This window comes from Bradyrhizobium sp. YCK136 (assembly GCF_044570075.1).
Classification (GTDB): Bacteria; Pseudomonadota; Alphaproteobacteria; order Rhizobiales; family Xanthobacteraceae; genus Bradyrhizobium; species Bradyrhizobium diazoefficiens.
Genome location: NZ_CP172424.1, coordinates 7,981,296 through 8,093,928, shown reverse-complemented (window position 1 = coordinate 8,093,928; position 112,633 = coordinate 7,981,296). Strand labels below are relative to the sequence as shown.

98 protein-coding genes and 15 pseudogenes (2 of these 113 only partly in view) are annotated in these 112,633 nt (G+C 64.1%); 62 read left to right on the top strand and 51 right to left on the bottom strand.

The window, feature by feature from the left end:
• Positions 1–45 carry the 3' end of a hypothetical protein gene (locus ACFLEY_RS39065; protein WP_060909048.1) on the top strand. The gene continues 309 nt to the left of window position 1, outside the view, so the window shows 45 of its 354 coding nt (coding positions 310–354); the start codon falls outside the window, past its left edge; it ends in the stop codon at positions 43–45.
• Between the two features lie 15 nt (positions 46–60).
• Here the strand turns inward: ACFLEY_RS39065 and ACFLEY_RS39060 are convergent, their stop codons facing one another.
• Entirely contained in the window at positions 61–300 is a 240-nt protein-coding gene (locus tag ACFLEY_RS39060; protein ID WP_396604384.1) for a PQ-loop domain-containing transporter, read from the bottom strand.
• A gap of 51 nt (positions 301–351) precedes the next feature.
• On the opposite strand from ACFLEY_RS39060, the gene ACFLEY_RS39055 reads away from it, so the two are divergent.
• The 4 genes and pseudogenes from ACFLEY_RS39055 to ACFLEY_RS39040 form a co-directional block, all read left to right on the top strand.
• Positions 352–927, top strand: coding sequence for a phosphatase PAP2 family protein (locus tag ACFLEY_RS39055; RefSeq protein ID WP_211434416.1), 576 nt, complete (start codon positions 352–354; stop codon positions 925–927).
• Positions 914–1,519 carry a cupin domain-containing protein gene (locus ACFLEY_RS39050; protein ID WP_038967327.1) on the top strand — a complete coding sequence of 202 codons (606 nt, stop codon included), beginning with the start codon at positions 914–916 and terminating at the stop codon, positions 1,517–1,519. Before ACFLEY_RS39055 ends, ACFLEY_RS39050 begins: the two co-directional genes overlap by 14 nt.
• Positions 1,516–1,857: pseudogene (locus ACFLEY_RS39045) on the top strand (DUF3147 family protein); the annotation flags it as partial. The gene ACFLEY_RS39050 and the pseudogene ACFLEY_RS39045, both read left to right, overlap by 4 nt.
• Before the next feature lie 271 nt (positions 1,858–2,128).
• Positions 2,129–2,512 (top strand): annotated as a pseudogene (locus ACFLEY_RS39040) (hypothetical protein); the annotation flags it as partial.
• 18 nt (positions 2,513–2,530) lie between these two features.
• Here the strand turns inward: ACFLEY_RS39040 and ACFLEY_RS39035 are convergent.
• A pseudogene (locus ACFLEY_RS39035) lies at positions 2,531–2,721 on the bottom strand (DUF892 family protein); the annotation flags it as partial.
• Between the two features lie 1,038 nt (positions 2,722–3,759).
• On the opposite strand from ACFLEY_RS39035, the gene ACFLEY_RS39030 reads away from it, so the two are divergent.
• From ACFLEY_RS39030 to ACFLEY_RS39020, 3 genes and pseudogenes are all read left to right on the top strand, one after another.
• Positions 3,760–5,481, top strand: a complete 1,722-nt coding sequence (locus ACFLEY_RS39030; RefSeq protein ID WP_038967340.1) for a PQQ-binding-like beta-propeller repeat protein — start codon at positions 3,760–3,762, stop codon at positions 5,479–5,481.
• Between the two features lie 90 nt (positions 5,482–5,571).
• A complete protein-coding gene (locus ACFLEY_RS39025; RefSeq protein ID WP_249163484.1) occupies positions 5,572–5,898 on the top strand; it encodes a cytochrome c in 327 nt (108 codons plus the stop codon).
• An 18-nt stretch (positions 5,899–5,916) separates the two neighbouring features.
• Positions 5,917–6,384: pseudogene (locus ACFLEY_RS39020) on the top strand (ABC transporter substrate-binding protein); the annotation flags it as partial.
• Positions 6,385–6,540: 156 nt separating this feature from the next.
• On the opposite strand, the gene ACFLEY_RS39015 reads toward ACFLEY_RS39020, so the two are convergent.
• Positions 6,541–7,884, bottom strand: a complete 1,344-nt coding sequence (locus tag ACFLEY_RS39015; RefSeq protein ID WP_039183842.1) for an IS1380-like element ISBdi2 family transposase — start codon at positions 7,882–7,884, stop codon at positions 6,541–6,543.
• A gap of 120 nt (positions 7,885–8,004) precedes the next feature.
• Here ACFLEY_RS39015 and ACFLEY_RS39010 point away from each other — a divergent pair.
• The 5 genes and pseudogenes from ACFLEY_RS39010 to ACFLEY_RS38990 all read left to right on the top strand — a co-directional run.
• Positions 8,005–8,328: pseudogene (locus tag ACFLEY_RS39010) on the top strand (substrate-binding periplasmic protein); the annotation flags it as partial.
• A 6-nt stretch (positions 8,329–8,334) separates the two neighbouring features.
• Positions 8,335–8,844, top strand: coding sequence for a sugar phosphate isomerase/epimerase family protein (locus ACFLEY_RS39005; protein WP_396604383.1), 510 nt, complete (start codon positions 8,335–8,337; stop codon positions 8,842–8,844).
• A gap of 66 nt (positions 8,845–8,910) precedes the next feature.
• Complete coding sequence (istA, locus tag ACFLEY_RS39000) at positions 8,911–10,668, top strand: IS21-like element IS1631 family transposase (RefSeq protein WP_129557431.1); 1,758 nt, start codon at positions 8,911–8,913, stop codon at positions 10,666–10,668.
• A 4-nt stretch (positions 10,669–10,672) separates the two neighbouring features.
• Positions 10,673–11,440, top strand: coding sequence for an IS21-like element IS1631 family helper ATPase IstB (istB, locus tag ACFLEY_RS38995; protein WP_038952109.1), 768 nt, complete (start codon positions 10,673–10,675; stop codon positions 11,438–11,440).
• 102 nt (positions 11,441–11,542) lie between these two features.
• A complete protein-coding gene (locus tag ACFLEY_RS38990; RefSeq protein ID WP_396604382.1) occupies positions 11,543–11,914 on the top strand; it encodes a sugar phosphate isomerase/epimerase family protein in 372 nt (123 codons plus the stop codon).
• 137 nt (positions 11,915–12,051) lie between these two features.
• Here ACFLEY_RS38990 and ACFLEY_RS38985 read toward each other — a convergent pair whose 3' ends face one another.
• Together ACFLEY_RS38985 and ACFLEY_RS38980 are read right to left on the bottom strand one after the other, a co-directional pair.
• Positions 12,052–12,246: a hypothetical protein gene (locus ACFLEY_RS38985; RefSeq protein WP_171901138.1), complete on the bottom strand. Its 195-nt coding sequence runs from the start codon at positions 12,244–12,246 to the stop codon at positions 12,052–12,054.
• A gap of 576 nt (positions 12,247–12,822) precedes the next feature.
• A protein-coding gene (locus ACFLEY_RS38980; RefSeq protein WP_244433177.1) for an IS3 family transposase occupies positions 12,823–14,036 on the bottom strand; the annotation gives its coding sequence in 2 pieces (ribosomal slippage) (positions 12,823–13,760 and positions 13,760–14,036; 1,215 coding nt in all).
• A 116-nt stretch (positions 14,037–14,152) separates the two neighbouring features.
• Between ACFLEY_RS38980 and ACFLEY_RS38975 the strand changes: the two are divergent.
• A pseudogene (locus ACFLEY_RS38975) lies at positions 14,153–14,668 on the top strand (IS21 family transposase); the annotation flags it as partial.
• Between the two features lie 34 nt (positions 14,669–14,702).
• On the opposite strand, the gene ACFLEY_RS38970 reads toward ACFLEY_RS38975, so the two are convergent.
• Positions 14,703–15,014 carry a hypothetical protein gene (locus ACFLEY_RS38970; RefSeq protein ID WP_249163638.1) on the bottom strand — a complete coding sequence of 104 codons (312 nt, stop codon included), beginning with the start codon at positions 15,012–15,014 and terminating at the stop codon, positions 14,703–14,705.
• A gap of 217 nt (positions 15,015–15,231) precedes the next feature.
• Between ACFLEY_RS38970 and ACFLEY_RS38965 the strand changes: the two genes are divergently transcribed.
• The gene (locus ACFLEY_RS38965; RefSeq protein WP_011090359.1) at positions 15,232–15,702 is read left to right on the top strand and encodes an L-2-amino-thiazoline-4-carboxylic acid hydrolase; all 471 of its coding nucleotides are present in this window, start codon (positions 15,232–15,234) and stop codon (positions 15,700–15,702) included.
• Between the two features lie 15 nt (positions 15,703–15,717).
• Here the strand turns inward: ACFLEY_RS38965 and ACFLEY_RS38960 are convergent, their stop codons facing one another.
• From ACFLEY_RS38960 to ACFLEY_RS38950, 3 genes and pseudogenes are all read right to left on the bottom strand, one after another.
• Entirely contained in the window at positions 15,718–16,185 is a 468-nt protein-coding gene (locus tag ACFLEY_RS38960; RefSeq protein WP_038967328.1) for an NUDIX hydrolase, read from the bottom strand.
• Between the two features lie 112 nt (positions 16,186–16,297).
• A complete protein-coding gene (locus ACFLEY_RS38955; RefSeq protein ID WP_060909041.1) occupies positions 16,298–16,882 on the bottom strand; it encodes a UbiX family flavin prenyltransferase in 585 nt (194 codons plus the stop codon).
• Positions 16,879–18,467: pseudogene (locus ACFLEY_RS38950) on the bottom strand (UbiD family decarboxylase). The gene ACFLEY_RS38955 and the pseudogene ACFLEY_RS38950 overlap by 4 nt, the downstream one beginning before the upstream one ends.
• On the opposite strand from ACFLEY_RS38950, the gene ACFLEY_RS38945 reads away from it, so the two are divergent.
• The 3 genes from ACFLEY_RS38945 (at position 18,467) to ACFLEY_RS38935 (ending at position 20,978) form a co-directional block, all read left to right on the top strand.
• Positions 18,467–19,048: an SCP2 domain-containing protein gene (locus ACFLEY_RS38945; protein WP_236842140.1), complete on the top strand. Its 582-nt coding sequence runs from the start codon at positions 18,467–18,469 to the stop codon at positions 19,046–19,048. The pseudogene ACFLEY_RS38950 and the gene ACFLEY_RS38945 overlap by 1 nt on opposite strands.
• On the top strand, positions 19,048–20,025 hold the full coding sequence (locus tag ACFLEY_RS38940) for a peptidase U32 family protein (protein WP_396604995.1): 978 nt from the start codon (positions 19,048–19,050) through the stop codon (positions 20,023–20,025). Before ACFLEY_RS38945 ends, ACFLEY_RS38940 begins: the two co-directional genes overlap by 1 nt.
• A gap of 62 nt (positions 20,026–20,087) precedes the next feature.
• Complete coding sequence (locus ACFLEY_RS38935; protein WP_060909040.1) at positions 20,088–20,978, top strand: U32 family peptidase; 891 nt, start codon at positions 20,088–20,090, stop codon at positions 20,976–20,978.
• 5 nt (positions 20,979–20,983) lie between these two features.
• Here the strand turns inward: ACFLEY_RS38935 and ACFLEY_RS38930 are convergent.
• Positions 20,984–22,061 (bottom strand): annotated as a pseudogene (locus tag ACFLEY_RS38930) (enolase C-terminal domain-like protein).
• A 192-nt stretch (positions 22,062–22,253) separates the two neighbouring features.
• Between ACFLEY_RS38930 and ACFLEY_RS38925 the strand changes: the two are divergent.
• Positions 22,254–23,816: an adenylate/guanylate cyclase domain-containing protein gene (locus ACFLEY_RS38925; RefSeq protein WP_060909039.1), complete on the top strand. Its 1,563-nt coding sequence runs from the start codon at positions 22,254–22,256 to the stop codon at positions 23,814–23,816.
• 250 nt (positions 23,817–24,066) lie between these two features.
• On the opposite strand, the gene ACFLEY_RS38920 is transcribed toward ACFLEY_RS38925, so the two are convergent.
• The 4 genes and pseudogenes from ACFLEY_RS38920 to ACFLEY_RS38905 form a co-directional block, all read right to left on the bottom strand.
• Entirely contained in the window at positions 24,067–25,290 is a 1,224-nt protein-coding gene (locus ACFLEY_RS38920; protein ID WP_028173882.1) for an ABC transporter substrate-binding protein, read from the bottom strand.
• A gap of 395 nt (positions 25,291–25,685) precedes the next feature.
• Entirely contained in the window at positions 25,686–26,606 is a 921-nt protein-coding gene (locus ACFLEY_RS38915; protein ID WP_396604381.1) for an alpha/beta hydrolase, read from the bottom strand.
• Positions 26,607–26,715: 109 nt separating this feature from the next.
• On the bottom strand, positions 26,716–27,210 hold the full coding sequence (locus tag ACFLEY_RS38910; protein WP_060909038.1) for a hypothetical protein: 495 nt from the start codon (positions 27,208–27,210) through the stop codon (positions 26,716–26,718).
• Positions 27,211–27,234: 24 nt separating this feature from the next.
• Positions 27,235–27,631, bottom strand: a pseudogene (locus tag ACFLEY_RS38905) (DUF3606 domain-containing protein).
• A gap of 270 nt (positions 27,632–27,901) precedes the next feature.
• On the opposite strand from ACFLEY_RS38905, the gene ACFLEY_RS38900 reads away from it, so the two are divergent.
• Positions 27,902–28,042 (top strand): hypothetical protein, encoded by a 141-nt coding sequence (locus ACFLEY_RS38900; RefSeq protein WP_007597071.1) that lies wholly within the window; start codon positions 27,902–27,904, stop codon positions 28,040–28,042.
• Here the strand turns inward: ACFLEY_RS38900 and ACFLEY_RS38895 are convergent.
• From ACFLEY_RS38895 to ACFLEY_RS38885, 3 genes are read right to left on the bottom strand one after another with little or no spacing between them, the layout of a single operon-like run.
• The gene (locus ACFLEY_RS38895; protein WP_211434280.1) at positions 28,039–29,625 is read right to left on the bottom strand and encodes an ATP-binding protein; all 1,587 of its coding nucleotides are present in this window, start codon (positions 29,623–29,625) and stop codon (positions 28,039–28,041) included. The genes ACFLEY_RS38900 and ACFLEY_RS38895 overlap by 4 nt on opposite strands.
• Complete coding sequence (locus ACFLEY_RS38890) at positions 29,622–30,326, bottom strand: response regulator transcription factor (RefSeq protein WP_028173887.1); 705 nt, start codon at positions 30,324–30,326, stop codon at positions 29,622–29,624. Before ACFLEY_RS38890 ends, ACFLEY_RS38895 begins: the two co-directional genes overlap by 4 nt.
• Positions 30,260–31,840: a DUF4153 domain-containing protein gene (locus tag ACFLEY_RS38885; RefSeq protein ID WP_306421937.1), complete on the bottom strand. Its 1,581-nt coding sequence runs from the start codon at positions 31,838–31,840 to the stop codon at positions 30,260–30,262. Before ACFLEY_RS38885 ends, ACFLEY_RS38890 begins: the two co-directional genes overlap by 67 nt.
• A 218-nt stretch (positions 31,841–32,058) precedes the next feature.
• On the opposite strand from ACFLEY_RS38885, the gene ACFLEY_RS38880 reads away from it, so the two are divergent.
• A complete protein-coding gene (locus tag ACFLEY_RS38880) occupies positions 32,059–33,123 on the top strand; it encodes an IS630-like element ISRj1 family transposase (protein ID WP_026192128.1) in 1,065 nt (354 codons plus the stop codon).
• A gap of 26 nt (positions 33,124–33,149) precedes the next feature.
• Complete coding sequence (locus tag ACFLEY_RS38875; protein WP_211433804.1) at positions 33,150–34,493, top strand: glycoside hydrolase family 3 N-terminal domain-containing protein; 1,344 nt, start codon at positions 33,150–33,152, stop codon at positions 34,491–34,493.
• Here ACFLEY_RS38875 and ACFLEY_RS38870 read toward each other — a convergent pair.
• The 3 genes from ACFLEY_RS38870 to ACFLEY_RS38860 all read right to left on the bottom strand — a co-directional run bounded on the left by ACFLEY_RS38870 (position 34,490) and on the right by ACFLEY_RS38860 (position 38,366).
• Positions 34,490–36,112: an ABC transporter substrate-binding protein gene (locus ACFLEY_RS38870; RefSeq protein ID WP_060912723.1), complete on the bottom strand. Its 1,623-nt coding sequence runs from the start codon at positions 36,110–36,112 to the stop codon at positions 34,490–34,492. The genes ACFLEY_RS38875 and ACFLEY_RS38870 overlap by 4 nt on opposite strands.
• A 94-nt stretch (positions 36,113–36,206) precedes the next feature.
• Positions 36,207–37,661 (bottom strand): dihydropyrimidinase, encoded by a 1,455-nt coding sequence (gene hydA / locus ACFLEY_RS38865; protein WP_011090342.1) that lies wholly within the window; start codon positions 37,659–37,661, stop codon positions 36,207–36,209.
• A gap of 96 nt (positions 37,662–37,757) precedes the next feature.
• Positions 37,758–38,366, bottom strand: a complete 609-nt coding sequence (locus tag ACFLEY_RS38860) for a TetR/AcrR family transcriptional regulator (RefSeq protein WP_082755516.1) — start codon at positions 38,364–38,366, stop codon at positions 37,758–37,760.
• Between the two features lie 103 nt (positions 38,367–38,469).
• Here ACFLEY_RS38860 and ACFLEY_RS38855 point away from each other — a divergent pair, with 103 nt between their 5' ends.
• The 6 genes from ACFLEY_RS38855 to ACFLEY_RS38830 all read left to right on the top strand — a co-directional run bounded on the left by ACFLEY_RS38855 (position 38,470) and on the right by ACFLEY_RS38830 (position 42,717).
• Positions 38,470–39,165: a PspA/IM30 family protein gene (locus ACFLEY_RS38855; RefSeq protein ID WP_060909035.1), complete on the top strand. Its 696-nt coding sequence runs from the start codon at positions 38,470–38,472 to the stop codon at positions 39,163–39,165.
• 34 nt (positions 39,166–39,199) lie between these two features.
• Positions 39,200–39,475: a YiaA/YiaB family inner membrane protein gene (locus ACFLEY_RS38850; protein ID WP_008543988.1), complete on the top strand. Its 276-nt coding sequence runs from the start codon at positions 39,200–39,202 to the stop codon at positions 39,473–39,475.
• Positions 39,476–39,694: 219 nt separating this feature from the next.
• Positions 39,695–40,759: an amidohydrolase family protein gene (locus tag ACFLEY_RS38845; RefSeq protein ID WP_060909034.1), complete on the top strand. Its 1,065-nt coding sequence runs from the start codon at positions 39,695–39,697 to the stop codon at positions 40,757–40,759.
• 14 nt (positions 40,760–40,773) lie between these two features.
• Complete coding sequence (locus ACFLEY_RS38840; RefSeq protein WP_211433802.1) at positions 40,774–41,886, top strand: amidohydrolase family protein; 1,113 nt, start codon at positions 40,774–40,776, stop codon at positions 41,884–41,886.
• 7 nt (positions 41,887–41,893) lie between these two features.
• The gene (locus ACFLEY_RS38835; protein ID WP_038967347.1) at positions 41,894–42,307 is read left to right on the top strand and encodes a Rieske (2Fe-2S) protein; all 414 of its coding nucleotides are present in this window, start codon (positions 41,894–41,896) and stop codon (positions 42,305–42,307) included.
• A 203-nt stretch (positions 42,308–42,510) separates the two neighbouring features.
• Entirely contained in the window at positions 42,511–42,717 is a 207-nt protein-coding gene (locus ACFLEY_RS38830; protein ID WP_027547442.1) for a hypothetical protein, read from the top strand.
• A 241-nt stretch (positions 42,718–42,958) separates the two neighbouring features.
• On the opposite strand, the gene ACFLEY_RS38825 is transcribed toward ACFLEY_RS38830, so the two are convergent.
• Complete coding sequence (locus ACFLEY_RS38825; RefSeq protein WP_028173897.1) at positions 42,959–43,804, bottom strand: SDR family oxidoreductase; 846 nt, start codon at positions 43,802–43,804, stop codon at positions 42,959–42,961.
• Between the two features lie 192 nt (positions 43,805–43,996).
• Between ACFLEY_RS38825 and ACFLEY_RS38820 the strand changes: the two genes are divergently transcribed.
• The 3 genes from ACFLEY_RS38820 (at position 43,997) to ACFLEY_RS38810 (ending at position 47,560) form a co-directional block, all read left to right on the top strand.
• Positions 43,997–45,493, top strand: coding sequence for an aldehyde dehydrogenase family protein (locus ACFLEY_RS38820; RefSeq protein WP_060909033.1), 1,497 nt, complete (start codon positions 43,997–43,999; stop codon positions 45,491–45,493).
• Between the two features lie 251 nt (positions 45,494–45,744).
• On the top strand, positions 45,745–46,872 hold the full coding sequence (locus ACFLEY_RS38815) for an alkene reductase (protein WP_060909032.1): 1,128 nt from the start codon (positions 45,745–45,747) through the stop codon (positions 46,870–46,872).
• A gap of 181 nt (positions 46,873–47,053) precedes the next feature.
• On the top strand, positions 47,054–47,560 hold the full coding sequence (locus ACFLEY_RS38810; protein WP_060909031.1) for a GFA family protein: 507 nt from the start codon (positions 47,054–47,056) through the stop codon (positions 47,558–47,560).
• Here the strand turns inward: ACFLEY_RS38810 and ACFLEY_RS38805 are convergent.
• The gene (locus ACFLEY_RS38805) at positions 47,514–48,056 is read right to left on the bottom strand and encodes a TfoX/Sxy family protein (RefSeq protein ID WP_396604380.1); all 543 of its coding nucleotides are present in this window, start codon (positions 48,054–48,056) and stop codon (positions 47,514–47,516) included. The genes ACFLEY_RS38810 and ACFLEY_RS38805 overlap by 47 nt on opposite strands.
• A gap of 39 nt (positions 48,057–48,095) precedes the next feature.
• Between ACFLEY_RS38805 and ACFLEY_RS38800 the strand changes: the two genes are divergently transcribed.
• Positions 48,096–49,757 (top strand): thiamine pyrophosphate-binding protein, encoded by a 1,662-nt coding sequence (locus ACFLEY_RS38800; protein ID WP_060909030.1) that lies wholly within the window; start codon positions 48,096–48,098, stop codon positions 49,755–49,757.
• A gap of 184 nt (positions 49,758–49,941) precedes the next feature.
• Here the strand turns inward: ACFLEY_RS38800 and ACFLEY_RS38795 are convergent, their stop codons facing one another.
• Positions 49,942–51,321 (bottom strand): LLM class flavin-dependent oxidoreductase, encoded by a 1,380-nt coding sequence (locus tag ACFLEY_RS38795; protein WP_396604379.1) that lies wholly within the window; start codon positions 51,319–51,321, stop codon positions 49,942–49,944.
• 269 nt (positions 51,322–51,590) lie between these two features.
• Between ACFLEY_RS38795 and ACFLEY_RS38790 the strand changes: the two genes are divergently transcribed.
• The 6 genes from ACFLEY_RS38790 to ACFLEY_RS38765 all read left to right on the top strand — a co-directional run bounded on the left by ACFLEY_RS38790 (position 51,591) and on the right by ACFLEY_RS38765 (position 57,336).
• Positions 51,591–52,976: a M20 family metallopeptidase gene (locus ACFLEY_RS38790; RefSeq protein WP_011090328.1), complete on the top strand. Its 1,386-nt coding sequence runs from the start codon at positions 51,591–51,593 to the stop codon at positions 52,974–52,976.
• Positions 52,977–53,075: 99 nt separating this feature from the next.
• Positions 53,076–53,987, top strand: a complete 912-nt coding sequence (locus ACFLEY_RS38785; protein WP_011090327.1) for an amino acid ABC transporter substrate-binding protein — start codon at positions 53,076–53,078, stop codon at positions 53,985–53,987.
• Positions 53,988–54,114: 127 nt separating this feature from the next.
• Entirely contained in the window at positions 54,115–54,846 is a 732-nt protein-coding gene (locus ACFLEY_RS38780) for an amino acid ABC transporter permease (RefSeq protein ID WP_060912720.1), read from the top strand.
• Between the two features lie 4 nt (positions 54,847–54,850).
• Positions 54,851–55,543: an amino acid ABC transporter permease gene (locus ACFLEY_RS38775; RefSeq protein ID WP_011090325.1), complete on the top strand. Its 693-nt coding sequence runs from the start codon at positions 54,851–54,853 to the stop codon at positions 55,541–55,543.
• A 12-nt stretch (positions 55,544–55,555) separates the two neighbouring features.
• Complete coding sequence (locus ACFLEY_RS38770) at positions 55,556–56,287, top strand: amino acid ABC transporter ATP-binding protein (protein WP_211433800.1); 732 nt, start codon at positions 55,556–55,558, stop codon at positions 56,285–56,287.
• A 188-nt stretch (positions 56,288–56,475) separates the two neighbouring features.
• On the top strand, positions 56,476–57,336 hold the full coding sequence (locus ACFLEY_RS38765) for a D-amino-acid transaminase (RefSeq protein ID WP_060909028.1): 861 nt from the start codon (positions 56,476–56,478) through the stop codon (positions 57,334–57,336).
• Positions 57,337–57,477: 141 nt separating this feature from the next.
• Here the strand turns inward: ACFLEY_RS38765 and ACFLEY_RS38760 are convergent, their stop codons facing one another.
• The 3 genes from ACFLEY_RS38760 to ACFLEY_RS38750 all read right to left on the bottom strand — a co-directional run bounded on the left by ACFLEY_RS38760 (position 57,478) and on the right by ACFLEY_RS38750 (position 60,883).
• On the bottom strand, positions 57,478–57,939 hold the full coding sequence (locus tag ACFLEY_RS38760; protein WP_011090322.1) for a carboxymuconolactone decarboxylase family protein: 462 nt from the start codon (positions 57,937–57,939) through the stop codon (positions 57,478–57,480).
• Positions 57,940–57,966: 27 nt separating this feature from the next.
• On the bottom strand, positions 57,967–59,586 hold the full coding sequence (locus ACFLEY_RS38755; protein WP_060909027.1) for an MDR family MFS transporter: 1,620 nt from the start codon (positions 59,584–59,586) through the stop codon (positions 57,967–57,969).
• 115 nt (positions 59,587–59,701) lie between these two features.
• Positions 59,702–60,883: an HlyD family secretion protein gene (locus ACFLEY_RS38750; RefSeq protein WP_211433799.1), complete on the bottom strand. Its 1,182-nt coding sequence runs from the start codon at positions 60,881–60,883 to the stop codon at positions 59,702–59,704.
• A gap of 197 nt (positions 60,884–61,080) precedes the next feature.
• Between ACFLEY_RS38750 and ACFLEY_RS38745 the strand changes: the two genes are divergently transcribed.
• On the top strand, positions 61,081–61,992 hold the full coding sequence (locus ACFLEY_RS38745) for a LysR family transcriptional regulator (RefSeq protein ID WP_060909025.1): 912 nt from the start codon (positions 61,081–61,083) through the stop codon (positions 61,990–61,992).
• Here ACFLEY_RS38745 and ACFLEY_RS38740 read toward each other — a convergent pair.
• Both ACFLEY_RS38740 and ACFLEY_RS38735 read right to left on the bottom strand, forming a co-directional pair.
• Positions 61,987–62,172 (bottom strand): annotated as a pseudogene (locus ACFLEY_RS38740) (amidase); the annotation flags it as partial. The gene ACFLEY_RS38745 and the pseudogene ACFLEY_RS38740 overlap by 6 nt on opposite strands.
• 5 nt (positions 62,173–62,177) lie before the next feature.
• A complete protein-coding gene (locus ACFLEY_RS38735) occupies positions 62,178–65,627 on the bottom strand; it encodes an indolepyruvate ferredoxin oxidoreductase family protein (protein WP_060909024.1) in 3,450 nt (1,149 codons plus the stop codon).
• A 154-nt stretch (positions 65,628–65,781) separates the two neighbouring features.
• On the opposite strand from ACFLEY_RS38735, the gene ACFLEY_RS38730 reads away from it, so the two are divergent.
• Positions 65,782–66,237: an Lrp/AsnC family transcriptional regulator gene (locus ACFLEY_RS38730; protein ID WP_011090317.1), complete on the top strand. Its 456-nt coding sequence runs from the start codon at positions 65,782–65,784 to the stop codon at positions 66,235–66,237.
• Positions 66,238–66,251: 14 nt separating this feature from the next.
• On the opposite strand, the gene ACFLEY_RS38725 is transcribed toward ACFLEY_RS38730, so the two are convergent.
• The gene (locus ACFLEY_RS38725) at positions 66,252–67,091 is read right to left on the bottom strand and encodes a hypothetical protein (protein WP_060909023.1); all 840 of its coding nucleotides are present in this window, start codon (positions 67,089–67,091) and stop codon (positions 66,252–66,254) included.
• A 230-nt stretch (positions 67,092–67,321) separates the two neighbouring features.
• Here ACFLEY_RS38725 and ACFLEY_RS38720 point away from each other — a divergent pair, with 230 nt between their 5' ends.
• On the top strand, positions 67,322–67,546 hold the full coding sequence (locus ACFLEY_RS38720) for a hypothetical protein (RefSeq protein ID WP_060909022.1): 225 nt from the start codon (positions 67,322–67,324) through the stop codon (positions 67,544–67,546).
• A gap of 181 nt (positions 67,547–67,727) precedes the next feature.
• Here ACFLEY_RS38720 and ACFLEY_RS38715 read toward each other — a convergent pair whose 3' ends face one another.
• A complete protein-coding gene (locus ACFLEY_RS38715) occupies positions 67,728–68,186 on the bottom strand; it encodes a hypothetical protein (RefSeq protein WP_082755512.1) in 459 nt (152 codons plus the stop codon).
• 61 nt (positions 68,187–68,247) lie between these two features.
• On the opposite strand from ACFLEY_RS38715, the gene ACFLEY_RS38710 reads away from it, so the two are divergent.
• Positions 68,248–69,168, top strand: coding sequence for a LysR family transcriptional regulator (locus ACFLEY_RS38710; protein WP_028173915.1), 921 nt, complete (start codon positions 68,248–68,250; stop codon positions 69,166–69,168).
• 1 nt (position 69,169) lies between these two features.
• Here the strand turns inward: ACFLEY_RS38710 and ACFLEY_RS38705 are convergent, their stop codons facing one another.
• Genes ACFLEY_RS38705 through ACFLEY_RS38695 form a run of 3 tightly spaced genes read right to left on the bottom strand, consistent with a single transcriptional unit; the run spans position 69,170 to position 72,411 of the window.
• Entirely contained in the window at positions 69,170–69,955 is a 786-nt protein-coding gene (locus ACFLEY_RS38705) for a fumarylacetoacetate hydrolase family protein (RefSeq protein ID WP_060909021.1), read from the bottom strand.
• A 14-nt stretch (positions 69,956–69,969) separates the two neighbouring features.
• Positions 69,970–71,337: an LLM class flavin-dependent oxidoreductase gene (locus ACFLEY_RS38700; RefSeq protein ID WP_060909020.1), complete on the bottom strand. Its 1,368-nt coding sequence runs from the start codon at positions 71,335–71,337 to the stop codon at positions 69,970–69,972.
• A 21-nt stretch (positions 71,338–71,358) separates the two neighbouring features.
• The gene (locus tag ACFLEY_RS38695) at positions 71,359–72,411 is read right to left on the bottom strand and encodes an Ldh family oxidoreductase (protein WP_060909019.1); all 1,053 of its coding nucleotides are present in this window, start codon (positions 72,409–72,411) and stop codon (positions 71,359–71,361) included.
• 305 nt (positions 72,412–72,716) lie between these two features.
• Here ACFLEY_RS38695 and ACFLEY_RS38690 point away from each other — a divergent pair.
• Positions 72,717–76,831 (top strand): annotated as a pseudogene (locus tag ACFLEY_RS38690) (GAF domain-containing protein).
• Here ACFLEY_RS38690 and ACFLEY_RS38685 read toward each other — a convergent pair.
• From ACFLEY_RS38685 to ACFLEY_RS38665, 5 genes are all read right to left on the bottom strand, one after another.
• Positions 76,805–77,146, bottom strand: coding sequence for a hypothetical protein (locus ACFLEY_RS38685; protein ID WP_211433798.1), 342 nt, complete (start codon positions 77,144–77,146; stop codon positions 76,805–76,807). The pseudogene ACFLEY_RS38690 and the gene ACFLEY_RS38685 sit on opposite strands and share 27 nt — an antisense overlap.
• 230 nt (positions 77,147–77,376) lie before the next feature.
• Positions 77,377–78,369, bottom strand: coding sequence for a UDP-glucose 4-epimerase GalE (gene galE, locus ACFLEY_RS38680; RefSeq protein WP_011090307.1), 993 nt, complete (start codon positions 78,367–78,369; stop codon positions 77,377–77,379).
• 19 nt (positions 78,370–78,388) lie between these two features.
• On the bottom strand, positions 78,389–79,195 hold the full coding sequence (locus tag ACFLEY_RS38675; RefSeq protein WP_060909016.1) for a WecB/TagA/CpsF family glycosyltransferase: 807 nt from the start codon (positions 79,193–79,195) through the stop codon (positions 78,389–78,391).
• Positions 79,188–81,548, bottom strand: a complete 2,361-nt coding sequence (locus tag ACFLEY_RS38670) for an exopolysaccharide transport family protein (RefSeq protein WP_060909015.1) — start codon at positions 81,546–81,548, stop codon at positions 79,188–79,190. The genes ACFLEY_RS38675 and ACFLEY_RS38670 overlap by 8 nt, the downstream gene beginning before the upstream one ends.
• A gap of 291 nt (positions 81,549–81,839) precedes the next feature.
• Positions 81,840–82,640 carry a bifunctional 2-polyprenyl-6-hydroxyphenol methylase/3-demethylubiquinol 3-O-methyltransferase UbiG gene (locus ACFLEY_RS38665; protein WP_028173923.1) on the bottom strand — a complete coding sequence of 267 codons (801 nt, stop codon included), beginning with the start codon at positions 82,638–82,640 and terminating at the stop codon, positions 81,840–81,842.
• Positions 82,641–83,046: 406 nt separating this feature from the next.
• Here ACFLEY_RS38665 and ACFLEY_RS38660 point away from each other — a divergent pair, with 406 nt between their 5' ends.
• The gene (locus ACFLEY_RS38660) at positions 83,047–84,075 is read left to right on the top strand and encodes a glycosyltransferase family 2 protein (protein ID WP_060909014.1); all 1,029 of its coding nucleotides are present in this window, start codon (positions 83,047–83,049) and stop codon (positions 84,073–84,075) included.
• A 15-nt stretch (positions 84,076–84,090) separates the two neighbouring features.
• Here the strand turns inward: ACFLEY_RS38660 and ACFLEY_RS38655 are convergent, their stop codons facing one another.
• On the bottom strand, positions 84,091–85,077 hold the full coding sequence (locus ACFLEY_RS38655) for a glycosyltransferase (protein ID WP_396604378.1): 987 nt from the start codon (positions 85,075–85,077) through the stop codon (positions 84,091–84,093).
• Between the two features lie 239 nt (positions 85,078–85,316).
• Here ACFLEY_RS38655 and ACFLEY_RS38650 point away from each other — a divergent pair, with 239 nt between their 5' ends.
• The 4 genes from ACFLEY_RS38650 (at position 85,317) to ACFLEY_RS38635 (ending at position 90,013) form a co-directional block, all read left to right on the top strand.
• Positions 85,317–86,384 carry a glycosyltransferase gene (locus tag ACFLEY_RS38650; RefSeq protein WP_060909012.1) on the top strand — a complete coding sequence of 356 codons (1,068 nt, stop codon included), beginning with the start codon at positions 85,317–85,319 and terminating at the stop codon, positions 86,382–86,384.
• A 45-nt stretch (positions 86,385–86,429) separates the two neighbouring features.
• Positions 86,430–87,809, top strand: a complete 1,380-nt coding sequence (locus ACFLEY_RS38645; RefSeq protein ID WP_060909011.1) for an O-antigen ligase — start codon at positions 86,430–86,432, stop codon at positions 87,807–87,809.
• Positions 87,810–87,902: 93 nt separating this feature from the next.
• Positions 87,903–89,048 (top strand): GNAT family N-acetyltransferase, encoded by a 1,146-nt coding sequence (locus tag ACFLEY_RS38640; protein WP_060909010.1) that lies wholly within the window; start codon positions 87,903–87,905, stop codon positions 89,046–89,048.
• 80 nt (positions 89,049–89,128) lie between these two features.
• Positions 89,129–90,013 (top strand): protein-L-isoaspartate O-methyltransferase, encoded by an 885-nt coding sequence (locus ACFLEY_RS38635; RefSeq protein WP_060909009.1) that lies wholly within the window; start codon positions 89,129–89,131, stop codon positions 90,011–90,013.
• 13 nt (positions 90,014–90,026) lie between these two features.
• Here the strand turns inward: ACFLEY_RS38635 and ACFLEY_RS38630 are convergent, their stop codons facing one another.
• The 4 genes and pseudogenes from ACFLEY_RS38630 to ACFLEY_RS38615 all read right to left on the bottom strand — a co-directional run bounded on the left by ACFLEY_RS38630 (position 90,027) and on the right by ACFLEY_RS38615 (position 92,538).
• Positions 90,027–90,161, bottom strand: coding sequence for a hypothetical protein (locus ACFLEY_RS38630; protein ID WP_257784484.1), 135 nt, complete (start codon positions 90,159–90,161; stop codon positions 90,027–90,029).
• Between the two features lie 142 nt (positions 90,162–90,303).
• Positions 90,304–90,903 (bottom strand): NAD(P)H:quinone oxidoreductase, encoded by a 600-nt coding sequence (gene wrbA / locus ACFLEY_RS38625; RefSeq protein ID WP_060909008.1) that lies wholly within the window; start codon positions 90,901–90,903, stop codon positions 90,304–90,306.
• A gap of 147 nt (positions 90,904–91,050) precedes the next feature.
• Positions 91,051–91,749: pseudogene (locus ACFLEY_RS38620) on the bottom strand (pirin family protein).
• 36 nt (positions 91,750–91,785) lie between these two features.
• A complete protein-coding gene (locus tag ACFLEY_RS38615) occupies positions 91,786–92,538 on the bottom strand; it encodes an SDR family NAD(P)-dependent oxidoreductase (protein ID WP_060909007.1) in 753 nt (250 codons plus the stop codon).
• A 116-nt stretch (positions 92,539–92,654) separates the two neighbouring features.
• On the opposite strand from ACFLEY_RS38615, the gene ACFLEY_RS38610 reads away from it, so the two are divergent.
• Complete coding sequence (locus tag ACFLEY_RS38610; protein ID WP_060909006.1) at positions 92,655–93,590, top strand: LysR family transcriptional regulator; 936 nt, start codon at positions 92,655–92,657, stop codon at positions 93,588–93,590.
• 129 nt (positions 93,591–93,719) lie between these two features.
• Positions 93,720–94,241, top strand: coding sequence for an REP-associated tyrosine transposase (locus ACFLEY_RS38605; protein WP_171901137.1), 522 nt, complete (start codon positions 93,720–93,722; stop codon positions 94,239–94,241).
• Positions 94,242–94,329: 88 nt separating this feature from the next.
• On the opposite strand, the gene ACFLEY_RS38600 is transcribed toward ACFLEY_RS38605, so the two are convergent.
• On the bottom strand, positions 94,330–94,587 hold the full coding sequence (locus ACFLEY_RS38600; protein ID WP_028173932.1) for a hypothetical protein: 258 nt from the start codon (positions 94,585–94,587) through the stop codon (positions 94,330–94,332).
• Positions 94,588–94,734: 147 nt separating this feature from the next.
• Between ACFLEY_RS38600 and ACFLEY_RS38595 the strand changes: the two genes are divergently transcribed.
• Both ACFLEY_RS38595 and ACFLEY_RS38590 read left to right on the top strand, forming a co-directional pair.
• Positions 94,735–95,721, top strand: coding sequence for a tripartite tricarboxylate transporter substrate binding protein (locus ACFLEY_RS38595; RefSeq protein ID WP_011090292.1), 987 nt, complete (start codon positions 94,735–94,737; stop codon positions 95,719–95,721).
• A gap of 96 nt (positions 95,722–95,817) precedes the next feature.
• Entirely contained in the window at positions 95,818–96,162 is a 345-nt protein-coding gene (locus ACFLEY_RS38590) for a hypothetical protein (RefSeq protein WP_011090291.1), read from the top strand.
• 6 nt (positions 96,163–96,168) lie between these two features.
• Here ACFLEY_RS38590 and ACFLEY_RS38585 read toward each other — a convergent pair whose 3' ends face one another.
• Positions 96,169–96,636 carry a YbaK/EbsC family protein gene (locus ACFLEY_RS38585; protein WP_011090290.1) on the bottom strand — a complete coding sequence of 156 codons (468 nt, stop codon included), beginning with the start codon at positions 96,634–96,636 and terminating at the stop codon, positions 96,169–96,171.
• Between the two features lie 31 nt (positions 96,637–96,667).
• Positions 96,668–97,399 carry a haloacid dehalogenase type II gene (locus tag ACFLEY_RS38580; protein WP_060909004.1) on the bottom strand — a complete coding sequence of 244 codons (732 nt, stop codon included), beginning with the start codon at positions 97,397–97,399 and terminating at the stop codon, positions 96,668–96,670.
• A 535-nt stretch (positions 97,400–97,934) separates the two neighbouring features.
• Between ACFLEY_RS38580 and ACFLEY_RS38575 the strand changes: the two genes are divergently transcribed.
• The 3 genes from ACFLEY_RS38575 to ACFLEY_RS38565 are packed head-to-tail and all read left to right on the top strand — an operon-like array spanning position 97,935 to position 100,287.
• Complete coding sequence (locus tag ACFLEY_RS38575) at positions 97,935–98,531, top strand: superoxide dismutase (protein ID WP_060909003.1); 597 nt, start codon at positions 97,935–97,937, stop codon at positions 98,529–98,531.
• A gap of 14 nt (positions 98,532–98,545) precedes the next feature.
• On the top strand, positions 98,546–99,196 hold the full coding sequence (locus ACFLEY_RS38570; protein WP_060909002.1) for a hypothetical protein: 651 nt from the start codon (positions 98,546–98,548) through the stop codon (positions 99,194–99,196).
• Positions 99,197–99,222: 26 nt separating this feature from the next.
• Positions 99,223–100,287 (top strand): IS630-like element ISRj1 family transposase, encoded by a 1,065-nt coding sequence (locus ACFLEY_RS38565; protein WP_082755507.1) that lies wholly within the window; start codon positions 99,223–99,225, stop codon positions 100,285–100,287.
• Between the two features lie 15 nt (positions 100,288–100,302).
• On the opposite strand, the gene ACFLEY_RS38560 is transcribed toward ACFLEY_RS38565, so the two are convergent.
• Positions 100,303–100,440, bottom strand: coding sequence for a hypothetical protein (locus tag ACFLEY_RS38560; protein WP_171901125.1), 138 nt, complete (start codon positions 100,438–100,440; stop codon positions 100,303–100,305).
• A 234-nt stretch (positions 100,441–100,674) separates the two neighbouring features.
• Here ACFLEY_RS38560 and ltrA point away from each other — a divergent pair, with 234 nt between their 5' ends.
• Positions 100,675–102,213: a group II intron reverse transcriptase/maturase gene (ltrA, locus tag ACFLEY_RS38555; RefSeq protein WP_396604377.1), complete on the top strand. Its 1,539-nt coding sequence runs from the start codon at positions 100,675–100,677 to the stop codon at positions 102,211–102,213.
• Positions 102,105–102,389: pseudogene (locus ACFLEY_RS38550) on the top strand (reverse transcriptase domain-containing protein); the annotation flags it as partial. The gene ltrA and the pseudogene ACFLEY_RS38550, both read left to right, overlap by 109 nt.
• Positions 102,390–102,598: 209 nt before the next feature.
• Here ACFLEY_RS38550 and tnpC read toward each other — a convergent pair.
• From tnpC to tnpA, 3 genes and pseudogenes are all read right to left on the bottom strand, one after another.
• Positions 102,599–103,852, bottom strand: a pseudogene (gene tnpC / locus ACFLEY_RS38545) (IS66 family transposase); the annotation flags it as partial.
• Between the two features lie 100 nt (positions 103,853–103,952).
• The gene (gene tnpB / locus ACFLEY_RS38540) at positions 103,953–104,306 is read right to left on the bottom strand and encodes an IS66 family insertion sequence element accessory protein TnpB (protein ID WP_018270214.1); all 354 of its coding nucleotides are present in this window, start codon (positions 104,304–104,306) and stop codon (positions 103,953–103,955) included.
• Positions 104,287–104,727 carry an IS66-like element accessory protein TnpA gene (gene tnpA, locus ACFLEY_RS38535; protein WP_035693717.1) on the bottom strand — a complete coding sequence of 147 codons (441 nt, stop codon included), beginning with the start codon at positions 104,725–104,727 and terminating at the stop codon, positions 104,287–104,289. The genes tnpB and tnpA overlap by 20 nt, the downstream gene beginning before the upstream one ends.
• A gap of 385 nt (positions 104,728–105,112) precedes the next feature.
• Here tnpA and ACFLEY_RS38530 point away from each other — a divergent pair, with 385 nt between their 5' ends.
• Complete coding sequence (locus ACFLEY_RS38530) at positions 105,113–105,250, top strand: hypothetical protein (RefSeq protein WP_171901125.1); 138 nt, start codon at positions 105,113–105,115, stop codon at positions 105,248–105,250.
• A 16-nt stretch (positions 105,251–105,266) separates the two neighbouring features.
• Here the strand turns inward: ACFLEY_RS38530 and ACFLEY_RS38525 are convergent, their stop codons facing one another.
• On the bottom strand, positions 105,267–106,376 hold the full coding sequence (locus ACFLEY_RS38525; RefSeq protein ID WP_060908300.1) for an IS630 family transposase: 1,110 nt from the start codon (positions 106,374–106,376) through the stop codon (positions 105,267–105,269).
• Positions 106,377–106,738: 362 nt separating this feature from the next.
• Here ACFLEY_RS38525 and ACFLEY_RS38520 point away from each other — a divergent pair.
• From ACFLEY_RS38520 to ACFLEY_RS38505, 4 genes and pseudogenes are all read left to right on the top strand, one after another.
• Positions 106,739–107,038: pseudogene (locus tag ACFLEY_RS38520) on the top strand (IS5 family transposase); the annotation flags it as partial.
• Positions 107,039–107,262: 224 nt separating this feature from the next.
• Positions 107,263–108,606, top strand: a complete 1,344-nt coding sequence (locus ACFLEY_RS38515) for an IS1380-like element ISBdi2 family transposase (RefSeq protein ID WP_060908998.1) — start codon at positions 107,263–107,265, stop codon at positions 108,604–108,606.
• A 380-nt stretch (positions 108,607–108,986) separates the two neighbouring features.
• Positions 108,987–111,536 (top strand): Ulp1 family isopeptidase, encoded by a 2,550-nt coding sequence (locus ACFLEY_RS38510; RefSeq protein ID WP_309142178.1) that lies wholly within the window; start codon positions 108,987–108,989, stop codon positions 111,534–111,536.
• 450 nt (positions 111,537–111,986) lie between these two features.
• Positions 111,987–112,633: the beginning of an IS1380 family transposase gene (locus tag ACFLEY_RS38505; protein ID WP_396604376.1), read on the top strand. It continues 697 nt past the right edge of the window; 647 of the gene's 1,344 nt are visible here — the first part of the coding sequence; the start codon lies at positions 111,987–111,989; its stop codon lies off the right edge, out of view.

The window sequence follows — 112,633 nt, the reverse complement described above, 5'->3', positions numbered from 1 at the left end:
GCTCCCAAGATCAGCGAGCGGGAAGAACGTTGGACAGCACGATGACCCAATCTTCCCGCATCAGGCCGTACAGGCCCAGAGGCCGAGCCCCAGCGTCAGTGCCGTCAGCATGCCGAGCGAAAGATCGTCCGTGGAATTGCGCGGCCAGGCTTTCCGAACCTGCGGAATGTAGGAGAGCGATGCAAGGAAAGCGGCGATGTTGCCGAGGTAGGTGGAGAGAGAGAGAGAGAGAGAGAGAGCCGGACATGGTCCGTCAACGGGGGCGACTAGCGGCCGTTCCTCGGCGCGAACGCTTGGCACCCAGAGAGCTGCCCCGCGTTATAGGATTCCCTGTTGAATTTCAGAGGATCGATGTCCCTTCTCACCGTGAAACCGACCAAGATCGACGAGAGGATCGCGCGGACGGTGGCGCGCAAGACTAACCGTTGTGCGGAAACGGTCGCCCGCGGGTTGACCTGGGGCGCCGACGAGAAAATCCTTCTGGCCTTGGCGGCAGCGGGTTGGATCCTGTCACGTACGCAAGGAGAGCCTTTGCGCCGCGCCGGCAATCATGCGCTGCTTGTGGCCGCTGCGGCCTCCGTGCTTCCGCACTTGTTGAAGTCGGTCTTCGACCAAACGCGTCCGGACCGGAAGACGGTGTTGGGGCATGTTCACGGGATCTCGTTTTCCGGCAAACGCGAAGACGCCTTTCCGTCGGGACACGCCCTGCACATGGGCGCGCTGGCATCGGCGGCGGGGCCACTTCCGGCAGGGCCCCGCCGGGCGATCCGCGCGCTGGCGGTGGGCCTCTGTCTGACGCGCATCGTCGTGCTGGCGCACTGGGCGAGCGACGTCGTCGCCGGCTTCGCCCTTGGTGCGGCGCTCGAACGAATGCTTCGCCTATGGACGGGCTATCCCGTCAAGGAGACAGATAATGCCGCTACTTGAGGACCTTAAGGAATACGCCGAACGCGCCACCGGTCTTCGTCGCCCGGGCAAGCGTCGGGCTTCCGAACTGCCTCGTCCGCGGAAGCCACACGTGGTCCGCTTTAGGGATGACGGCCTTGTGCCCAATCACCCGCGCTGGCCCCTGATGCTGTACCGAAGCGCCGTCAGACTCGACGAGCAGCACGATCCTGCGGCGGTGCTCGAAGACCTGTTCGAAGGCAACGGATGGGGGGATAGCTGGCGCGACGGCATCTACGACTATGTTCACTACCATTCGAGAATCCACGAGGTCCTCGGGATAGCGCGCGGCAAGGGGCGCGTCCGCTTCGGCGGCAACAAGGGGCGGACCTTCACGCTGAAGGCCGGCGACGTCGTAGTCCTGCCCGCTGGGACCGGCCATCAATGCCTGGCGGCGGACAAGGACTCTCTCGTCGTCGGCGCCTATCCGTCGGCAGGCACCTACGACGAGTGCACGACTGTCGAGGACCGTCCGCGCGCGCTGAAGACCATTCCGAAGGTACCGGTGCCGCGCAAGGACCCGGCCTATGGCGGCGCGGGGCCGCTCAAGAAGCTTTGGAAGAGGCCGAAATGACCGAGTACCTCATCCGTTTCCTGATCGGAGGCGCAGTCGTTTCGGCGTTCTCGATGTTGGGCGACGTGCTGAAGCCGAAGAGCTTCGCCGGCCTCTTCGGGGCGGCACCTTCGGTTGCGCTCGCGACACTGGGCATCGCGATTTATGAACATGGCGCCGTCTACGCCGGGGCCCAAAGCCTTTCCATGATGGCCGGCGCGGTCGCGCTGGTGGTCTACAGCATCCTGGTCTGCCAGCTCCTCATGCGCGCCCGGATGCGGGCGTTGCCGGCGACGATCGTCTCTATCGTCGTCTGGTTAGGCGCAGCCTTCGGTCTATGGGCGCTCGCGGGGGGGGGTACGCGCGAGGCTTCCGATGAAGGTCTCGCCCTCGTCGCTGCGGGAAGGGTGGTGGTACGAATACTTGGTGCGTTTCGGCCTAGGCGGCGCCGCCACCGCGGGAGCAACCGCCTGCCAAGCGAGGAGGTCCTCATCAACGATGAGCATGACACAGCTGAGTTGAGGCCAGCGAAGAGGCAGAGGACCCTAAACAATCCGCAAGGCGTTGCCGGCGAGCGGCAGCTGAGCGAGATCGCCAATTCAGGCGGCCAGCCGACACCGGCGCCTACCCATCATCACGGGATTGATCAGCAGTCGTTACGGAGCGTCGATCGAAGGTCTCTTTCTCGCGCTCCCGGCGATCTTCTGCGCCAGCGCGACCTTAATAGAGAAGCACGAACTCCGTCGCAAACGGGAGGCTGGTCTCGAAGGGAGGCGGCGAGGGCGGGAGGCCGCCGCGCTAGATGCCGCCGGTGCCGCACTGGGCGCTCTCGGTATGCTCGCCTTCGCCGCAGTGTTCTGGTTCCTCGTCGAGCGGAGCGTCGCAGGCGCATTCATCGGCGCTTCGCTGGCTTGGCTGACCGTGGCCGTCGCCGCCTGGTTCGTGCGCCGGCAGGTCCGCCTTGCCCGATTGGCACAACGAGACAGCGGCACCGCGTTGTCGCGGTGCCGCTGAAACCGCCTTGAAACTCGATCAGGCCGCGCTCGAAGCCTTGGCGTTGACGCCCTTGCGCGGCGCCACTGTGTTGAGCATGGTGCCGGCCGCCTTCTCTTCGTTCAGATTTGGTGAGGAAGCACACGATATCATCGTGACCAAGCTCCTCGGCCCGGGCGCTCAGCGAGCTGTTCGGAGTGCTCGACGGCCTGCACATTCGCGACGATGGCCTCGCTCTTCAACAGCGACTGGACAACAATCGCAATGATTCTGACAGGCGTCGCGCTTACATACGGCACGCGCGTGCTGGCACTATGGATGTTTGAGAAGGTCTGATCAGGCGCGGGATGGCGGCCATAAGCCAGACCGATAGAGCCACTTCGCCGGCTAATTTGGGGAGCGCTTTGGTAAGGAACTGTGTCGCTCTCCTGCGCGCCTTAATCGTGCCAACGGATGCTCGACTGTCTTTCAACGCTGGCGCTTGGCTCGTGTGCTTGCATCCAGGCGCTGCTTCGCAGCTTCAAGCAGAGTCTCATGCTCCATCGCGGAATGCGCCCTGGTCCTGTCGAATGCACTGCGAGTTAAGCGAACAATCTTGATAGGCTGTAGTTCTGTAAGGCCGTGGGGGCTTGCCTTCTCCTCGCTCGTGATTGGTCGATAGGCGAAGTCTGCCTTACCCCAAGGAAGAACGGACTTCCATGCGACGCGCCGGCCGTTTCGGTGTGGGATGCCCGTGAAGTCTTTAGGTCAGCTCAGGTGACGAAATCCCGGTTTAGTGCGCGACCTGCTTGCCGTCTTCACAAAATCGCCTTGGATGATACAACTCGGCGCCGTGTCGCCACATTCCGCGGCAACGATGCCGTCAAGCAAGCCGAAACTCGCTGCATGGGCCATTCGAGGCTGAGAGGCAGTTAGACGCGATGGCTGCAAACGCTCTGCATGTGCAAAGTGGAAGCCGGCCGCCGATTGTGCGATGCGTCAATCGAGTCGTCCGCAATGCCGCGATAAGCGCGGGCATTGCCTGCAGGCGATATCGTGTGCCCAGCAAACAACTGTTGGACGAAATGACTGACGAGATGCGGGTGCATCTCCGTGCGGAAAGCAGCCCTTTCAGTGGAACTCGACGAAAGCCTCGATGCCGGGGTTCCTATGATACGAGGTGAGATTGTTGGCACGCCGTATCTATTCGGGTCGACAAATGAACAGGGCGCAGCGCGCCCAGCAAGGCAATGACCAAGTGCCATAAAAATGAAATGGAGGACGAGCATATGAAGAAACGGTGGGGTTATTTGTCTTTGCCTGTGGTTGTTGCGATTGGTGCGACGTTTGCCGCGTCGTCAACCGTTGCCCAAACTGTGGATACCGCGCGCATCGAGACCGGCGGCCAGAACGACTGGCTGACTTATCACGGTTCCTATAAGTCTTATCACTACAGTCCCCTTTCGCAGATCAATACGAGCAATGTCGGTAACTTAAGCGTTGCCTGGATCCATATTCCGGGACGGTCCACCCGTGGCTTGCAGTCAATGCCGCTTGCGGCCGACGGCGTGCTCTACTACACGGGCTCTTACAGTCGAGTGTTTGCGCTGAACGGCGCGACAGGGGAGGTGATCTGGTCCTATTTCCCCGAACTTGACGAAGCCCTGATCGCGCGGCAGACGCACTCTCCCTATAATCGCGGCGCTGCGCTCGGAGAAGGCAAGGTCTACGTCGGCACGATGGATGGCCGGCTCATCGCGCTTGATATGAAGACTGGAAAGGTCGCCTGGGACACCAAGCTTATCGATTCCCAAAAGCTGACGGTCGGTTTCACCGGCGCGCCCCTCTATGCGAAGGGCACGGTGATCATTGGCGCGCAGGGCGGCGAATGGCCGGGCCGCGGCCCGATCTTTGCTGTCGATGCCGCCACAGGAAAGAAGAAATGGGAGTTCCTGACGGTTGCGGGCACCGACGAAGCCATGAAGACTTGGGGCAGTGACTCCTGGCGCACCGGCGGCGGCGGCGGCTGGATGCCAGGCACCTACGATTCCGAGACTAACACCATCTTGTGGGGCACCGCGAACCCGGCGCCGCTCTACGATTGGTCGGGCTCCGATTACAAGACGCAAGGCGCCCGCCCAGGTGACAATCTCTATACGACCTCAGTGATCGGTCTCGATCTCGATAGCGGCAAACTAAAGTTCTATCATCAGGAGCTGCCGCACGACGCATGGGACTTCGACAGCGCGGTCGGTGAGTTTGTAATGCTCGATCGCGACGGGCAGAAGCTCGTGGTGCACCCCAATAAGAGCGGCTACATCTTCGTCTATGACCGTAATTTGGGTATCAAGAATGTCTGGCGGATCACTCAGAACAGCAACTTCGTCAAGGATATCGATCCCAAGACAGGTGAGTTGATCGGCCGTCGCGACTTCTCCGCAGGCAAGGTCAATGAACCCCTCTGCCCGCATATTTCCGGCGGTGTCAGCTTCAACTCGGGTTCATACAATCCGAAGACGGGTCTATACTACAAGCTCGGCCAAGAATGGTGCATGACGCTCGAGGTCATGAAGACCACACCGGTGACCGCGCCCCAAGCCCAGCTCAACATCGGCGCCGACTTTAAGATCGCGCCTCCTCCGGGCGGCGAGATCTACGGTCATCTCGACGCGCGCGACCCGGTGACCGGAGTCAAGAAGTGGGAGGTTCGCTACCCCGAGCCGCCGCTTGGAAGCGTGCTATCGACCGGTGGCAATCTCGTCTTCGTGCCTGACTCGCGCGGCACCCTTCATGCTTACGACGCCGAGTCGGGTGCCGAGCTGTGGAGCCATTCCGACGGCACTGGCCACCAGGGCGGCATCGTCAGCTACGCCGTTAACGGCAAGCAATATGTCGCCGTGACCGCGGGCTTCGGCGGCATGGCGTCGGACGACTACGCGCCGACCTTCGGCGGCGTTTACAAGAGCATGCCGCGCGATGATGGCGCGCTCATCGTGTACAGCTTGAAATAGGGGTTTTCGGACAATCTGGCGGGGAGCGACAGAAGCTCGCTCCCCGTGCCTTGGAACGGTCAGGGCTAACGGAAAGTGGAGTTCTGCGTCATGAAATTGAGCTTGATGGCGCTGGCCACTTGGTTCGCATGTGCCACGCCTGTCTCCGCGCAGACGGATTCCGCTGCGCCGGACAACGGGAACTTCGATGTTAAGCAGCTGTTCGCAACGACCTGCGGCTGGTGTCATTCCGATGGCGGCCGCGCGGCGGGTAAGGGACCGCAGCTCATGAACACGACGCGCGATGACGATTTTATTCGCGACCGTATCAAGAACGGCAAACAAGGCGCGATGCCTGCATTCGATTCTACCTTCAGCGATGCTCAGATCGACCAAATCATCAAGTACATCCGGGAATTAAAGTCGCGAGAGGGATGAGCCGGCGAGTCAAACTCCATGCGCAAGGTACGCGGAACAGAACTGATCCTCCCGCTCATCATCGTGGCGGTGGCAGGTTTGCTGGGGCCGGCACGGGCTCGATCCCTCGAGACAATCCGCTCGGCCGGCGTACTTGGGTTATGTGCTCACCCGAACTCGCTTCCATTCGCGAGCAAAGCCGGGGATCCTCCCGGATTTCAGGTTGAATTGGGACAAGCACAGGCGCGGGAGCTCGGCGTCTCCCTGAGGCTTGATTGGATCATTACCCAGTACCAAATGCGTAGCGCTGGCTGTGACATTCTTCTCGATGTGATCGCCGACCGCGAGGCGCAAGGCGAAACTCACTTGAGGATCTCGAAACCGTACTATCGCACGGGCGTCGCGTTGGCCGTGCCATCCGCCAGCACGCTTACGTCGTTCAAGAGCCTCAACGAGCATACCAAGGTCGGGGTGCAGGTCGGGTCCGTCGCAGCCATGATAATTAGCCCGATCTATTCACGAGAGCACGGTCGTTCTTGACGTCTGACGGGGGCTGGCGGCTGGCGTGGGTGACCGTCCGGCCTTTTCTCACCGGGTTCTACATCAAGCTGTTTTGTAGGCGATGGAGGAGTGGGGCGGGTGAGCGGGCGCAGGCCCGGTCGGTTACGGACCGAGCGGGAGCAGCGCGCCGGGCAAGCCGCGGATCAGGTCGGCTTCGGGACATGCCGCGGCAAACGCAAGGCGAATGCGGCTCGTGGTCTCGACCACACGGGCAGCGAGTTTCAAGAGACGAAGACGCAGCGTCGCGAACTCGGCAGTGGCCAATTCCCGGGCTTTGGGAATGGCGTCGCGCACGGTCAGCATCAGCCAATAAGCGGCCGTATGGAGCACGAGACGGACCTGGTTGGCGAGCGCCGAACGGCAGCTGGTGCGGTCGGAGGCGAGCTGTGTCTTATGCAGCTTGATCAGATTCTCTGCTTGGCCGCGCGCGCAATACAGGCTGTCGTAGATCCACTCGGCCGAGCCGACATCGAGGCTGGTGACGACGAAACGGATGTCGAGGCCGAGCATCGTCGCCTCAATACGGGCGACGGTGCGCCGTTCGCGATCCCAGGACTTTGCCTTGTGGCGGGTCTCGGTATAGCCACGCAGAACCGGCAGGTTCTCGATGGCGCGTCGGGTGCGGATGTCGTCGGCGACCTCGTCGACTTTTCTGGCGAGAGGCTTGGTGCCGGACAGACCGAAGATGTAGTCGATGCCGTTGGTCTCGCACCACGCCATGGCCTCCGGCCGGGCATAGTGCCCGTCGCCACGGAACGTAATTCGCGTGTTGTGCCACCGCGTGCGGATATGCCGTACCAGGCGGCGCAGATGGGCACGCACCTCGACGCCGCCCGGCGTCTTGCCGGGCCGCAGCACGACGGCCACGGGCCGGCTCTTCTCCGTGTCGTAGACGTGGATCGGCAGAAAGCAGCGTTCGTCATAATGAGCGTTGAACAGCGAGAGCTGCTGATGGCCGTGGACGACGTCGCAGGTATCATCGATGTCGAGCGTGACGGATGCCGGCTCGTGGGGGTAGCTATCCATCCATGCGTCGACCAAAATGTAGGTCAGTCGGATCACGTCGCGCAGGCGCGGAGCATTCTCCAGCCGCGACAGCGTCGGCTGGGAACACAGATCCCGGCCCGTGTCCGGTAGGCGACCGCAGGCCAGCTTGAATGCCGGATCGGACCGCAGATGATCGAGGTCGTCGGCGTCCTCGTAGCCGCAGCAGATCGCGAACATGCGCGCGCGGAACATATCGACCAGGCTGTGCACGACCCGCGTCGGATCGCGCCGATCCGGGAACACCCGGGCCAGATTGTCGGCCAAGCCGAGACGCCGCTCGGCCATCGCCAGAAGCATCACGCCCCCGTTCGAGGTTAGGCGCCCACCATCGAAGGCAGCTGTGACTTTCTTGGCGTGAATGGCTGGAAACGAGAAGGGCGGAATCGTATCGTCGGTCATGGCGGGCGTGGCGTTCGCGGTTGGAGGTGATGGGGTTGGCTTCACAACCGAATCCTACGCCGTATCAGCGCTTTACACCACGCTCGCCAGCCTCTCGGGCGCCTCTTACGAATAAGACAGGTTAGTCAGCGGCACGTACCTACATCGACCTTTGGTTTCGAGAGCGACAGTCTCGAGGCCCTTTCGAATAACGAGATCGACGCCGCTGCGGTGACGCCCACCGTGGCGAGCTATTTCAATCTGACGCATCCCGACAAGGCGCTCCGCATCCTTGATCGCGACGAGAGCACGGTGGATCTCAACTGGAATGTCGCCGTCGGCATGGTTCGCCCTGATGATGCCTTACGCGAAGCCATGGATGGAGCTCTCGATCGGTTACGAACCGATGGCACCGTCGATCGGATATACAAGAGCTATGGCGTCGTACTGCAGGCACCAAGGTAGCCGAGCGTGCTGGCGCCACTCAGCAGACGCACTGTTTTGGGAGGGATCGCGGCCGGTGCCACGATGGGAATCGAGCCGGTTTCCGGTCGGGAACTGTGGAATATCGGTCTCCAACTCTACACCGTCCGCGACCCGCTGAAGGCCGACTTCGAAGGAACGCTGAGGAAAGTCGCGAATTTCGGGTACCGCGAGCTGGAGTTTGCCGGCATTCTCGGGAACGACCTGAGGCTCACCCGCAAGCTCCTGCGCAGCCTGGATCTCACCGCACCATCGCTGCATCTCGACTACGCCAGCCTGCGGAACAACGCCAACTCAGCATTCGACATCGCCCATTTGCTCGACAGCCGGTTCGTCGTTTGTCCCTGGCTGGACGTATCGGAAAGGCAAACACTCGATGATTGGCAGCGGATTTGTGACACTCTGAACACGATCGGTGAACTGGCGCAGCGTTCCGGGCTAACGCTTGCCTATCACACCCCGTGGGTCGGTCAAAATCCCCCGGGTATGGTCACTTGAAACTCCCCCACCTGATGATCGCCGTCAGCGCCGCTGAACAGCAGTAGCCGGTCAGGCAGGACGTTTATGTTCGACCCCTTTAGCCAGCAAGGGGCCGGGGAGTTGAACGTCTTGAAGCGACATCTGCAAAGCACCGTACTTACATTACTTGATCGCAACACCAGCCAGCGCGAGATTCACCGGCTGACGGGTGTCGATCGCAAGACGATCCGGCGTTATCAGGCGCTGCGGGCCGGTGCGGAGGCAAATTCCCCCGGGGAAGTGACCACCGGCTCGGTGAGCGCGGACGGCCAAATTCCTCCACCCCGACCACCGGCTTTTGGGACATCGGAAGCGACGGTCACCAGCAGCCTGGCCCGTTCGGCTTGCGAAGCGCATCGGACGTGGATCGAAGAACAGGTCCGGCTGAAGCGGAACGCGCAGGCGATTTACCAGGACCTGGTTGATCAATTTAGCTTTCCGTCCAGCTACCAGAGTGTCAAGCGGTTTGTGCGCCGGTTGCGGCACGCTGATCCTGAGCAGTTTGATCGTCTTGAGTTCCTCCCCGGCGAGGAAGCTCAGGTCGACTATGGCGAGGGCGCGCCGACGGTTGATCCGAAGAGCGGGCGGTACCGTCGTCCCCGCCTGTTCGTGATGACGCTACGCTACTCGCGGCGCAGCTTCCGGCGGGTAGTCTGGAAGTCCAGCCAACAAGTCTGGGCGCAGCTCCACGAAGAGGCGTTCCGGTATTTTGGCGGGGTCCCCAGCTATGTCGTGCTCGACAACCTGAAGGAAGGCGTCCTCAAGCCGGATTTGTACGAGCCCCAGCTCAACCCGATTTACAGCGCGATGCTGGCTCATTACGCCGTGGTCGCCGATCCCGCGCGCGTGGCCGATCCAAATCGGAAAGGATGCGTCGAGAATGCGATTCAACATACCCAGGGCACTGCGCTGGCCGGACGGCGCTTCGAGACGCTGGAGGCGCAAAACGAGTTCTTGAGGCACTGGGAGGAGAACTGGGCTTCCAAACGCATCCACGGCAGCACGCGCCGTCAGGTCGAGGCGATGTTCCAGGAAGAGAAGCCGCACCTGCGGCCGCTGCCTGTCGCTCCCTTCCGCATCTTCACCGAAGTCGTCCGGACTGTCTGCGACGACACCACCGTACGCGTCGACAACAGCTATTACGCCGCGCGGCCCGCGCCGATCGGCAGCCAGGTCGTCGTGCGCATCTACACCACCACGATCGAGATCCGTGATCGCCACACCCGTGCGCTGCTGCGTGTTCATTCCCGGATGGCGCACCCCGGTTCTGTCGTCCTGCCGACCAGCGAACGGCCGTTCAACCCGTCGCGGCAAACCGCCGTGCTGCTGGCGAGCGCCGAGCGCATCGGACCGCAGACCAGGGCCTTGTGCCAGCAGGTGTTCGACACCGAAGGGCGCCCCGGACAGCGCGCGATGTGGGGCATTGTCGGGCTGGGCCGGAAGTATCCGGCGCGGCTGGTCGAGCAGGCCTGCGCGCACGCCATCGACAACCGCATCTACCGCTACAAGCACGTGCGTGCGACCGTCGAGCGGTTGTTCGAACAGGCGATCGAGCAGGTTGGAGTGACGCCACAGCCGGCATCGCCGCTCACCCAGGATCATCCGCTGATCCGTACCCCCGCGGAATACGGCGACCTCTTCAGCCGCGCTGTGCGGCGCGACGCCGACGACAATGGTCGGCAGGCCGAGGCTCACGACGATCACGCCACGGCAATCCGCGCTCGTGTCGCCTGCGCAACCCCGGCCAACTCCGGCGCCACGAGCGCTCCCGCTGCACCTTCTCACCTTAAACTGGAGACCTAGCCACATGATGACCATGCCGGAAATTGAGCGTTGCCTACGACAGCTGCGCCTGTCGGGTGTCCGCGACACGCTGCAGACGCGCGTGCTCCAGGCGCAGGGCGCCAACCAGCCCTTCCTCGAGACCTTCTCCCTTATCCTGCAGGATGAACTGGACCGTCGTCAGTCCCGTCTTATCGAGCGGCGATACCAGCAATCCGGGCTCGACGAAAAGCTGACGCTCGCCGAGTTCGACTGGTCCTTCAATCCCAAACTGCCACGTCAGACCTGCTTCCAGCTCCACACCCTGGCGTTCATTGCCGCTGGCGAGAACGCTCTGCTTGTTGGCAAACCTGGCACCGGGAAGTCGCACATCGCCAAGGCGATTGCCTATCAGGCGATCCTGCAAAGCCACAAGGTCCAGTATCTTGAGACCGACGACTTCTTCCACCGCTACGCCCTGAACTCTCCGGCACAACGCGAGGTCCGGCTGCGAACCATCATCGACTGCGATCTCCTCGTGCTGGACGATCTATTCCTCGCACGCGCCATCCCCGACGACGCCGGCACTTTGCTGCAGACCCTGATCCATCAGCGTTACAAACTGCGCCGCAGCGTCATCGTCACCTCCAATCGCGTCGTGCAGGATTGGGGGGCATACCTTGGGGACAACACTATGAGCACGACGATCCTCGATCGCCTTATGCATCATTGCCATCTGCTTGAGTTCGACGGACGCAGCTATCGGCTCAAAGAAGCCGCTGAAGCTCTTGCCCGGGAAACAAACTCAAACTAACAGTCCCTTGTCCTGCCTCGCGGGTGGAGGAATTTGACTGACCACACCCGGAGGAATTTGAAGTGACCCGCGGGGCACAATCATGATTTTGAATTCGGGAACTTGGCAGGTGGCATCCAGCCATACGACGTTCTGCTCAGCCGCACCGATGAGCGCTTTGTCATGTTCGAGCTCGATGTTTACTGGGCAACCAAGGGACATCTCGATTCAGCGCGCGTCTTGAGAGGGCATCCATCGCGATTTCGCCTCCCGCACCTGAAGGACATGGCAAAGAACGGATCGACCATCGAACTTGGTCACGGTACGATTAACTTCGCCGAGATACTCGAAGCCGCCGCGGAGAGCGGTGTGCAACATGTTTTCGTCGAACAGGACGTTTCGGCTGATCCGATGCGGAGCATACAGACGAGCATCGCCTTCCTTAAGCGTCAGCGACTTCTGACGCGCAGCTCTGTTTTGCCACGTACACCTTGACGATTTCGACACCGGATTGTGATCCCTCGACTTCGGTGGAGGAGCTAAGATTGTGTTGCCGGCTATCCCCTTGCCGGTCCCAATCGAGAGGCTCAGCCCCAGCTTCGAAGGTCCGGAGCTGGGGCTATTCTCAGATCTCAGCTCTGGCATGCGCGATCGTCTTCATCGGCGCGACCACCGACTTCGCCGATACGCGAATGGTTCGGCTGAAGAATCGCGAAGGCAATGCTGACCTCGTGATGGCGTTGCCGTGCTCGAATCCGCGCCTGCACCCTTACGATCAGATCACGGCAGGTCGCTTCATAGAATACGAGGGCAAGCTCAAGAAACATGTTGAAGTCGGAGTGCAAGGCATCAGACGGTAATTTATTGCCGGGTCGAACGATCGCATTTGCGATACTTGACCCGGGTCCGTTCGATGGGGGAGTTTTGCAAAAAATTGCTGAAGATCTTTGCGTCGATGTTGATCGCCTTCCTCCCAGCGCTTGCTGTCGTCCAACCGGTGTGGGCGAAGCGTAAGTGGCATCCCATCTTGTGCGAAGTCAATGCTCTCTTGTTCTTGGTCCGACCGAAGCCCTTATCCGAATAGCCAGCGCCAGAAGCGTTGCCAGAAGTTTGCTGGTGTCTCTCCTGCGAAGAATTGATTTTTGGTCTCGCGCTCCCGGGTGCGCGCCGCAGCGATCTTGTCGTCCGACCATGGGACGTCCCAAGCAACTGCGTTCTGTCGTATCCAGTAAACCTATCAGACCTCCCTGGGCTTCTTCGATCTGGCGACCGCCGCTCCCTCCATGAAAGCGGTTCTGGAAGTCCGTTCACCAGGCTTGACCGGAAGTTGAAATGGACCCGCGGAGCGGGACCGGTTGAACCGGTTTGTTAGTTGGAAACGGATCGCTCCTGATCCCTTTCTATCACGCAGCCAGAGACTCTGTCTGCTGGAATTGCTGTGGGCATGTGGTCAACGCGTCAGCGTTGTCCACCATGTCCACAGCCTGCGCGGCCTGCATCCGTTCGCGCCAGACCGCCATCGGCGTGCGATAGCCGAGGGACTGATGAAGGCGACGATCGTTGTAGAAGGCGATCCAGCTCGCGATCCCTGCCTTGGCCTCGCGGCCGTCGGCATAGCCCTTGAGATAGATGTCCTCATGCTTGAGCGACCGCCACAGCCGCTCGATGAAGACATTGTCCATCCAACGACCGCGGCCATCCATGGAGATCTTGATCCCTGCGCCCACCAACGCGCCGGTGAAGGCCACGCTGGTGAACTGGCTGCCCTGGTCGGTGTTGAAAATCTCCGGCGTGCCGTACGTCGCCAGCGCCTCTTCCAGAGCCGCCACGCAGAACGAGACGTCCATCGTATTCGACAACCGCCACGCCAGAACCGCACGGCTCGCCCAGTCGATGATGGCGACGAGATAGAGAAAGCCGCGGCCGATGGGCAGATACGTGATGTCGGCCGCCCACACCTGGTTCGGCCGGTCGATCGTCATGTTGCGCAGCAGATAGGGATAGATCTTGTGGCCCGGCGCCGGCTTTGTCGTGTTCGGCTTCGGTCCCAGCGCCGCGATGCCCATCTTGCGCATCAACCGCTGCACGCGCTTGCGATTGACCTGAAGCCCCTCAGCCTTCAGCATCGCGGTCATTCGCCGCGAGCCCAGGAATGGCCAGGCGGTGAACAGCTCGTCGATCCGCTGCATCAGGGCAAGGTCGTTGTCGTTGGCCGGCTGTGGCGGCCGGTAGACCCCAGAACGGGCGATGCCAAGCAACATGCATTGCCGGCGGATCGACAGCGCCTGGTCGGCGCGATCGAGCATTCCTCGACGGTCCGGCGTGCTCATCTTCCGGACCTCCGCGCTAAAAAATCGCGCTCGACTGTCAGTTGTCCAATCTTGGCGTGCAGCTTCTCGATCTCGCGTTCGCGCGTTTCCTCGCTCTCGCGCCCGACACCCGCGTCAAAAGCCCGGGCCGCCTGGTCCAGCAGCTGCTTCTTCCAGGCATAGATCTGGTTCGGGTGAACCTCATAGCGCTGGGCCAGATCGGCCACCGTCGCCTGCTCCCGCACCGCTTCCAGCGCGATCTTTGCCTTCAACGCCGCGTCGATCTTCCGTCGTGTCTTCTTCGTCATCATGCCCTCCGTCTATCAAACGGAGCGGCCCTTTTCCAACTTAGCCTCTGGTCCCAAAACCGGGGTCCATTTCAAGTCCTCGGTGGCCTGTCAAACCGACGCGATTGACCTGAACTGCCCACCATCCTTGCGACGCGCACCGATGCACGCCAGCGTCGGGCTGGGAGAAGGGGCAGGTCGAGAACCAGGTCGGGCTGGTCAGGGAACGCTTCTTCACGCCGCGGCTGCGGTTCAAAAACCTCGACGAGTTAAACGCCTGGCTGCTCGACAAATGCATCGCTTACGCCAAGGCTCATCGCCATCCGGAACTGGTCGATCGGACGATCTGGGAAGTGTTCGAAGGCGAACGCCCCAAACTCGTTGCCTATGCCGGCCGCTTCGACGGCTTCCATGCGGTGACGGCGTCGGTCTCGAAGACCTGGTGCGCTTCGACAACAACAAGTACTCGGTCGCAGCATCGTTGCCGAGCACCCGGGATCCTTTGGCCGCGGCGATACCGTCTACGGCCCCTGGCATATGTGCCGGTGCTCGCCCGCAAACCCGGCGCCTTGCGCAACGGTGCTCCCTTCAAAGACTGGGTGCTGCCGGCCGCCATCGAGCGGATCCGGCGCAAGCTTGCCAGCACCTGCGAGCTGCGCAAGACGCTGGAAGCGACCCGTGCCCCCGTCAGCGCGTAGGCTCCAAGAGCGCGTGAACTACTTGGTACGCCTGCGGCGGCTCCTCGCCGCTGGCAAACAGCAGCGTGCCGGGCGAATTCAAGAGCATCGCCTTCACCGCATCGGCATCATGCGCATTCTGTGCCGCGATGAATTTCTCGAAGATGGCTCGTGCCTCGGCGTCATTCGCGGCAGCCTGCGCGCCTCCGACTGACCAGTACGTGGTGGCGAGAAACAGTGCCGCGGCCACCGCCGCAACATGACGGCGTCGTGAAGAACGTCGTGGCCTGACGTTGCTTGGAGACATCTCGGGTCGGATCATGTTCACCTCTGGTCATCTGCCGGCGGCATTTGAATGGTACTCATCATACCATTGATGGCTGCGTCGACGTTTTCAGAATTGCACGATCGGCGATAACCCTGACATCACGGAAACGTAGGCTTTGGGACGTCATAGGACGAAACAGGCAAGCTCTCGCCGCCAACAGCAAGTTGAGTTATCGTGCTGTGGCGTGAAGTAACCCGGATGAAGGTTGCCCATGAGCGTGTCCGTCATCGAACAGGCAAAGATCCAGGCCCAGGTGCTGGTGCCCTTGGTCAAGGCGCTCCAGGCCGAGCTCGGCGAGGCGCGCGCCAACGCGCTGGTGCGCAAGGCGCTCGGCGATCTCTATCGCGGCTTCGGCGAGGAGTTCTGGAAAGCCAAGAACGAGAGCGATCTCGGCAAGGCCGTATCGTCGGCGTTCGGGACCTATGCCCGCGACGATGCGCTCGCCTATGACGTGATCGAGCAGAGCCACGACGCCTTCGCGTTCGACGTCAAGCGATGCGCCTATGCCGAGTTCTACAAGGCGCTGGGCGAGCCGGAGCTCGGCTTTCTCCTGGTCTGCACCGCCGACTTCGCGACCGCGGAAGGGTTCGGCCCCGACGTCAGGCTCACGCGCACGCAGACGATCATGCAAGGCGCGCCGCATTGCGACTTCCGCTATCGGCGCGATACGGGCGGAACGTGATGAGAGCGACGCCTCTCACGCAGTTCCGTCTCTTGCCTCCAGCAGCAGATCCTTCAATCCGGTCGGATAGAGGCTGGGTCCGCCCTCCACGTCGAGATCGGCGAGGTCGAACCAGCGCGCGACGATCTGCTCGCCGTTATCCTCGCGGAAATCGATGCGGTCCTGTCCGCTGAACGCGCCGTCGGGAAACGCGACCTCGGCGATGAACATCACCTCGTGCCCGGTCTCTCCCTCATGCGCAAAAATGTTCTCCATCACCAGTGGTTCGCCCGTGATGGCAATGTCGATGCCGAGCTCTTCGCAAAATTCCCGCACGAGCGCCGCCCGCCAGCTCTCGCCGAACTCGATCTCGCCGCCGAGCGGACGGACGCCCTTGATCCGGCCCGCATCGTCGCGCACCTCGGCCGCCAGCAGCCGCCCGTCCCGCCAGTGCAGGCCGGTCGCGACGACGCGGATATGGGGGTGAGGACGCCATTTGGTCATGCAGCATCGATAATCCCTGTCGCACCTGCGCGCAACGATGAACGCCCTCATCGACCGGCGCCAGAACGGCCTGCCCGAGACGACGGACTTCAATGCAGCTGCGCGCTGACGCTTATCTATCGCCGTGCCATTTCTGCGCGGGCGCCGCAATGTCCGGCAGGTGCAGGAGATTGATCGCGCGGCAGGCGATCTGATCGACGATCTCGGCCAGCGACTGCGGCTTCAGATAGAAGGCCGGCAGCGGCGGCGCGATGATCGCGCCGATCTCGGTGGCCTGGACCATCGCGCGGAGATGGCCGAGATGCAGCGGGCTCTCGCGCACCAGCAGCACCAGGCGCCGTCGTTCCTTGAGCTGCACGTCAGCGGCGCGCACGAGAAGATTGTCGAGCTGTCCGAAGGCAACCGCCGACAGCGTCCGGATCGAGCACGGCGCCACGATCATGCCGCCGACTGGAAACGAGCCGCTGGCGATGCTGGCGCCGATGTCCGAAACCGCATGGTCGCGGAAGGCGAGGGCGCGCAGGCGCGGCAGCGCCGAAGGGCCGACCTCCTCGGCGAGCGTACGCTCGGCTGCGGGCGAGATCACCAGATGCACCGCACAGCGTGGATTCTCCGCCAGCCGCTCGACGATGCGCACGCCGATGGCCGCGCCCGAGGCAACGCTGATGCCGACGATCACGCCCTGACGCTCGCTCATGCGGGCTCGCGTAGCTGCAGCCCGCCGATCCCGCCGAGGCCGAGCGCCGGCCACATCGCATCGACTTTGGCGATCACGGCGGGATCCATCGCCAGCGGCTCGCCCCATTCCCGCTCCGTCTCCGGCGGGATCTTCGTGGTGGCGTCGATCCCTAGCTTGCCGCCGAGGCCGGATTTCGGCGAGGCGAAGTCGAGATAGTCGATCGGCGTGTCGGAGAGCGCCACGAGATCACGCGAGCTGTCGCTCCGCGTCGCCACCGCCCACATCACCTCGCGCCAGTCGCGAATGTCGATGTCGTCGTCGACCACGATCAATAGTTTGGTGTAGCTGAACTGCGGCAGCATCGACCACAGGCCCAGCATCAGCCGCCGTGCCTGGCCGGGATAGCGCTTTTTGATCGATGCGATCGCGACCCGGTAGGAGCAGGTCTCGGGCGGCAGCCAGCAGTCGGTCACCTCGGGGAATTGCTGCCGGATCAGCGGCACGAACAGCCGGTTCAGGGCCTCGCCGATCCGGGACGGCTCGTCCGGCGCGCGGCCCGTGAAGGTCGACAGATAGATCGGCTGTTGCCGCGACGTGATGGCGGTGACGCGCAGCACCGGAAACTGCTCGACCGAATTGTAGTAACCGGTGTGATCGCCATAGGGACCTTCGGCCGCCGTCTCGGTCGCCGAGACAAAGCCCTCGATGACGATCTCGGCCGTGGCAGGGACCTCGAGCGGTACGGTGAGGCAGGGCGTCAGCTCGGGCCGCTCACCGCGCAGGATGCCCGCGAAGCGCAGCTCGGAGATCGTCTCGGGCAGTGGCATTACCGCGGCAAGGATGGTCGCGGGGTCGGCGCCGATGACGATTGCGACCGGCATGTCGCGCCCTACGGCCTTCCATTGCTGATGATGCCGGGCGCCGCCGCGATGGGCGAGCCAGCGGACGATGGCGCGGTCGCGGCCGAGGATCTGCATGCGATAGACGCCGACATTCTCCTCCTGGTCGGCGGCCGGCGATGCCGGCGGCGCGGTGATGACCAGTGTGGCCAGGTGATCAATGGGGCAGGCTCGCCCGGCCAGCAGATCTGCGCCGGCAGTTTCGTCAGATCGATGTCCTCGCCCATGGCGGCGCGATCCTGCACCGGCGCGGCTGCGCGCGAGCGCGGCCGGGTCGCAAGCGCGGCGCGGGCCAGCGGCAGCTTGCGCCAGGCGTCCCGAACGCCGTGCGGGGGGCGCGGTGCGCGCAACTCGGCCATCATCGCGCCGAGCTCTTCGAGCCGGTCAGGCGTGATGCCCATGCCCCACGCGGTCCGCTCCACCGTGCCGAACAGATTGGTCAGGAGCGGCATGCCGGATGGTAGGCCGTCGGCCCTGATCGGCCGTTCGAACAATAGTGCCGGTCCGTGCTCGCCGATGACGCGCCGGTGAATCTCCGTGATCTCATGGACCACGGAGACCGGTTCGCGAATGCGTCGCAATTGTCCCTTGCCTTCGATGAAGCGCAGGAAGTCGGATAATTCGCGGAAGCGCGGAACGTCGCGTTGCAAGCGGACAATCTCCTGAAAGGAGCAGAAGCTAGCCGGAGCGATTTCGCTCCTCATTGTTCCCGCTCAAATACATTCGCGCGCAATCGGCTCAGATATGTCCCATGAGTCATTCGTCCCTCGCGTCCGGCCCGTTGCCGACAATCCCGCCGCTTCTCGCGCTCGCGCTGCGTCCCTTGCCCCTGCTGCCGCTGCAACTCGTTCTCGGTGGGTTCCTGGAGCGGATCCTGAGGCGCAATCCCGGCCTGCTCGACAGGCTCGGCGAACATCGCCGTGCACGGTTCGGAATCAAGCCGACCGACTTGCCGTTCGCGTTCATCGTCGAGGCCGCGCCAGCGCGATTGTCGGTGGTGCGCGAATTGCCATCCGGCTTGGACGCCTGCGTCTCCGCCTCGCTCGCGAACCTGCTGGCCCTGGTCGAGGGCAGGGTCGACGGCGATGCGCTGATGTTCTCGCGCCAGCTCGGAATCGAGGGCGACATGGAGGCGGTGCTGGCCTTGCGTAACGCGATCGACGATGCGCGGCTCGATCTGGCCGCAGAGCTGGCGTCCCTGTTCGGTCCGCTGGGCGAGCCGGCCAGGCGTTCGTTCGAGCACGCGCGGGACAGGTTGACCGGCGCGTCCCGGGAGCGGACGTGATGGAGCTGATCTGTCCCGCCGGCACGCCGGCCGCGCTGCGGAGCGCCATCGATGCGGGCGCGGACGCCGTCTATTGCGGCTTCAACGACGAGACCAATGCGCGCAATTTTCTCGGGCTGAACTTCAGCCGCGACGAGCTGCGCAAGGGGATCGCCTTTGCCCACGGACGCGGCGCGCGCATCCTCGTCGCTATCAACACCTTTCCGCGGGCGTCGTCCGTGGCACTCTGGCAACGGGCGGTGGACGATGCCGTCGATGCCGGTGCGGACGCGCTGATCGTCGCCGACATCGGCTTGATGGATTATGTCGCAAGGCGCCATCCGAACCAGCGCCTGCATGTCTCGGTGCAGGCGGCGGCCGCGAACCCCGACGCCATCGCCTTCTATGTCGAGACGTTCGGAGCGCGCCGCGTCGTGCTGCCGCGCGTGCTCAGCGTTTCGGAGATCGCCGAGATCGCCCGCGAGACGACATGCGAGACCGAGGTGTTCGTGTTCGGCGGCCTTTGCGTGATGGCCGAAGGGCGCTGCTCCCTGTCGTCCTATGCCACCGGAAAATCGCCGAACATGCAGGGCGTCTGCTCGCCGGCAAGTCACGTGGCCTATGAGGAGACCGCGAAAGGAACGACATCCCGGCTCGGCGGCTTCACCATCAACCGCTTCGCTCCCCAGGAAGCCGCGGGCTATCCGACCCTTTGCAAGGGGCGCTTCTCGACGGCGCTTGGTGACGGCTACATTTTCGAGGATCCGGTCAGCCTCGACGCCACGACGCTGCTCGGCGGATTGCGGAGCGCCGGCGTGGCCGCGCTGAAGATCGAGGGACGCCAGCGCGGACGCGCCTATATCGAGAGCGTGGTCCGTCACTTCCGCCGCGCGCTCGATACGCTGGAGGATGGAAGCGAAGCCGATATCGTGAGCCTGAAGCCGTTCACCGAAGGCCAGGCCTCCACGCTCGGCGCCTATCGCAAGACATGGCGATGATCGTTGGGCGATGACTGGTGAAGCGAGGGCTGGCGGTCCAGCCATGAATGAGAGATGCCCCGATGCAGCTTAGTCTCGGCCCGGTCCTGTACAATTGGGCGCCGGAGCGCTGGCGCGATTTCTACTTCCTGATCGCCGACGAGGCGCCGGTCGACGTCGTCTCCGTCGGCGAGATCGTGTGCTCGAAACGGTCTCCGTTCTTCGCCGGGCATCTGCCTGAGGTGATCGAACGCCTCCAGCAGGCCGGCAAGCAGGTCCTGCTGGGCTCGCTGATCCTGGTGTCGCTGCGGCGCGAACGGCGTCAGACCGAAGAGCTCTGCGCCGCCGGGGACGCGCTGGTCGAAGTCAACGACCTCACCTGCCTCAGGTCGATCAAGGGCCGGCCGCACGCCATCGGGCCCTTCGTCAACATCTACAACGAGACCAGCGCGGCCTTTCACGTCCGGCAAGGCGCCGCGCGCATCTGCTTGCCGCCCGAACTGCCGGTCGCATCAGCGGCGGCGATCGCCGCGGCGCTGCCGGAGGCCGTGATCGAGATATTCGCTTTCGGCAGGGTGCCGCTGGCGATCGCGGCCCGCTGCTACCATGCGCGGCTTCACAAGCTCTCCAAGGACAATTGCCGCTTCGTCTGCGAGAAGGACCCCGACGGGCTCGCGCTGAAGACGCTGGACCAGCAGGATTTCCTGACCATCAACGGCGTGCAGACCCTGTCGCATGCCTGCACCAATCTCGTCAGTGACATCGGTGCGCTGCGCGAGGCCGGGATCGGCTCGCTGCGCCTGTCGCCGCAGGATTGCGACATGGTCGAAGTCGCAAAGACCTTTCGCGACGTGCTCGACGGGCGCAGGTCAGCCGAAGAGGCAAATGGCCGCCTGTCCGAGCTTTACCCGGGCGTCGCCTTTGCCAACGGGTTCCTTCGCGGCCAGTCCGGCTTTTCCTTCGCGCGAACGTAGCCGGATCAGCTGACCAGATATTTCTTCACCGCCGCCTCGTCCCACGCGATGCCGTTGCCCGGCTCCTCGTTCGGCAGAGCAAAGCCGTCCTTGATCTTCAATCGCGTCGAAAGCACCGCGTCGGCCCAGTCGACATATTCCAGCCAGTGCGCGGTCGGCGTCACGCACAAGAGATGCGCGCTGACTTCCGAGAACAGATGGGTGGACATCTCGATGCCGGCGGCATGCGCGAGCGCGGCGGCGCGGAGCCAGCCGGTGACGCCGCCGATGCGCTGCACATCAGGCATCACGTAGTCGCAGGCTTCCGCCGACAGCGCCGCTTGCATCGAGAAGGCGCTGTCAAAATTCTCGCGTGCGCAGCGCGTCCGCGATGCGGGCGCAACCCTCGTAGTCGTCGTGGCGGATCGGCTCCTCGATCCAGCTCAAGCCCTCGTCGTCGAGCATCTCGCCGCGGCGGATGGCTTCGGTGACCGTCAGGGCCTGGTTGTAGTCGCACATCAGCGTGACCTGATCGCCGACGGCTTTTCTCACCGCGCGCACCACCGCGAGATCCTCCCGCGCATCGGGCCGGCCGACGCGGATCTTGGCGGCGTGAAAACCCTCCGCCAGCAACCTGTGCGCCTCCTCCACCGCGGCGCCTGCCGGCATGATGCCGAGCCCCTTCGAATTGTAAGCCTTGACCGGCTTCGGCGCGCCGCCGAGGAGCCTTGCCAGCGGCAGGCCTTTGCTGCGGGCCAGCGCGTCCCAGGCCGCCATGTCGATGCCGGATTGCGCCAGCCGCTGCAGGCCGGCGAGGCCCAGCAGCGTGAAGCGCTGGGTCAGCTTGCGCTCGATCTCGAACGGCAGCAGCTCGTCGCCGGCAAGCAGCTCCGACATTTCCGTGACCATCGCCGTCAGCGGCTTCAGGGCCGACCGCGTGATCGAGAACAGATAGGCGTGCCCGCGGGCGCCCTGGTCGGTCTCGCAGTCGATCAGCACCAGCGGCGCCCTGGCAACCGCCCCGGTCGAGGTCTGGAGCGGCAGGTTCATCGGCACGATCACGGGCCGCGCATTGAAGCGCTTGATGCGGACGGTCTCGGTCATGGGTGCTGGCTCCGGATGATCAATGCAGGTTGACCCCGATCTTAAACCTTCGTGATGAAACGGAAAGACGCTTGGTGCGACCACCATAAAATGGGGTTGCGCGCGCCCGCTTTTGTTGGCTCTGTGCCGCCGCAGGCTTTGCCGCAAATCCCGGGAGGTTTGCGACAAAAGCGCACACAACGGAGCCACAGTGTGAAACAGGAGATCGCCGAAGAACAGCGCAAGAGCGGCGTCCTGACCGGTGCCGCGATCGCGTTCCTGCTGCTCGCTCTGCCGCTCGCGGTGTGGCTGGACCTGACCGAGCTCTCCAAGACGGCGCTGCGCCGGCAGGCCGCCGATCTCAATTCGGTAATCACGAGTGTGCGCAGCTATTACGCGACCAACGTGGTCGGGCGCATCATCGCCAATCCTGATGGTACGACCAGGGTGGTTCACAATTACGAATCCGTTCCTGGTGCGATCCCGATCCCGGCGACGCTGTCGCTGGAGCTCGGACGGGTGATCGGCGCGCAGCAGGAGAACATCACCTACCGCTTCGTCTCGGACTTCCCGTTCCAGAACCGTGCGCCGCACCAGCTCGACAAGTTCGAGAAGGACGCGCTCGACGCGCTGCGCAGGGATCCCGAACAGAAGATCTTGGAGACCGAGACCTCGCTGTTCAACGACAAGGTCCGCCTCGTCGCCCCCGTCACGATGGGCCCGGCCTGCGTGAGCTGTCACAACAGCCACCCCGAAAGCCCGAAGAAGGACTGGAAGGTCGGCGATATCAGGGGCATCCAGGAGGTGATCATCGCCCAGCCGATCGCCGCCAACATCTTCTCGTTCAAGTTCCTGCTGGCCTATTTCCTGATCGCCGCTGGCAGCGGCCTGTCCTTCCTCTCGCTCCAGCGCCGCCAGGCGAGCCGCATCAAGGGCATGAACAAGGAGCTCGAATCCGCCAACGACTTCCTCGCCTCGCTCTCGATGAAGATCTCGCGCTACATCCCGCCGCAGGTCTACAAGAGCATCTTCTCCGGCCAGAAGGACGTCATCATCCACACCGAGCGCAAGAAGCTCACCATCTTCTTCTCCGACATCCAGAATTTTACGGCGACCGCGGAGCGGCTCCAGCCCGAGCAACTGACGCAACTCCTCAATGAATATTTCACCGAGATGTCGGCGATCGCCCACGAACATGGCGGCACGATCGACAAGTTCATCGGCGATGCCATGCTGATCTTCTTCGGCGACCCCGAGACCAGGGGCGACCGCGCCGATGCGCAGGCCTGCCTCCAGATGGCCTGGCGCATGCAGCAGCGGCTTGCCGAGCTCAATGCGAAGTGGCGCGCCTCCGGCATCGAGCAACCGTTCCGCTCGCGCATGGGCATCAATTCCGGCTATTGCAATGTCGGAAATTTCGGCAGCAGCGACCGCATGGACTACACCATCATCGGTGCCGAGGCGAACCTCGCCGCGCGCCTGCAATCGATCGCCGAGCCCGGCGGCATCGTGCTGAGCTACGAGACCTTCGCTCTGGTCAGCGACATCGTCCGCGCCGACGCGCTGCCGGCGATCACGATGAAGGGCATCAGCCGCGAGGTGATTCCCTATTCGGTCGACGCGCTGAACGATGCCGCGGCGGAGAACAGCGGCATCATCACCGAACGCGCGCCCGGCCTCGAGCTCTATCTCGACCCCGCGGTGGTGAAGTCAGGCGATGCCGCGCGTGTGCGCTCGCTGCTGGAGAATGCGCTGGCCTCGCTGAAGCCGGCGTGAGGGTGCGCAGCCGCTTTACCGGTCGAGAGAGTCCCCGTGCGGCACCCCCCTCCCTAACCCTCCCCCGCAAGGGGGGAGGGAACACAGTTGTGCGTGTGGCTGCGTCAAGGTGATGACAATCGGCATTGGGTCAGTGAACTCGTCGAGCTTGTGAGCCCAGCTCTCACCGCACGGCACACCGCGCTCCCTCCCCCCTTGCGGGGGAGGGCGGGGGAGAGGGGTAGCCCGGCAAAAGGTGCGCGTGAGCAGGCTACCGCGCCGCGCCTTCCGTGAATGCGGTTTCGATCACGTCGCCGAAGGGCTGCCAGGAACGGCCGTCGAACTGCACCAGCCGCATCTGCCTGATCGGCAGATAGCTGTCCGGCGAGGTGTTCATCCTGATGTTGGGGAGCGCGAGGGAAGGCTGATAGCTCTTCAGCGAAGCCGCCTGACGCATGATGTTCTCGCGCGAAAAATCGTCGCCGCATTGCTTCAGCACCTTGGTCAGCGCCTCGGCCGCGGCGTAGCCATAGACTGCCGCGCTGTTGTTGGTGCTTTCGACCTGGTGGTATTTATCCATGAAGGCGAACCAGTCCTTCATGGCGGGATCGTTCTTCCATGCGGGATCGCTCGGATCCTTCAGGAAGGCGGCCGAGACTACGCCGGCCGAATTCTCCAGGCCCGCGGGCGCCATCGCATTGGCGATCGAGGCGGAGGCGTCGTTCACGATGAAGACCGGACGCCATTTGAGCGACGCCGCCAGCTTGATCACCTTGGACGCCGTCGACGGCACGCCGAGAAAGACGAAGATGTCGGCGCCGGCGCGCTTGAGGATCGAGACGTGCCCTTCGAGATGCTCGTCGTTGATATCGAAGGCGATGTCGACGAGGACGTGACGGTTCAGATCGCCGAGGCCTTCTTGGATACCCTTGTAGAGCATGCGCCCGAACTGGTCGTTCTGCCAGAGCACCACGATCTTCTTCCGCGGATAGTAGGCCTGGATGTAGTTGGCGTAGATGCGTCCCTCCGACCGGAACGACGGCTGCCAGCCCATGGTCCAGGGAAACGCCTTGGCCTGGCTCAGCTCCTCGTCGCCGGTGGCGAGGAAAAGCTGCGGGATCTTCTTCTCGTTCAGATACCAGCGCGTGGCGAGATTCCCGGGCGTGCCGAACGAGCCGAACATCAGATGGACGTCGTCCTTCTCGACCAGATTGCGGGTCAGCTCCAGCGCGGCCGCCGGATCGGAATTGTCGTCGCGGGTGATGAAGCGGATCTTGCGGCCGTTGATGCCGCCGCGCGCGTTGATCATATCGAAATAGGCGGCCTCCGCGGTGCCGATCGCGCCGAACTCCGAGAGCGGCCCCGAATACGGCATCACATTGCCGATGCGGATCTCGTTGTCGCTTGCCGGTTGTTCGGACCGTTGCTGGGACATCGCCCCGAGCGAAGCGAAGGCGATGATCACAATGAATAGCAGCCTGCCGGTGACGCGCATGCTCGACACCTTGTCGTTGGCCCCCAACGAGGTCGGCTCAGTCCGCACCAAGGCGAGTTGATCTACGTCAAGCGTTTGTCAAAGCTGTGGCTTGGTGGCGCACTTCAAAGCAGCGCAGCTGTTAGCGCGAACGAAAGCGGCAGGCGTGCTGACGCGCTGACAAACGAGGGAGTGTGCCGTGTGGCACCCCCCTCCCTAACCCTCCCCCGCAAGGGGGGAGGGAACGCACCTTCGTTGTGGCACGCGTTCGTTCTTATCAATTGCGACAGTGCGGTGAGGCACAGCGTAGCGGCGCACTCCGCTGCGCGCCCTCCCCCCTTGCGGGGGAGGGCGGGGGAGAGTGGTGGCCCAGCAAAAGGTCGGAGTAAATAACGCGCTCCGCCCGCAACACCCCGCTACGGCAGCCCCCGCGCCTCGAGCTGATGCACCAGCAGCAGCGTCGGTTCGGCGAGGCTGTCGCCGGAGCCGTCGAGGCCGAAGGCGGCGGCGATGCCGTCGCGGCTGCGCAGGATGGTGCCGCGCGGACAATGGCCGGCGCCGCAGAGCGTCTTCTTCAGGGTCTCGCCCTGTGCCACCAGCCTGGTGGAATCGTCCGCGGCCCAGGCCAGCACGATCGGCACGTCGACATTGAGGATGCCGGGGAAGACCGAGCGCTTGTCGTACTGGGTCGCGTCGCTGCCGAGATAGGCCTTCTCGTTGTCGCTCGCGTCCTTGCCCACGCGATAGATCCCGGACACCAGCACGACGCCAGCGACGTCGGCGCGGTCGGTCTGGAGCTCGGGATGCGCCAGCAGGGTGGCGACGTGAAAGGCGCCGGCGCCATAGCCGACCGCTCGGGCATCGCCATTGAACAGGTCGATATTGCCGTGGACCCAGGACAGTGCCGCCGCCACGTCGGTCGCCCCGGCGGGCCAGCTCGCCGACGGCGCGAGGCGATAGTTGACGCGCACCCCGATCATGTCGTTGCGCGCGGCAAAGCACATGATCTGGTCCTGGATCTGGCGCGACAGCTCCGGCGCCGCATGGTCGCCGGTGAAAGTGTCGCCCGCCACGAACAGCAGCACCGGCCGCGGCGTATCCGCCTTGGTCGCGCTGGTGGCGACATCGAGCACATTGGCTTCGCTCTCGCCGTAGCGCAGGCCGCGCGCGAAGGTGACCTGCTCGCAGAGCCGCGCGGTGCCGCCGGCGGTGGTGTCGTTGTCGGTCAGCCCGACGCGGACGAGATCGGATGGCGCAGCCAGCCGCGTCGGAACCGGACCATGCGCGGAAGCTGTCGAGACGGTCAGAACAAGCAAAAATGCGAGATAATTCTTCATGATGGTGCCGGGCCTTGCGCGCTCATATTGGCTCGCTCTTGGGGCCTGTCTTTTCAATTCGCCTTATTAGTTGGCTGGTCTTGAGGCGATTTGACGGCGCCCTCGGCGCTCAATTCCCCGGCTCGAATGTGCAATCCGCGCCGCTGCCGTCCTTCCGCCTGATCGCGTTGGGGTCGATCGTGCAGCTCAGCTTGGCGAGGCTCTCGAAATTCGATCCCGCCGCGCCGTCGGGCGGAACGCCGGCCAGCGCTTCGGTCGCGAATATCTCGTTGGCAGTGGAGCCGTTCACGGTTTTCACCTTCTTGCCGAAGGTCACCTCGCAATTGCGAACGGTGATGTCGACATTGCCGGTGCGGCAGACGATCCGGTCGGCGGTCACCACAATGGCCTTTTTGTAGGGAATGTCGGCATTGGCGGCGAACAGCATCGCCACCGCCTTCTTCTCGGCGCCGGTGAGGTTCGGCGACAGCGGCGCGATCACGCCCGCGAGCGCCAGCGCCGCCGAGCCCGAGACCTTTGCGGGCGTGGCTGCGGAGGCGCCGGCGACGTGGGACGTGGCGGCAAGAACAAGGGCGCAGGATAGGATCGATCGGCCGGATTTCATCCCTGCCTCCATGGGCCCGAAATCTCAGGCGGCCTTCTTCCGTTTGACCGTTTTCTTCGCCTTCCTGGCCTTTTTTGCCGCCTTCTGGGCCGCGAGATACGCTTCCATCCTTCTTGGCGGAATGGCCGGCTGCGGCCACGGCGGCCTTCAGCTTGGCCGGGGTGATCTTGAATTTCTTCGACCAGTAGCGGACCTCATAGGCCTCGCTCAGCGCGATCCGGCTCTTGTCGGAGGCGCGGTGCTTCTGGAGCTTGATGTAGGCCTCGACCTTCTTGGCGGAGTGGCCGACCTTCTTGACGGCGTATTTCAGCTTGGCCGGCGTCACTTTGAACTTCTTCGACCAATAGGCGACTTCGTATTTCTCGGTGAGCGCAATCAGGGCGCGATCGGCTCCGCCCCGCTTTGCCTTGTTGTCGGCCATGCTTCCCTCCTGCCGTGGACAGCGTCCAGTCTAGCATGCAACCGGATTTGGAAGGCAAGGCGCGGGGCACGCGGGAATTGCGCGGCGGGGACGTTTTGCACCGATGTGTCAGAAGGTTGTGCGGCGCGACCGGGCCGCGCGCCGGAGCGGGCTTTCTACTGTGCATGGGGTTGTTTTCGCGTCTTTGTGTCCCTCGCACGTCCGTGATGGAACCTTCTGGCGGCTGGCGCGACTTATCCTTAGACACGGGAAGAAACGTGCGAGGCTGTCATGGCAGAGAAGCATACCGCCGATCCGGCAGAGATCATGCGGGCGACCGGTCACCCTGAGCTGGAATATGCCGCCGGCTGGACCATCGCCGGTCTCGTCACCATCGGCACCATCGTCGCCGCCTGGGTGTTCGCGATCTAGGCGACTGGAAACTGCAGCTCGAAGGCCGCACCGTCGTCGGTCGGCTTCAGCCTGATCGAGCCGCCATGGCTCGCCATAACCGCGCGCGCGATTGCCAGCCCCATCCCTGTGCCGCCCTGGTCGCGGCGGGTGGTGAAGAACGCGTCAAAGATCCTGTCGCGGTTCGGCGCCGAGATCGGCTCGCCGTCATTGCTCACGGTAAGAAGCAGGGTCGTCCGCGCGTCCACCGCCTCCAGCCTGATTGTCCCAGCCTTGTGCCGCACCGCGTTGTCGGCGAGATGCGACAGCACGATCAATGCCTTCTCGCCGGACATGCCGATCGCCCGGTCGAGGCTGCCGCTGGCCTCGATGGAGCTTTCCGGAAACCTGCTCCTGAGGTCGGCGATGACGGGCGCAAGCTCGGTGCGCTCGTTCTGCGGCAGGCTCTCGGCGCGGGCGAGCTCGCGCAGCCGCTGCGCCATCGCCTCCAGCCGCTGGGTGTCGGACAGGATGTTGGCGATGAACGTTTTCTGCTCGGCCGGCGTCAGGTCCTCGGATTTGCCTTGAACCGAATCCTGCAACAGCTCGGCTGCGCCCTTGATCGAGGTCAGCGGCGATTTCAGCTCGTGGGTGAGGTGCGCCGAGAAGGTCGCGATGTAGTCGGAGCGCCGCGCCAGCTGCTCGGCCATGCCGAGGAAGCTGTGCGAGAGCTGGGCGAACTCGCGCGTGCCGTAGTGCCGCAGCGGCCTGAACGCCTCGCGGTCGCCGCGGCCAATTCTGGCGGCGCGGTCGATCAGCTCGCGCATCGGCAGCGTGATGGTGCGGGAGAACACGAGGCCGATCGCGATCGTGCCGAGGATCACGGCGAGCCCGGCCAGCACGAACTTAGCCCGCTCCTGGTAGAGATGGTCGAAGATGTTGCTCGGCGTCCGCGTGGTGTAGATCACCCCCGCGACCCGGTTGTTGACGATGACGGGCATCGCCGAGAACACGTGCACGCCGAGGCCGCGGCTGAAGGAATAGATCGGCGGCGGCGGCTTGTCCGGCACGCGGTTGCGCAAGGTGGCGCGATACTGCCCGTGCAGCGCGTCCGCGACTTCCTCGATATGGGCGAGCGACTGCCCGACCTCCTGGCGCCCGGCGATCACCACGCCCTGCGGATCGAGGATCCTGAAACCCGCCAGCGTCACCTTCTGGGTCTCGCGGATGATCGGCGTCAGCCTTGCGCCGATCTCGACATAGGCGGGCTGCGCCGGCCGGACTGCTGCTTGTGCATCGGGCCGCCGACGCAACAAATCGTTGGCGGTGAGGTCAAGCGCGGGACGGATCGGCGTGACCTGGTCGCCGGGGTCGGGCAGCACGCCCGGCGGCACCTCGGCGCCGAGCGTCAGGCCGCTGTCGAGCCTTGCCGTGACCTCCTGCGCATAGATCGTCGCCAGCACGCGGCTTTGCGCGATCAGCTCGGCCTGGGTCTGGCGGATCAGCTGGTTGTCGTAGAGGCGGAAGAAGAACAGGCCGACCAGCGGCAGCACCGCGACCGTTGCCAGCACCGCGAAGATCACGAGCCCCAGCGACGGCCGCCATTTGTCGGGGGCCGCGCTCATGCCTCTTTCTCGCAGCGGCCGAGCTTGAAGCCGACGCCGTGGATGGTCTCGATCACGTTGTCGCAGGAAAGCGCCGCGAGCTTGGCGCGGATGTTGCGGATGTGGCTGTCGATGGTGCGGTCGGAGACCTGGATGTTGAGCTGATAGGCCGCGCGCATCAGCTGCTCGCGGTTGAACACCGAGGTCGGCCGGGTCAGGAACGCGCGCAGGATGCCGAACTCGATCGCGGTCAGCTTCAGCGGCGTGCCGGCGAACGACGCCACATGCTGCTCCGGATCGATCAGCAGGCCACCTTGCGCCAGCGCGCTCGGCCCGGCCTTGACCTCGCCATTGCGCGGGCTGAGCCGGCGCAGGATGACGTTGACCCGCGCCACCAGCTCGCGTGGGCTGAACGGCTTTGTCACGTAGTCGTCGCCGCCGATCTCGAGGCCGAGCACGCGGTCGATCTCCTCGTCGCGCGCCGACAGGAACAGGATCGGCACGTCGGAGCCTTTGCGTATCTCGCGGCAGACGTCGAGGCCGTCGAACTCGGGCATGCCGACGTCGAGCACGATCAAATCCGGCCTGTCGGCGGCAAAGCGGGCGAGTGCCTCCTTGCCGTCGCGGGCCTCGATCACGTCCATGCCGGCCTTCTTCAGGGCGACCCGGATGACCTCGCGGATGTGGCCCTCGTCGTCGACGATGAGAATGCGATGCGCCAAGTAAACTCTCCGCTCACCCTGCCGGCTGGTTCTTCACCTGCGCCTCCAGCCTGCGCTGGAGCCGCCAGTTTCGAAAGCCCCAGCTCCGCCAGGCCAGATCCTGACGTTGCTGTTCTACAAGGCGGTCGCGGCGCGACACAAGGCAGCTCTCGGGGCTGCCGGGCCGCAGCAAGATCGCCTTGTCTATGGCGGGCGGGCAGCGCCTGTGGCCCAAGCGTCAGGAGATAGTTGATGTCGATCTGCACGCCGTTGCCCGATGCTTCCCGACTGTGGGCAACATTATAGTCGGCAATGAACGCGTCGAAGTTCACCAGCGAGGCAGTATAGAGCACGATCGTTAACGCGATCAGATTGGCGCCGACAAGCCACCGGTTGGATTGGTCGAGCGCGATGCGGGCCACGATCAGGATCAGCCCGAGTGCCACCAGACCCATCCAGATGAAGGCCGCGATGCGCCAATAGGTCAGCATGTAGATGCCCACGTAAAGGTCGAGGCGGAGGATGGAGGAGGCGACGAGCAGCACGTTCTGGCCCACCCAGAGATAGACCAGCGGTCGGATCACCTTCGATTTCTCGGCCGGCCCGCCGGGCCGCATCGCGACCAGCACGAAGGCAGCGGCGAGCAGCGCGGTCGCGATCAGCGGATATGCGCCGCGATGGGCGTACCACGCATAGGTCAGATTGTCGGGCAGCGCCACATGGCCCCAGAGATAGATGCCGTCGAGAATGGACTGTGCGGCGAACAGCAGGTTGAACAGGATCAGCGAGCGCAAGATCGCCGAGGGGCCCACGAACTCGGCCGGGACCAGGGGCGGGAGCGGCGGCGGCACCGGGCCATCGGCATCCGTCGTGGTAACAACCTTCCTCCGCCGCCAGCGCACATGGATGAACGGCCAGACCAGCGCCAGCATCGTCGTCCAGAACAGCACACGCGGGACGCTGACATATTCGAGGAGGATTTTTGGATTGAGCAGCGACACCCACTGCTCGATCACCGGATTGGCCGCCGCGAACAGCGCGACGAAGACGGTGCCGAGCGCCACCGGCAGCAGCCAGAGCGCGATGCCGCGGGTGAACGCCGACATGTTGAACACCTGGAGCGCGTCGAGGAAGAACCTGAAGGGACCGAGCAGGAAGAAATTGCGTAGCGCACGGGCACGCTCGGTGAACTCGGTCGTTTCCGGATTGGTCGCGACCAGGAGCGCAATGGCCAGCGCCGTGATGAGGATCAGGAAGGACAGCGTGTTGAGCTCCTCGACGGCCGGCACGAGGCCGGCGACGAGAATGGCCGCAGCGATCATGGCGCGCCGCAGATCCAGGGCCGCATGATTGGACAGCGCCGACACGCAAGCCATCGCGGTCGCAAACAGCGTGAGCGACAGTCCGATGCGCTCGCCATAGAACAGCCAGTCGGCGAGCGCAGCCAGCGCCAGCGCGCAGCCAAGCTTGGCTGGAATCGAGGAATGCCTGATCGGTTGGATGTCCGCTGCGATCGTCGAAGCCAGGCTCGTCATGTCCAAAAGACCTCTCGTGATGGGTGGCATCACGAAGTCTGAACAGCGTCTGTGCAGAAGGCGGGATCATCGTCTGCACGGTTTCAGGAGTCTTTTGCAGTTTTCGTGCAGGTGCGCTTTTGCCTCTCGCGCAGCGCAAATCGCTTTGTTAGGTGCGAAGCATTCGCCACTCCTAGTACCCACTTTTCTTGGAACGTGAGTCGTGATTCAAGGTCGGGATGATACCCGAAGCAAGAGAAGTCCACCTTTCGAGGAAAGATCGCAAGGTGCTTGAGGCGTGCTGTCGCTCACCGGTGACGTTGCAGCGCGATTTGAAGCGGGCGCGGATAGTTCTGTTGGCGGCGGATGGGCGCAGCACCCGGTCGATCGCCAAGGAAGTTGGGGTCCAGCCGCGGATTGTCAGCCTTTGGCGGCATCGCTATGCCGACCATGGCCTTGAAGGGCTGCAAGACAAGCCGCGGCCTGGCAAGCAGCCGATCTATACGAAGACGACCGACAAGCGGATTCTGAAGCTGCTGGATAAGCCGCCACCGCAAGGGTTTGCGCGCTGGACCGGCCCCCTGCTGGCCGAGGCGCTGGGCGATGTCGATGTCCAATATGTCTGGCGGTTCCTGCGCAGCCACAAGATTGACCTGGTGGCTCGCAAGTCCTGGTGCGAGAGCAACGACCCGAACTTTACGGCCAAAGCCGCCGATGTTGTCGGCCTCTATGTCGCGCCGCCGGCGAAGGCCATTGTGCTGTGCGTGGACGAGAAGCCCTCGATCCAGGCTTTGGAGCGAGCGCAGGGTTATCTGAAGTTGCCCAATGGCCGCGCCTTGACCGGCCAAAGCCACGATTACAAGCGGCATGGCACCACAACATTGTTTGCGGCGCTCGAAGTCGCCACCGGAAAGATCATCGCGACCCATTCAAAACGCCGGCGCCGCGTCGAGTTTCTCGATTTCATGAACAGCGTCACCGCGGCTTTTCCGAACCGCAAGCTTCACGTCATCCTCGACAACCTCAACACCCATAAAAAGAACGAGGACTGGCTCAAGGCCCACCCCAACGTGCAATTTCATTTCACGCCGACAAGTGCGTCATGGCTCAATCAGGTCGAAGTATGGTTTTCCATCTTGCAGGGGCAGTCGCTCAGCGGCACCTCCTTCACGAGCCTCAAGCAGCTTCAGGAACACATCGATGCCTACGTCAACGCATACAACGACAGAGCCGAGCCCTTCGTCTGGACCAAGAAAAAGGTCCGTCAACGCCGTTTCAAAGGCCGCCGTATCACTCAGCTCTGATTCCGGGTACTAGCGTGTGACGCATCATGCAATTCCTCCGCCGTATCGGTCTCATCCTGCTCTGGCTGGCCGCGCCTGTCGTCGCGTTCGCGGGCGCGAACAAGAACGATCCCTATCTGGTCCCGCTGCGCGGCGCCGGAAACATCGTGCTTGTCGTTGCAAGCATCGCGATCGTCATGCTTCTGCTTCGCAGAGGGCGGTGGCGCACCATGGCCGGCAAGCTTCTCGTCATGCTCTGGTGCCTGCCGCCGCTGCTGATGTCGGCAGCGCATCTGAAGTTCGAGTTGCGCAAGCACGATGTTCTTGCCGCCAGCGCCAATGAGGCGCGTCAGCTCGGGCCTCACTTCATGGTCGGCTATTCCTCCTTTCCCGAGGTCGCGCGCCTTGCCGAGCAGGGATTGATCGGCGGCGTCTACGTCACCCGGCACAACATCCGGGGCCGGACCATCGAGGCGCTGCGCGCCGAGATCGCGGCGCTCCAGGACAAGCGGCGCGCTGTGGGGCTGCCGCCGCTGGTCGTCGCCGCGGACCAGGAAGGCGGGATCGTCGGGCATCTCGCGCCGCCGTTGACAAAGGTGCCGGCGCTCGCGACCCTCTCCTCGCTTGCCCCCGACGAGCAGCAGACCAAGGCCGAGGAGTTCGGCCGCATCCACGGCCGCGAGCTCGCCGGCCTCGGCGTCAATCTCAATCTGGCGCCGGTGCTCGACCTCAAGCCGCCGCAGAGGCGCAACCGCCTCGATTTCCATACGCTGATCGGCCAGCGCGCGATTGCGACCGATCCCGTCGTGGTCAGCACGATCGCAAACGCCTATGTCCGCGGGCTGGAAGACTCAGGCGTCGGCGCCACGCTCAAGCATTTTCCCGGCATCGGGCGCGTGCGCACCGACACGCATCATTTCAGTGCCAGTCTCAACACGCCGGTGAGGGAGCTGGAGGCAACCGACTGGCTGCCGTTCCGCGAGGTGCTTTCGCATTCGCATAGCGCGCTCATGGTCGGCCATGTCACGCTCACGGCCGTCGATCCCGATCGTGCCGCGTCGCATTCGAAGCGGGTCGTCCAGGGCATCATCCGCGACAAATGGAATTACCAGGGCATGGTGATGACCGACGACCTCGTGATGGGCGCGATCTACCAGAACGACGTCTGCAAGGCCGTGGTCGAGGCGATCAACGCCGGCGTCGATATGCTGCTGGTCGCCTATGACGGCGCGCAGTTCTACCGTGTCTTCGCCTGCGCGCTGAACGGATCGCGGCAGGGCAAGCTCGACGCGGTGATGCTCCACGCGAGCGAAACGCGGCTCGCGCGGAGCCTTCCGACCGGGCAGGCGCGAGCCGTCTCAGGCCTCGTCCGCGTCGTCGATCGGCACTAGCCCTTCGCGAACAGGCGGTAGTCCGGCTCGCGGTGAAACCAGAATTCGTAGCCGGTGATTGCCTTCTGCATGGCGACGTCGTGGATCGGCTGGTTGAGCGGGATGACGGGAACGTCGCGCATGCAGAGCGTGATGAAATCCTTCACGCACCTGTCGTATTCCGCCGCATCCGTGGTGAAGCGTGCCTTGTCGATCAGCGCGTGCATCTCCTTGTTCTGGTAGGAGGAGATGTTGAAGATCGAATTGTTGCCGTGAAAATTCCAGTAGAAGTAATATTCGGGATAATCCAGCCAGCCGCTGAAGCGGTTGAGCGCAAGCGGCAGCTCCTTCTTGTTCAGCGTCGTGCGCCAGTTCGCGCCGGGGATCTTCTCGATCGATGCCTTGATGCCGATCTTTGCGAGGCTCTCCTGGATCAGGATCGCGGTCGGTTCGCCGACGGTCGCCGTACCGGTGTCGAGCGACAGCGTCGTTTCCAGTCCGGACTCGAAGCCTGCCTCTTTCATCAGGGCCTTGGCCTTGTCGAGATCGGTGACATAGGGAAACGGCTGCGGCCAGACCGGCTTTGAGACATCGGCCGCGCCGCCATACATCGGAACGGCGCGTCCGAAGAAGGCGCTGCTCTGGATCTGCTCGTAAGGCATCGCCCAGGCGACGGCCTGGCGCAGCCTGGCATTGTCGAAGGGAGGTTTTGCCGTGTTCAGTGCGACGTACCAGAGCGCGTTCGGGATCGGCACCCCTGATACCTTGACCTTGCCCTCCCTGATGATCTGTTCGAAATCGCGCGGCGCAAAGCCGCTGGAGATATCCGCATCGCCCCGCTCCAGCATCGCGCGCCGGGTACCTGCGGAGGGGACGTCGCGCGCGATCACGCGCTTGACCTTCGGCAGCGGTCCGCTCTTCCAGTCGTCAAAGCGCGCCAGCACGGTCTCGCTGCCGGGCTTCCAGCTCTCGATCCTGTAGGCGCCGCCGCCGGCCTCGTTGGTCTTCAGCCAGGCCAGCGCCCACGGATCCTCGGGCGTTGCGTTCTTCTTGGCGAGCTCGGAATTGATGATGAAGGGCACGACCACCGCGACGTTGAACAGCAGCATCTTGTCCTTGCGCACATAATCGATGCGGAAGGTGTGGTCGTCGACCACGACGAACTGCTCGGGCTTCTCCAGCGATCCCGCCGACATCTGGAAGGTCGGAAAGCCGCCGACCTTCACGGCGCGGTCGAACGACCATTTGACGTCCCTGGCCGTGACCGGCGCGCCGTCGTGGAATTTCGCATCCTTCCGCAAGCGAAAGGTGCAGGACATGCCGTCGGCCGCGACCTCCCAGCTCTCGGCGAGTTCAGGCGCGAGCTTCTCGCGATCATAGGACACGGTCCCATCGGGCAGCGTCTTGGAGGCGTAGGTCAGCAGGCGATCGTAGCAATTCCAGGACAGGCCGTTCACGGTCTGGTTGGAGCCGACGCCCTGCATGTCCAGCGAGTTCGGCCCCAGCTCCTGCACCACCAGCAGCGTCTCGCTGCGTCCCTGCGCCCGGGCGAAGGGAGGCGCGACGGCCGTCATTCCGGCGATACCGAGGCCACCGAGCACGACGCTGCGACGGTTCATGTCGGAAGATGATGCGCTCATCGCGGCCTCCTTGAGAGAAAGTTGCGACATAAAGAGGCAAAGCGCGTGCCATCAACCGCGCTTCATGGCGTCGCATCCCGCGTGGATCGCGTTCTCAAGGCGTCACCGCTCCGCGTGCGACTGCGCGCGGGGCGGTCAGCTCTTTCCAGGTCGAATTCGCCACATGCACGGGCGAGAAGGCGGGGCGTTCGATGTAGCGGCCATCGCCTGCCTCGGCGCGCAGATCGCCATCCGTCCAGACGACGCGGCCGCGCGAGAGCGTCGCCGCCGGTCCGCCGGTGCAGGCAAAGCCTTCGAACACATTGTAGTCGATCCGGCTCATCTGCCGCTTCGCGCTGATGCTCTTTGTCGCCTTGGGGTCCCACACCACGATATCGGCATCCGAGCCGACCGCGACCGCACCCTTGCGCGGGTAGATGTTGAGGATGCGGGCGATGTTTGCCGAGGTCACCGCGACGAACTCCTCCTTTGTCAGCCGCCCCGTGGCGACGCCCGCGGTCCACAACAACGCGAGGCGGTCTTCGAGGCCGCCGGTGCCGTTCGGGATCTTCCTGAAATCGCCGAGCCCGAACCGCTTCTGCTCCGTGGTGAAGGCGCAATGGTCGGTCGCGACCACCTGGAGCGAGCCGGATTGCAGGCCGGCCCATAGGCTGTCCTGATGCTGTTTGTCGCGGAACGGTGGCGACATCACGCGCTGGGCGGAATGATCCCAGTCCTTGTGCTGGTACTCACGGGCATCGAGCAGCAGATGCTGGATCAGCGGCTCGCCATAGACGCGCTTTCCCGCTGCGCGCGCCCGCGCGATCGCCTCATGCGCCTCGCGGCAGCTGGTGTGCACGATGTAGACCGGCGTGCCCGTCATGTCCGCGATCATGATGGCGCGGTTGGTGGCTTCGCCCTCGACCTCCGGCGGCCGCGAATAAGCGTGGCCCTCGGGGCCGGTGACGCCGCGCGCGATCAGCGCCTCCTGCATCAGGGCGACGACGTCGCCGTTCTCCGCATGGACAACAGGCATCGCGCCGAGATGGGCGCAGCGCGCGAACGAGTTGTAGAGCTCGTCATCATTCACCATCAGCGCGCCCTTGTAGGCCATGAAATGCTTGAAGGTGTTGATGCCGTAGGTTTTGACCACGGTCTCCATCTCGTCAAAAATCTGCTTCGACCACGACGTCACCGCCATGTGGAAGCCGTAGTCGCTGGCGGCCTTCTCGGATTTGTGCCGCCACTCCTGATAGGCCGCGAGCATCGACTGGCCAGGATCGGGCAGGCAGAAATCCACCACCATGGTGGTGCCGCCGCTCAGTGCCGCCTTGGTTCCCGATTCGAAATCGTCGGCGGTGACGGTGCCCATGAACGGCATTTCGAGATGGGTATGCGGATCGATCCCGCCCGGAATGACGTAGGCGCCGCCGGCATCGATGACCTCGGTGCCTGTGGGCGCCTCGAGCGACGGGCCCACCGCCACGATGGTCTCGCCGTCGATCAGCACGTCCGCACGGCGCGAATGATCGTGATTGACGACGGTGCCGCCGCGGATGAGGAGGGGCATGAGAGACTCCGGATAGAGGTGAGGGGACGGCCCGAAGGCTAAGCGCACCACTCGCGATGCGACAGGCGAAATTTTAGTCAGCCGCCGCCGATCTTTTTACTCCGCCCGCGCGACCAGCCCGTCGATCATCGCGCGCACGAGGTTTGCGATCTCCTTGCGCAGCGCCGGCAGGGGAACGGCGACCAGTTTCTGCTCCAGTCCCAGCGCCACCATGCCATGCACGGCCGAGAACAGGCTGCGCGCGGTGATGCCGAGCTCTTCCTGACTGCGCTTGGGAAGCAGCAGCGCCAGCGGGTGGTAGATGTGGCGGAACAGCTGCAGCTGATCGTCAACGGACCAGTCGGGGAGGATCTTGTCGGCGGCCATGCGGTGCTCGAACAGCGCGCGCCAGAGTTCGAGGTTTTCGGCGGCGAAGTCGCAATAGGCAATGGCGATGCGGACCAGCGTCTCATGTGGCGAAGGATCACCCGCGCTTTCCGCTGCGCTGAGCGCCTCATCGAGGCGATGCAGCGTGCGCGAGCCGACCCGCAGGACGAGTTCGTCCACGTCGGCGACGAGATTGTAGACCGCACCATTGGCGCAGCCGATCTCGCGGGCCAAATCGCGGGTTTTCAGACCCGCCAACCCCCGCTCAGCGATCATTCGCTCGGCCGCCTGGATCAGGTCGGTCCGAAGTTTCGCTCGACGTTCCAAGGCCTTAGTCATCTGGAGTCAAATTCTTGAGCGTCGCTCAAATATTTATTGAACGATGTTCAATATTCCTGCTACAAAGCAGCTGTGAGCAACGCTCATAAACAGGGAGCTGCAGATGTTCAAGACCGTCGTGACACTTTTCCGCGGCAGCGTGGCCGCCGCAGGCGAGGAGCTGGAGGACCGTACGGCCCTGCTGATCCTCGATCAGCAGATGCGCGATGCCGCTGCCGCGGTGGAGCGCAGCAAACGGACGCTGGCGCTGGCGATCGCGCAGGACCAGCAGGAAGGTCGCAAGCTCGAGGCGACATGCGCGCGCATCGCCGATCTCGAGACCCGCGCGGTGGCAGCGCTCGATGGCGGCCGCGAGGATCTCGCCAAGGAGGCCGCCGAAGCCATCGCGGGTCTCGAAGCCGACCGCGATGCGGCGATGACGGCACGCGCGCTGTTCGCAACCGAGATCGCGCGGCTGAAGCGCCACGTCGCGACTGCGCAGGCCCGCATCACCGAGCTCGATCGCGGCCGTCGCCTCGCCCGTGCCTCGGAAGCGGTGCGCTCGCTTCGCCGCAGCGGCATCGAGGCCGCACGTCCTTACGAATCCACGTTGCCGGAAGCGGAGAGCACCTTGAGGCGCCTGCGCGAGCGCCAGATCGAGGCCCAGGCCGCCGATGACGCGCTGTTTGAGTTCGATGCGGCCACCGGTCCGCTCGCGACCGCCGAGCGACTCGCCGAGCAGGGCTTCGGCCCCCGGCTCAAGACGACCGCCGACGATGTGCTGGCGCGGCTGAAGTCCAGGCGCACGCCAACGGCCTGAATCCCATCATCATTCGAACCAACAGGAGACCATCATGAACCAGAACGGCCAGCCCCATAGCAGCGCCTGGGTGAGCTTCACCTATGCGTCCTTCGCAGCCTCCGCCTTCCTCGTCGCCATCGGCGTCTTCTTCCTGCCGATTGATCTCTGGATGAAGGGCTACCTCACCATGGGCATCGTCATGCTGATCCAGACCTGCATCACGCTGACCAAGACCGTGCGCGACAATCACGAGAGCAGCCGGCTGGTGAACCGCATCGAGGATGCCAAGGCCGAGCGTCTGCTGATGGAGGTCTCCAAGGCGGCTTGAGGAGAGAAGTGCGCAGCGGTTTGCAATCTGACGCGGTGGGTGCCAGAGCATCCACCGCGCAGCTGATCCACATATCGCGCCCGCGAAATGCAACCGAGCCATGACGGATCGCGCGGGCGCGCGCCCTTGCGTGGCGGCGCCGGCCGGCGCACTCTGCCCGGGCGGCGCGAAGAACGCCGCCAATAAAGACTGCGCGAGGAAACTCCGAGGAACTCCCCAATGGCGGCGACGCGGATCGACTGCGACATCCACCCGGCCGTTGGTGGCACGCGCACGACGCTGCTTCCCTATCTCAGCGATCACTGGAAAGAGCAGGTGGTGAGCCGCGCCATCGATGGGCTCGATCTCACCTCTTATCCGCCGGGCATGCCGCTGTCGGGCCGCGCCGACTGGCGGCCGGCCAACGGCGCCAAGCCCGGCTCCGATCTCGCCATGGTGCAGAAGGGCGCGTTCGACCAATTGGGTGCGAGCCACGCCATCCTCAACGTGCTCTACGGCGCGCAGGCCGTCTTCGACGCCTACATGGCGGCCGACTTCTGCAAGGCCATCAACGACTGGATCGCCGCCGAATGGCTTGCGCGCGATTCCCGCCTGCGCGCCTCCATCGTGGTGCCGATGCAGGCGCCGGATCTCGCGATCGAGGAGATCGAGCGCCGCGCCGGCGACAATCGCTTCGTCTCCATCCTGGTGCTGGCGCAGGGCGAGACGCTACTGGGACGGCGACATTTCTGGCCCGTCTATCAGCTCGCAGAAAAGTACAAGCTGCCGCTCGCGATCCACGCCGGCACGCAATATCGCCAGGCGCCGAGCTCGGCCGGCTGGCCGTCGCATCGTTATGAATATTACTTCGTCGAGGCCCAGGCGTTTCAGGCGCAGATCCTCAGCCTGATCTATGAGGGGGTGTTCGGCAAATACCCAAACTTGAAGGTCGTGCTGATGGAGTCGGGCGTAAGCTGGCTGCCGGCCTTCATGTGGCGGGCCAACAAGACCTGGCGCGGCGTGCGCGTCGAGGTTCCCTGGGTCGAGCGCGAGCCGGCATCGATCATCCGCGACAATTTTCGCGTCACCATGCAGCCGTTCGATGCACCTAGCGACGCGAAAAGCGTCGAGGAGATCATCGACCAGATCGGTTCCGAAAAAATGTTCCTGTTCGCGTCCGACTACCCGCATTGGCAGTTCGACGGCGACGATCCAATCCCGCCGAATCTACCGAAGAGCATCATCGCGAAGATGTGCGTCGACAACCCGCTGGAGACGTTTCCGAGATTGTCGCTCGCCAACTGATTTTGGAGGTTCGCATGAGTGAGGTCATCGACCGTCCGTTGCGCGACGACGAGAAGCCCGCCGCATCGCGGCTGCGCATCGTCGATTGCGACATCCATCCGAGTCTTCGCTCGACCGACGATCTGAACGAATTCCTGCCGAAGCGCTGGCAGCAGCACTTGAAGGAATACGGCAGCCATCTGCGCACGCCGTATCTGTTCACCACGCCCTATCCGCGGTCCTCGCCGCTGATCGCGCGGCGCGATGCCTGGCCGCCGACCGGGGGGCCGCCCGGTTCCGATCTTGATTTCATGCGCAAGCAGCATCTCGATCCGCTCGACATCGAATTCGGCATTCTCCAGGTGCTCGATCTCTTCATCTTCTCGCAGCAGAACCTGGAGTTCGGCGCCGCGATCCAGCGCGCCATCAACGACTGGCAGCTGGCGTTCTGGTCGCATCGGGATCCGCGCCTGAAGGCGTCGATCCTGGTCGGGCAGGACGGCAACGAGCTAGCCATTGCCGAGATCGAGCGCTGCGCCAAGGTCGGGGAATACATCCAGATCAACGTCTCGCCGCGCGCCAACGAGCCGCTCGGCCGCCGCCGCTACTGGCCGATCTACGAGCGCGCGCAGGCACTGGACTTGCCGCTCGGCATCCATGTCGGCGGCTATGGCGGCCACGCGCCGACCGGCGGCGGCTGGCCGTCCTATTATGTCGAGGAGCATCAGTCGAACGCGCACACCATTGCCGCGCAGCTTGCGAGCCTCGTCATCGAGGGCGTGCCGGAGCGCTTTCCAAAGCTGAAGATCGTCTTCATCGAGGGCGGCTTTGGCTGGATCCCGTCAGCGGTGTGGCGCATGGACCAGCATTTCGAGCGGTTCCGCAGCGAGGTGCCACACCTCAAGCGCAGGCCCTCGGAATACGTCCGCGAGCACTTCTGGTTCACGACCCAGCCGATCGACGAGCCGGACGAGGCCCGGCACCTGCGCGCGCTGATCGAATGGGTCGGCATCGACCGTCTGCTGTTCTCGTCGGACTATCCGCATTGGGACTTCGACGATCCGCGCTTCGCCTTCAAGACGCCGCTGACCGAGGCTGAGCGGAAGAAGATCTTCAGCACCAATGCCCGCGCGGTCTACAAGTTCTGAAACCAGCATGGCCCGTCACATTGTCGCCCGCACCTCCGAGATCCCGCCTGGCGGCAACAAGGTCGTCGACGTCGCGGGCCGCGACATCGTCGTGTTCCACGTCAACGGCGAGTTCTTTGCGCTTCTGAACCGCTGCCCGCATGAGGGCGCGCCGCTCGACAAGGCCGCCTGCGTGGCGCGGCTGACCTCGCCCGAGCCGGGCATCTATCAGCGCTCTCGCGTCGGCGAGATGCTGCGCTGTCCCTGGCACGGCTGGGAGTTCGACATGCGCAGCGGCCAGTCCTGGTTCGATCCGAAACGCGTCAGGATCAGGTCATATCCGGTCGCGGTGGAGCGGGGCGACGAATTGCAGAAGGGCCCGTATGTTGCCGAAACGTTTCCGGTGCATGTCGAGGACAGCTATGTGATTGTCGAGGTCTGAAGTCATACACCGTCATTCCGGGGCATTTGCACAGCGAATGAACCCGGAATCTCGAGATTCCCCGGTGCGCAAGTGCGCACCTGAGGTCTGGTCCTGCGGACCATCCCGGAATGACATGTTGATAACGCCGCGATCACCATCACGGATTGTGATTCCGACGCAGGTGCGATAAGCCTCGCCCGCATTCATGGCGGAGATGAGCTTTGTCCAAACAATCCCTGCGAGAGGAGGCCGAGCGCCTGATCCGCGAATCGATGGAAAAGAAGACCATCGTCGTCAAGCAGGGCGATACCCGGATCGAGGCGGTCTGCGGCAAGTGCGGCGCCCCGAACCGGGTGCAGGCGCCAAAGGGCCAGAGCCGCGTCAAGTTCGCCTGCAAGAATTGCGGGCATCAGCAAGAGACGCTGTAGGCTTCTTAACCTTTCCCCGCCCTTCCGCGGGGAGAGGTCGGATCGCCCTCGGCGATGCGAAGCATCGTCCGACGCGATCCGGGTGAGGGGCATGGCACTGAGTCGCAGCGACAAAAGTCTCTCCGACTCCACGGCCACCCCTTGCGAAATCCCTTCAATAGTTCAGACCGCAGTTTGCGTAAGCAGCCCCTCGCCCCACCCTCTCCCCGTAAGAACGGGGAGAGGGAGCGAGAGAGCGCGCCTAGCCCCCCTTCACGAACTTCGCGAACGCGTCCGCATAGTCCGGGTGCCAGCGCGACAGCGGGGGCCGGTTCTCGACGATATCGCCGGCGGCCCAGAGCATGCGCTTTTCGTCGAGGGCGCGGGGCACGTCGTTGTCCGGGCACAGGATGTAGAAATCGCCGGCCTCGAGCCGGGCGATCATGAAGTCGACGGTCTGCTCGGGCGTCCAGGCTCCCGCCGGCTTCTCGGTGCGGCCCTTCGCGGTCAGCCCCGTGAAGACGAAGCCGGGAACGAGCAGATGCGCCGTGATGTGGCAGCCTTCCGTGTTGCGCAGCTCATGCTGGAGCGCTTCCGTAAAAGCCTTCACGCCGGCCTTCGAGACATTGTAGGCGGGATCTCCGGGCGGCGTGGTGATGCCCTGCTTCGAGCCGGTGTTGATGATCAGGCCGGCCTTGCCGCGCGCGATCATGTTGGGCGCGAAGATGCGCGAGCCGTTGATGATGCCCCACATGTTGACGGCGATGATGCGCTGCCAGTTATCGGGCTCGCCGAACAGCGTGCTGCCGGGCTGGATGCCCGCATTGTTCATGAGGATATCGGTACCGCCGAAATGCGCGCCGACGGCGTGTTCCAGTTCCTTCACGCTCTCGGCGCGGCTGACATCGACGACGAATGTCATCACATGTGTGGCGGCGGTGACGGATGACAGTCTTGTTGCGGCCTCCTGCAGTCGCGCCTGGTCGACGTCGGCGATGCACACCTTCATTCCCGCGCGCGCGAAGGCGATGGCGGCGGCGAGGCCGATGCCGGATGCGCCCCCGGTGATCACGGCGACATTGCCCTTGGCGATGACAGGATGCGACATGGCTCATTCTCCGGGGAGCGGCGTCAAGTTCGGTCGAGCTATAACATGGCGTTCACGCGACCCTGCACAAGTCGGCATGGGAGGTCTTCGTTCCTCGCCGCCTTTACGCCTTTCCGGCACCGCTGTATCCTTTCTCGCCCAACGATCCCGCCGAGATCGAACCCAATCGATCACCTGACAGGGAGTGCAGCCATGGCTGTGTCGCAGGCTATTCCGATCACGCGCCACCCGTTCGCCAATGGGTCCTACAAGCAGATGCTGATCGACGGGAAATGGGTCGATGCCGCCTCCGACAAGCGCTTCGAGACCCACAATCCCGCGACCGGCGAACTGCTCGCAACCGTCGCCGAGGGTGACAAGGAAGACATCGACCGCGCCGTTGCCGCCGCCCGCCGCGCCTTCGAAGGACCCTGGAGCAAGGTCAAGCCGTTCGAGCGGCAGAACCTGCTGCTGAAGCTTGCCGATCTCGTCGAGAAGAATTTCGACGAATTGTCGCAGCTCGACACGCTCGATATGGGCGCGCCGCTCAGCCGCACCCGTGCCTATCGCCTCCGCGCCGTCGGCATGCTGCGCTATTACGCCGGTCAGACCACCGCGATCCATGGCGAGACCATCGAGAACTCGCTGCCGGGCGAAATCTTCTCCTACACGCTGAAGGAGCCGATCGGCGTCGTCGGCGCCATCATCCCCTGGAACGGCCCGCTCACCGCGACGATCTGGAAGATCGGCCCCGCGATCGCCACCGGCTGCACCGTGGTGCTCAAGCCCGCCGAAGAGGCGCCGCTGACCTCGTTGCGCATCGCCGAGTTGGCGATGGAGGCAGGCATTCCGCCCGGCGTCGTCAACGTCGTGCCCGGCTATGGCGAGACAGCGGGCGCTGCGCTCGCCGCGCACCCTGACGTCGACAAGGTCGCCTTCACCGGCTCGCACGTCACGGGACAGTCGATCATCCGCGCCTCGGCCGGCAACCTCAAGCGCGTCTCGCTCGAGCTTGGCGGCAAGTCGCCGGACATCGTGTTCGCGGACGCCGATCTCGATGCCGCCGTGCCCGGCGCCGCGATGGCGGTGTTTGCCAACTCCGGCCAGATCTGTAGCGCCGGTACGCGCCTGTTCGTCGAGCAGTCGATCTACGAGGAGTTCGTCGGCCGCGTCGCCGAGTTCGGCAAGAAGCTGCAAGTCGGCAATGGTCTCGATCCCAACGTGCAGATCGGCCCGCTGGTCTCCGAGCAGCAGCTCGAGCGCGTCACCGGCTATCTCGACATCGGCCAGAAGGAAGGCGCGCGGGCGCTCGCCGGCGGCGGCCGCGTCACCGAAGGCGCGCTGTCGAAGGGTTTCTTCGTCTCGCCGACCGTGTTCGCGGGCGTCCAGGACAATATGCGCATCGCGCAGGAGGAGATTTTTGGCCCCGTCATCTCCGCCATCGCGTTCAAGGACATGGACGAACTGGTCAAGCGCGCCAACAACACCACGTTCGGCCTCGGCTCGGGCCTGTGGACGCGCGACGTCAGCAAGGCACACGCGGTTGCGAAGAGCCTGCGTGCCGGCTCGGTGTGGGTGAACTGCTACCAGGCGATGGATCCGGCTGTGCCCTTCGGCGGCTACAAGATGAGCGGTTACGGCCGCGAGTCCGGCAAGCAGCACGTCGAGGAGTATCTCAACGTGAAGGCCGTCTGGATCAAGACGGCGTAGCGTGGTTCCCGCGTTCGCGGCGCCACTTTGCCTCTCCCCGCTTGCGGGGAGAGGCCGGAATGCGCGCGTAGCGCGGATTCCGGGTGAGGGGGAGTTTCCGCGAGTCCAGCTCTCACCATTTTCGTGGAGGCGGCCCCTCACCCCAACCCTCTCCCCGTAAGAACGGGGAGAGGGAGACCGGGCACCGTCTTTTCAGGCCGTCTCTTCCTCTTATATGTTCCGCATCCTTCCATAGCCACTTTGGGGCCAGCATGAAATTTCCGGCGTTGTTCAAACCGTTGCAGGTCGGTCCGTACGAGCTGGCGCATCGCGTCGCGATGGCGCCGCTGACGCGCATGCGCGCCGAGCGCGACAGCTTTTCGCCGCGGCCGCTCAATGCCGAATATTACGGCCAGCGCGCGACGCCGGGCGGCTTGCTCATCGCCGAAGCCTCGCCGGTGCTCTCGCACGGCCGCGGCAATCCGGCGACGCCCGGCATCTATTCGGAGGCGCAGATCGCCGGCTGGCGCAAGGTGACGGATGCCGTGCATGCCAAGGGCGGCATCATCTTCCTCCAGCTCTGGCATGTCGGCCGCGTCTCGCATTCGTCCTTCCATGGCGGTGAGCTGCCGGTCTCGGCCTCGGCGATTGCGATCAAGGCCGAAGGCATGAAGGCGATGACGGCCGAAGGCAAGATCGCCGATTACGAGACGCCGCGCGCGCTGGAGACCGAAGAGGTCAAGGGCATCGTCGAGGCGTTCCGGCAGGGCGCGAAGAATGCGCTCGCCGCCGGCTTTGACGGCGTCGAGATCCACGGCGCCAACGGCTATCTGCTCGAGCAGTTCCTGCAATCGCGCAGCAACCAGCGCACCGATCAATATGGCGGCGGAATCGAGAATCGCGCGCGGCTTCTGCTCGACGTCACGCAGGCCGCGATCGACGTCTGGGGTGCAAACCGCGTCGCCGTGCGGCTGTCGCCGCACGGTATCGCCAACGATTCCGGCGAGCCCGATCCGATGCCGCTCTACACCCATGTCGTGAAGGCGCTCGACAAGCTCGGTCTTGCCTATCTTCACTTCATCGAGCCGCGCTCCAGCGGCGCCGGGCGCGCCGACGTCCACTGGGAGAATGTACCGTCGGCGATGGTGCTGTTCCGCCCACTCTACAGCGGCGTGCTGATGACGGCCGGCGGGTTTACCGGCGAGACCGCGAATGCGGCAATCGCCGACGGCCATGCCGACATCATCGCCTTCGGCCGCATCTTCATCTCCAACCCCGATCTGCCGCGGCGCCTTCGGCACGATTATCCGATCACGCCCTACAATCGGGCCACGTTCTACGGCGGCGAGGAGAAGGGGTATACCGACTATCCGGCGTGTGACGAGCTGACACCGGCGTAATCTCCCTCGGTCATTCCGGGGCAACGCTCGGGACCGCGCGAAGCGCGGCCCGGGAGCGTCGAGCCCGGAATCCATGCCGCCTCTGAGTACGCGGCCCGATGGATTCCGGGCTCGCGACTTCGTCGCGCCCCGGAATGACGATCGTGTATTGTCGTCTCTGCAACGACGACGGAGAGAGACGATGGCCAAAGCCGCAGCCGCCGCAGGAACCGCCACCGGTCAATGCCTCTGCGGCAAGGTCACCTTCGAGATCGACGTTCCCGCGCGCTGGGCCTGGCACGATCATTCCGCCAGTAGTCGCCGCGCGCATGGCGCGGCTTACGCGACCTATGTCGGAAGCTGGAAGAAGCGCTTTCGCATCACCTCCGGCAAGACTGCCCTCACGCGCTACGAGGACAAGGCCACCAGGACCGCGCGCAGCTTCTGCTCGCATTGCGGCACGCCGATCGCCTACGAGCGGCCGCGCGGGCCCCACATGGTCAACATCCCCCGCGCGCTGTTCACGGAGCGCACCGGCCGCCAGCCGCTCTATCACATCGCGATCGAAGAGCTCCAGGAATGGGCCTATACCGGCGAGCCGCTGGTGCCGCTGAAGGGCTTTCCCGGTGTGGTCTGGCAGCGCTCGAAAAAGAAGAAGCGCGCTAGCGGCGAAGACCCTTTCGAGCTCGGCCGCGAGGAGGTGCTTTAGCCTTGGCGGCGACCTCAGTCTTCGCCGAAACAGCCTTCCGTGGCGCCGCTTTGCGTCCCGCGGTATTCGCCGCCACGAAGTCGAGCCCGCGCTTGACCCATTTTTTCAGCTCGGCATCGCTCTGATAGCCGTCCGGCGCGACGCGGACAAAGCCGGTCATGATGCGCCCGCGCATTTCCATCGGGCTCGTGTGCGACTCCTGCAGCATGCGTGCATGCGCTTCCGGGCCGACGCGGATCAGCATGCCGCCGCGCCCGCTTACGGTGCAGCACATGGTGTTGTTCACCATGAAGCAGAGGCCGCCCATCATCTTCTTTTCCGCGACGTATCGCTGACCCGCCAGTAATTTGCGCACCCGCGCCGCGGTGTTCTCGTCATAGGCCATCGCGTCTCCCCGTGCAGGTTTACGCCCGAGCATGTTTCCAGCTTGCGCGCGCCGACGCAAGTCTGCCATGACGGCGCTTCCTTGCGTGCCTCGGCCAACTTCGGCCATCATGCCTCCGTCCTTGCGGCAACGCCCGCTTCTGGAGGAAACATGAAGAACAAGATCACCGGTCGCTCCGCCTTTCTCGCGCTGCTCAAGGACGAGGGCATCACCCATCTGTTCGGCAACCCCGGCACCACCGAGCTGCCGATCATGCATGCGCTGAAGGACCATCCTGATCTCACCTATGTGATGGCAATGCAGGAGAGCCTGGTGGTGGCGATCGCCGACGGCTACAGCCGTGCCTCCGGCAAGCTCGTCGCCTGCAACGTCCATGTCGCGCCCGGCCTCGGCAACGCCATGGGCTCGCTCTACAACGCCCAGTTCACGGGCACGCCGATGATTTTGACCGCGGGCCAGCAGGAGCAGGGGCACGGCCTGATGGAGCCGGTGCTCTACGGCCCGCTGGTGCGCATGGCCGAGCCGCTGGTGAAATGGGCGGTCGAGGTGACGCGGCTGGAGGATCTGCCGCGCATCGTGCGCCGCGCCGCCAAGGTCGCGATGACGCCGCCGACCGGGCCGGTGTTCATCTCGCTGCCCGGTGACATCCTCAACAGCGAAGCCGGCATCGATCTTGGCCGCTCTACCCGCATCGACGCGCGCACCAAACCGTCGGACGAGGCGCTGAAGGCCTTTGCCGCGCGGCTGCTCAAGGCCGAACGTCCTGTCATCGTCACCATGGACGAGGTGGTCAAGAGCGACGCGCTGAAGGAGGCGGCCGAGCTCGCCGAGCTGCTCGGTGCTGCCGCCTATCAGTCCTCGACGCCCTATGGCTCGCACTTCCTCTCGGAGAGCCCGAGCTTCGTCGGCACGTTGGCGCGGGTGCAGAAGGTCGCGCGCGACACGCTCGCGCCCTACGACCTCCTGATCGCGCTCGGCGGCGATCCGCTGCGGATGTCGGTCTATAGCGAAGTCGACCCGCTGCCGGATGGATTGCCAATTCTCCAGGTCGGCCTCGTCGACTGGGAGATCGCCAAGAATTTTGGCGCGGAGATTGCGCTGAAGGCGGACGTCAAGGAAACGCTGCGCGCGCTGATCCCCGTGCTGAAGGAGATGGGCGGCGCGGCACTGGCGCAACGCGCCAGGCAGCGTCTCGCCGAGCTTGCGCCGAAGAACTGGAGCGCGCGCCGCGCCGCGCTGGTGGAGCAGATCGGCAAGAGTGCGGGCCGCAACCCCATCGATCCGGACTATCTGGTGCTGCAAATGACAGAGGCCATGCCCGGCAACGCCATACTCGTCGACGAAGGCCTCACCTCCAGCCGCCAGATCACGAACCTGCATCCGCACCGCGATCGCTTCGGCTATCACGGCCTTGCATCCGGCGGCATCGGCTGGGGCCTGCCGGCCTCGGTCGGCGTCAGCATCGCCAATCCGGATCGTCCCGTGGTGTGCTTCTCCGGCGACGGCAGCGCGATGTATTCGATCCAGTCGCTCTGGACGGCGGCACATCACAAGCTGCCGCTCAACGTCGTCATCGCCAACAATGGCGGCTATCGCATCATCAAGCAGCGCCTGCTCGCCTTCCATGGCGACGACAACTATGTCGGCATGGATTTCATCGATCCGCCGGTGGATTTCGCCGGGGTCGCGAAGGCATTGGGGTGCGAGGCGATCAAGATCAGCGACCCAAGCGAGCTGAAGGCGACGCTGTCGTCGGCGTTTGGCCGGCCGGGGACGAAGCTGATCGAGGTGATGGTGGACGGGAAGGTGTAGGGCAGTGACGGTGTGGAGGCAGCGTGCACAATGCCTCCACATCGTCGTCCTGGCGAAAGCCAGGACCCATACCGCGTGATCTATCGTGTGCGGGTGGTACTAATCCCGAACGACCAGTCTTCGCCAAACTCCCTGTTGGGGTAATGGGTCCTGGCTTTCGCCAGGACGACATTGGGGGTGGCGCCTACCCCGTCTTCGCCACCCGATACCCCGCCGCCGGATGCGGCGTGTCGAGCCTTGCGCGCCCCGCACCGAACAGCTTCTCCCGCAACGTGCCTTTCGCATACTCCGGCTTGTACCGTCCGCGCCGCGTCAGCTCCGGCATCAGCATGTCGGCGATGTCCTCGAAATCGCCGGGCGAGATCGCGAACGCCACGTTGAGGCCGTCGACGTCGGTCTTCTCGAACCAATCCTCGATCTTGTCTGCGACGCTCTCCGGCGTGCCCACCACGACCGGACCGGCGCCGCCGATGCCGACATGCTCGATGACGTCGCGCACGGTCCAGATGCGGTCAGGATCACCGCGGGTGACGTTGTCGAGCGCGCTGCGGCCGGCATCGTTCTGGACGTGCCGGACCTGCTGGTCGAGCTCGTAGCCGGAGAAGTCGATGCCGGTCCATCCCGACATCAGGGCCAGGGCGCCTTCCGGGCTGATATGCGAGCGGTAGTCGGCATATTTCGCCGCAGCTTCAGCTTCCGTGTTGCCGAGGATGATCGTCATCATGTTGAACATGAGGATCTCCGCCGGATTGCGGCCGAGCTCGGCAGCCTCCTGGCGGATCGCGGAGACGCGCGGCGCGATGATCTTGGCCGACGGTCCCGACATGAACACACATTCGGCGTGCTTCGCCGCGAACTGCCGCCCGCGCGGCGAGGTGCCGGCCTGGTACAGCACGGGCGTGCGCTGCGGCGACGGCTCGCTGAGATGGATGGTGTTGTTGATGCGGTAGTTCGCGCCCTCGTGATTGACGCGATGAACCTTTGCGGGATCGGTGAAGATGCCGCGCGCCCGGTCGCGCAGCACGGCATCGTCCTCCCAGCTTCCTTCCCAGAGCTTGTAGACGACCTCCATATATTCGTCGGCGATGTCGTAGCGGTCGTCATGTCCGGTCTGCTTGTCCTTGCCGGCGCCGCGGGCGGCGCTGTCGAGATAGCCGGTGACGACGTTCCAGCCGATCCGGCCCTCGGTGAGATGGTCGAGTGTTGACATCCGCCGCGCGAACGGGTAGGGCGGTTCGAAGGACAAATTGCTGGTGACGCCGAAACCGAGATTTTGCGTCACCGCCGCCATCGCCGAGAGCAGGAGCAACGGCTCGTTCGACGGCGTCTGTGCTGCATTGCGCAAGGCTGCGTCAGGGCTGTTGCCATAGACGTCGTAGACGCCAAGCACGTCGGCCAGGAACAATCCGTCGAAACGGCCACGCTCCAGCGTCCTGGCGAGATCGAGCCAGTAGGGCAGGCGATTATATTCGGCGGTGCGGTCGCGCGGATGGGTCCACAGGCCCGGCGACTGGTGGGCGACGCAATTCATCGCAAAGGCGTTGAGCCTGATCTGCTTGGCCATATTGGTCCCCCGGCGCTCTGTACCGAGCGCTCTTCGAATGATAGACGTGCGCCCCAACTTGGCGAAGTTCTTGCATATAACTTGCACTTGGCAAGGCCAAAATCAGCAGCACTGCTGCCCTTGGCAAGCCAATCTCAAGCGAGCAAGAACGAAATCCCAAGAGAACAAGAGAACTACAAGAGAACTACAAGAACAATCCAAGTCCCCGCCACTATCGAAGGCCGTCCTGTCTCGGGTAGGGTCCTTCCTCGAAGTCCGAAAAGCAAATCATGACCAGAGCCGCCGCCATCGCCCGTGCCCGTGAGGATTTCAATTCGGGCGCGTTCCTCGCCGAACTCGACCGCCGCGTCGCCTTCAAGACCGAGAGCCAGAATCCGTCGCGCGGCCCCGAGCTGCGCGCCTATCTGGAACAGGAGATGCAGCCGGCGTTCGCGGAGCTCGATTTTCAAAGCCGCATGGTCGAATCTCCCAGCGGCAAGGCGCCGTTCCTGTTCGCCGAGCATCACGAGAGCGCATCCGCCCCGACCGTGCTGATTTACGGCCATGGCGACGTCGTCGACGGCATGGAAGGCGAGTGGCGCGATGGCCGCGATCCCTGGCGCACGACGGTTGCGGGCACGCGCCTCTACGGCCGCGGCACCGCCGACAACAAGGGCCAGCACAGCATCAACATGGCAGCGCTCCGCGCGGTGCGCGAGGCCCGCGGCGGCAAGCTCGGCTTCAACGCCAAATTCATCGTCGAGATGGGCGAGGAGATCGGCTCGCCCGATCTCGGCAAGGTCTGCGACCTCAATCGCGATGCGCTCAAGGCCGATCTGTTCATGGCCTCCGACGGACCGCGGCTGTCGGCAGATCGCCCGACACTCTTCCTCGGCTGCCGTGGCGGCATCCGCATCCATCTCGACGTCAATTTGCGCGATGGCGGCCATCATTCCGGCAATTGGGGCGGCGTGCTCGCCAACCCCGCGACGATTCTGGTCAACGCGATCTCGACGCTGGTCGACGGCCATGGCCGTCTCCAGCTCGATGCCCTGAAGCCGCCGCGGCTCACCAACCAGATCCGCAGCTATCTTGCGGACGTGGACGTGGTGCCGACCGCCGACGAGCCGGCGCTGGCGGAGAACTGGGGCGAGGAAGGCCTGTCGGCGGCCGAACGCCTCTATGCCTGGAACACGTTGGAAGTGCTGGCGATGTCGTCCGGCAATATCGAGAAGCCGGCCAACGCCATTCCCGGCCATGCCAATGCCGTGCTGCAACTGCGTTTTGTCGTCGGCACCAAGGTCGACGGCCTGATCGAGGCCGTCCGCGCGCATCTGGTGCAAAAGGGTTTCCCGATGGTCGAGGTGCGGGCCGCACAGAGCTTTGCCGCCTCGCGTACCGATTTCGACAGCCCCTGGATCAAATGGGCGGCGGATTCGGTGCGGGAAACTACCGGCAAGGCGCCGGCGGTGCTGCCGAACTTCGGCGGCTCGCTGCCAAACGACGTGTTTTCCGAGATCCTGGGCCTGCCGACGATCTGGGTCCCGCACTCCTATCCCGGCTGCTCCCAGCATGCGCCCAATGAGCACATCCTGCTGCCGTTGACCGAAGAGGCCTTGACGGTGATGGCCGGCCTGTTCTGGGATCTCGGCGAATTGCCCAAACCACTCACCTGAGCCGTTAACCTGAGCGGCGATCCAGTCGAAAGTCACATTCTAATCCGGCCTGATTTGTGCTTGCATCCGGCCGCATCATCCTGAAAGGGGACCAAAAAAGTGAAGCATTTCCGTCACATCGGGCTCGCGCTGGCCGCGACCTTCGTCGTCAGCCAGGCCGGGGCCCAGGAGCTGACCGGCACGCTGAAGAACATCAAGGACACCGGTGCCATCACGCTGGGCTTCCGCGACTCCTCCATCCCGTTCTCCTATCTGGACGACAACCAGAAGCCGATCGGGTTCGCGATGGACATCTGCTACAAGATCGTCGACGCCGTGAAGAAGGAACTCAAGCTCGACAAGCTCGAGGTCAAGCTCAATCCGGTGACCTCGGCGACCCGCATCCCGCTGATGGCCAACGGCACCATCGACCTCGAATGCGGCTCGACCACCAACAATGCCGACCGCCAGAAGCAGGTCGCCTTCACCAACACCCACTTCCTGACCGCCAGCCGCTACGTGTTCAAGAAGTCGAGCGGCCTGAAGTCGATCGATGATCTCAAGGGCAAGACCGTGGTCTCGACTGCCGGCACCACCAACATCAAGCAGCTCACCGAGGCCAATGTTGCGAAAGGCCTCGGCGCCAACATCATCCCGGCCAAGGATCACGCCGAATCCTTCCTGATGGTCGAGACCGATCGCGCGGTCGCCTTCGTGATGGACGATATCCTGCTCGCGAGCCTGGTTGCCGGCTCGAAGTCGCCCGACGACTACGTCATCTCCAAGGACGCCTTCTCCAAGCCCGAGCCCTACGGCATCATGCTGCGCAAGGACGACGCGCCGTTCAAGAAGGTGGTCGATGCGGCGACCGCTGCGCTCTACACCTCGGGCGAAGGCCAGAAGATCTACGAGAAGTGGTTCACGGCCAAGATCCCGCCGAAGGGGCTCAACCTCAACACCCCGATCTCGGCCGAGCTGAAGAACGAGTTCGCCAAGCCGACGGACTCGCCGAACCCGGACGACTACAAGTAAGCTGAGTTGTTCGCCTCTCCCCGCTTGCGGGGAGAGGAAGCAAATTCCGGCCATTCTGGAGGGAGTGGCCGGACATTTGCATAGACGCTTACGACATCTGTGATTGGCGCGTTCGCGCGAGGGACACGTGAACTACCACTGGAACTGGGGAATTTTCTTCGAGCCGAACCCGATGGGGACCGGCACCTATCTCGACATGCTGTTGTCGGGCCTGGTGCTGACCCTGAAGACGGCGGTGCTCGCCTGGATCATCGCGCTGGTGTTCGGCTCGCTCGTCGGCGTCATGCGCACGCTGCCGTCCAAGGCGGCCTACCGGTTCGGCTTCTGCTGGGTCGAGTTCTTCCGCAACATGCCGCTGCTGGTGCAGCTCTTCCTGTGGTTCTTCGTGCTGCCGGAACTGCTGCCGAAATCCGCCGGCCTGTGGCTGAAGCAACTGCCGAATGCGCCGTTCTGGACGGCCGCGATCGGCATCGGCTTCTTCATGTCGGCGCGCGTCGCGGTGCAATTGCAGGCGGGCATCGGTTCGTTGCCGCGCGGGCAGAAGATGGCGGCGACCGCGCTCGGGCTCACCACCGTGCAGGGCTATCGCTACGTGCTGCTGCCGATGGCGTTCCGCATCATCCTGCCGCCGCTGACCTCCGAGTTCCTCAACACCATCAAGAACACGGCGGTGGCCATCACCATCGGCCTGATCGAGCTGACCGGACAGGCGCGCTCGATGCAGGAATTCTCGTTCCAGGTGTTCGAGGCCTTCACCGCCGCGACCATCCTTTATCTCCTCGTCAACGCCGTCGTCGTGACCGCGATGCGCTTGCTCGAGCGCTATGTCGCGATCCCCGGCTACATCACGGGGAAATAGCGCAATGTTCGGTAATCTCGATTTCGACGTCATCCGCCGCGCGCTGCCCTACCTGTTCTACGAGGGCATGACGTTCACGGTGACCCTGACGGCGCTGGCGGGCCTCGGCGGCCTGATCTTCGGCACCGCGATCGCGTTGATGCGACTGTCGGGCTTCAAGGTGCTCGGCCGCATCGCCGGCGTCTATGTCGACTTCATGCGCTCGCTGCCGTTGGTGCTGGTCATCTTCTGGTTCTACTTCCTGGTGCCCTATATCGGGCAGTGGGTGACCGGCGCGTCGCGGCCGATCAGCGTCGGCGCGTTCGCCTCCTCGCTCATCACCTTCATCATGTTCGAGGCGGCGTACTTCTCCGAGATCATGCGCGCCGGCATCCAGTCGATCTCGCGCGGCCAGCCCGCCGCCGCCAACGCGCTCGGCCTGACCTACGCCCAGACCATGCGCTACGTCGTGCTGCCGCAGGCGTTCCGCAACATGCTGCCGGTGCTGCTGACGCAGACCATCGTGCTGTTCCAGGACACCTCGCTGGTCTACGTGCTCTCGATCCCGGACTTTCTGGGCGCGGCGAGCAAGGTCGCGCAGCGCGACGGCCGCCTGGTCGAGATGTACCTGTTCGCCGCCGTCGTCTACTTCACCATTTCCTGTGTCGCGTCCTTCGGCGTGCGTCGCCTCCAGGCGCGCATCGCCATCATTCGATAGAGCGTGTCGGTCATGATCGAAATCAGCCACGTCAACAAATGGTACACCCCGACCTTCCAGGTGCTGACCGACTGCACCACCACCGTCACCAAGGGCGAGGTCGTCGTGGTCTGCGGTCCCTCGGGTTCGGGCAAGTCGACGCTGATCAAATGCGTCAACGCGCTCGAGCCGTTCCAGGAGGGCGACATCAGCGTCGACGGCACCAAGGTCAACGATCCCAGGACCGACCTGCCGAAGCTTCGCTCGCGCGTCGGCATGGTGTTCCAGCACTTCGAGCTGTTCCCGCATCTCAAGATCATCGAGAACCTCTGCCTTGCCCAGCAGAAGGTGCTGGGACGGCCGTACGACAAGGCGGTGGCGAAAGGCATGCAGCTCCTGGAGCGCGTCGGCCTGAAGGAGCAGGCGCAGAAATTCCCGGCGCAGCTCTCCGGCGGCCAGCAGCAGCGCGTTGCGATCGCGCGCGCGCTCGCGATGGATCCGATCGTCATGCTGTTCGACGAGCCGACCTCGGCGCTCGATCCTGAAATGGTCAGCGAGGTGCTCGACGTCATGGTCGATCTCGCCCGCGAAGGCATGACCATGATGGTCGTCACCCACGAGATGGGCTTTGCCCGCAAGGTCGCCAATCGCGTGATCTTCATGGATCGCGGCGAGATCGTCGAGGACGCGGCGAAGGAGGATTTCTTCGGCAAGCCGCGCAGCGACCGCGCGCAGAAGTTCTTGTCGAAGATTCTGTCGCATTAGCTCCATTGTCATTCCGGGATGGCCCGAAGGGCCAGGCCCGGAATCCATCGGGCGTCGGTCTCCGAGGTAAGATGGATTCCGGGCTCATTCGCTTTGCGAATGCCCCGGAATGACGATCGAGGGTTTATCGGGCTCGCTAAATCTCCTATACCGTGGCCAAATCCCCTTTTCCCGCCAGGAGACCTGCCTTGGACTCGATCGCCTACGTCAACGGCTCATTCGTCCCGCTCTCGGACGCCAAAATCTCGGTTCTCGACCGCGGCTTCCTGTTCGCCGACGGCATCTACGAGGTCTCGGCCGTGCTGGACGGCAAGCTGGTCGACAACGCCTCGCACCTGGCGCGGCTGGAGCGTTCTGTCGGCGAGATCAGCTTGAGGCTGCCGGAGACGGTCGAGCGCATCACCGAGCTGCAGAAGGAGCTGATCGCGCGCAACAAGCTCGGGAGCGGCCTCGTCTATCTCCAGGTTACGCGCGGCGCCGACAAGGGCCGCGACTTCCCGTTCCCCAAGGCTGATGTCAGGTCGAGCCTGGTGATGTTCACCTCGGAAAAGGACATCATCAATGCCGCCTCGGCCAAGACCGGCATCAACGTGATCACCGTGCCCGACATCCGCTGGGAGCGACGTGACATCAAGAGCGTGGCGCTGCTGGCGCAGGTGCTGGCGAAGCAGGCCGCGGCGGAAGCCGGTGCAGGCGAAGCCTGGATGCTGCAGGACGGCTACGTCACCGAGGGCGGTTCATCGTCGGCGTTCATCCTGACGAAGGACGATGTCATCGTCACGCGCAAGAACTCCAACGCGATTCTGCCGGGCTGTACGCGCAAGGCCGTCATCGCGCTTGCGGAAGAACGTCAGCTCCGCGTCGAGGAGCGGACCTTCACGGTCGCCGAGGCGCTCGCTGCCAAGGAAGCTTTCATCACCTCGGCCTCGTCGTTCGTGCAGCCGGTGGTCGCGATTGATGGCAAGACAATCGGCGACGGCAAGCCCGGCCCGATGGCGACACGTCTGCGCGAGATCTACGTGGAATTCGCCAAGGCGACGGCGGTTTAGGGCGTACTCTCGGCTATTGTAGGGTGGGCAAAGGCGCGCTAGCGCCGTGCCCACCGACTCTCAGCGATTGGGATAGGGAGTGGTGGGCACGCTCCGCTTTGCCCACCCTACGAGACTTGTGCCCGAGGCGGCGCCGCAGCATCACGCCACCGACGCCTTCACCTTCACCGGATGGACCGCGCGGAACGAGATCGCGATCCTGTTCCACGCGTTGATGGTGCCGATCAGCGTGGTGAGGTTGACCGTCTCCTGCTCCGAGAACTGCGCGCGGACCTGCTCGTAGATGTCGTCGGGGGCGTGCGTCTCGGAGATCAGCGTCACCGCTTCGGTCCAGGCCAAGGCGGCGCGCTCGCGATCGGTGTAGAGCGGAGATTCGCGCCAGGCATTGAGAAGATAGAGCCGCTGTTCGGTCTCGCCGCGCTTGCGGGCGTCCTCGGTGTGCATGTTGATGCAGAAGGCGCAACCGTTGATCTGCGACGCCCGTGTCTTGACCAGTTCGATCAGGGATTGCTCCAGGCCGCTGGCCTTGATCTGATCGTCCACCGCGATCAGGGCTTTGAGCGTGTCGGGCGCGGCCTGATAGTAGTTCATGCGGGGCTTCATGGTCGTTCTCCTTTTGCTGGGGTGACGTCAGTGGGCTCCACCGGCCGAGGTCTGGCCGGGCTTCTTCAGGAAGAGGACGGCGATCAGGGCCACGATCAGCGCCATGCCGAGCAGGTAGAAGGTGTCGCTGAAGGCCAGGATATAGGCCTGCTTCTGCACGATATGGCCGATTGCGACATAGGCACGATGCGACGCATCCGCACGATCGGGGATGCCGTGATTGACGAAATATTGAGTGAGCTGTTCCAGCCGCGTGCGGGTGGCCTGCTCGAACATCGAGACCGACTGCATCAGAACGTTGGAGTGATACTGCTCGCGCTTGGTCAGCACGGTCTGGAGCAGCGCAATGCCGATGGCGCCGCCGAGGTTGCGCATCATGTTGAATAGGCCCGATGCGGAGCCGGCATTCTCCGGCTCGATTCCGGCCGTGGCGACGGCCGAGAGCGGCGCGAACACGAACGCCTGTCCGACGGCGCGAACGACGTTGGGCCAGAACAGCTGATCGGTGGCGTAGTCATTCGTCATATAGATGTTCATGAAATTGGAGGCCGCAAACAGCGCAAAGCCGACGCTGATGATGATCCGGGCGTCGAAGCGTTGCATCAGCCGCGGCACCAGAGGGATCAGCAACAGCTGCGGCAAGCCGGTCCAAGCCAGAACCATGCCGATCTGTTCGGCATTGTAGCCCTGGATGCGCGACAGATAGACCGGCATGATGAACGCCGAACCGTACAGCGCGATACCGAGCAGGAAGTTGGCGAGGATGCCGAAGCCGAAATTGCGGCGAACCAGCAGACGCAGGTTCAACAGCGGCTTCTTCGCAGTCAGCTCGATCACGAGGAAAGCGGTCAACGCAATGACGGCGATAATGGACAGTTTGACGATGAAGGGCGAGCCGAACCAGTCGTCCTTGTTGCCTTCTTCCAGCACGGTCTGCAGCGCGGAGAGGCCGATCGCCATGGTGACGATACCCGGCCAGTCGCCCTCGCGCAGCAGCGACAGCTTCATCGGCTTCGCTTCCAGCGAGAACCACAGCATCGCGATCATCAGCGTGCCGGGAACCAGGTTGACGTAGAAGATGTACTCCCAGCCCAAATTCTCGGTGAGATAGCCGCCGATGGTCGGGCCGATCGCGGGTGCGAATGTCGCAGAGATCGCAAACAGCGCAAGTCCGATCGGCTGTTTCGCCTTCGGCAACAGCGTGATGATCAGTGTGAACGCCATCGGGATCAGCACGCCGCCGCTAAAGCCCTGCACGGCGCGAAGGACGATCATTTGCGGCAGGTCCTGCGCCAGCGCGCAGGCCGCCGAGAACACCAGAAACAGGATCGCGTTGGTGAGGAGGTAGATGCGGATCGAGAACACCTGGGCGAGCCAGCCCGACAGCGGGATCACCACGATCTCCGCGATCAGATAGGAGGTCGAGATCCAGCCGCCGTCGTCGATGCCGGCGCCGATCGCGCCCTGGATGTCGGCGAGCGAGGCGTTGACGATCTGGATGTTCAGCACCGCCATGAAGGCGCCGAGCGTCGCGCCGATCACCGCGATCCAGGTCTTGGCCGACACGGCCGGAATCGTGGGAGCCGCGGCCGGCGCGGGGAAGTTGGCGGCGGAGGCGGCGTTGACGGTCGGTTGGAGCGTGCTCATGGAAGCCTCGTCTCGGTTACGGAGACAGGATGCGCTGGGCGGATGGTTTCGATAATCGCGGAAGTCCTGGAAGGATCGTCCGGCGGGACTTGATAATCCCGCCGGTTTTGCAGCCTCACCCGCCGCTCGGATGGACCGTGTTGTCAGCGAGGCGCTTTGCCGTCTCGCGCTCAGCCAGCACAGCGGCCTTGGTGTCGACGGTCGGCACCGCCGACATGCCGGGCCGCAGCAGGCCGGTGAGGCTGTGATCGTCGAGCACGATCTTCACCGGGACGCGCTGCACGATCTTGGTGAAATTGCCGGTGGCGTTATCGGGCGGCAGCAGCGCGAATTCGAGCCCGCTGGCCGGCGATAGGCTGTCGACGTGACCGCGCAGGGTCTGGCTGCGGAAGCTGTCGACGCGCAGCTCGACCGGCTGGCCGGCGCGGACATGGGTGAGCTGCGTCTCCTTGAAGTTCGCGACCACATAGACCGCATCGAGCGGCACCACCGCCATCAACTGCGTGCCGGCCTGCACGTACTGGCCGACGCGCAAGCTACGGGCGCCGACCGTGCCGTCCACCGGTGCGGTGATCTCGGTATAGGACAGGTTCAACGCCGCCTGCTGCGCGACCGCGCGGGCACGTTCGAGCTGGGCCGTGGCCTGGGCGCGCTGGGTGGTGAGCACGTCGACCCTGCGCTGTGCGGCCTGAAGGCCTGATTTGGCGTGCTGCAATTGCGCGTTGCTGGCGCGCAGTGCGGCATCGGTCTGCTGCGCGCGCTGGATGGTGCCGGAGCCCGACTTCATCAGGTCGTCGTAGCGGGCGCGTTCCTCCTGGGCGAATTTCAGATTGGCGTCCGCAGCCGTGACATCGGCCGTGCTCTGCTCGATGATCGGCTGCTGCAGCTCGAGCTGGGCATCGAGGTTGCGGACGGAGGCCTCCGCGGCGGCGACATCGGCGCGGGCCTGATCGAGCGCCGCTCTGAAGTCGCGATCGTCGATCCTGGCCAGCACCTGGCCGGCCTTGACCTTTTCGTTGTCGCCGACCAGGACCTTCGCGATGTAGCCGGAAACCTTCGGCGCGACGATCGTGGAGTCCGCCTTGACATAGGCGTCGTCGGTCGTCTCGAGATAGCGTCCGTTGGTCCAGTAGTCGTGTCCGTAATAGACGACCGCCGCCGTGCCCGCGAGGAGCGCGAGCACCAAGGCCGCGCGCCGGAGCTTGTCACGGATCGGCACACGCAGCGGCACCTTGGAATAATCCTGAGTAATTTCAGTTGCTTGCTGGAAGTTTTCAGCGCGGGGCAGCTCGGACATGACGGTCTCCTATCGGCTGGAAGGGACTATCGGTCTTTCCAGCTCGAGCGATAATCGGCGAAATGCTGAAAGGATTATCCACTCGGGGTGGATAGTCCGGGGTTCGCCCTGGTGTGTGGTCTACCGAACCAGACGTGCGTTAGATAATCGGGGCGAAAACCTTGAGATTATCGATCAAGAGCGGATAATCAGGTGGCATGGACCGATTGACCAGCCTCGAAGTCTTCAGCCGGGTGGTCGAGACCGGCGGCTTCTCCGCAGCAGCCCGCAAGCTCAACATGTCGACCACCATGGTGAGCAATCACGTCCAGGCGCTGGAAGACCGGCTCGGCGTGAGGCTGCTTCAGCGCACCACGCGCAGGGTCAACCTCACCGAGATCGGCAAGGCCTATTACGACCGCTGCGTCCAGATCCTCGCCGATATCGAACAGGCCGACGATATCGCGAGCGAATTGCAGTCGGTGCCCCGCGGCACGTTGCGCGTCCACGTCGCCACGCACATGGTCCCGTTCGTCGCGCCGGTTGTGGCGAAACTCCTGTCGGCCTATCCGGAGCTCAAGATCGATCTGCGCATGGGCGAGGCCGATGTCGATCTCATCGAGGAAGGCTACGACGTTGCCCTGCGCATGACGCCGCCGCCGGATTCGAGCCTGATCGTGCGGAGCCTCGCCACCTGGCGTCACGTGCTGTGCTGTTCCCACGAATATATCGAGAAGCACGGCCGGGTGCAGAAGCTCGACGAGCTCACTGCGCATAATTGCGGCCGTCACCTGAACTATCCGTTTGGCGATGAATGGCGCTTCCTCGATCGCAAGGGCACGCCGGCATCGGTACGGATATCCGGCAGCTTCGTCACCAACAGCGGAGAAGCGCTACGGAAGGTCGCGCTGGGGGGCGCTGCCGTCTGCCTGATGGCGGGGTTTCTCATTCAGGACGACCTCGAAGCCGGTCACCTCGTGCGCCTGTTGCCGGAATATCGGACGGTCGAGCTGTCCATGAACGCGGTCTATCCGCATCGCCATCATCTGTCGGCGAAGGTGAGAACCTTCATCGACATGCTGGTGGCGCACAGCGCCGAGCAGCAGAAGCTGATCAATCCGTATTCATGACCGGTGCGGCGGCGGCAGCCGCCCGAACACGCCGTCAAGCGCGATGCCGATCGCGAGCAAGCGGCGATCGCTGCCTGCCGGGCCGTCGAGCTCAAGGCCAATCGGCAATGTGCTCGTCGGGTCGAGCGCGATCGGAATCTGGACACCGGGAATGCCGGCATTGCTGCCGGGATCGGTGTTTCACGTCAACCGTGGGCGCGCATTTCTGCCGGCGATGCGGCGATCACATCGGCGAGACGCCGTTCGACCTCCGGCTTCACCTTCGCGACCGCGATGTCCTTGACTGGGCCGAAGCCACGGATCTCCATCGGAGCCTTGGCGATCACAATGAAATCGGGCAGGCGCGCCGCGTCGAGTTCGTGCAGCATCCGTTCGATCACGCCCTCATACCAGGAGATCAGCTCCCGCTCGGTGCGCCGCTCGGCGGTGCAACCGAACGGATCGAGCGGCGTCCCGCGCAACCCCTTCAACCGCGCGAGCAGGGCAAGCGGCGTCTGGATCCACTGGCCGAAGGCGCGCTTGCGCGGACGGCCACGGGCGTCGCGTTCGGACGGCAGGAACGGCGGCGCAAGGTGATACTGGACGCTAAAACCGTCCTCGAACTCGCGCTTCAGTTCGTCGAGGAAGCCGGTCTGCATGTGCAGGCGCGCCACCTCGTACTCGTCCTTGTAGGCCATCAGCTTGAACAGCGCGCGTGCGACGGCCTCGGTCATCGCCCCGCTGCTCAGCGCAGCTTCGGCGTTGCGAACCTTATCGACGATCGTCCGGTAGCGTGCCGCATAGGCCGCGTTCTGATAGGCGGTGAGGAAATCGGCGCGGCGGGCGATGAGCTGGTCGAGCGTCTCGGCTTTGGGCGTATCGTCCGCCTTCGGCAAGAAGTCCGGATCGGCGGCGGCGATCCGGCCCCAGGCAAAGGCCTGCTTGTTGCGCTCGACCGCGATGCCGTTGAGCTCGATCGCGCGCAGCAGCGCCTGCAGCGAGACGGGGATCAGTCCGCGCTGCCAGGCAAAGCCCAGCATGATGACGTTGGCATAGACGGCATCGCCCAGCAGCCGTTCGGCCAGCGCGTTGGCGTTGATGGTGTCGAGATTGTCGTTGCCGACGACCTGCCGGATCGCGCGCAGGCGGGCGGGCGAGGCGAGATCGGCATCGCGGAAGCGAACGACGTCGCCGGTCGGCATCTCCGCCGTGTTGACAGCGGCGCGCGTACCGCGACGATAGGTGCCGGACGCCTTCGGCGCGGAGCTGACGACGAGGTCGCAGCCGATCAGCGCATCGGCCGCGCCCTGGTCGATGCGGACCTGGTGCAACGCTTCGGGCGAGGCGGCGAGGCGGATAAAGCTCAGCACCGGGCCAAACTTCTGCGCAAAGCCGGTGAAGTCGAGGACCGAGACGCCGCTCCGTTCGAGATGCGCCGCCATGCCGATCAGCGCGCCGACGGTGATCACGCCGGTGCCGCCGACGCCTGTTACCAGCAGGTCGTAGGGACGGTCGAGCGTGGCGGGAGCGGGCAGGGGAAGCGTCGCCGCGCGGCCGACTGCGCCGATCTCGCTCGCGCTCTTCTTCCGGCGCGTCGCGCCTTCGACAGTCACGAAACTGGGGCAGAAGCCGTTGAGGCAGGAAAAATCCTTGTTGCAGGCCGATAGGTTGATTTGCCGCTTGCGGCCGAACGACGTCTCTTTCGGCTCGACGCTGAGGCAGTTGGATTCGACCGAGCAGTCGCCGCAGCCTTCGCAGACGAGGTCGTTGATATAGGCAAAACGCTTGGGGTCGGCCATCTGCCCGCGCTTGCGGCGGCGCCGCTTCTCGGTGGCGCAGGTCTGCTGGTAGATCAGGACAGAGACGCCGGAGACCTCGCGCAGCTCGCGCTGCACGGGGTCCATTTCCTCGCGCGGATGGATGGTGACGCCGATGGGCAGGTCCGCCGGCGAAAACTGCGCGGGATCGTCCGACACCAGCGCGATGCGCGCCACGCCTTCAGCACGGACGCTATGCGCGATGGCATGGACACTGATGGGGCCGTCGACCGGCTGGCCGCCGGTCATGGCGACGGCGTCGTTGAACAGGATCTTGTAGGTGATATTGGCCTTGGCGGCGATCGCCTGCCGGATCGCCATCGAGCCGGAGTGATAGTAGGTGCCTTCGCCGAGATTCTGGAAGATGTGCCTGTTGCCGGTGAATCTCGACGACGCCGCCCAGTTCACGCCCTCGCCGCCCATCTGGATCAGCGACGACGTCTCGCGGTCCATCCAGCTCGCCATGAAGTGGCAGCCGATGCCGGCCAGCGCCTTCGAGCCCTCAGGCACCTTTGTCGACGTGTTGTGTGGGCAGCCCGAGCAGAAATAAGGCGTACGTGTCGCACCGCTGACGTTGATCGTGCGGGCGGCTTCAGGCATCAAGGCGGCCGCGCGTGCGGCGAGATTGAGGCCCGGAAACATCGGATCGAGCCGGCGGGCGAGCACGCCAGCCAGCGCACGCGGCGACAATTCGCCGATCCAGGAGATCAGCCGCGCCCCTCGCTCGTCATGCTTGCCGACCATGCGCTCGGGCTTGGTGCCGGGATAGTCGTAGAAATACTCCTTGAACTGGCTCTCGATGATGCCGCGCTTTTCCTCGACAACGAGGATCTCGCGCTTGCCCTTCACGAAGTCCATCGCGTCATGTAGCGCCAACGGCCAGACCATGCCGACCTTGTAGACGTCGATGCCGATGCTGCGGCAGGCCGCCTCATCGAGGCCCATCAGCCGCAGCGCTTCCATCAGGTCGAGATGCGCCTTGCCTGTGGTCACGATGCCGTAGGTGGCGTTCGGAATGTCGTAGATGTGGCGGTCGATCGGATTGGCCTTTGCGAAGGCATAGACGGCGTGTTTCTTCGCCTCCAGCCGCTCCTCGATCTGCGGTCCCGGCAGGTCCGGCCAGCGATAGTGCAGGCCGCCCGGCGGCGGCGTGAAGTCGGGCGTGCGGAAGGCGCGCGGCGGGCGCAGCGCGACGGATGCGCCTGACTCCACGATCTCCGAGATCGCCTTGAAGCCGACCCACATGCCGGAGAAGCGGCTCAGCGCGTAGCCATATTCGCCGAACGCCAGATATTCGCCGACATCGGCTGGATGCAACGTCGGCATGAACCAGCTCATGAAGGCGACGTCGGACTGGTGCGGCATCGAGGAGGAGACGCAGCCATGGTCGTCGCCGGCGACCACCAGCACGCCGCCATGAGGCGAGGAGCCATAGGCATTGCCGTGCTTGAGCGCATCGCCGGAGCGGTCGACGCCGGGGCCCTTGCCGTACCAGAGCCCGAACACGCCATCGACCTCGCGCTCCGCTTGCGTCTCGACTTGTTGCGAGCCGAGCACGGCGGTTGCCGCGAGGTCCTCGTTCACGGCCGGAAGGAATTCGATGCGGTCCCGCTTGAGGCGCTCCTGGATGCGCCACAGCTCGAGATCGATGCCGCCGAGCGGCGAGCCGCGATAGCCGGAGATGAAGCCGGCGGTGTTGAGACCGCGCATACGGTCGCGCTTCGCCTGGTCGAGTGCGATGCGGACGATGGCCTGCGTACCCGTGAGGAAGACGCGGCCGTCCTCGCGGTCGTAGCGGTCGGAGAGCTCGTAAGCGTCGAGTGACGGAATGGCGTCCATGGTGGACCTCGCGCGGCATCCTGCCTGAAGCTGGAAGATTATGCCTGGGAGGCTGGTAGGTCTTACCTATTTGTCCCGCATAGATCAAAATTTCGGTAGAATTTTGCGCAAGGCAATCAAATTTGGTAGATGTTCTCGGCCCGGGGAGGCCTCCATGATCGAAGAACAGGACACGCGAATACTCGCCCACCTTCAGAAGGATGGTCGCGCCACCAATCAGCAGCTCGCCGACGAGATCGGCATGTCCACTTCCGCCTGCTGGCGCAGGGTGCGCGCGCTGGAGGAGAGCGGCGTCATCCAAGGCTATGCGGCGCTGGTCGCGCGCGAGCAGGCGGGATTTACGATGTCGGCCATCCTCCACGTCTCGCTGGAGCGGCACGATGCGAAGTTCGTCGACGAATTCGTGGCCAGGGTCACGACGCGCCGCGAGGTGCTGGAATGTTTCGCGACCACGGGCGACGCCGATTATCATTTGCGTGTCGTCGTGCAGGACATGGCGGCCTATAACAGATTCCTCGACGAGTTCATGTTCCGCATTCCCGGCATCCGCTACGTCCGCAGCAATGTGGTGCTGAAGGAGATCAAGACCGGCGTGGCGCTGCCGTTCTGAGACAACGCGGGGACTCATACCGTCTCCACCCGGCTGCGACGGCGCAGTTGGCGCAGCGACAGTGCATGCAGCAGGATCGAGCTTGGCACGACGAAGGCCGGGGTCAGCACGTTCGGAAAGGTATCAATGGCCATGCTCGGGCCATCCGGAACGATGAGCTGGAACGGGCCAGGCGACATCGCCATTCCCAGGGCGATCGCGACGGCGAAGTCTGCGAGGCCGAAGATATTCCAGAAGATCGCTCCTTTCCGCTCCTCGGCCGTCCCGGCCGCCAAGGCGATCGCCACCGGCACCGCGAACAGTCCGGTCAGCACGTCGCCGGCTCCTGCCGGCAATGCCCAGACGCCCGGCAGCACCCCGCGCAGCCAGTAAGCGAGCCACTGACTGCCAAAGATGCGATAGACCTGAAGGGCGATGAGCCACGTCGTCGGCATTGCATCGAGCAATTGCCCGACCCGCTTCGATAGCATCAGCACAGGAGTGCCGACGATCACTGGCAGCAGGATCGCCGCGGGAAGCAGCGGCAAGGAGGAGGCACCCGTGCGGAATGCACCATTGATGGATGCCGTCCAGGCGAGGGCAGCCCAAAGCGTGAAGGGGACCATGACGACCAGCCAGGTCGCCCGGCGTTGCTCTGGCGTCAACGCGGTGTTTTCGAGCCCGAGCCACAGGCCGAGCGCAATGAGCCCATGGGCCAGCAGCCGAACGCAGAGGACCGGAAAGCCGCTCTGCGGAAGTGCGGGGAGCGAGTAGATCAGCCAGGTCCACAGGATCGTGAATAGAACGGTCCACATCAAGCCGAGCCGGATGGCAGGCTGGGCCGGGGCGGCAACGGAAGCAGCATCGCTGTTCATCGGCGTTCCCTAAAGAGAGGTCGGCTGCGGTGGACGCACGAGATCGCGGCCAGCGGCCATGTCGGGCCGTTTTTTCTTCCGATCCGGACCTCACCAGAATCATGAAGATGAGAACATGGCTGACGAGCAGCAGCGGCACGTAGAGGGCTGGAATATAAATGCCGGCGCCGAAGAGGCCGGGATCCTGGATTTTCGTCACGCCCATGTAGTAGGCATTCAGGAGATCCAGCGTGCCCCAGACGTTGAACGCCCAGACCACCGGAATTGCGATCGACCATCGCCAGGAGAGTGCTGCGATTGACGCGAGCGCGAGAGTGGCGGCAATAAGGTCCCCCCATCCGACCTCGGCGGCGAAATTCGGGCTCAACTCCGCGGATACGAATCCCGCCACCATGAAATTCATGCCGAAGAACCTGAATGCGTTGAAGGCCGCGAGCAGTCTCAGGGCCTCATAGCGCGGCATGGCGCGCAGTGCCGGCCAGACGTAGATCGAAGCCACCACCGCGCTTGTCAGGAAAGCGCCGGCGACGCTGAGCACGAAGGGAAGGTTGAAGCTTTGCGGCACGTTCGGATTTCCTTGTGGTGGCCTGTCCGGCCAGTGTGGTCGAAGCCGGTGGGTTCGGCGTCGGCGGACGCTCAGGGCTTGGCCATCAGCAGACCGAGCGGCATCAGCGGACCGACTGCGATGTAGTCGTGGTCCATGAGTTCCCGCCGCGCGAGCGGCAGGCCCTCCATGATCGCGTGTCCCTCGGCGACATCCCTGACATTCAACAGGAATACGGCGCCGCGCCCGTCGGATCGCGAATACCATTCGCGAACCGTTCCGTTGAGATAGAGCTGCACGGTCTGCCTGATTTCATCGGGCATGACGGCCATGATCTGATCTCGGGTGACGCCCGCCTTGACGGTCAGGATGACCATGACCCCCGTTGTCGGCGACGCGGTCTGTGATTGGGCAAGTGGAGGATCGGCCATGGAGGTTGCGCCTGTGAGTATGAGGGTGACTGCCAAGACGACGTTCAAGACGACGTTGCGGATTGTCTTCATCGATTTCATGTCTCCGATCGCGGCGGTTGCGGCGACGGCACGGCTCATTTGCAATTCGGATGTAAGGCCGCTTCCCGCGAGTTACTATTCGCGATAATGTTGACGGGCTATGAAGCAGAACTTCACAGTCAGGCACGGTGCACTGGACGGCGTGGAGGCGTTCCTAAGTGTCGCCCAACATCGCAGTTTCCGCCGAGCGGCCGCTGAACTCGGGGTCACGCCCTCGGCCATCAGTCAGGCGATACGCGCGCTCGAGGCGCGCGTCGGCGCCGCGCTCTTCATCCGCACGACCCGCAGCGTCGGTTTGACCGAAGCCGGCGAAAGATTCCTTGCGCGCGCCAGGCCTGCCTTCGAGGAGCTCGTCGCCGCCAGCGGGGCGGCGCGCGAGCTCGGACAGCGACCGGCCGGGCTCCTGCGTCTCACCGTACCGCGCTCCGTCGTGCCGATCCTGCTGGAGCCGCTGATCGCGTCGTTCTGTCGGGCATTTCCCGAGATCGAGGTGGAGCTTGCCGCAAGCGAAGAACTGGTCGACCTCGCAGCCGAAGGTTTTGACGCCGGCATCAGGTTGGGCCAGTTCATCGCCCCCGACATGGTCGCGGTGCGCCTGACCAATCCGCTACCGCTCATTATCCTCGGCAGCCCGGCTTACCTTGCCCGCCGCGGTCGGCCCGAGCGGCCAGACGATCTGCGCGAGCACGCGTGCTTGAGATTGCGACGATCGAACGGTGCGCTTGCGTCGTGGTCGCTCGACGACAACGGCCGTTCGATCGAGATTGTGGTTGCGGGACCTTTCATCGCGAACGACTTTCCGACGATGCTCGGAGCCGCCGTCGAAGGTGTGGGTCTTGCGCAAGTGCCCGCACCGCTGGCCACCGGTGCCATGGCGGCGGGAAAGCTCGTTCCCGTCCTGGAGCAATTCGCGCCGATGACGCCGGGCGTGTTCCTGTACTATCCCGGTCACCGACAAATCATGCCGAAGTTGCGGGCCTTTATCGATCATGTGAAGGGCCGCTCAGGCGGCACGAGCTGATCTACCGTTGCTCCCGCACGAACCGATTGCGCAGCGTGCCGATGCCGGTGATATCGATCTCCACGACATCGCCGTGCTTGATGTCCGGCGAGGCACCGTCGGTGCCCATCCAGATCACATCGCCCGGCCATAGCGTAAAGTACTTGGTCAGCTCGACCAGGAACGGCACCACGCCGAAGATCATGTCGTTGGTGTAGAAGCGGTTGGTCTCCTTGCCGTTGACGCGGACGACGGTCTCCATCCTGGCGAGATTCGCCTCGGTCTCGATCCACGGGCCCATCGGCTTGAACGTGTCGGCGTTCTTCGAGCGCCACAGGCTGCGATCCGCCTTCTGCCAGCTGCGCTCGCTGACGTCGTTGCCGATGGTGTAGCCGAACACGCAATCCATCGCGTTCTGCTTGGTGAGGTGTTTGACCTTCTTGCCGATGACGACGACGAGCTCGCCCTCGTAGTGGATCTTGTCCGTCGCGAAAGAGGGGATCACGACCTCCTCGTCGTGTGCGATCAGCGCGTTCTGCGCGCGATAGCCGATCTCGGGCCTGTCAGGCACGGCCGGCACCTCGCCGCGCTTGTCGGCGGCCTCCTTCAGGTGCTTCAAATAGTTCAGGCCGACGCAATAGAAGGTGCGCGGGATCAGCGGCAGCTCGATCTTCACCTCGCCAAGCGGAAGCGTGCGCGAGGTGCGCTGCCATTCGCCGAAGGGATCGCCGTCGATTGCGATGACCCGGTCGCCTTCAACGATCCCCCAGGAGGTCTTGTCCGAGGCGGTGAATTTCAGCCAGCGCATGTCGGATCCTCCAGTTATTCCGCAGCATCGCGCGGCTGCACCTTCCAGGCGCCGGCGGCAGGCCGCCTCAAGCCGAGATTTTCCCGCAGCGTCTTGCCGCGATAGTCCTTCTGGAACAAGCCGCGCCGCTGCAATTCCGGCACGATATGGCGCACGAAATCGGCGTAGGAGCCGGGCACATAGGTGGCCGCGATGACGAAGCCGTCGCAGCCGCGCTCGACGAACATCTCTTCGAGCTTGTCCGCGATCTCCTTGGGGCCGCCGACCATCGCGTCCTGCACCTGGCCGCGGCCGGAGAAAGTGACGAAATCGCGCGCGCTCGGATTGCTCTTGCCTGAATTCTTCAGCACGCCGTCGCGGATGCCCAGAATGCCCTGCATGCTCTTCAGCTCTTCCGTGGTCAGCGGCGCGTCGAGGTCCTTGGAGGCGAAATCGTAATTGAGCGCTTCGGCGAGCAGCGACAGCGCGTCGATCTGCAGCGGCAGCTTGCTGATCAGTGCCATCTTGTCTTCGGCTTCGGCCTTGGTCGCGCCGCAGACCGGCGTCGTCAGGTTGCAGAGGAACATCTGGTCGGGATCGCGGCCGGCTTTGGCCGCCTCGTTGCGGACGGCCGCATAACCCTCCTTGGCCGCGGCGAGGTTGCGCGCGGCGGTGAAGATCACCTCGCCCCAGCGGCCGGCAAAGCGCTGGCCGCGGCCGGATGCGCCGGCCTGGATGATGACGGGATGGCCCTGCTGCGAACGCGGCACGGTGAAGGGGCCACGCGACTTGAAGGCCGCTCCCTTGTGATCGAGCCGCTTCACCTTGACCGGATCGGCAAAGCGGCCGCTTGTCTTGTCCATGATGAGCGCGCCGTCCTCCCAGGTGTCCCAGTGCCCGAGCACGACCTCCATGAACTCGTCGGCGCGGTCGTAGCGGGAATCATGTTCGGGATGGGAGTCGCGGCCCATGTTGAGCGCCTCGCCGTCGTTGAGCGAGGTGACGACGTTCCAGCCCGCGCGCCCGCCGGACATCAAGTCGAGCGTCGCGAAGCGGCGCGCGACGTCGAACGGCTCGTAATAGGTGGTCGAGCAGGTCGCGCCAAGGCCGAGCTTGTCGGTGACCATGCCCATCGTGGTCAGCACGATCAGCGGGTCCATCTTCACGCAGCGGATGCCGTATTCGACGGTATGGGCGTGGTCGTTGCCGTAGCGGTCCGGCATCGCCAGGCGATCGTCGAAGAAGGCCATGTGAAACTTGCCGGCTTCGAGGATCCTGGCGATCTCCTGATAGTAATCCGCCGACATCGAATCGTCGCGCGAGTCCGGATGCCGCCAGGAGCTCGGCAAATTGGTGCAGTTTTGCGCCTGGAGGAAGCCGACCAGTACCATCTGCCGCGTCATGCTGCTGTTCTCCGAATTGCGTCAGGCCAGATCGAGCACCGTGTCGAGCCGGTATTCCCGCGCCAGCGCGCGCAGCTTGTCCCAGGTGGCATCCTCGACCTCAATGCCGTCACGCAGCCGCTGTTGCTCGCGCACGCCCTCGATCTCGCCGGGATAGTAGACGCCCGTGCTGCCCTCGGAGGGCGGGGTCGATTTCAGATAGCGCGCGAATTCGGCGACCTCGCGCTTGAACTCCATCAGCGGGCGGAACGCGGCGACGTTGAACACCGCCATGAAGCAGCCGTCATTGTGCCGCCCCGTCGGCTCGACGCCGAAGCCGAGACCGGTGAGCAGGCCGCACAGCACCTCGACCATGGCGGCAAGCCCGCTGCCCTTGTAGCCCTCGGTGCCGCCGAGCGGCAGCAGCGCGCCGCCCTTGCGATACTGGGTCGGGTCGGTGGTGTGCCGTCCCTCGGCATCGATGATCCATCCCGTCGGGATCTTCTCGCCGCGGGCCACAGCGAGCTGGATCTTGCCGGCGGCGACCGCCGAGGTCGCCATGTCCAGGTAGAACGGCGCATCGAGATCGGACGGCACCGCGATCGAGATCGGGTTGGTGCCGAGCCGCGCCTCCTTGCCGCCGAGCGGCGCCACGTGCTTCGGCGAGCGGCCGGAGTCCGCCGTTGCAATCCCGATCATGCCTTCGCGCATCGCCATCAGCGGATAAGCGGCGAGGCGGCCGACATGGCTCTGCCGGAACACGGTGCAGGCGGCGACGTTCGCCCTCTTCGCCTTCGCGATCGTCAGCGCCATTGCCTCGGCGTTGACGTGGAAACCAAATCCCCAATGGCCGTCGATTACGGTCGTGGTCGGCGATTCCTGCACGATGGTCCATGTCGCGCCGGGAACGATGTGCCCGGCCTTGATGCGGTCGATATAGGTGGGAACCGCGATCACACCGTGGGAGTCGTGGCCGGCGAGATTGGCGTTGACGCAGCCGGTCGCGACCGCATCGGCCTCTTCCTGGGAAGCTCCCGCCGCCTGGAGCAGGGCGGCGCTGATGCGCGTGAGGCGGTCGGCCCTGACGATCGGCATGGCGTTTCCCCGGTCATCGCCCTTATCATGATAGCTGGCGGGCGCTTGTTGGGGACCATCGTCTCAAAGCGCAGGACCGATATCAATCTCCCGTAAACCAATACAGGGCTGCAAATTCGTAAAGAGAGCGCGCCTTTGGTCGAAGATTCGTTCCGGCCGGCGGTATTCTCGACAGTTTGGCGGGGGTCATTCGCAGCTCGTTCACTCTGATCGACGGTTTGCGGCACGCAATAACGACCACTTAGGCGATGGCCGTTCATAAAGTACCCGGGAAAATTAGGCAGAAATGCCCGGGAGCTGAGATCGTGCCGACGACACTCGCGCGCACTTTTGCGGCGTTGAGCGCCATAAACGAAGCGATCCTCTACGCGAAATCGCCGGACGAGCTGTACCAGAAGGTCTGCGACGCCGGGTTTTCGAGCGGGGACTTTTTGGCCGTGGCCGTGTTCCTGGTGGGACCGGACGGCCGGCGGCTTCGCTTTGCGGCCGGCTGCGGCGACGATATCCAGCGGCTGCGCTCGATCGAGATCACCACGGACGCCGGCACGCCGGAAGGATCGGGCGTCGGCGGCGAGGCGTTTCGCGATCAGAGGCTGTGCGTCAGCAACGATTATCTGAACGACCCGCGCTCGCTGGCGTGGCGCGAGGGCGCCGCCAAGGCCCACATTGGCGCTGCCGCGGCGTTGCCGCTGCTCTGCAACGGCAAGAGCGTCGGCGTGCTGTACGTGACCCGCAGCGAAGCCGGCTCGCTGAACGAGCAGATGGTGTCGCTGTTCGAGCGCATGTCGGCCAACATCTCCTATGCCCTCGACAATTTCGCGCGTGAGACGGCGCGGCAGACCAGCGAGCGGGCGACGCGGCGGCTCAACCGCATGTTCGGCGCCATCAGCGCCACCAACGAGGCCATTCTCCGCGCCAAGACCGAGCAGGAGCTCTACCAGCTCGTGTGCGACGCCTCCGTGCATGGCGGCAAGTCGCTTGCGACCATCGTCCTGCTCCGCGAACCGGGTTCGCACTGGATGAAGCCGGTCGCATCTACGGGACAGAATCTGGAGCTGGTCACCCAGGCGCGCTATTCGATCGATCCGGAGAATCCCTACGGCAAGGGCATCTCCGGCGAGGTGTTCCGGACGCAGAAGGCCGTCATCGAGGAAGATCTCGCCAGCCGCACCCGGGGAACCCCGTGGGAGCAGGCCAACGTCAACACCGGTGTCGCCGCCTGCGTGGTCGCGCCGCTGATCAAGCACGGCGAAAGCGTCGGCGTGCTGTTGTCCTTCGTCAGCAGGTCGTGGGCCAAGGACGAGGAAGTCGTCGCGCTGCTCCTGCGCATGGCGGAGAACGTCTCGTTCGCGATCGAGAATTTTGACCGTGAGGCAGAGAAGGCCAGTATCGCCGCGGAAGAAGAGCGTCTCGCCCGCATGTATGCGGCGCTGAGCGCCACCAACGAGGCGATCCTGCGCGCGCGGACGCGGGCCGAGCTGTTCGACCTCGTCTGCGAGGCGACGGCGAAGGGCGCCAAGTTCACCTCGGTCACCATTGCGCTCGCCGACCATCGTGCCGAGCTGCTGCGCGTGGTCGCCAGCTATGGGCCGAACGCCGATCAGGTCCGCACCTTCAAGTTCTCCACCTCCGACCAGGTGCCGGAGGGACGCGGGCTGACCGGCACTGCGTTCCGCACGCGCCAGCCCTCGGTCAGCAACGACGTGTTCGCCGACGACCGCATTGCGCCGTGGCAGGCCAGCGCCCGCCGCACCGGCATCGCATCCTCCGCGGCGTTGCCGCTCCTGAATGGCGACCGGGTCGAGGGCGTGTTCCTGTTCAATTCTCCGGAGCGCGGTACCTTCACGCCCGAGTTCGTCGAGCTGTTGCGCAAGCTTCAGGCCAACGTCGCCTTCGCGCTGGAGAATTTCGATCGCGCCGATGAAAAGGCCAAGGCCGAAATCCAGCGCAATCGTCTGCGGGGCATGCTCGAGGCGCTGAGCGCGACCAACGAAGCCATCATGCGGGTGAAGACCCGCGCCGAATTGTTCGAGGTGGTCTGCGAAGCCGCGGTGCTCGGCGGCACCTTCTCCTCCGCGACCATCGCGCTGGTGGACGAAACCGGACATTACCTCGACATCGCCATGACCAAGGGTGAGAGCTGCTACCAGGTCAAGTCGTGGCGGTTCTCGACGTCGGCGGAAGATCCGGAAGGCCGGGGGTTGACCGGCACCGCCTTCCGCACGCGCATCCCTTGCGTCGCCAACGAGCTTCTCACCGACATCCGCACGGCGCATTGGCACCAGATCGCGCGCATCCAGGGCACGAGATCGGGGGCCTGCTTCCCGCTGCTCAGCAACGGCAGCAAGGCGGTCGGCGTGCTGCTGTTCCTTTCAGTCGACGAAGGCGCGTTCACGCCGGACCTGATCCAGCTCTTGGGGCGGCTTGCCGAGAACGTCTCGTTCGCGCTCGACAATTTCGATCGGGCCGAGGAAAAGGCCCGCACCGAGGCGCAGAAGGAGCGCCTGACGCGCATGTTCGCGGCGCTGAGCGCCACCAACGAGGCGATCATGCGGGCGAAGTCGCGCGCCGAGCTGTTCGACCTCGTCTGCCTCGCGGCGTCGAACGGCGCCAAGTTCACCTCGACGACAATCGCGCTGGCCAGGGCCGACAGCGACCAGCTCGAGATCGTGGCCGCGGCCGGGCCGTCCGCCGAAACCACGCGCAACATCCGCCTCTCCATCGACCCCGAGCGTCCCGAGGGGCGCGGAATGAGCGGCACGGCATTCCGCACACGCCAGCCCTGCATCAGCAACGACTATCTCAACGACGATCGCGTCCGTGTCTTCCATGCCGTCGTCCGCGACGACGGCGCACGGTCGGGCGCGGCGTTTCCGCTCATCGCGCACGACCAGGCCGTCGGCGTCATGATCTACATGTCGACCGAACCGGGCACCTTCACGTCCGAGTTCGTCGAGCTGTTGCAGCGTCTCGCCGACAACGTCTCCTTTGCGATGGAGAATTTCGATCGCACCGACGAGAAGAACCAGGCGGACGAGCGAATCGAATACCTCGCCTCGCATGACAGCCTGACCGACCTGCCGAACCGCGAGACCTTCAACGGGCTGCTGCGCGAGGCGATCGACGCCGCGCAGCGCCACGATCACCGTTTTGCGGTTCTGTTCATCGATCTCGACCGGTTCAAGGTCATCAACGATTCGCTGGGCCACGAGGCCGGCGATCTGCTCCTGCTCGAAGTGGCGAACCGGCTGCGCGGTGCGCTGCGGACAAGCGACGTGGTGGCGCGCCTCGGCGGCGACGAGTTCGTGGTGATCCTCGACCAGTGCGGCGAGATCGACGACGTGCAGCGGATTGCGACCGGGTTGCTCGCGGCGCTCGCCGAGCCCATGGAGCTGGCCGGCCACGAGTGCCACACCACGGCCTCGATCGGCATCGCGATGTATCCGGCCAACGGCTCCGACGCGCAGACGCTGACCAAGAACGCCGACATGGCGATGTATCTCGCCAAGGAGGACGGCAAGAACGGCTACCGCTTCTTCTCAAAGGAAGTGAAGACGCAGTCGATCGAGCGGCTGTCGCTCGAGAGCGCGCTGCGCCGGGCGCTGGAGCGCGAGCAGTTTTCGCTGAACTACCAGCCCAAGGTCGACATGGAGACCGGCCAGATCACCGGCGTGGAAGCGTTGCTGCGCTGGGCGCATCCCGATCTCGGCAACGTCTCGCCGGCACAGTTCATTCCGCTTGCGGAAGAAACCGGGCTGATCGTGCCGATCGGCCGCTGGGTGCTGAACGAGGCCTGCGCGCAGGCGATGGCTGGCAGCGCCGCGGCCTGTTGCCGCTGTCGATGGCGGTGAACCTGTCGCCGCGGCAGTTCGTCGACGAACATCTGTTGCAGGATGTCGACGAGGCGCTGGCGGCCTCCGGCATGTCGCCGGTGCTGCTCCAGTTGGAGGTCACCGAGAGCATGATGATGCGCAATGTCGGGCGCGCGCTCAAGGTGCTCGACGCCATCCAGAGCCGCGGCATCCGCCTCGCCATCGACGATTTCGGCACCGGCTATTCGTCGATGTCGCTGATGAAGCACTTCCCGATCGACACCATCAAGATCGACCGCTCCTTCGTGCGCGACCTGCCGCAGGATTCGGAGGACCAGGCGATCGCGCAGGCGATCATCAGCATGGGCAAGGCGCTCGGCATGACCGTCGTCGCCGAAGGCGTCGAGAACGTCGAGCAGGAGGCGTTCCTGCGCACCCATGGCTGCGACGAGATGCAGGGCTTCCTGATCTCGAAGCCGCTGCCGGCCCGGCAGATGGCCGAACTGCTGCGGCCGATGGTTCTGCCGATCGCGCCGCCGCTCCAGCCGGAGCCGGATCCTGTCGCCCGCGAAGCCGCCGCGTTACGGCTGAAACGCGCTGTCGTCTGACGGTTGCGGGTGCAATTCGCGGATCTCGTGATCCGTGGCCTCGGCCTTGCTCGGAAAATCCTGCGGCCCCGTCAGTGAGGTCTGCTCGACGAACAGCGCAAGTATCGTGCGCGCACCGTCGGCGAAGCTCGCGCCTTCGTTCAAGCCGAGCTCGGAGCACCATGCGCCGCTCATCGGCTCGTGGTCGTCGACCACCGCCATGGCAGGCCCCCACCACCAGGCAGGCGCAGGCGAGCGCTCGTCCCCGGGCACGACATGCCAGCGAACGAACTCATCCATCACGCGCTCGAACTCCAGGCGTGCAGCCTGATGCATGCGGTCGATACTCCCGGAATCCGCGCCCGATGACAGGCCGACGCGCGGATTTGATCGTGGCCTTGACGCTCGGAAAAAGCTGGCTCGCGCAAATTGGCCGAGCCATGCATGCCGACATCATCGTCGGCAATGCCTGAAATGCGGCCGTCAGCGATGCGCCGACGGCGGCAGCGAACGTCCATTCTAGCCGTTTGGAGGGACGGCAGGCAAGGTGCGGGTGTTACGGTTGCCTAACGCGACCTGAACGGATGTGCCTTCTGGTGCCAGGCCCAGGCGGTGCGGATGACCGTAGGCAGGTCAGAGTGACGCGGCACGAAGTTCAGAACTTTTCGCGCGGCGGACGGGTCGGCGACCAGATAGGTGGGATCGCCGGCGCGGCGCGGCTTGACGGTGTGCGGCACCTCGCGCCCGGTCTCCTGCCTGATGGCGTTGAGGATCTCGCGCACCGAAAAGCCGGAGCCGGTGCCGAGATTGAAGCTGCCGCCGGCATGTCCCTGTTCCAGCAGCTTCAGCGCCGCGACATGCGCGGCGGCGAGGTCGGTGACATGGATGTAGTCGCGGATCGCGGTGCCGTCGGGCGTGTCGTAGTCGTCGCCGAACACAGCGAAGTCGACATGGCCCTGCAGGGCCATCATGGCCCGCGGAATGAGATGGGTCTCGTTGTCGCGCAGTTCGCCGATGCCGCCGGCCGGATCGGCGCCGCTGGCGTTGAAATAGCGCAGGCAGAACGCGCCGAAGCCATAGGCCGCGCGATAGTCGGCGAGCATGCGCTCGATCATCCATTTCGAGGCGCCATAGGGATTGATCGGCGCGCAGGGAAAGTCTTCCGGCAGCTCCTTGGAATCGGCGTTGCCGTAGACGGCGCCGGTCGAGGAGAACACGATGCGATGGCAGCCGGCGTTGCGCATCGCCTGGAGCAGCGACAGCGTGCCCTGCACATTGTTGATGTAGTACTTCTGCGGATCGGTCATGGATTCGCCGACGAGGCTCGCCGCCGCGAAATGCATCACCGCCGTGACCTTGTGGTCGGCAAAGGCGCGCGCCAACGCTGCATCGTCGAGAAGGTCGCCGATCACCAGGGGGCCGGCGACGAAGCTGCGATGACCTGTCGAGAGATTGTCATAAACGACGGGCTGATAGCCGGCGGCAGACAGTGCGCGGCAGGCATGCGAGCCAATATAGCCCGCGCCCCCTGTGACGAGGACGGTCGGTCGGTCGGTCATATCGTCTTCTACTCTTCTCTCAGCGATTGGAAGGCCGTTTGCGGCTGAAGAGAAGATAGAGTGCGCGGGGGTTGGTGGTCAAATAGCGCCAGAACAGGCGGCGTGGCTCGAGCCAGGTGCGCCAGGCCCATTCGAGTCCGAATTTCTGCATCCATTGCGGCGCGCGGGACCGGCTGCCCGACAAAAAGTTGAAAAGGCCGCCCGATGTCTTGATAACGCCAACATTGGTCAGCAACGGCGTGTATTGCTCCACGAATGCCTGCTCGTTGGGCACGCCGAGCGCGACCCAGAGATAGTCCGGCGCGAGCGCGTTGATCTCCTCGACCTTCGCGCGCAGGGCCTCGCCGCGCAGATAGCCGTGCCTGTGCCCGACGATCTTGAGGTTCGGATACATCGTCCGGACGTTCTCGACCGCCGCGGCGTTCTCGGCCTCGCTGGCGCCGAACATGTAGAAGGTGCGGCCGACCGCTTCGGCTTTGCGCGCGACGACGTGGAACAGGTCCGTGGTCGCGACGCGCTCGGGCAGCGGGAACCAGGATTGCAGCTTCGAGGCCGCCACCAGCGGCTGGCCGTCGGCGTTGATCAGGTCGGCGCCGCGGAACAGGCGTTCGGTCTCCGGCTCGGTCGAGCAGCGTGCCAGCACCTCGCCATTGGCCGAGGTCAGGTGCAACGGACGGCCGATGCGATGACGCGGATCGGTCGCCTCGATCATGAAGTCGGCGGTCGCTTCCAGGTCGAGCGCGGCCATGCGAAGGCCGCCGACGGTGATCCGCGGCACGTCGGCGGTTGCGGCCCGGCCGTCCAGATTGACGCGGCGCTCAAGCATATTGTCTGCCTCGCTGGCGCGCCTGGGTTGCGGGCGCGAGTTCGTCGAGCACGACGCCGACGAGCTTGCGCTCGGCGCGGCCGAGCGTGCTCAGGATCTCTTCCAGGCTGTCGTTGATGTCGAGGCTGGTCGGCAGTACCGCAACCAGTGCGTCGGCATCGTCGAGCAGCTTGCGGCCGCCGGCCGGGAGCGGCATCGCGGGGCCGTCGAGGACCACGAGGTCATAGCCGCCGGCGGCGCGCGCCTGCGAAATCGCCTTGCGGATGGCCTCGGCCGCTTTGCCCGCGTCGCCTTCGGCGGCCGGCAGCACCGAAATGCCGTTCACCGTCTTGATCTCGCGCGCGGCCTTGCTGCCGATCGAGAGCCAGCCGAGCGCGCTCGGCTCGCTCTTGCCGGGACGGGTGACCTTGTTCGAGAGCGAGCGTGCCTGATGGTCGGCATCGATCATCAGGACGCGGGCACCGTCACGCGCGGCCGCGAGCGCGAAATTCAGCGCGGTCACGCTGCGCCCGGTGGTCTCGCTCGCACCAACGAGCGCGATCACCGGCATCGCCTTGCCGCCGGCACGCCGGGTGACCGCGGCGCGCATGTCGCGCCAGGCATTGAGCAGGCTCGTCAGGGGGAAGCCGGGGCGCAGCGTCGGCCAGCCCAGCCGTGTCAGGTCGACGCCGCCGCCGGTGGCGAGAATGGCACCCAGCGTGTGGATGACATCGGCCTCCTGCAGGCGCGCGATCAGCGGCTTTTCGATCAGGGGCCTTTCGACCATCGAGGGCTGCAGCGATGGCGCGGCAACTTCCGGCAGAGCCTGCGCGACTTCCGGAGTGCGCGATGCCTGCTGAGGCCGGGCAATCTCCGAAGTCCGCGTCGTCTCTGGCGCTCGGGGAGCTTGCGGCGCCGGTGTGCGTTCACGGCGGGCCGGCGTGGGGGCGCCGGCGAACAGGAGCTCGGCCGCGACGAACCAGCTCGAAGCCGCGAGCGCGCCGAAGATGAAGCCGATCATGGCGAACAGGCTCATCGCCGGCGGGAACGAGCGCCGCTGCGGCACGGTGGCTTCGCCGATGACGCGGGCCGCCGAGGTGTTCAGGGTCTCCTGCTCCTCGGTCTCGCGCGAGCGCTTGAGGAAGGACTGATAGACGTCGCGGCTGGCATCGGCCTCGCGCTCGAGCTCGCGCAGGCGCACGGCGGCCTGGCTGAGCTGCACGCTCTGCCGCTTCTGCGCCTCCAGCGCCCGGTTCAGAGAAGCTTCGTAGTCGCGGGCGCGCGTCAGATCGTTCTTGGCGGACTGCGCGAAGCGATCGATCTCCTCGTTGATGGTGCGCTTGAGATCCTCGACCTGTTTCTCGGTCTGGCGCAGCGCCGGATGGCGCGGGCCAAGCTCGCCGGCCTGCTCCGCGTACTTCTTGCGGGCGTCGGCATATTGCGCGCGCAGGTTCGCGATGGTTGGCGATTGCAGCGCCTCCGAATTCGCGCCGGCATCGGCAGCGGTGCGCCGGCTCGCCTCGATCTGGTCGAGCCGCGCCTGTGCGTCCATTGTCGCCGCGCGGGCCGCGGAAAGCCGCTGGTTGCTGGCGGAGAGCTGCTGGTCGCTGATCAGCGCGTCCTGGGTGCCGACGAAATTGTTCTGGGCCTTGTAGGTGGCGAGCGCGGTCTCGGCACTGCGCAACCGCTCGCGAAGCTCCTTGAGGCGGCCGGAGAGATCGTTGGTGGCGCGTCGCGCGGCCGAAGCCTGCGAGTTGCGGGATTCGGCGAGGTAGGCGCTGGTCAGCGTGTTGGCGAGCATCGCCGCTTTGGCCGGATCGGTCGACCAGACCTCGATGTCGACGATGAAGCTCTTCTCGGTCTTGCGGACCGTGATGTGCCGGTTCAGCGCGTCGAGCGCCGCGAGCTGCACTTCCTTGGTTTCCGCGGCGGACGGCGCGCGGGGCTGAAGGCCGATCAGGCCGAGCAGCGACGACATCAGGCTCCTGGCATCACCGCCGCCGAATTCGGGGTCCTTGTCGAGGCCGGCCTGCTGGATCACCTGGAGCAGCACGCTGTTCGAGGTGATCAGGCGGGCCTGGCTCTCCACCACCATGGCCATGCCGGAGACGTCCTGGGCACGCGGCGTGAGCTCGCGATCGACCAGCTGAAGCTCGCGCGGGTCGACATAGAGCTGGGCGGTGGCGGTGTAGCGGGGCGTCACGCTCTTGCCCACGGTGACGGCAAGCGTCGCACCGAGGAGTGCGGCAGCGGCAATCGCGATCTTCCGCCGCCAGAGCAGATTGACGAGCTCCAGCACGTTGAAGCCGGTTTGAGGCCGTTGTCGCGGGGCCTCCGGTCCGGCCCGATCTATCGGCTGGTTGTAGTCAAGCATAGTCCCCAGCTTTCATTCCAACGACCGCGGGCTGAGGGGTTACTCTTCGCTTTACGCCACGCACCCGGGATATAGGTGCCCAATCAACGCAACAGGGAAAATTAACCATACTCATTGAGGGACTATTCACCGAAATGGCAAACAAAGCGTTTAAGCGCACGCCGCGCCTCGGCGCGTCACTGTGACACTCGCGATGCCGGGGTCCCCAAGGGATTAACGGTTCGTTACCGCGCGCAGCAAGACCGCCAGGCTTCGCTCGTCCTGCGATGGACCGCGCCCGCGCCATGATTGTCAGCTCTTCCGCAGGATGACGTGATAATCGCCGCGGCGAACGTCGGTGCCGCGCGGGAGCACGGCGTTCAGCATTGCGGCGCCGGCATCGACCAGAGCTGCGAACAGCGGCTTGCGCCGGCGCATCTCGGGATAGCGCGGACTCTCGACCTCACGGCGATAGGTCATCTCGAGGCCATTGGCGGCCGCAAACGCTTCGAGCCGCGGCAACGTCACCAGCGGATGAAAGAAGGTCGGGAACGGTGGTTCGCCGGGCAGGCCGGCATCCCTAATGCCGCGGATGTGCCGGTAGAACCAGACGTGGAACCAGTGCGGCGAGTACTTGGTGACGACGCCGGACAGCGAGCGCGGATTGGGCGCGCCGATCAGGATCATCCCGCCGCGCTTGAGTGCGTCGCGAAAATTGAGGAGCGCAGCGTCGACGTTGGGCAGATGCTCGATCACGTTGTAGCAGATCACGAGATCGAAGGTCTCGCGGCCGAAGCGGTAGGTCTGCACGTCGCCGAGGATGGCTTCGTCCGCGTAGGTGTTGTTGCGGACCTGGTCCTCGTCGATGTCGACGACGGTGACCTGGCTGCGGCTCAGCAATTCCGGCGGCAGAACGCTGCACGAGCCGCCGCCGGCTTCATAGATGGCGAGCCGGCCCTGCGGCAGTTCGCGGCGCAGTACGTCGTGGACGGCGAGCAGGCTGTCGCGGGCTTCGCCGGGGACCAGATCGTGCAGCGCCTGGGCTTGCGCGGTGGCCGCGGGGATCTGGATCGCCGTAGCTGTCGCGAAATCGATCGTGGCTGGCTTGTTCATATTTTCTGACCGCGCTTGTTCGACTCAAATTTACAGGAAAAGTCTCGCATGCCCGAAGAGCAAATCTGGTGCCGCGACGCTTCACCGGTCGCGGTGCTTACGGTCGGGTTAATGCGCATGGCCGTTAACTACAGCATTGTCCCTGTCGCACCGTCGGCGGCCGATGGACTGCGACTTGCAGTACCACGCGCGCATGGATTGGCAGGGAAAACACGCGAAAGCGGTTAAGCGCATGGCGGCAGGTCTGCATTGTCGAGAGATCCGCGGAATGGTGCCGTTTCGCGCCTCGGTCCGGCCGTTCACTTTGGTACGCATCTGTCCCACGGCACTGTGTCCTCGCGGGACGTCACCGGCTCATGCGATTGACGCAGGGCTTTTTCAACATATCTCGGGCATCTAGAACGCCATGACGCTGATCCCGACAGACCTGTCCGCCAGCCGGCTCTCGGATGCCGTGCACGATCCCAACCGGGAGATCGCGGCGAGCTCTCGCGTCATCGACCTGTCGGTCGGCATTGTCGTCTGCATTCCCTGCTTCCGCCGCCCGCAGCATCTGCGGCTGACGCTGGAATCGCTCGCGAGCCAGCGAACCCCGCGTTCCTTCGCCGTCGTCATGGTGGAGAACGATGCCGCGCGGCGCGAGAGCGCGCCGGTTGCCGCGGAGTATCTCGCCGACGGCCGGCTCCAGGGCATCTGCCTTGTCGAGCAGCGGCAGGGTAACTGTCAGGCGATCAACGCTGCGTTCGAGACGGCGCAGGCGCTGTTTCCCGCAGCGACCCGCTTCCTGATGATCGACGACGACGAGATCGCCTCGCCCGACTGGCTCGAGCTGATGGTTCGCACCGCAGAGGCGACCGGCGCCGACGTGGTCGGCGGGCCGGTGCTGCCTGACTTCGACGACGACAGCCAGCCCTGGCTTTCGCGTCATCCCGCCTTCCGCCCTGCCTACGACTACAGCGGCGCGGTGCCGCTGATCTATGGCTGCGGCAATTGTCTGATCACGCGTGCGGCGTTCGATCGGCTCGGCAGTCCGGCTTTCGATCTGCGCTTCAACTTCCTCGGCGGCGGCGACTGCGACTTCTTCGTGCGTTGCCGCGATGCCGGCATGACGTTCCACTGGACGACAGAGGCGGTCATCACCGAGACCGTGCCACAAAGCCGCACCAGCCTCGGCTGGATCGCAAAGCGCGGTCTGCGTATCGGCGCGATCAACTACCGTGTGCAGCACAAGGCTGCGCAGGGCGCAGCGGCGCGAGTGCGGGTGTTTGCGCAGATGCTCGGCCGGCTGCCGCTGTCTTTACTACGCGCGGCCCGCCTGCTGGCGACGTCGAAAGCCGTCGTCGCGATGCATCCCGTGATGGTCGCGCTCGGCTCGTTGCTGGCAGCGCTCGGTATCGAGCCGAAGCCCTACGAGGCCTCGAAGATCGTGTCCTGACGCCGTGGCGGCGGACTAGATGCCAAAGCAGGCGAGGACGACCCTGAGCGCGGAGCGCGGCAGCGATTTGAGCGAGCGGCGGCCGACCATCCCGAGATAGATGAAGGCCTGGCGATATCTGCCGAAGCGGACCGCCTGCATCGCCGAATAGGTGACGAGATGAATCTCGGCCGCCTGCCGCAGCCGGGCTGCCGTGCCCTCGGGCAATCTCGCCAGGATCAGTCCGTCGTCGAAGACCCGCGCGATCGCCGGGAAGAAATCCTGCGGTGTCCGCACAGCCGCGTTCATGGTGTTGGCCGTGTGCAGGCGATAGTCGAGCAGAAGCTTTGGTGCGAACTCGAACTCGCCGATTGCAGCAAGGCGGCACCAGCAGTGCCAATCCTCGCAATATCTGAGGGAGGTGTCGAAGCCGCCTATGGCGCGGAAGGCCTCCGCACGCGCGAGCGCGATGCCGCCATTGACGATGAAATTGCCGGCCGCGAGCCGCGTCAGCACGTCGCCGGAGGGCTTGCGGCGTCCTTTCAAGAGGTCGCGCCGGCCGACCTGCCGTCCCTCGCTGTCGATCGTGTTGTAGTCGCCGTAGACGAGGACGGCGCGCGGAGCTCCGCGCGCTGCGGCCAGCAGTGCCGCGACCGCTCCGGGGCGCAGGCGGTCGTCGGCATCGAGGAAGAGGAGCCACTCGCCGCTGGCATGTCGCGCGCCGAGATTGCGCGCGGCCGATACGCCGGCGGAATCGTTGGTCATCAGGCGCAGCCGCGGGTCGCGAATGGCGCGGACGATCGCGATGGTGTTGTCGGTCGAACCGTCGTCCACGACGATCACCTCGGTCACCTCGCCTTGCGCCAGCGCGCTGGCGAGGGTTTCGCCGACATAGGCCGCAACGTTCTTGGCGGGAATGACGACGGACACCGATGTGGTCGAGCCCACAGGCAGCGGGAGGCGCGCTTGCGTCGCCACGCGTGCGCCGACCGGTAAATCGAGAACGTCTTCGGCGGTGATCAAGCTGCGGCTCGCTTTAAGGATTCGTTAACCAGGGCGCATCTGCAGATGCGATCGATGGCAACCTTGGCCGCTGCGGATGATACCCGCATTACGGCCAAATCGTTTCTCGGAAGGCCTGCGCGACGCTGGATTCGCAGAATAACGTTAAGCCGTTGGCATTAAGCCTGTCGCAAACTTGGAAGAGTGCGACAGCCGGTCCCATGCGAGAATGCGCACTCGGCTGCCGCGGATGGATTCCAGTGCCCGCAAAGACATTCGACTACGATCCCGACGACATGGTCCTCAACCTTTTCTACGAGGACAAGGACGACCGCTGGTTTCCCGGCGACCGGCATCTGCGGCGCATGGCGCGCCGCATGCTGCTCGGCGAGCCGCGCATGAGCGGGCAGCTTCGCGTGTTCCTCAATCTCTGCGCGGGGCTCGATCGGCTCGGCATCCGCTACCGCGTCAACGACTACGGCTACGTCGCGCAGCATCCCGAGGAAGTCGCCTGCATCATCGGTCGCACCTTCCTGCTCGACAAGTTCGCGTGGAAGAATCCGATCCTGCTCGGCGTCGCCGCCCACAATCATCCGCTCGACGATCCCGACCTGTTCAAGCGCCTGCCGGTGAAGAAGGTCGTGGTGCCCGGCCAGTGGTACGCCGACATGTACCGGCCGTACTGGCCCGACACGGAGGCCTGGCCCGTCGGCATCGACACGGATCTCTGGGCGCCGTCGCGCGCCTCGCAGAAGACCGTCGACGTGCTGATCTACGACAAGGTCCACTGGGACCGCGAGCGCTATGCGCCGGAGTTGATCGAGCCTGTCCGCGCCCGGCTGCTCAAGGAGGGGCGCTCGTTCACCGAGCTGCGCTATGGCAGCTACAAGGAGGAGGACTATCAGGCCGCGCTTGCGCGCTCGCGCGCGATGATCTTCCTGTGCCAGAACGAAAGCCAGGGCATCGCCTATCAGCAGGCGCTGGCCTGCGGCGTGCCGGTGTTAGCCTGGGACCCTGGCGGCCCGTGGCGGGACCCCGACTATTATCCGCATCGCGTGAAGTTCGAACCGGTGTCGTCGGTGCCGTACTGGGATCACCGTTGCGGCACCAGGTTCGTCGACATCGCCGGGTTCGAGGCAGGCTGGGACGATTTCTGGGCCGGCTGTGCCGCTGGCACGTTCGATCCGCGCGGCTTCGTGCTCGACAATCTCACGCTGGAACAGCGAGCGCTGCAATATTACGAGATCGCGCGAAGCGTGGCGCGGCGGCAGAAGGCGTCCGACGCGTCCGGCCTGCTGGTTGACGGATGGTTAACGAGGACGAGCTAAGACTTGTCGCTTGCTTCCCCAGGTTCACCAGGCCGGCCTTGAGCCATGGATCGCAGTGCCGCTGACATGACCGACGTCGAGGCCCGATCGTTCGGCCACGTCCTGCGCGATGGGCTTGCCGGTCCGAATGCCGTGCTGGCGGCGCGCTGCCTCGTCGCGGTTGCGGCCCTCCTCCTCGTGCTGGTGACGCTCGATCCGTTTCCCGATTTGCGCAATCCCGACGTCACCACCGTCGTCGGCGGACGAATGGCGCTCACCTACATCTCCTTCGGCCTCCTGGCTGCAATCGCCGTGTTGCTCGTCGCCGCCACGGATGCGCCCGCGCTGAAGAGCCTGGTGACCCCGCTGCATCTCTGCCTCGTCGGCTGGCTGCTGATCAACATCGTCTTCTCAGAGAGCCGCGGCGTCTCGATGCAGCGCTTCGTGCTCGCGGCCAGCGTGACGTCGCTCGCCGTTCTGTTGCCATTGCTGCCGCCGACGCAGCGCAGCTTCAACCTGTGCCTCGGCGCTGCCGCGCTCGTGCTGCTGGTGCTGTGCTATCTCGGCGTCTTCCTCGCGCCGCAATATTCCATGCACACCGCGCTCGACGTCACCGAGCCGCAGCTTGCCGGCGATTGGCGCGGCAGTTTCGGCCACAAGAACGTCGCATCTCCCGTGATGACCATCCTGGTCTATGTCGGCATCTACCTCTGCAGCGTCGGGTCGTTCGTGATGGGACCGGCGATCGCCGCGCTGGCGGGCATCTTCCTGATCTTCACCGGCGGCAAGACGTCGTCGGTGCTGTGCCTTGCGATCTACGCCCTCGCGTCGCTGGTCTGTGCCACGCCAAGCCCGTGGCTGAAGCGGCTCATGTGTTTCGTCCCGCTGATCGTGATGAACCTGCTGACGGTCGGCAGTGTCGTGAGCCCGTCGCTCGGCGCCATGACGCGGCTGCTTCCTCTCGATCCCACCTTCACCGGCCGTTCCGACATCTGGGAGTTCGCGCTCGCGGCCGTCGCCGAAAAGCCGATCATCGGCCACGGCTATGCGGCCTTCTGGGACGACGTGACGGCGCGGCAGACCGCCCAGGGCGCCGAATGGGCGACGTCCGCCGCGCACAGCCACAACAGCTATCTCGACCTCGCGGTCACCATCGGCCTGCCGGGCTTGCTGCTCGTCGTCCTCGTCTTCGTGCTCGCGCCGCTCCGTAATTTCCAGTCGGCCCAGGCCCACAACCGCAGCGCCGCGCTGGTCAAACTGTTCCTGACCGTGTGGCTGTTCGGCCTGTATTACGGGACCACCGAGACCTTCTTGCTCGAACGGCAGAATCCGATCTGGTTCATGTTCGCGCTTGCCGCGGCCGGTCTGCATTTCCTGGCCAGGTTCCAGTGCGTCGAACAAACGGAGCCGCGCGCTGACAGCTTGTCGCAGCCGGGACGGCCGTAATGGCATCCGCTTAACGATATGCGGTGACGTCACTTGTGGACTGCGGCAAAACATAATCTATCTGGAAACATTCAGTCACTGTATGACCCGCGGATGGCGTTTCTCAGCGTCGAGCAACCAGATGATCGGGTGTCCAGCACGTCGGGAATCGCGGTCGATTTCGTGCGTGACTGGCGGCAGGCCGCATTGCGCCTGAATGGCGGGCATTGCACCGCGTTCCAGCATGGCTACTGGCTCGGCGCCTGGTACGAGGCGTTTCACGATCTCGCGCCGCTGATCGCCGTGATCTCCGATGCCATGACCGGCAAGGACATCGCGGTGGTGCCGATGATCAGCCATATCAGGCGCGGCATCCGCGTCGTCGAGTTCGCCGACCTCGGCGTCTCCGACAACAACGCGCCGATCCTGGCGCTCGATGCCGTGCTGGATGCGGCGGCGATGGATGCGATCGGCAAGGCGCTGGTCGACGCGCTCTGCGCCTTGTCCGATCGCTTCGACCTGCTGCGCCTGAGGAAGATGCCGGCGCATGTCGGCGGCAAGCCGAACCCGCTGGTGTCGCTCGGCCGTATCGGATCCAGCTCGCTGAACGGCAATCTCGTGCTGACGGGCGACGACTATGACGGCTATCAGGCCTCGATCAAGCGCATGCAGATGCCGCGCTGCTGGCGCGTGTTCAGCCGTCATGCCGGCGCGCGGTTCGAGATCGCCACGGATGTCGCGCGCGCGCTTGAGCTGCTGGACGTGATGGACGCGCAGCAGCAAGCGCGCATGCGCAAGCTCGGCTCGCGGTTCGTGCTCAACGACGACACGCATGCCCGATTCTATCGCGACGTCGCGCGCCAGGGTGTTGCGGATGGTTATGTCGTCATCTCGGCGCTGGTGTGCGACGAGGGCGTCGTTGCCACCACGTTCGGCGTCAGGCATGGCGCGACCTATTTCCTGCTGCGGATCAGCCACGCCGGCGATTCATGGTCGAGCTGCTCGCCGGGGCTGCTCGTCACCGAGCGCACCATGGCGGCGCTGCATGCGGAGGGCGTGCGCCGTTTCGATCTCAGCATCGGCAACCAGGACTACAAGCGCCGCTTCGGCGCCGAGAAGGTCGCGCTGACCGACGCCAGCGTCGCGCTGTCCTGGCGCGGCGCTCCTTACGCATGGCGCGACCATGCCGCGCAGGGCCTGCGCCGCCATCCCAGGCTGGCCGCTGTCGCGTCGCGGGCGATGGGCAAGGGAACGCGCTAGAGCACGGGCCCCCCGATTGCAGATGTCGCTCGAATATCGCAATCGTTGTGTTATCGTCGTCTCCGTTTCACGGAGGCGACATGGAAGATCGTTCGGCAAAATATCGCGCATTCTATGCGCAGTTGATCTGCGCCGCGGCGAGAGCCGCGGATCCCCGTATCGAGGAGGCCTTTCGGACGGTCAGGCGCGAGCCTTTCGCCGGGCCCGGGCCGTGGTCGATCTGTCTCGGCGGTCATCCCTATGTCGTGACGCCCGATGATGATCCCGCGTTCATCTATCAGAACACGCTGCTGGCGCTCGACAGCGCGCGTGGCCTCAATATCGGAATGCCCGGTGCGCACGCCCATTGGCTCAGCGGCTGCGCCGTGAAGGAAGGCGAGACTGTGATCCAGATCGGTGCGGGTAGCGGCTACTACACCGCGATCCTCGCGCATCTCGTCGGACCCGGCGGCCGCGTCCATGCCTACGAGATCGACCAGCGTCTGGCAGGACTGGCGCGCGAAAATCTCGGGGATATCGCCCATGCGGATGTGCACCACCGTTCGGGCATCGCGTCCGATCTGCCGGCTGCGGATGTGATCTATGTCTGCGCCGGCGCGGCGCAGCCGGCCACGGAGTGGCTCGAGGCGCTGCGGCCCGGCGGGCGGCTGGTGTTTCCGTTGGCGCCGGAAGGCATGCACGGCGGTATGTTAATGATCACGCGTCCTGACGACGACGCGATCTGGCCGGCGAAATTTCTCAGCCGGGCCCAATTCATAGGCTGCGCAGGATTGCAGGATGTGGAGGCCGGTCGGCGATTGGCCGAGGCGTTCGCAAAAGGATGGGAGAGCGTGCAGTCGTTGCGGAGGAAAGGCGCTCCCGACCAGACGTGCTGGTTCGCCGGTGAGGGTTGGTGGCTGTCGACGGCGCCGGCGCCCATCTCGACGGAGTCAGTTCAGCCTCACGCCGACATCACGCGGGCCTAGGGGGATTGCCGTCTCACGATCCCGTGCAACCTGCACAATGCAGCCGGCCGCGCGAGGCGCGGAACAGGCTGCGGCAATACCAGCGCCGCGCAAGCGCCTGGGCGGGCCTGCGGATCATCTGCGCAATCAACAACAGTTCGAAAGCCATTCGTATCGCTTCTGGTCCAATATCCCTGAACACGTAGATGGGGCGGCATTCCCGAAAGAGAATGCCGCCCGTGTCGCATCAGCCATGCGGTCGATCGTCAAGCCTAACCGCGCACCTTAGCCGTGAAGTTCAGCCGTGCCGCTCAGCCATGGAGTTTCTTGGCGGTCTCCGCGATCTGGCGGCCCTGATAGCGCGCGCCGGCGAGCTCGTTGGCGCTGGGCTGGCGGCTGCCGTCACCGCCGGTGATCGTGGTGGCGCCGTAGGGCGCGCCGCCGGTGACCTCGTCGAGCTTCATCTGGCCGGCGAAGCCGTAGTTCATGCCGACCACGACCATGCCGAAATGCAGGAGGTTGGTGATGATCGAGAACAGCGTCGTCTCCTGGCCGCCATGCTGGGTCGCGCTGGACGTGAAGGCGCCGCCGACCTTGCCGTGCAGCGCGCCCTTGGCCCAGAGCCCGCCGGCCTGGTCGAGGAAGTTCGCCATCTGCGAGGCCATCCGGCCGAAGCGCGTGCCGGTACCGACGATGATCGCGTCGTAATTGGCGAGGTCCTCGATCCTGGCGATCGGAGCGGCCTGGTCGACCTTGTAGTACGAGGCCTTGGCGACCTCGGCCGGAACCAGCTCGGGCACGCGCTTGATGTCGACGGTGACGCCGGCCTCGCGCGCGCCTTCGGCAACGGCGTTGGCCATCGCTTCGATGTGGCCATAGGCGGAATAATAGAGGACGAGAACTTTGGTCATGGTGGTCTCCGGTGGGTGATCAGTGAGTGTTCGTGATTGCTCCGTCGTTCCGGGGCGATGCAAAGCATCGAACCCGGAACCTCGAGACTCCGGGTCTGGCGCTTCGCGCCATCCCGGAATGACGGAAGATGATGTAGCTCGCCGCCGCTAAGCCGCGTCGACGAGCACGAGCTCGGAGTCTTCGAGCGCCGTGATCTTCAGCCGGTCTTCGTCGCGGATCGCGGCGCCGTCGCGGGCGTTGACGCGCACGCCGTTGATCTCGACCGAGCCTGCCGCGGGCACGAGGTAGAGATGCCGCGACTTCTGCGGCTCGTACTCAGCGCTTTCGCCGGCCTTCAACGTGGTGGCGAGCACCCGCGCATCGGCGCGGATCGGCAGTGCGTCCGTGTCGTCCTTGAAGCCGCTCGCGATGGTGACGAGCCTGCCGGAGCGATCCCCTTTCGGGAACGGCTTCGAGCCCTAGGTCGGCTGGCCGCCGCGCGCCACAGGCTCGATCCAGATCTGGAAGATCCGGGTCTTGCTCGGCTCGAGATTGTACTCGGAGTGACGGATGCCGCTGCCGGCGCTCATCACCTGCACGTCGCCCGCCTCGGTGCGTCCCTCGTTGCCGAGGTTGTCCTGGTGGGTGATCGCGCCCTCGCGCACATAGGTGATGATTTCCATGTTGGCATGGGGATGGGCGGGAAAGCCCGTGTTCGGCGCGATCTCGTCGTCGTTCCACACCCTTAAGGAGCCGTGACCCATGTTGTTCGGGTCGTAGTGGCTGGCGAAGGAGAAGTGATGCTTGGCCTTGAGCCAGCCGTGGTCGGCGCCGCCGAGCTTTGCGAAAGGTCTGAGTTCGATCATGGAAGTGGGTCCTGACTGGAGGGGAGGGGTTTGGCGTTACGCGCCAAACCCGCCGTCGACATTGAGCACGGTGCCGGTGACGAAGGAGGCCTCCGGGCTTGCGAGGAAGACGACGCCGGCGGCGACTTCCTCGGGGCGGCCGAAGCGTTGGAGCGCGTGCTGCTTGCGCTGGGCTTCCGCGAAGTCGCGGTCGTCGTCCGGGTTCATGTCGGTGTTGATCGAGCCGGGCTGCACCACGTTGACGGTGATGCCGCGCGGGCCGAGGTCGCGCGCCGCGCCCTTGGTGTACCCGACCACGGCCGCCTTGGTGGCGACGTAGTCGGCAAGGCCGGGGAACGAGGCGCGGTCGGCCAGCATCGAGCCGACCGTGACGATGCGGCCGCCTTCGCCCATCAGCTGCGAGGCGGCGCGGATCGCCGCGATCACGCCATGCACGTTGACCTGGTCCTGGCGTTCCAGCGCGTCGGTGTCGGCGTTGGCATCGTCGGTCGCGCCGCCCGCGGCGACGCCGGCATTGTTGACGAGGATATCGAGATGGCCGAACTCCTTGGCGACGTCGTTGACGAGCTTGGTGACGTCCTTGGCCGAGGCCTGGTCAGCTTTGAAAGCGCGAGCCTTGACGCCCCTGGCCTTCAACTCCGTGACGACCGCTTCGGCCTTGTCGGGCGAGGCGACGTAGCTGATGGCGACATCCGCGCCTTCATCGGCGAGCGCGCGGGCTGAGGCTGCGCCGATGCCGCGCGAACCGCCGGTGACGAGGGCAACCTTGCCTGAGAGCTTCTTGGTCATTGGATTTCTCCATTCCTGAATTTCTGATGACGCTTGGATAAGCCTCCGCCCGTGGTATAGAAATAGAAACTGTTGAAACGCATTGTTTCCTGAATTACTCCTACGGACCCGCTCCCATGGCAAAACTCCCCGATTTCGAGGCGCTCGCGATTTTCGCAAAAGTCGTGGAATTACGGTCGTTTGCGGGGGCCGCGAGCGAGCTCGCGATGTCCAAGGCGACGGTGTCGAAGGCCGTCACCCGGCTGGAGGAGCGGCTCGGCGCCCGGCTGTTCAACCGCACCTCGCGCCGCCTCGCGCTGACCGATGCCGGGCACAAGCTCGCCGAACGGGCGACGCGCCTGCTCGTTGATGGCGAGGCGGCGGAGAACGAGGCGCTGGCGCAATCGGTGGCGCCGCGCGGCCTGGTGCGGCTCGCCGTGCCCATGACGTTCGGGATCAAGGCGGTGGCGCCGCTGCTGCCGGAGTTCTTCGAGACCTATCCGGAAGTCTCGGTCGATCTGCATCTGAGCGATGCGACCATCGATCTGATCGGCGAGGGTTTTGACATGGCGGTGCGGATCGCGCGGCTGCCGGATTCCTCGCTGATCGCGCGGCGGCTGTTCACCATGCCGCGCTTCACGGTGGCGGCGCCGTCCTACCTCAAGCGTCACGGCCGCCCGACGCATCCGATGCATCTGGCCGAGCACAAATGCTTCAGCTACGCCTATCTCTCCACGCCCAATGTCTGGCACTACACCAATTCCGCCGGCGAGCAGGCAAGCGTGCGTCCGGGCGGTCAACTCCGCGTCAACAACGGTGAAGCGGTGATGCCGGCGCTGATCGCCGGCCTCGGCATCGCCGAGCTTCCCGAATTCATCGTCGGCGAAGCCATCTCCTCCGGCGAGGTCGAGGTGATCCTGAAGGACTGGAAGCAGGCCGAAGGCGCCGTGCACCTGGTGACGCCGCCCGGCGGCCCGCGCCCCGCGCGCGTCGAAGCGCTTGCCGATTTTCTCGCGGCAAAACTGCCGGGCACGTGCAAGCGGCGAGTGAGGAAAGGCGGGAAAGCCGGATAGACCTGTGGTGGGCACGGCGCTTCGCGCCTTTGCCCACCCTACAAGATCTCGCTAGTCTATCGTCTGCGCAAGCTTCCGTAGGGTGGGCAAAGCGAAGCGTGCCCACGGCTTTGCCTGAGGGGATCGCAAGTGTCTCGATATCGGCGCGCACAAGGCAGCATGTTCTTCTTTACGGTCGTGCTTGCCGATCGTTCAAGCACTCTGCTCGTGGATCATGTTGATCGCCTGAGGCGAATTTATCAGACCGTCCAGCAACGCCGCCCGTTCGAGACGGTCGCGATCTGTATCCTGCCCGATCATCTCCATGCCATTTGGTCGCTTCCCGACCACGACTTCGATTTTTCGTCGCGGTGGAATCTGATCAAAGGTGGCTTTTCACGAGGCTTAGAACCGCAGGAGCGCTCGGCAAGTAAGCTGCTCAAGCGCGAGAAAGGCATCTGGCAGCGCCGCTACTGGGAGCACGTCATTCGCGACGACGCGGATCTGGAGCGGCACGTTGATTACATACATTTCAATCCTGTGAAGCACGGCTTCGTCAGGCGAGTACGCGATTGGTCTCTCAGCAGCTTCCATCGCTATGTCGAGCAAGGAACACTTCCCGTGGATTGGGGAGGGGATATGCGGGACATTTCGGGGCAATTCGGCGAATGATGGTGGGCACGGCGCGCGAAGAGCGCGCCTTTGCCCACCCTACGAGATCTCGCCAGGTGGGCAAAGCGAGGCGTGCCTACCACCTCGCCTACGACACCTTCACGCCGTTGATCGCGACGATGCGCAGGCTCGGCTTCAGCGTCCCCTCCAGTTCCGATTTCAATTCGTGGACGCGCGGGTCCGTCGAGCGTGCCGCGCAGACTGCGTATTGGTGGACCGATTGCGCCAATGCGCGCCGCGCCTCCGGGGTTCGCGTCACCTCGGGCTTTGACAGCCGCAGCACGATCGCCGCGAGATTGACCAGCATCTCGTCCAACGCGACGTCAATGGTTTGAAGATTGCGCATCACTCACTCCCTGGGAGGGCAACAGCCGGTCCGGGGATGCGTTCCGGGCCGGACCGAACATGGTTAGCACTTCGTAAACGTCTTGTTCTTGCCGATCGCCGCGCTAGGCTGGCCGCGAAACAAAGAAAATCAGGGGGAGGGACCACCATGGATCGACGCGATCTCTTGCGCGCGGTTGCGGCATTGCCGTTGTTGCGGGCTGCGTTACCGGACCAGGCGCTCGCGCAGGGCTATCCCGCCCGCAACATCACCATGATCGTGCCGTTTCCGGCCGGCGGCCAGGCGGATCTCGCCGCGCGCCCCGTGGCCATGGCGCTGGAGCGGATCCTCGGCAAGCCCGTGATCGTCGACAACCGGGCCGGCGGCGGCGGCGGATCGGTCGGCAATGCCGCGGCGGCGCGCGCCGAGCCGGATGGCTACACGCTGCTGATGACCCTTTCGTCGCTCGCGGTGCTGCCGGAGGCCGACCGGCTGTTCGACCGTCCCGTCGCCTACGAAGTCTCGCAGTTCATGCCGATCGCGCGCGTGCTCGCCGATCCCACGCTGCTCGCGGTGCCGGTCTCGGCGCCATGGAAGACCGCGCAGGATTTCATCGAGGACGCGAAGAAGCGGCCGGGCCAGATCACTTATGGCTCGTCCGGGCCGTACGGCACGCTACATGTGGCGATGGAGATGTTTGCGAACAGCGCCGGCATCAAGCTGCTGCACGTGCCGTTCCGCGGCGCCGGTCCCGCGCTCACCGCGTTGCTCAGCGGCACCGTGCAGGCAATCGCGGCCGCGCCCGGCACGCTGAAGCCGCAGGTCGACGACGGCAAGCTGCGCGTGCTCGGCAATTGCGGTGCGCGACGCATCGCGAGCTTCCCCGACGTGCCGACCTTCCAGGAGCTCGGCTACAAGGATGTCGAGATGTACATATGGGCCGGGCTCTTTGCACAGAGCTCTCTTCCCGCGCCGATCGCGACCCGGCTGCGCGAGGCCATGGCGCAGGTGATGGCGAGTCCGGAGGTCCTCAAGTCCTTCGAGGCCTCCGGCAGTCTCGTCGCCTATCAGGACGCGCCGGAGTTCTCGCGTTTCGTCGCCGACGACAGTGCGCGCCTGATCACGGCGGTGAAGAAGATCGGCCGGGTGGAGTAGGTTCCGGCCCGACCTTCACATTTTTTTGTTCGTCCAGAACCTGCCCGCGTCTCATTGATTGATGAGAATTCGAGAAACTCTGGAAGGAATCGAGACATGCGAACAGAGCGGATTGCGCTGGGTGTGGCGCTCGCGATTGGCGGCATCGTCGCGCAAGGCGCAGCATTCGCCGAAGAATATCGCGGAACCATGGAACAGCAGATGGCCTGCACACCGGATGTGTGGCGCCTGTGCAGCGACCAGATTCCGGACGTGAGCCGCATCACGGCTTGCTTGCAGCAGAACACGCCCCAGCTCTCCAGCGCCTGCCGTGCGGTGTTCCAATCCAACAATCAGATGCAGCCGCAGCAGCCGGTCCCGCGAGGGCGGGCGGTGCCGCCACCGCGCTACAATGCTGCGCCGCCGCCCCCGCAGCCGCGGCCTTACGATGAGGACGATTAACGTCTCTTAAGGCCTGATTTCGCAGACATCGATCCATTCGGCCGCGGTTAGCTCGGCCATCCGCTCGGGCGTGATGCGCACCGCGCTGTGAGTCGAGCCTGCGGCCGGCACCACCACGTCGAACGCCTTCAGCGATACGTCGCAATAGACCGGCAGCGGCGCCTTCAGTCCGAACGGACAGACGCCGCCGACCTCGTGGCCGGTGATCTCGGCGACCTCTTCCAGCCCCAGCATCTTCGGCTTGCCGCCGAACTGCGTCTTCACCTTCTTGTTGTCCATGCGCGAGGTGCCGGCGGCGACGATCAGGATGACGCGCTCGCCGATCCGCAACGACAGCGTCTTGGCGATTCGCCCCGGCTCGACACCATAGGCCTCGGCCGCCAGCGCCACGGTCGCGGAGCTGATCGGAGATTCAATGACGGAGATGTCGGGGGCTTTCTCGGCGAAGAAGGCGCGAACGGATTCCAGGCTCATTCCAGTCTCACGGGCGGGCGGCGTACCTACCTCAGATGATACTTGGCAGCTCGGAGAGCGAGCGGACGCGGTGGTCCGGCGCAAAGCCAAGCTCGTCCATCTGGGTGCGGATCGCCTTGAACATCGTCAGCGGTGCCACGAGTTCGTTCTCGACGCAAGCCAGCGCCATGGCTTCCGGCGTCACCCGTTCGATCCAGGCGACGTTCAGCCCGAACGATTTCGCGCCGGCCACGTCCCAGGGATTGGAGGACACGAACAGAACCTCGTCCGGCGCGGTGCCGAGCACCTCGCCGATCAGCTCATAGGCCGCCGGGCTCGGCTTGAAGACCTTCTTGGCATCGACACTGATGGTGGCATCGAGCAGGCGGTCAAGCTTGGTGTTGCGCACGAGCCCGTTCAGCATGTCCGGACTGCCGTTGGAGAGGATGGCGAGTTGTCGGGGCTTCAAGGCCGCAAGCGCGCTTGTTGCATCCGGATAGAGATCGAGATGCAGATACTTTTCGATCACGCGCTCGAATTCCTCGCGCTCATAAGCGAGCCCAAGGATGCGCAGCGTATAGGCGAGTGAGTCGCGCGTGACCGCGTCAAAGTCCTGGTAACGCTGCATCAGAGAGCGCAACCACGTGTATTCGAGCTGCTTGATGCGCCAGACCTGCGTGATGATCTCGCCGTAGCCCGGAAACGCATCCTCGGTGATGTCAGCGACCGACTGGATGTCGTAGAGCGTTCCGTAGGCGTCGAAGACGACGGCTTTGAGGCTCATTGGCTCGCTCCTTTGGGATCTTTGCGGGAGGCGCACGGACAATACCGAAACGGCCCGGTGCGCGACAAGATCGGAACCTTCTTCAAGAAATCGTCACCCCGGCGGCGTCGCGCAGCAGATTGACACTGCCGCCGGCAGGCGCTTAATTCGAGGCACGGGGATCTGCGATCTCCCCGCGAGGCGACATGCCCAAGTATCGCGTCCTGGTCACCAAGGACGCTGCATGTCTGCTTTCATCTCGATCTCATCACAGAAATTGTCCCGTCAATTGGTGCCGCCAGCGCGCCGGTCTCGTCGATGTCCGTATCGACGAGGACCGCGCGGTCTATTTGCGCACGCGACAAGACGGCGAGCACCAAGAGCTAGCGAGTACGCGGGGGACGTTGGGGACGACGATCAAGTGGAGGACTTCATGACCACGAATACCGACCGCCGAGACTTCATCAGGGGCGTGGGGGCCGCCGCGGCGTCGACCGCACTACTCGCGGGGACGCAAGCCCTTGCGCAAGCCAATCAGCCAACAGGAGCCAAGCCAATGACATACCAGCCCAAGCCGATGCCGTTCGATCCGAAATCCATTGCCGGCATCTCGGAGAAGGTGCTCGTCAGTCACTACGAGAACAACTATGTCGGCGCCGTAAAGCGACTGAACGCGATCGGAACGCAACTCGCCGAGCTCGACTTCGCGAAAGCTCCGAACTTCGTCATCAACGGCCTGAAGCGCGAGGAACTCGTCGCGTCAAACTCGATGATCCTCCATGAAATCTATTTCGACGGGCTCGGCGGTGCCGGCAAGCCGAGCACAGCACTTGCCGAGGCGATCGCGCGCGATTTCGGCAGCATGGAGCGGTGGCGCGCGGAGTTCTCCGCCATGGGCAAGGCCGAAGGCGGCGGCTCCGGCTGGGTGATTCTTTCCTACTCACCGCGCGACAAGCGGCTGGTCAATCAGTGGGCCGCCGACCGCACGACGACGCTGGCCGGCGGACGCCCCGTGCTGGTGCTCGACATGTATGAGCACGCCTATCACATGGATTACGGCGCCGCGGCCGCGAAGTATGTCGACATCTACATGGAAGCGATCAAATGGGACAACGCCGCAACCCTGTACGATCAATACAGGAGGGAAGCTTAGACGCCGTGCGAAGAATGAGCGTAGCGCTCTTGGGGGCGGCGTTGTTCCTATTGTCGGTGGAAGGAAACGCGATGGCAGAAACTGTAAATTTTGACAACGCAGCAACCGGCGCAGCGCCCGAAGGCTGGACTCTGACGAAGACGGGTCGTGGCCAGCCCAAATGGACGGTCGAGGCGGAGTCGACGGCGCCAAGCAAGCCGAACGTCTTGAAACAATCCGGTCAGGCGACGTTCCCAGTGGCGCTCAGGAACGGCACCAGCATCCTAGACGGGTTCGTCGAGGTCAAGTTCAAGGCGATCGCAGGCTCCGAGGATCGTGCGGCCGGTATTGTCTGGCGCGCAAGGGATGCCGACAATTACTATGTCGTGCGGGCCAACGCGCTTGAAGACAATGTCGTGCTCTACAAGACGATCAAGGGTGTTCGCAGCGCGCTCGATATCGTCGGCCGGAAAGGCGGCTATGGCGTCAAGGTATCGGTGCCATCAGGTCAATGGCATTCCCTACGCTGCGAATTCGCGGGAAAGCTATTCAAGGTGACGTATGACGGCAAGCCGATGTTCGAGGTCGAGGACGAATCGATCAGGGACGCCGGCATGATCGGCTTGTGGACCAAGGCCGACAGTGTCACCGTATTCGACGACCTGACATACGGTGCACTGAACTAGAACGTGAGTCGTGATTCAAGGTCGGGATGATACCCGAAGCAAGAGAAGTCCACCTTTCGAGGAAAGATCGCAAGGTGCTTGAGGCGTGCTGTCGCTCACCGGTGACGTTGCAGCGCGATTTGAAGCGGGCGCGGATAGTTCTGTTGGCGGCGGATGGGCGCAGCACCCGGTCGATCGCCAAGGAAGTTGGGGTCCAGCCGCGGATTGTCAGCCTTTGGCGGCATCGCTATGCCGACCATGGCCTTGAAGGGCTGCAAGACAAGCCGCGGCCTGGCAAGCAGCCGATCTATACGAAGACGACCGACAAGCGGATTCTGAAGCTGCTGGATAAGCCGCCACCGCAAGGGTTTGCGCGCTGGACCGGCCCCCTGCTGGCCGAGGCGCTGGGCGATGTCGATGTCCAATATGTCTGGCGGTTCCTGCGCAGCCACAAGATTGACCTGGTGGCTCGCAAGTCCTGGTGCGAGAGCAACGACCCGAACTTTACGGCCAAAGCCGCCGATGTTGTCGGCCTCTATGTCGCGCCGCCGGCGAAGGCCATTGTGCTGTGCGTGGACGAGAAGCCCTCGATCCAGGCTTTGGAGCGAGCGCAGGGTTATCTGAAGTTGCCCGATGGCCGCGCCTTGACCGGCCAAAGCCACGATTACAAGCGGCATGGCACCACAACATTGTTTGCGGCGCTCGAAGTCGCCACCGGAAAGATCATCGCGACCCATTCAAAACGCCGGCGCCGCGTCGAGTTTCTCGATTTCATGAACAGCGTCACCGCGGCTTTTCCGAACCGCAAGCTTCACGTCATCCTCGACAACCTCAACACCCATAAAAAGAACGAGGACTGGCTCAAGGCCCACCCCAACGTGCAATTTCATTTCACGCCGACAAGTGCGTCATGGCTCAATCAGGTCGAAGTATGGTTTTCCATCTTGCAGGGGCAGTCGCTCAGCGGCACCTCCTTCACGAGCCTCAAGCAGCTTCAGGAACACATCGATGCCTACGTCAACGCATACAACGACAGAGCCGAGCCCTTCGTCTGGACCAAGAAAAAGGTCCGTCAACGCCGTTTCAAAGGCCGCCGTATCACTCAGCTCTGATTCCGGGTACTAGCACTACTTTGGGTGCGCCGGGAGACCGGCAAGGAATAGATGGTGGAAGTCCATTGCGATGAAGGTGTAGCGAACCACATCGGCCCCGAGCCGTGCGCAGGCGTCCGCGAGGGTGTCGGCGAAGCGTCGGTAGGGGAGCATGCAGGCCAGCCATTGAGCCGCGAAACAGTGTTATCTCGGGAGCCGACGCTGTCCAAAGAGCGGAAGGCAATATGGGCGAGTGCGCAAACGCGAGCACCCGTCCAACCCGGCGTGGTCGTAGACCCTGGCATGTATGGAAGCTCCTTGTACGGGAACCGGGATATCTCCGGGTCGGCCATCTTCCTTCTCGGAGGAGATGGTCCGCAGCGGGAAGGCGAGGAGCTGTAGCCGCTGATGCACGACACGGAGAAGTCTGACTCTGGCATAGTAGCTGAGAAGCCAACGAACAAAGCCGGATTACTGGCGGCGGAGTGGGCGGAGCCAAGGCCGGGGACCAAGGGAAACGCGGAACAGCAGCGCATGCACCGGACACAGGGCCGGGCTCGCATGACCCAGTCGCTGGACCGCGTACGGACAGCCGCAAGGCTGAGGAAGAAGGACCGGTTCACCGCGCTCTTTCACCACATCAATGTCGATACACTGCGGGCGGCGTTCTTTGCGCTCAGGCGTAAGGCTGCTCCCGGAGTGGATGGCATGACGTGGGAGGACTACGAGGAAGATCTCGAGCCCCGGCTCGCCGATCTGCACAAACGGGTCCAACGAGGAGCGTATCGCCCGCAACCGTCTCGCCGGACGTACATACCAAAGGCAGACGGCAAGCAGCGCCCGTTAGCGATCGCGGCTCTCGAAGACAAAATCGTCCAGGGCGCCACCGTCATCGTGCTCAACGCCATCTACGAAGGAGACTTCTGTGGCTTTTCCTACGGGTTTCGGCCCGGCAGAGGACCACATGATGCGTTGGACGCGCTCTGCACAGCGATCGAGACGCGGAACGTGAACTGGATCATTGACGCCGACATCCAAAACTTCTTTGGCGCAGTCAGTCAACCTTGGCTGGTTCGCTTCTTGGAACATAGGATCGGCGACAAGCGCATCATCCGCCTCATTCAGAAATGGCTGAAGGCGGGTGTTCTCGAAGACGGCGTCGTAGCCGCTGATGACAGGGGAACGGGTCAAGGTTCGGTGATTTCACCGCTTCTGGGCAACATCTACCTGCACTACGCTCTCGACCTGTGGGCCAAACGCTGGCGACAGCGCGAGGTCTCCGGCGGCATGATCATCGTGCGTTACGCGGACGATGTAGTAGTCGGCTTTGAGCGCGAGGATGACGCACGTCGTTTCCTTGACGCGATGCGCGCGAGACTGGAGGAGTTCGAGCTGACGCTCCACCCGGCCAAGACCCGCCTGATTGAGTTTGGTCGCCATGCGGCGGCTCAACGCAAGCAGCGCGGACTCGGAAAGCCGGAAACCTTTGCGTTCATGGGGTTCACGTTTATCTGCGGCAAATCACGCCAAGGGCGCTTCCAGCTTCAACGGAAGACCCGTAGCGACCGCTTGCGAACCAAACTCCGCGAAATCAAGGAGGAGCTAAGGCGCCGAATGCACTGGCCGATCCCTGCACAAGGGAAATGGCTGAGGCAGGTCTTGACCGGCCACTTTGCGTACTTTGCTGTCCCGACGAATGGCCGAGCGCTCAATGCGTTTCGGTTCTATCTGACCGATCTCTGGAGGCGGACGCTTCGGCGGCGCAGTCAGCGGACCTGTCTGACCTGGGATCGCATAACGCAGATCACCGATGACTGGCTCCCCAAGGCTCGCATCCTTCATCCATCCAAAACTTCTTTGGCGCAGTCAGTCAACCTTGGCTGGTTCGCTTCTTGGAACATAGGATCGGCGACAAGCGCATCATCCGCCTCATTCAGAAATGGCTGAAGGCGGGTGTTCTCGAAGACGGCGTCGTAGCCGCTGATGACAGGGGAACGGGTCAAGGTTCGGTGATTTCACCGCTTCTGGGCAACATCTACCTGCACTACGCTCTCGACCTGTGGGCCAAACGCTGGCGACAGCGCGAGGTCTCCGGCGGCATGATCATCGTGCGTTACGCGGACGTACGGCGGGCATGGTTGGTTGAGGCGGAGGCCCGTTGATTCTTTTTTTTCCGCCCCGCGTATGCGAGGCGACGATGTTGCAGGAAGGCGTAGGCAATCATTGTCATAAGGGCGTGGCGATGAAGACCTTGCCATGATCGCCCTTCGAAGTGATCAAGTCCAAGCTCCTCCTTCAACTGTTGATGCGCCTGCTCACAAATCCACCGTGCCTTGATTTCGGGGAGGACCTTCGGCGCCTGGTCGTCGAGCCAGGTCCGGAAGGCGGCCAATACCGGCAGGCTATGCTGCTGGCGCAGCCGCAAGGTGTATGCGGCGCGCGTTTCGTCGTCGGGCGGCGTCTGGCGCGCCACCCTCTCGACCTCATACAACGCCTCGAAGAACTTGAGCGCCTGCAATGGCGGACCGCCGGGCGTCTTCCTGGCCTTGAGCGCATCGGTAAATTTCCTGCGCGCATGCGCCATACAGCCAAGATGGGTCGCGCCTGTCAGCGTGCCCCAGGCGTCATAGCCGTCGCTCATCAACAAGCCACGATAGCCGGCCAGGAAGGCCTGAGGATGTTCCTGGCCGCGACCGGGCTGGTAATCGAACAGCACGACCGGCTGCGCGCAGTCCTGGCCGCTGCGATAGGCCCACATGAAGGATTTGGCCTGCGCATCCCGGCCGTCCTCTTTCAGAACCTGGACCCAGGTTTCGTCGCCGTGGACCAGGGGCTGCGACCTGAGCTTTTGCTGTAGCGCGTCATAGACCCGATGCAGATGCAACTCGCTCGCCCGGATCACCCAGTTGCCCAGCGTCCCGCGGCTGATGCTGACGTCGGCGCGCCCCAGCGCGTCCGCCACACGGTACAGCGGCGTGCCGTCGACGTATTTGTTGGCGAGCACCAGCGCCAGCGTCGATGGCGTGGCGACGCTACCCGGCAGCGGCTGCGCCGGCATCGGCGCGGTCACGATCGGGGTGTTCAGCGCGGTGCGCTCGCAGTGACGGCAGGCATATTTGAACCGCACATGTTGCAGCACTGACGCCTTCACCTCGACGTGCAACTGCTCGGTGACGGTCTCGCCCATCCGATGCATCCGATTGCGGCAGCACGGACAGTCCTTTTGATCCTCACCCAGATCATGTTCGACGCGTTGGCGCGGCAGATCGTCAGGCAGCGGCTTGCGGCCGCGTGTCTTCGGTGCCGGCTTTGGAGCCTCCGGCAATCCCGTGTCCGGCACGGCGACCGCCTCGACATCGTCGTCGTCCCGGCTTTCAGCGGCGGCCTGCTCGGCTTCGTTGAAGATGCGCTCCTTGAGCTTTTCGCTCTTCGGCGCGTAGCGGCGCAAGCGCTCCAGGCGCAACTGCTCCTCAAGATGCAGGACGCGTTGCGCGAGTTTCTCGTTCTCCGCCTTCAGCGCCGCGAGCTCGGCCGCGTGCGCCGCGATCAAGGCTTCCAGCTCGTGCGTCGTGGGCCTGCGACTCATCGTAGTCTTGAATCGAAGTCATGCCGCCGCGTCAACCGAGTTCCATGCGGTGGCCGGCGTCATCCGATAGCGCTGATGACGCCGCCCGCATCGAACACGCTCAGCCCACGCTGTGATATTGCCGCACCGGATGACGACGCACCGCCGCGATGTTGATGCCGTCAAGCAGCCAGTGCAGCTCCTCCGTCGTCAGCGTCAGCACCGCCTCCTGACTTCGGGGCCAGTGGAATCTGTCGGCCTCCAGCCGCTTCAGCAGCATCCAAAATCCTGACCGGTCATAAATCAGCAGCTTGATCCGGTCGCGGCGACGATTGCAGAACGCGAACACCGCGCGCTGGAACGGATCCAGCCCCATCGACTGCTCGACCACGATCGCCAGGCTGTTGATGCCCGCCCGGAAGTCAATCGGTTCGCGGTGAAGGTAGACCCGAAGATCAGACGCCAGCCGGAACATCGCAACGCCCCAGCGCTTCAATCACCGCCGACAGCAACTGCGCGTCGCCGCCTTCCAGCGAAAGCGTCACGCCGTTGGGCATCGATGCCGTCAGCCGCCCTGCACAGGATCGCTCCGTCGCGCAAACCGCGATCGCGCCAGCAGATCGAGTTGGCGACGGCGACGGCGCGCGAACCGGAACAAAGGCTGGCGCAATCGGCGCCTCCGGCTGGCCATCCCCGTTCTGACGTTGTCGCTTGGCCACCCATTTGCGCAGCAGGTTCGCGTTCACGCCGTGTTGCAACGCCAGCCCCGCCAGCGACACGCCAGGCTGCAGACAGGCCTCGACCAGCCGCTGTTTGCTGGCCGGATCATAGCGACGCCGCCCATTGCGCAACACGCCGACCGTCTCAAGTCTCAAAAGTTCTTCTGGAGTGATCATCGATGGTGTCCACCTCGTTCATGGTGGACACCTCATCCCATCCCCGCGCTCAACTGCATAGGTGCGTAGAAAGGAGCGCTTACAGTAATCCGGCTTTGTTCGTTGGCTTCTCAGCTACTATGCCAGAGTCAGACTTCTCCGTGTCGTGCATCAGCGGCTACAGCTCCTCGCCTTCCCGCTGCGGACCATCTCCTCCGAGAAGGAAGATGGCCGACCCGGAGATATCCCGGTTCCCGTACAAGGAGCTTCCATACATGCCAGGGTCTACGACCACGCCGGGTTGGACGGGTGCTCGCGTTTGCGCACTCGCCCATATTGCCTTCCGCTCTTTGGACAGCGTCGGCTCCCGAGATAACACTGTTTCGCGGCTCAATGGCTGGCCTGCATGCTCCCCTACCGACGCTTCGCCGACACCCTCGCGGACGCCTGCGCACGGCTCGGGGCCGATGTGGTTCGCTACACCTTCATCGCAATGGACTTCCACCATCTATTCCTTGCCGGTCTCCCGGCGCACCCAAAGTAGTGCTAGTCACCTGAATCTAAAGTTCGCCACATAATGTCTGCTGGGCTTTGTGGCAGAAGCGTTTGACGGACGCCAAAATCTGGTCTGCGGACTTGGTCCATTTGAAGGGCTTCGGGTGTCTGTTGTGCAAATCGATGAAGGTACGGATGTCGGCCTCGAGTTGCCTGACGGAGGTGTGAACACCTCGCTGGATCTGCTTTCTGGTGAGCTCAGCGAACCAGCGCTCGACCTGGTTGATCCATGACGCGGAAGTCGGCGTGAAATGGACATGATAGTGCGGCCGGCGGGCGAGCCACGCTTTGATCTTGGGTGTTTTGTGAGTGGCGTAGTTGTCCATGACGATATGGACATCGATCCCTTCAGGGACTTGAGCGTCGATCTCTTTGAGGAACTTCAAGAACTCGATTGCCCGGTGGCGTTTGTAACATTTGCCGATGACGAATCCCGAGGCGACATCGAGCGCGGCAAACAGCGAGGTCGTACCATGCCGCACATAGCTGTGCGTGCGCCGTTCCGGTACGCCCGGCATCATCGGAAGGACCGGCTGCTCGCGATCCAGGGCCTGGATCTGGCTTTTCTCATCGACACTGAGGACAAGGGCTCGGTTCGGTGGGGACAGGTAAAGGCCGACGATGTCGCGTACCTTGTCGACGAACAGCGGATCGCTCGATAGCTTGAATGTCTGGCCACGGTGCGGCTGCAAGCCGAACGCCGCCCACATTCGGCGGATCGTGGTGTGGGAAAAGCCGGTTTCCGCAGCCATCGAGCGGATCGACCAATGCGTGGCATCGGCTGGCGTCGTCCGCAACGTCCGCTCGATCACCTCAGCAACCTGATCGTCGTTGATGGTTCGAGGGCGGCCAGGGCGTGCCTCGTCAAGCAGGCCATCACAGCGGTCCTTCAAAAATCGGCGACGCCACTTGCCAATGGTGTGTTCGTGCAGGCCGAGTTCGGCAGCCACAGACTTGCTTGGCAATCCATCCGCGCATCGCAGGATCGCGCGGCATCGCTCAGATAGCGATCGGGCAACGCGATGACGACGAACTTGCCTCTCCAAGTACGCCCGCTCCTGCGGACTAAGCACCAACGGCGCGATCGGCCGGCCTCGCTCACCTGCATTAGCCACGAGCTCTCTCCTCTGTAGAGATTCGAGCTATCAACTAATGTGACGAACTTGCGTTCCAGATGACTAGGCCGTGAACCCATAAATCGGCTGCGCTGACGACTCGCGAGAGTCCGCTATGCCAGGGCCAAAGAAGACCATGCTGCCGTACTACCTACCAACGCTATGAACTCGCGCCGCTTCATGTAGTCCTCCCGCCATTCGGACCATCGCGATGGGACGGGCCAGCAGCAAGTCCGGCAATGTCCCTTTTGCCACCGGAAGCGGAAGTAAATTCAGAGCATTAGCAGGACCGCGACCGGCCATTGCGGGTTGGTGGCGCTGCCCGAGACGTGATTCAAGCTCCAAAACCGGAGCCTCGAATCATGCGCTACGAACTCAGCGACTACGAATGGATCGCCATCAAACCGATGCTGCCGAACAAGCCCCGTGGGGTCCGGCGTGTAAACGACCGTCGTGTGCTCGGTGGCATCTTCTGGGTCCTCCGCTCAGGTGCTCCATGGCGCGACCTGCCCGAGACCTTTGGTCCCCGCACTACTTGTTACAATCGCTTCGTGCGGTGGCGGCGGGCTGGCGTCTGGGACCGGATCATGGATGCGCTGGCCGCCGGTCATGATGCGGCGGTGCAGATGATCGATACCTCCGTCGTGCGCGTGCACCAGCACGAGAACGACGCCAACTGTCAATCGGCTTGCAAATTTGCAGGCCGAATGACAGCCAACCTCAAATTGTTTCTTTCGTAAAACGGGCCACGCCCGAATCAAACTAGCCCGTCTTATTCGTAAGAGTGCGCCTGAGGGCTGGCGAGCGTGGTGTAAAGCGCTGATGCGGCGTAGGATTCGGTTGCGAAGCCACCCCATCACCTTCAACCGCGAACGCCACGCCCGCCATGACCGATGATACGATTCTGCCCTTCTCGTTTCCAGCCATTCACGCCAAGAAAGTCACAGCTGCCTTCGATGGCGGTCGCCTAACCTCGAACGGGGGCGTGATGCTTCTGGCGATGGCCGAGCGGCGTCTCGGCTTGGCCGACAATCTGGCCCGGGTGTTCCCGGATCGGCGCGATCCGACGCGGGTCGTGCACAGCCTTGTCGATATGTTCCGCGCGCGCATGTTCGCGATCTGCTGCGGCTACGAGGACGCCGACGACCTCGATCATCTGCGGTCCGATCCCGCATTCAAGCTGGCCTGCGGACGGCTGCCGGACACGGGCCGCGATCTGTGTTCCCAACCGACGCTGTCGCGGCTGGAGAATGCTCCGCGCCTGCGCGACGTGATCCGACTGACCTACATTTTGGTCGACGCATGGATGGATAGCTACCCCCACGAGCCGGCATCCGTCACGCTCGACATCGATGATACCTGCGATGTCGTCCACGGCCATCAGCAGCTCTCGCTGTTCAACGCTCATTATGATGAACGCTGCTTTCTGCCGATCCACGTCTACGACACGGAGAAGAGCCGTCCCGTGGCGGTCGTGCTGAGGCCCGGCAAGACGCCGGGCGGCGTCGAGGTGCGTGCCCTTCTGCGCCGCCTGGTACGGCATATCCGGACGCGGTGGCACAACACGCGAATTACGTTCCGTGGCGACGGGCACTATGCCCGGCCGGAGGCCATGGCGTGGTGCGAGACCAACGGCATCGACTACATCTTCGGTCTGTCCGGCACCAAGCCTCTCGCCAGAAAAGTCGACGAGGTCGCCGACGACATCCGCACCCGACGCGCCATCGAGAACCTGCCGGTTCTGCGTGGCTATACCGAGACGCGCCACAAGGCAAAGTCCTGGGATCGCGAACGGCGCACCGTCGCCCGTATTGAGGCGACGATGCTCGGCCTCGACATCCGTTTCGTCGTCACCAGCCTCGATGTCGGCTCGGCCGAGTGGATCTACGACAGCCTGTATTGCGCGCGCGGCCAAGCCGAGAATCTGATCAAGCTGCATAAGACGCAGCTCGCCTCCGACCGCACCAGCTGCCGTTCGGCGCTCGCCAACCAGGTCCGTCTCCTGCTCCATACGGCCGCTTATTGGCTGATGCTGACCGTGCGCGACGCCATTCCCAAAGTCCGGGAATTGGCCGCTGCCGAGTTCGCGACGCTGCGTCTTCGGCTCTTGAAGCTCGCCGCCCGTGTGGTCGAGACCTCGAGCCGCATTCGCCTTGCGTTTGCCGCGGCATGTCCCGAAGCCGACCTGATCTGCGGCTTGCCCGGCGCGCTGCTGCCGCTCGGTCCTTGACCGGCGGGGCGTCCGCCCCCGTTCGCCCAACCCATCCCTCAAGCGCGTTGCAAAGTACCGGTCGTCAGGCGGCGAAAAGCCGAAGGCAATCCTGTGCGCCTCGTCAGACAAGATGTGCGGCCGCATCAATCGGGCCCAAAAGCCGCACTCTCACGAATAGGACGGGCTAAGACGCACCCGCGCAACCCTTTTAGAGGGCCGCCCCTCAAGACTGCGGTGGGGGCCATGTTGGGCGCGCCCTACCGAGCCGTAAGGTGCCATACAGACGCACCCCGGGCAAGCCGAGCAACATCCTGCCGCGGCTCTACGCGGCCTCGTCAGCTTCTCGAAAGCTCGCGCGACTATAGGTCTGCTCAAGTGATCTTGGACGTGAGGCTAGCGTGGACCGGCAGAACTTTGATCCATCCAACGTAACAGCTTGGTCGCAAGTGCAGCACGACGTCTCGGAAGAGACGCACGCCGGCCAGGCCGGGCAAGAGGGCTTTGAGCAGCACTTGGCCGAGGCGCGCCCGCCTGATCCGGCTCCTGTCTCTAGGGGGGCGAGCCGGAGCCACCATCCCAATCTCTCTACGGAAGATCGGGACATTATCGACAAGGCGATTGCTCAATATGCAGGTCCGCGAAAACCGACAACGGTCTATCAGTATGCTCGAGGACTCCGTCGATTAATAAACGAAATCCGCGGTCGTGGCCAATCGACCGATCTAAGGGATCACCAATCCCTGGCCGAGTACGCCAAAGCTTACTTTCCGTTAGACAATGCTATCGTAACGGGGTTGAACATCCTTCGTGCGTATTATGAGCCGGGCCATGTAGCTTATGGCGCGCGACGCGCTGCCCCCTCAGCGGAAGACGCCCTTCTCATAGAGCATCTGACTAATCCCGGCGGACTCAACGAGAGTTCCTTTGGTTTATATCAGAATGCTCTTCGCCAATTTTCTGACAAACTCAAGGGCAAGGGCCAGACGATATCTGAACTGGATCAGGATTCGCGAGTCGCGTTCGCTCGTAGGTTGCTTCCGACGCACGCAACTCTCATCTCCGCGTTGGGGACGTTGGGTGACCAGCTCGACGCGAAACAAGTTTCAGGTCCGGGCGGCCCTCGGGAAGCCGGGGGCGATGGTGTCCCGTCGCCCAGGTCAGGCGGGGTTCCGGCGGAAGTCTGGGACCTGTTCGATGATGAGGCCGAGGAGCCGCCGGCCGATCCATCGGAACTTGAGCGGCTGGAGCATGAGCTTCGCGGGGAAATTCAGGGACGGCTAGGCGACCACCCCGCTCAGCCGCCCTTCTCCGTAGAGCCAGAGGGATTCACGTTTAATCCAGAGTCCCCTCCTGCGAAAGTTCGCCGATTGCTGGATGATCATTCCGCCCTGCCGCAAGTCTTCGTCAATCCAAACGACCTCAATGCAGACGCTGGCGTGCTGATGCGGGCTTCCCTCCACGAATTGGAGAGGCAGCCCACAATGCAGCAGAGCGGGCATGAACAACCTGCTGCACCGAGCAGGAGCAGCGTCCTCCCGAGCGGGGACAACCGACCGACCAGCTTCGTGATCAACACTGAGCGTTACACGGCGTTGTTGGTGCCCGCGGGGATGACCAGGCAGAGCTTCCCGCTCCATCCTCGATCGGAAAACGCTCCGCAGCCCAGCGCGCCGTCGGGGAATCAAGCCTCGCCAGCACTGCCTTCACGCAGGATGGAGCAAGCCGCGCCGGCGTCCGACCGGGCTGAGGCGGTGTTCCCAGCGCTCGGCGAGACTTTTGATGCGTCTTTGTCCGCTCCCGAGGACTTCTCCCACGGCACCCAGCCTGCGCCGGGTATGATGCGGTCCAGGTTGGGCCGCTGGGGTCAGTTTCCGGATGTGGCAGAGCGGGTAAAGACCTACGACATTCGCGGTGAACGCTATACGGCCGTGTTGGGACCGGGAGGGCCCGATGATGTTCGGCTCATTCACCTGCGGTCTCCCGCTGTCGGCGATACATTCGATGTTTCGTTCGCCGTTCCCAAGGATTTTTCTCATCGCACCCAGCCGGCGCCCGACATGATGCTGTCCACGTTGGGCAAGTGGGACTTCTTGCCTGTCGCGGAACATCCAATCATGAACTACGAGATTGGCGGCGAACGCTACACGGCCGTTTTGGGACCGAAAGGACCCAACGACGTTCACCTCATCCATCATCCTCGAGTTGCTGATGAAGCTGCGCCAGCGGCACCGTCAGACGTCTACAACGTCCTTGATTTGCCGTCCACACCGGAGGAGCTGCCTGATTACGCGAACTATCTGTCGGCGTTCCCGCGCATACACTCCGGTGCCGAGATCGGGGCGTCGGGTCCGGCGGCCTCATCCCACGACCGTAGCGGGCGGGCTCTCGACCCCATGCAGTGGCTGGGCGACGAGCATATCCAGAGGGATTACGAGCTCCTGACGCAGGAGTTGCAAATGAATGATCCGAATCTTGCCGCCCGAACGCGGTTCGTCGATCCTCTCATTGCCTTTCGGTTGAGTTGGGGCGCCGAGCGCGACGCGCTCAGCGCATTGCAGCGCATCGTCTATGATCATGACAATGATGTAGCCGACTTCCTATTCCTGCCAGTGACCGATGCCAGTCCAACCAATCCTAACGGCACCCATTGGTCGCTGCTACTCGTAGATCGCTGCACGCGAGGAGTGCCGGTCGCCTATCATTACGATTCCGTCGAGGGACACAATGACGGGCCCGCAGAACGGCTCGCAGAACGGCTGGGCCTGACTCTGCAGCGAGCCGGAATGGCCCCGCAGCAGAACAGCTATGATTGCGGCGTGTTCGTGGTGGATGGCACACGGGAGCTGGTTCGACGATTGGCGCAAGGAGAGCGGCCACAAGCCGAGCCGCTGCACCTCGACAACCTCGTCGCCAATCGGCAGGCACTCCGGGACCGGCTTAGGGGTTGATGGCGATGCGCCCGTCCGGTAGGCGTGTCGATCTCCAGGGTTTTCGGCGGCGTTTCAGGACCGGCCGCTGTCGCCGCGAGCAAGCGCACGAAATCAGCTGAATGCAGGAGGACCTGTAAGGGTCGACGCCGTTAAAAAGGCAGTGAAGAGGGTTCACAACGCCGCCAGCGGCTATAAAAGCAAATCGTGCTGTGCGTCAGGCCGGCGGGTGGTTCCTGGAGAGACCATTCTGCCGGAGTTAGTTCAGCGCGAATCGTGACGAATTATTGCGATCACCTGCAGCGTGCTGCCTGCTACAGCGCAGAAGACGGCAAATCATGGATGTCCTAGCCCGTCTTATTCGTAAGAGTGCGCCTGAGGGCTGGCGAGCGTGGTGTAAAGCGCTGATGCGGCGTAGGATTCGGTTGCGAAGCCACCCCATCACCTTCAACCGCGAACGCCACGCCCGCCATGACCGATGATACGATTCTGCCCTTCTCGTTTCCAGCCATTCACGCCAAGAAAGTCACAGCTGCCTTCGATGGTGGGCGCCTAACCTCGAACGGGGGCGTGATGCTTCTGGCGATGGCCGAGCGGCGTCTCGGCTTGGCCGACAATCTGGCCCGGGTGTTCCCGGATCGGCGCGATCCGACGCGGGTCGTGCACAGCCTTGTCGATATGTTCCGCGCGCGCATGTTCGCGATCTGCTGCGGCTACGAGGACGCCGACGACCTCGATCATCTGCGGTCCGATCCCGCATTCAAGCTGGCCTGCGGACGGCTGCCGGACACGGGCCGCGATCTGTGTTCCCAACCGACGCTGTCGCGGCTGGAGAATGCTCCGCGCCTGCGCGACGTGATCCGACGGACCTACATTTTGGTCGACGCATGGATGGATAGCTACCCGCGCGAGCCGGCATCCGTCACGCTCGACATCGATGATACCTGCGATGTCGTCCACGGCCATCAGCAGCTCTCGCTGTTCAACGCTCATTATGACGAACGCTGCTTCCTGCCGATCCACGTCTACGACACGGAGAAGAGCCGTCCCGTGGCGGTCGTGCTGAGGCCCGGCAAGACGCCGGGCGGCGTCGAGGTGCGTGCCCTTCTGCGCCGCCT

Coding starts and splice junctions, on each gene's coding strand:
- ACFLEY_RS39055 (WP_211434416.1), top strand. CDS start 352: ATGTCCCTTCTCACCGTGAAACCGACCAAGATCGACGAGAGGATCGCG.
- ACFLEY_RS39050 (WP_038967327.1), top strand. CDS start 914: ATGCCGCTACTTGAGGACCTTAAGGAATACGCCGAACGCGCCACCGGT.
- ACFLEY_RS39030 (WP_038967340.1), top strand. CDS start 3,760: ATGAAGAAACGGTGGGGTTATTTGTCTTTGCCTGTGGTTGTTGCGATT.
- ACFLEY_RS39025 (WP_249163484.1), top strand. CDS start 5,572: ATGAAATTGAGCTTGATGGCGCTGGCCACTTGGTTCGCATGTGCCACG.
- ACFLEY_RS39015 (WP_039183842.1), bottom strand. CDS start 7,884: ATGACCGACGATACGATTCCGCCCTTCTCGTTTCCAGCCATTCACGCC.
- istA (WP_129557431.1), top strand. CDS start 8,911: ATGTTCGACCCCTTTAGCCAGCAAGGGGCCGGGGAGTTGAACGTCTTG.
- istB (WP_038952109.1), top strand. CDS start 10,673: ATGATGACCATGCCGGAAATTGAGCGTTGCCTACGACAGCTGCGCCTG.
- ACFLEY_RS38985 (WP_171901138.1), bottom strand. CDS start 12,246: ATGTTTCTTGAGCTTGCCCTCGTATTCTATGAAGCGACCTGCCGTGAT.
- ACFLEY_RS38970 (WP_249163638.1), bottom strand. CDS start 15,014: ATGATCCGACCCGAGATGTCTCCAAGCAACGTCAGGCCACGACGTTCT.
- ACFLEY_RS38965 (WP_011090359.1), top strand. CDS start 15,232: ATGAGCGTGTCCGTCATCGAACAGGCAAAGATCCAGGCCCAGGTGCTG.
- ACFLEY_RS38960 (WP_038967328.1), bottom strand. CDS start 16,185: ATGACCAAATGGCGTCCTCACCCCCATATCCGCGTCGTCGCGACCGGC.
- ACFLEY_RS38955 (WP_060909041.1), bottom strand. CDS start 16,882: ATGAGCGAGCGTCAGGGCGTGATCGTCGGCATCAGCGTTGCCTCGGGC.
- ACFLEY_RS38940 (WP_396604995.1), top strand. CDS start 19,048: ATGGAGCTGATCTGTCCCGCCGGCACGCCGGCCGCGCTGCGGAGCGCC.
- ACFLEY_RS38935 (WP_060909040.1), top strand. CDS start 20,088: ATGCAGCTTAGTCTCGGCCCGGTCCTGTACAATTGGGCGCCGGAGCGC.
- ACFLEY_RS38920 (WP_028173882.1), bottom strand. CDS start 25,290: ATGCGCGTCACCGGCAGGCTGCTATTCATTGTGATCATCGCCTTCGCT.
- ACFLEY_RS38915 (WP_396604381.1), bottom strand. CDS start 26,606: ATGAAGAATTATCTCGCATTTTTGCTTGTTCTGACCGTCTCGACAGCT.
- ACFLEY_RS38910 (WP_060909038.1), bottom strand. CDS start 27,210: ATGAAATCCGGCCGATCGATCCTATCCTGCGCCCTTGTTCTTGCCGCC.
- ACFLEY_RS38900 (WP_007597071.1), top strand. CDS start 27,902: ATGGCAGAGAAGCATACCGCCGATCCGGCAGAGATCATGCGGGCGACC.
- ACFLEY_RS38895 (WP_211434280.1), bottom strand. CDS start 29,625: ATGAGCGCGGCCCCCGACAAATGGCGGCCGTCGCTGGGGCTCGTGATC.
- ACFLEY_RS38885 (WP_306421937.1), bottom strand. CDS start 31,840: ATGACGAGCCTGGCTTCGACGATCGCAGCGGACATCCAACCGATCAGG.
- ACFLEY_RS38880 (WP_026192128.1), top strand. CDS start 32,059: ATGATACCCGAAGCAAGAGAAGTCCACCTTTCGAGGAAAGATCGCAAG.
- ACFLEY_RS38875 (WP_211433804.1), top strand. CDS start 33,150: ATGCAATTCCTCCGCCGTATCGGTCTCATCCTGCTCTGGCTGGCCGCG.
- ACFLEY_RS38870 (WP_060912723.1), bottom strand. CDS start 36,112: ATGAGCGCATCATCTTCCGACATGAACCGTCGCAGCGTCGTGCTCGGT.
- hydA (WP_011090342.1), bottom strand. CDS start 37,661: ATGCCCCTCCTCATCCGCGGCGGCACCGTCGTCAATCACGATCATTCG.
- ACFLEY_RS38860 (WP_082755516.1), bottom strand. CDS start 38,366: ATGACTAAGGCCTTGGAACGTCGAGCGAAACTTCGGACCGACCTGATC.
- ACFLEY_RS38855 (WP_060909035.1), top strand. CDS start 38,470: ATGTTCAAGACCGTCGTGACACTTTTCCGCGGCAGCGTGGCCGCCGCA.
- ACFLEY_RS38850 (WP_008543988.1), top strand. CDS start 39,200: ATGAACCAGAACGGCCAGCCCCATAGCAGCGCCTGGGTGAGCTTCACC.
- ACFLEY_RS38845 (WP_060909034.1), top strand. CDS start 39,695: ATGGCGGCGACGCGGATCGACTGCGACATCCACCCGGCCGTTGGTGGC.
- ACFLEY_RS38840 (WP_211433802.1), top strand. CDS start 40,774: ATGAGTGAGGTCATCGACCGTCCGTTGCGCGACGACGAGAAGCCCGCC.
- ACFLEY_RS38835 (WP_038967347.1), top strand. CDS start 41,894: ATGGCCCGTCACATTGTCGCCCGCACCTCCGAGATCCCGCCTGGCGGC.
- ACFLEY_RS38825 (WP_028173897.1), bottom strand. CDS start 43,804: ATGTCGCATCCTGTCATCGCCAAGGGCAATGTCGCCGTGATCACCGGG.
- ACFLEY_RS38820 (WP_060909033.1), top strand. CDS start 43,997: ATGGCTGTGTCGCAGGCTATTCCGATCACGCGCCACCCGTTCGCCAAT.
- ACFLEY_RS38815 (WP_060909032.1), top strand. CDS start 45,745: ATGAAATTTCCGGCGTTGTTCAAACCGTTGCAGGTCGGTCCGTACGAG.
- ACFLEY_RS38810 (WP_060909031.1), top strand. CDS start 47,054: ATGGCCAAAGCCGCAGCCGCCGCAGGAACCGCCACCGGTCAATGCCTC.
- ACFLEY_RS38805 (WP_396604380.1), bottom strand. CDS start 48,056: ATGATGGCCGAAGTTGGCCGAGGCACGCAAGGAAGCGCCGTCATGGCA.
- ACFLEY_RS38800 (WP_060909030.1), top strand. CDS start 48,096: ATGAAGAACAAGATCACCGGTCGCTCCGCCTTTCTCGCGCTGCTCAAG.
- ACFLEY_RS38795 (WP_396604379.1), bottom strand. CDS start 51,321: ATGGCCAAGCAGATCAGGCTCAACGCCTTTGCGATGAATTGCGTCGCC.
- ACFLEY_RS38790 (WP_011090328.1), top strand. CDS start 51,591: ATGACCAGAGCCGCCGCCATCGCCCGTGCCCGTGAGGATTTCAATTCG.
- ACFLEY_RS38775 (WP_011090325.1), top strand. CDS start 54,851: ATGTTCGGTAATCTCGATTTCGACGTCATCCGCCGCGCGCTGCCCTAC.
- ACFLEY_RS38770 (WP_211433800.1), top strand. CDS start 55,556: ATGATCGAAATCAGCCACGTCAACAAATGGTACACCCCGACCTTCCAG.
- ACFLEY_RS38760 (WP_011090322.1), bottom strand. CDS start 57,939: ATGAAGCCCCGCATGAACTACTATCAGGCCGCGCCCGACACGCTCAAA.
- ACFLEY_RS38755 (WP_060909027.1), bottom strand. CDS start 59,586: ATGAGCACGCTCCAACCGACCGTCAACGCCGCCTCCGCCGCCAACTTC.
- ACFLEY_RS38750 (WP_211433799.1), bottom strand. CDS start 60,883: ATGTCCGAGCTGCCCCGCGCTGAAAACTTCCAGCAAGCAACTGAAATT.
- ACFLEY_RS38745 (WP_060909025.1), top strand. CDS start 61,081: ATGGACCGATTGACCAGCCTCGAAGTCTTCAGCCGGGTGGTCGAGACC.
- ACFLEY_RS38735 (WP_060909024.1), bottom strand. CDS start 65,627: ATGGACGCCATTCCGTCACTCGACGCTTACGAGCTCTCCGACCGCTAC.
- ACFLEY_RS38730 (WP_011090317.1), top strand. CDS start 65,782: ATGATCGAAGAACAGGACACGCGAATACTCGCCCACCTTCAGAAGGAT.
- ACFLEY_RS38725 (WP_060909023.1), bottom strand. CDS start 67,091: ATGAACAGCGATGCTGCTTCCGTTGCCGCCCCGGCCCAGCCTGCCATC.
- ACFLEY_RS38715 (WP_082755512.1), bottom strand. CDS start 68,186: ATGAGCCGTGCCGTCGCCGCAACCGCCGCGATCGGAGACATGAAATCG.
- ACFLEY_RS38710 (WP_028173915.1), top strand. CDS start 68,248: ATGAAGCAGAACTTCACAGTCAGGCACGGTGCACTGGACGGCGTGGAG.
- ACFLEY_RS38705 (WP_060909021.1), bottom strand. CDS start 69,955: ATGCGCTGGCTGAAATTCACCGCCTCGGACAAGACCTCCTGGGGGATC.
- ACFLEY_RS38700 (WP_060909020.1), bottom strand. CDS start 71,337: ATGACGCGGCAGATGGTACTGGTCGGCTTCCTCCAGGCGCAAAACTGC.
- ACFLEY_RS38695 (WP_060909019.1), bottom strand. CDS start 72,411: ATGCCGATCGTCAGGGCCGACCGCCTCACGCGCATCAGCGCCGCCCTG.
- ACFLEY_RS38685 (WP_211433798.1), bottom strand. CDS start 77,146: ATGCATCAGGCTGCACGCCTGGAGTTCGAGCGCGTGATGGATGAGTTC.
- galE (WP_011090307.1), bottom strand. CDS start 78,369: ATGACCGACCGACCGACCGTCCTCGTCACAGGGGGCGCGGGCTATATT.
- ACFLEY_RS38675 (WP_060909016.1), bottom strand. CDS start 79,195: ATGCTTGAGCGCCGCGTCAATCTGGACGGCCGGGCCGCAACCGCCGAC.
- ACFLEY_RS38670 (WP_060909015.1), bottom strand. CDS start 81,548: ATGCTTGACTACAACCAGCCGATAGATCGGGCCGGACCGGAGGCCCCG.
- ACFLEY_RS38665 (WP_028173923.1), bottom strand. CDS start 82,640: ATGAACAAGCCAGCCACGATCGATTTCGCGACAGCTACGGCGATCCAG.
- ACFLEY_RS38660 (WP_060909014.1), top strand. CDS start 83,047: ATGACGCTGATCCCGACAGACCTGTCCGCCAGCCGGCTCTCGGATGCC.
- ACFLEY_RS38645 (WP_060909011.1), top strand. CDS start 86,430: ATGGATCGCAGTGCCGCTGACATGACCGACGTCGAGGCCCGATCGTTC.
- ACFLEY_RS38640 (WP_060909010.1), top strand. CDS start 87,903: ATGGCGTTTCTCAGCGTCGAGCAACCAGATGATCGGGTGTCCAGCACG.
- ACFLEY_RS38635 (WP_060909009.1), top strand. CDS start 89,129: ATGGAAGATCGTTCGGCAAAATATCGCGCATTCTATGCGCAGTTGATC.
- ACFLEY_RS38630 (WP_257784484.1), bottom strand. CDS start 90,161: ATGGCTTTCGAACTGTTGTTGATTGCGCAGATGATCCGCAGGCCCGCC.
- wrbA (WP_060909008.1), bottom strand. CDS start 90,903: ATGACCAAAGTTCTCGTCCTCTATTATTCCGCCTATGGCCACATCGAA.
- ACFLEY_RS38615 (WP_060909007.1), bottom strand. CDS start 92,538: ATGACCAAGAAGCTCTCAGGCAAGGTTGCCCTCGTCACCGGCGGTTCG.
- ACFLEY_RS38610 (WP_060909006.1), top strand. CDS start 92,655: ATGGCAAAACTCCCCGATTTCGAGGCGCTCGCGATTTTCGCAAAAGTC.
- ACFLEY_RS38600 (WP_028173932.1), bottom strand. CDS start 94,587: ATGCGCAATCTTCAAACCATTGACGTCGCGTTGGACGAGATGCTGGTC.
- ACFLEY_RS38595 (WP_011090292.1), top strand. CDS start 94,735: ATGGATCGACGCGATCTCTTGCGCGCGGTTGCGGCATTGCCGTTGTTG.
- ACFLEY_RS38590 (WP_011090291.1), top strand. CDS start 95,818: ATGCGAACAGAGCGGATTGCGCTGGGTGTGGCGCTCGCGATTGGCGGC.
- ACFLEY_RS38585 (WP_011090290.1), bottom strand. CDS start 96,636: ATGAGCCTGGAATCCGTTCGCGCCTTCTTCGCCGAGAAAGCCCCCGAC.
- ACFLEY_RS38580 (WP_060909004.1), bottom strand. CDS start 97,399: ATGAGCCTCAAAGCCGTCGTCTTCGACGCCTACGGAACGCTCTACGAC.
- ACFLEY_RS38575 (WP_060909003.1), top strand. CDS start 97,935: ATGACATACCAGCCCAAGCCGATGCCGTTCGATCCGAAATCCATTGCC.
- ACFLEY_RS38570 (WP_060909002.1), top strand. CDS start 98,546: ATGAGCGTAGCGCTCTTGGGGGCGGCGTTGTTCCTATTGTCGGTGGAA.
- ACFLEY_RS38565 (WP_082755507.1), top strand. CDS start 99,223: ATGATACCCGAAGCAAGAGAAGTCCACCTTTCGAGGAAAGATCGCAAG.
- ACFLEY_RS38560 (WP_171901125.1), bottom strand. CDS start 100,440: ATGCTCCCCTACCGACGCTTCGCCGACACCCTCGCGGACGCCTGCGCA.
- ltrA (WP_396604377.1), top strand. CDS start 100,675: ATGCACGACACGGAGAAGTCTGACTCTGGCATAGTAGCTGAGAAGCCA.
- tnpB (WP_018270214.1), bottom strand. CDS start 104,306: ATGTTCCGGCTGGCGTCTGATCTTCGGGTCTACCTTCACCGCGAACCG.
- tnpA (WP_035693717.1), bottom strand. CDS start 104,727: ATGATCACTCCAGAAGAACTTTTGAGACTTGAGACGGTCGGCGTGTTG.
- ACFLEY_RS38530 (WP_171901125.1), top strand. CDS start 105,113: ATGCTCCCCTACCGACGCTTCGCCGACACCCTCGCGGACGCCTGCGCA.
- ACFLEY_RS38515 (WP_060908998.1), top strand. CDS start 107,263: ATGACCGATGATACGATTCTGCCCTTCTCGTTTCCAGCCATTCACGCC.